The organism is Klebsiella pasteurii (genome assembly GCF_018139045.1).
In the GTDB taxonomy this organism is placed as follows: domain Bacteria; phylum Pseudomonadota; class Gammaproteobacteria; order Enterobacterales; family Enterobacteriaceae; genus Klebsiella; species Klebsiella grimontii.
The window spans coordinates 5,685,787-5,800,835 of record NZ_CP073236.1 but is presented as its reverse complement, the minus strand read 5'-3'; the positions used below and the strand labels follow the sequence as shown (position 1 = coordinate 5,800,835).

Annotated in this window: 111 protein-coding genes, 5 tRNA genes and 2 other RNA genes (2 of these 118 only partly in view); 49 read left to right on the top strand and 69 right to left on the bottom strand. The window is 56.1% G+C overall.

The genetic code is table 11. From position 1 onward, the window contains the following. The 3 genes in view from bioC to bioB are tightly spaced (each overlapping or abutting the next) and all read right to left on the bottom strand, a layout consistent with a single transcriptional unit that may run on beyond the window. Positions 1-704 carry the 5' portion of a malonyl-ACP O-methyltransferase BioC gene (gene bioC, locus KCG39_RS27090; RefSeq protein ID WP_004130659.1) on the bottom strand. The gene continues 52 nt to the left of window position 1, outside the view, so the window shows 704 of its 756 coding nt (coding positions 1-704); the start codon lies at positions 702-704; its stop codon lies off the left edge, out of view. Beyond that, on the bottom strand, positions 688-1,845 hold the full coding sequence (gene bioF / locus KCG39_RS27085; protein WP_087830008.1) for an 8-amino-7-oxononanoate synthase: 1,158 nt from the start codon (positions 1,843-1,845) through the stop codon (positions 688-690). The genes bioC and bioF overlap by 17 nt, the downstream gene beginning before the upstream one ends. Further along, on the bottom strand, positions 1,842-2,882 hold the full coding sequence (gene bioB, locus KCG39_RS27080) for a biotin synthase BioB (protein ID WP_142467789.1): 1,041 nt from the start codon (positions 2,880-2,882) through the stop codon (positions 1,842-1,844). Before bioB ends, bioF begins: the two co-directional genes overlap by 4 nt. Before the next feature lie 85 nt (positions 2,883-2,967). Here bioB and bioA point away from each other — a divergent pair, with 85 nt between their 5' ends. Further along, positions 2,968-4,257, top strand: a complete 1,290-nt coding sequence (gene bioA / locus KCG39_RS27075; protein ID WP_112165486.1) for an adenosylmethionine--8-amino-7-oxononanoate transaminase — start codon at positions 2,968-2,970, stop codon at positions 4,255-4,257. Positions 4,258-4,326: 69 nt separating this feature from the next. Beyond that, positions 4,327-4,803, top strand: coding sequence for a kinase inhibitor (locus KCG39_RS27070; RefSeq protein WP_004130651.1), 477 nt, complete (start codon positions 4,327-4,329; stop codon positions 4,801-4,803). A 100-nt stretch (positions 4,804-4,903) separates the two neighbouring features. On the opposite strand, the gene KCG39_RS27065 is transcribed toward KCG39_RS27070, so the two are convergent. From KCG39_RS27065 to hutI, 6 genes are all read right to left on the bottom strand, one after another. Continuing rightward, positions 4,904-6,286 carry an amino acid permease gene (locus KCG39_RS27065; RefSeq protein ID WP_004130642.1) on the bottom strand — a complete coding sequence of 461 codons (1,383 nt, stop codon included), beginning with the start codon at positions 6,284-6,286 and terminating at the stop codon, positions 4,904-4,906. 100 nt (positions 6,287-6,386) lie between these two features. Further along, positions 6,387-7,910 (bottom strand): histidine ammonia-lyase, encoded by a 1,524-nt coding sequence (gene hutH / locus KCG39_RS27060; RefSeq protein WP_004130641.1) that lies wholly within the window; start codon positions 7,908-7,910, stop codon positions 6,387-6,389. Further along, on the bottom strand, positions 7,907-9,595 hold the full coding sequence (gene hutU, locus KCG39_RS27840; protein ID WP_004130640.1) for a urocanate hydratase: 1,689 nt from the start codon (positions 9,593-9,595) through the stop codon (positions 7,907-7,909). Before hutU ends, hutH begins: the two co-directional genes overlap by 4 nt. A gap of 143 nt (positions 9,596-9,738) precedes the next feature. Beyond that, positions 9,739-10,464, bottom strand: coding sequence for a histidine utilization repressor (locus KCG39_RS27045; RefSeq protein WP_049113313.1), 726 nt, complete (start codon positions 10,462-10,464; stop codon positions 9,739-9,741). A gap of 54 nt (positions 10,465-10,518) precedes the next feature. Beyond that, entirely contained in the window at positions 10,519-11,475 is a 957-nt protein-coding gene (gene hutG, locus KCG39_RS27040; RefSeq protein ID WP_142467790.1) for a formimidoylglutamase, read from the bottom strand. Then, positions 11,472-12,689, bottom strand: coding sequence for an imidazolonepropionase (gene hutI, locus KCG39_RS27035; RefSeq protein WP_123828330.1), 1,218 nt, complete (start codon positions 12,687-12,689; stop codon positions 11,472-11,474). Before hutI ends, hutG begins: the two co-directional genes overlap by 4 nt. Positions 12,690-12,919: 230 nt before the next feature. Here hutI and KCG39_RS27030 point away from each other — a divergent pair, with 230 nt between their 5' ends. The 3 genes from KCG39_RS27030 to KCG39_RS27020 all read left to right on the top strand — a co-directional run bounded on the left by KCG39_RS27030 (position 12,920) and on the right by KCG39_RS27020 (position 15,447). Further along, the gene (locus KCG39_RS27030) at positions 12,920-14,203 is read left to right on the top strand and encodes a putative acyl-CoA thioester hydrolase (protein WP_049123128.1); all 1,284 of its coding nucleotides are present in this window, start codon (positions 12,920-12,922) and stop codon (positions 14,201-14,203) included. Positions 14,204-14,615: 412 nt separating this feature from the next. Beyond that, a complete protein-coding gene (locus KCG39_RS27025) occupies positions 14,616-14,834 on the top strand; it encodes a hypothetical protein (protein ID WP_004130630.1) in 219 nt (72 codons plus the stop codon). 58 nt (positions 14,835-14,892) lie between these two features. Continuing rightward, on the top strand, positions 14,893-15,447 hold the full coding sequence (locus KCG39_RS27020; protein WP_004130629.1) for a LuxR C-terminal-related transcriptional regulator: 555 nt from the start codon (positions 14,893-14,895) through the stop codon (positions 15,445-15,447). 93 nt (positions 15,448-15,540) lie between these two features. Here KCG39_RS27020 and KCG39_RS27015 read toward each other — a convergent pair whose 3' ends face one another. Beyond that, on the bottom strand, positions 15,541-16,272 hold the full coding sequence (locus tag KCG39_RS27015) for a MerR family transcriptional regulator (protein ID WP_004130627.1): 732 nt from the start codon (positions 16,270-16,272) through the stop codon (positions 15,541-15,543). 187 nt (positions 16,273-16,459) lie between these two features. Beyond that, positions 16,460-17,683, bottom strand: a complete 1,224-nt coding sequence (locus tag KCG39_RS27010; protein ID WP_004130625.1) for a diguanylate phosphodiesterase — start codon at positions 17,681-17,683, stop codon at positions 16,460-16,462. A 335-nt stretch (positions 17,684-18,018) separates the two neighbouring features. Between KCG39_RS27010 and ycgZ the strand changes: the two genes are divergently transcribed. The 3 genes from ycgZ (at position 18,019) to KCG39_RS26995 (ending at position 19,027) form a co-directional block, all read left to right on the top strand. Beyond that, on the top strand, positions 18,019-18,261 hold the full coding sequence (gene ycgZ / locus KCG39_RS27005; protein ID WP_004130623.1) for a regulatory protein YcgZ: 243 nt from the start codon (positions 18,019-18,021) through the stop codon (positions 18,259-18,261). Between the two features lie 121 nt (positions 18,262-18,382). After that, positions 18,383-18,706 (top strand): hypothetical protein, encoded by a 324-nt coding sequence (locus KCG39_RS27000; RefSeq protein WP_049115996.1) that lies wholly within the window; start codon positions 18,383-18,385, stop codon positions 18,704-18,706. Between the two features lie 54 nt (positions 18,707-18,760). Further along, a complete protein-coding gene (locus KCG39_RS26995) occupies positions 18,761-19,027 on the top strand; it encodes a biofilm development regulator YmgB/AriR family protein (protein WP_032742286.1) in 267 nt (88 codons plus the stop codon). A 232-nt stretch (positions 19,028-19,259) separates the two neighbouring features. On the opposite strand, the gene pdxR is transcribed toward KCG39_RS26995, so the two are convergent. Next, positions 19,260-20,729: a MocR-like pyridoxine biosynthesis transcription factor PdxR gene (pdxR, locus tag KCG39_RS26990; protein WP_004130620.1), complete on the bottom strand. Its 1,470-nt coding sequence runs from the start codon at positions 20,727-20,729 to the stop codon at positions 19,260-19,262. A 134-nt stretch (positions 20,730-20,863) separates the two neighbouring features. Between pdxR and KCG39_RS26985 the strand changes: the two genes are divergently transcribed. Then, on the top strand, positions 20,864-21,340 hold the full coding sequence (locus KCG39_RS26985; protein ID WP_004130619.1) for a GNAT family N-acetyltransferase: 477 nt from the start codon (positions 20,864-20,866) through the stop codon (positions 21,338-21,340). Positions 21,341-21,399: 59 nt separating this feature from the next. Here the strand turns inward: KCG39_RS26985 and pgl are convergent, their stop codons facing one another. Further along, positions 21,400-22,395, bottom strand: coding sequence for a 6-phosphogluconolactonase (gene pgl, locus KCG39_RS26980; protein ID WP_142467791.1), 996 nt, complete (start codon positions 22,393-22,395; stop codon positions 21,400-21,402). A gap of 221 nt (positions 22,396-22,616) precedes the next feature. Between pgl and KCG39_RS26975 the strand changes: the two genes are divergently transcribed. Further along, on the top strand, positions 22,617-23,435 hold the full coding sequence (locus KCG39_RS26975; protein ID WP_004130617.1) for a pyridoxal phosphatase: 819 nt from the start codon (positions 22,617-22,619) through the stop codon (positions 23,433-23,435). Here KCG39_RS26975 and modC read toward each other — a convergent pair whose 3' ends face one another. The 4 genes from modC to KCG39_RS26955 form a co-directional block, all read right to left on the bottom strand. Then, the gene (gene modC / locus KCG39_RS26970; RefSeq protein WP_004130616.1) at positions 23,436-24,494 is read right to left on the bottom strand and encodes a molybdenum ABC transporter ATP-binding protein ModC; all 1,059 of its coding nucleotides are present in this window, start codon (positions 24,492-24,494) and stop codon (positions 23,436-23,438) included. Between the two features lie 2 nt (positions 24,495-24,496). Then, the gene (gene modB, locus KCG39_RS26965) at positions 24,497-25,186 is read right to left on the bottom strand and encodes a molybdate ABC transporter permease subunit (protein WP_004130614.1); all 690 of its coding nucleotides are present in this window, start codon (positions 25,184-25,186) and stop codon (positions 24,497-24,499) included. After that, positions 25,186-25,959: a molybdate ABC transporter substrate-binding protein gene (gene modA, locus KCG39_RS26960; RefSeq protein ID WP_004130612.1), complete on the bottom strand. Its 774-nt coding sequence runs from the start codon at positions 25,957-25,959 to the stop codon at positions 25,186-25,188. Before modA ends, modB begins: the two co-directional genes overlap by 1 nt. 144 nt (positions 25,960-26,103) lie before the next feature. Beyond that, a complete protein-coding gene (locus KCG39_RS26955) occupies positions 26,104-26,253 on the bottom strand; it encodes an AcrZ family multidrug efflux pump-associated protein (RefSeq protein ID WP_004848993.1) in 150 nt (49 codons plus the stop codon). A 153-nt stretch (positions 26,254-26,406) separates the two neighbouring features. Between KCG39_RS26955 and modE the strand changes: the two genes are divergently transcribed. From modE to gpmA, 7 genes are all read left to right on the top strand, one after another. Next, a complete protein-coding gene (gene modE / locus KCG39_RS26950) occupies positions 26,407-27,195 on the top strand; it encodes a molybdenum-dependent transcriptional regulator (RefSeq protein ID WP_004130607.1) in 789 nt (262 codons plus the stop codon). A 67-nt stretch (positions 27,196-27,262) separates the two neighbouring features. Then, positions 27,263-28,738: a molybdate ABC transporter ATP-binding protein ModF gene (gene modF, locus KCG39_RS26945; protein ID WP_142467792.1), complete on the top strand. Its 1,476-nt coding sequence runs from the start codon at positions 27,263-27,265 to the stop codon at positions 28,736-28,738. 205 nt (positions 28,739-28,943) lie between these two features. Further along, positions 28,944-29,960 carry a UDP-glucose 4-epimerase GalE gene (galE, locus tag KCG39_RS26940; RefSeq protein WP_004130603.1) on the top strand — a complete coding sequence of 339 codons (1,017 nt, stop codon included), beginning with the start codon at positions 28,944-28,946 and terminating at the stop codon, positions 29,958-29,960. Positions 29,961-29,969: 9 nt separating this feature from the next. Further along, complete coding sequence (gene galT, locus KCG39_RS26935; protein WP_004130601.1) at positions 29,970-31,016, top strand: galactose-1-phosphate uridylyltransferase; 1,047 nt, start codon at positions 29,970-29,972, stop codon at positions 31,014-31,016. A 2-nt stretch (positions 31,017-31,018) separates the two neighbouring features. After that, positions 31,019-32,167: a galactokinase gene (galK, locus tag KCG39_RS26930; protein ID WP_004130599.1), complete on the top strand. Its 1,149-nt coding sequence runs from the start codon at positions 31,019-31,021 to the stop codon at positions 32,165-32,167. After that, a complete protein-coding gene (galM, locus tag KCG39_RS26925; protein WP_004130598.1) occupies positions 32,161-33,204 on the top strand; it encodes a galactose-1-epimerase in 1,044 nt (347 codons plus the stop codon). Before galK ends, galM begins: the two co-directional genes overlap by 7 nt. Before the next feature lie 329 nt (positions 33,205-33,533). Continuing rightward, positions 33,534-34,286 carry a 2,3-diphosphoglycerate-dependent phosphoglycerate mutase gene (gpmA, locus tag KCG39_RS26920; RefSeq protein WP_004100351.1) on the top strand — a complete coding sequence of 251 codons (753 nt, stop codon included), beginning with the start codon at positions 33,534-33,536 and terminating at the stop codon, positions 34,284-34,286. Between the two features lie 67 nt (positions 34,287-34,353). On the opposite strand, the gene aroG is transcribed toward gpmA, so the two are convergent. Further along, positions 34,354-35,406, bottom strand: a complete 1,053-nt coding sequence (aroG, locus tag KCG39_RS26915) for a 3-deoxy-7-phosphoheptulonate synthase AroG (RefSeq protein ID WP_004130596.1) — start codon at positions 35,404-35,406, stop codon at positions 34,354-34,356. A gap of 315 nt (positions 35,407-35,721) precedes the next feature. Here aroG and KCG39_RS26910 point away from each other — a divergent pair, with 315 nt between their 5' ends. Then, on the top strand, positions 35,722-36,093 hold the full coding sequence (locus KCG39_RS26910) for a YbgS-like family protein (RefSeq protein ID WP_004130594.1): 372 nt from the start codon (positions 35,722-35,724) through the stop codon (positions 36,091-36,093). 117 nt (positions 36,094-36,210) lie between these two features. Continuing rightward, positions 36,211-37,155 carry a CDF family zinc transporter ZitB gene (gene zitB / locus KCG39_RS26905; protein ID WP_142467793.1) on the top strand — a complete coding sequence of 315 codons (945 nt, stop codon included), beginning with the start codon at positions 36,211-36,213 and terminating at the stop codon, positions 37,153-37,155. On the opposite strand, the gene pnuC is transcribed toward zitB, so the two are convergent. The 20 genes from pnuC to cydA form a co-directional block, all read right to left on the bottom strand. Next, positions 37,152-37,871, bottom strand: a complete 720-nt coding sequence (gene pnuC / locus KCG39_RS26900; protein ID WP_049116004.1) for a nicotinamide riboside transporter PnuC — start codon at positions 37,869-37,871, stop codon at positions 37,152-37,154. The two genes, zitB and pnuC, sit on opposite strands and share 4 nt — an antisense overlap. A gap of 35 nt (positions 37,872-37,906) precedes the next feature. Then, positions 37,907-38,950, bottom strand: coding sequence for a quinolinate synthase NadA (gene nadA, locus KCG39_RS26895; RefSeq protein ID WP_004130589.1), 1,044 nt, complete (start codon positions 38,948-38,950; stop codon positions 37,907-37,909). A 307-nt stretch (positions 38,951-39,257) separates the two neighbouring features. Continuing rightward, positions 39,258-39,383: non-coding RNA, RtT sRNA (locus KCG39_RS26890), on the bottom strand. Between the two features lie 29 nt (positions 39,384-39,412). Beyond that, a non-coding RNA gene (locus tag KCG39_RS26885) (RtT sRNA) lies at positions 39,413-39,538 on the bottom strand. A gap of 29 nt (positions 39,539-39,567) precedes the next feature. Further along, positions 39,568-39,643, bottom strand: a tRNA-Lys gene (locus KCG39_RS26880). Positions 39,644-39,777: 134 nt separating this feature from the next. Next, positions 39,778-39,853, bottom strand: a tRNA-Lys gene (locus tag KCG39_RS26875). A gap of 145 nt (positions 39,854-39,998) precedes the next feature. Next, a tRNA-Lys gene (locus KCG39_RS26870) sits at positions 39,999-40,074 on the bottom strand. 3 nt (positions 40,075-40,077) lie between these two features. Continuing rightward, positions 40,078-40,153, bottom strand: a tRNA-Val gene (locus tag KCG39_RS26865). A gap of 126 nt (positions 40,154-40,279) precedes the next feature. Next, positions 40,280-40,355 (bottom strand) — tRNA-Lys (locus KCG39_RS26860). Between the two features lie 162 nt (positions 40,356-40,517). Next, a complete protein-coding gene (gene cpoB / locus KCG39_RS26855) occupies positions 40,518-41,300 on the bottom strand; it encodes a cell division protein CpoB (RefSeq protein ID WP_004130587.1) in 783 nt (260 codons plus the stop codon). A gap of 9 nt (positions 41,301-41,309) precedes the next feature. Further along, a complete protein-coding gene (pal, locus tag KCG39_RS26850; protein ID WP_004100337.1) occupies positions 41,310-41,834 on the bottom strand; it encodes a peptidoglycan-associated lipoprotein Pal in 525 nt (174 codons plus the stop codon). 34 nt (positions 41,835-41,868) lie between these two features. Further along, positions 41,869-43,161: a Tol-Pal system beta propeller repeat protein TolB gene (gene tolB, locus KCG39_RS26845; RefSeq protein WP_004130584.1), complete on the bottom strand. Its 1,293-nt coding sequence runs from the start codon at positions 43,159-43,161 to the stop codon at positions 41,869-41,871. Between the two features lie 128 nt (positions 43,162-43,289). Then, complete coding sequence (gene tolA, locus KCG39_RS26840; RefSeq protein WP_211811501.1) at positions 43,290-44,621, bottom strand: cell envelope integrity protein TolA; 1,332 nt, start codon at positions 44,619-44,621, stop codon at positions 43,290-43,292. Between the two features lie 105 nt (positions 44,622-44,726). Further along, positions 44,727-45,155 (bottom strand): colicin uptake protein TolR, encoded by a 429-nt coding sequence (gene tolR, locus KCG39_RS26835; protein ID WP_087828655.1) that lies wholly within the window; start codon positions 45,153-45,155, stop codon positions 44,727-44,729. 3 nt (positions 45,156-45,158) lie between these two features. After that, the gene (gene tolQ / locus KCG39_RS26830; RefSeq protein ID WP_004100332.1) at positions 45,159-45,851 is read right to left on the bottom strand and encodes a Tol-Pal system protein TolQ; all 693 of its coding nucleotides are present in this window, start codon (positions 45,849-45,851) and stop codon (positions 45,159-45,161) included. Then, positions 45,848-46,252: a tol-pal system-associated acyl-CoA thioesterase gene (gene ybgC, locus KCG39_RS26825; RefSeq protein ID WP_004130578.1), complete on the bottom strand. Its 405-nt coding sequence runs from the start codon at positions 46,250-46,252 to the stop codon at positions 45,848-45,850. The genes tolQ and ybgC overlap by 4 nt, the downstream gene beginning before the upstream one ends. Before the next feature lie 149 nt (positions 46,253-46,401). After that, positions 46,402-46,686: a cyd operon protein YbgE gene (ybgE, locus tag KCG39_RS26820; RefSeq protein WP_004130577.1), complete on the bottom strand. Its 285-nt coding sequence runs from the start codon at positions 46,684-46,686 to the stop codon at positions 46,402-46,404. A gap of 130 nt (positions 46,687-46,816) precedes the next feature. Continuing rightward, a complete protein-coding gene (cydX, locus tag KCG39_RS26815) occupies positions 46,817-46,930 on the bottom strand; it encodes a cytochrome bd-I oxidase subunit CydX (RefSeq protein ID WP_004100325.1) in 114 nt (37 codons plus the stop codon). A 15-nt stretch (positions 46,931-46,945) separates the two neighbouring features. Beyond that, positions 46,946-48,085, bottom strand: coding sequence for a cytochrome d ubiquinol oxidase subunit II (gene cydB / locus KCG39_RS26810; protein WP_004130575.1), 1,140 nt, complete (start codon positions 48,083-48,085; stop codon positions 46,946-46,948). Between the two features lie 15 nt (positions 48,086-48,100). After that, on the bottom strand, positions 48,101-49,669 hold the full coding sequence (gene cydA / locus KCG39_RS26805) for a cytochrome ubiquinol oxidase subunit I (RefSeq protein ID WP_004130574.1): 1,569 nt from the start codon (positions 49,667-49,669) through the stop codon (positions 48,101-48,103). A gap of 1,218 nt (positions 49,670-50,887) precedes the next feature. Here cydA and glmS point away from each other — a divergent pair. From glmS to cobO, 10 genes are all read left to right on the top strand, one after another. Continuing rightward, entirely contained in the window at positions 50,888-51,337 is a 450-nt protein-coding gene (gene glmS, locus KCG39_RS26800) for a methylaspartate mutase subunit S (RefSeq protein WP_004130572.1), read from the top strand. Next, positions 51,337-52,725, top strand: a complete 1,389-nt coding sequence (glmL, locus tag KCG39_RS26795; RefSeq protein ID WP_087828657.1) for a methylaspartate mutase accessory protein GlmL — start codon at positions 51,337-51,339, stop codon at positions 52,723-52,725. Before glmS ends, glmL begins: the two co-directional genes overlap by 1 nt. A 16-nt stretch (positions 52,726-52,741) precedes the next feature. After that, entirely contained in the window at positions 52,742-54,187 is a 1,446-nt protein-coding gene (locus tag KCG39_RS26790; protein ID WP_142467794.1) for a methylaspartate mutase subunit E, read from the top strand. Beyond that, complete coding sequence (locus tag KCG39_RS26785) at positions 54,187-55,428, top strand: methylaspartate ammonia-lyase (RefSeq protein WP_004130566.1); 1,242 nt, start codon at positions 54,187-54,189, stop codon at positions 55,426-55,428. The genes KCG39_RS26790 and KCG39_RS26785 overlap by 1 nt, the downstream gene beginning before the upstream one ends. Positions 55,429-55,431: 3 nt before the next feature. Beyond that, positions 55,432-56,802, top strand: a complete 1,371-nt coding sequence (locus tag KCG39_RS26780) for an acyclic terpene utilization AtuA family protein (protein WP_142467795.1) — start codon at positions 55,432-55,434, stop codon at positions 56,800-56,802. Next, positions 56,799-57,116 (top strand): DUF4387 domain-containing protein, encoded by a 318-nt coding sequence (locus KCG39_RS26775; protein ID WP_004130562.1) that lies wholly within the window; start codon positions 56,799-56,801, stop codon positions 57,114-57,116. The genes KCG39_RS26780 and KCG39_RS26775 overlap by 4 nt, the downstream gene beginning before the upstream one ends. 364 nt (positions 57,117-57,480) lie before the next feature. Further along, complete coding sequence (locus KCG39_RS26770) at positions 57,481-58,788, top strand: dicarboxylate/amino acid:cation symporter (RefSeq protein ID WP_004130560.1); 1,308 nt, start codon at positions 57,481-57,483, stop codon at positions 58,786-58,788. A gap of 74 nt (positions 58,789-58,862) precedes the next feature. Then, on the top strand, positions 58,863-59,864 hold the full coding sequence (glsA, locus tag KCG39_RS26765) for a glutaminase A (protein WP_004130558.1): 1,002 nt from the start codon (positions 58,863-58,865) through the stop codon (positions 59,862-59,864). An 11-nt stretch (positions 59,865-59,875) separates the two neighbouring features. Beyond that, positions 59,876-61,528 (top strand): class I fumarate hydratase, encoded by a 1,653-nt coding sequence (locus KCG39_RS26760; RefSeq protein ID WP_142467796.1) that lies wholly within the window; start codon positions 59,876-59,878, stop codon positions 61,526-61,528. Between the two features lie 9 nt (positions 61,529-61,537). After that, positions 61,538-62,140: a cob(I)yrinic acid a,c-diamide adenosyltransferase gene (gene cobO / locus KCG39_RS26755; protein ID WP_004130554.1), complete on the top strand. Its 603-nt coding sequence runs from the start codon at positions 61,538-61,540 to the stop codon at positions 62,138-62,140. Between the two features lie 185 nt (positions 62,141-62,325). Here the strand turns inward: cobO and KCG39_RS26750 are convergent, their stop codons facing one another. Both KCG39_RS26750 and KCG39_RS26745 read right to left on the bottom strand, forming a co-directional pair. Next, entirely contained in the window at positions 62,326-63,228 is a 903-nt protein-coding gene (locus tag KCG39_RS26750) for a LysR family transcriptional regulator (protein WP_004130553.1), read from the bottom strand. 382 nt (positions 63,229-63,610) lie between these two features. Then, positions 63,611-64,303, bottom strand: a complete 693-nt coding sequence (locus KCG39_RS26745; RefSeq protein WP_139529665.1) for a helix-turn-helix transcriptional regulator — start codon at positions 64,301-64,303, stop codon at positions 63,611-63,613. A gap of 378 nt (positions 64,304-64,681) precedes the next feature. Here KCG39_RS26745 and otnK point away from each other — a divergent pair, with 378 nt between their 5' ends. The 8 genes from otnK to KCG39_RS26705 are packed head-to-tail and all read left to right on the top strand — an operon-like array spanning position 64,682 to position 71,433. Next, on the top strand, positions 64,682-65,938 hold the full coding sequence (gene otnK / locus KCG39_RS26740; RefSeq protein WP_004130550.1) for a 3-oxo-tetronate kinase: 1,257 nt from the start codon (positions 64,682-64,684) through the stop codon (positions 65,936-65,938). Then, positions 65,935-66,579: a 3-oxo-tetronate 4-phosphate decarboxylase gene (otnC, locus tag KCG39_RS26735; RefSeq protein ID WP_004130547.1), complete on the top strand. Its 645-nt coding sequence runs from the start codon at positions 65,935-65,937 to the stop codon at positions 66,577-66,579. Before otnK ends, otnC begins: the two co-directional genes overlap by 4 nt. A gap of 6 nt (positions 66,580-66,585) precedes the next feature. Further along, positions 66,586-67,395 carry a DeoR/GlpR family DNA-binding transcription regulator gene (locus KCG39_RS26730; RefSeq protein ID WP_177447613.1) on the top strand — a complete coding sequence of 270 codons (810 nt, stop codon included), beginning with the start codon at positions 66,586-66,588 and terminating at the stop codon, positions 67,393-67,395. Further along, the gene (locus KCG39_RS26725; RefSeq protein ID WP_087828660.1) at positions 67,376-68,158 is read left to right on the top strand and encodes a hydroxypyruvate isomerase family protein; all 783 of its coding nucleotides are present in this window, start codon (positions 67,376-67,378) and stop codon (positions 68,156-68,158) included. Before KCG39_RS26730 ends, KCG39_RS26725 begins: the two co-directional genes overlap by 20 nt. 22 nt (positions 68,159-68,180) lie before the next feature. Beyond that, positions 68,181-68,993, top strand: a complete 813-nt coding sequence (locus KCG39_RS26720; RefSeq protein ID WP_004130541.1) for a beta-keto acid cleavage family enzyme — start codon at positions 68,181-68,183, stop codon at positions 68,991-68,993. A gap of 21 nt (positions 68,994-69,014) precedes the next feature. Next, positions 69,015-70,358 (top strand): bile acid:sodium symporter family protein, encoded by a 1,344-nt coding sequence (locus KCG39_RS26715; RefSeq protein ID WP_142467797.1) that lies wholly within the window; start codon positions 69,015-69,017, stop codon positions 70,356-70,358. A gap of 5 nt (positions 70,359-70,363) precedes the next feature. Then, on the top strand, positions 70,364-70,783 hold the full coding sequence (locus KCG39_RS26710) for a GlcG/HbpS family heme-binding protein (protein ID WP_004130536.1): 420 nt from the start codon (positions 70,364-70,366) through the stop codon (positions 70,781-70,783). Beyond that, a complete protein-coding gene (locus KCG39_RS26705; protein ID WP_004130535.1) occupies positions 70,780-71,433 on the top strand; it encodes an aspartate/glutamate racemase family protein in 654 nt (217 codons plus the stop codon). The genes KCG39_RS26710 and KCG39_RS26705 overlap by 4 nt, the downstream gene beginning before the upstream one ends. A 98-nt stretch (positions 71,434-71,531) precedes the next feature. On the opposite strand, the gene sucD is transcribed toward KCG39_RS26705, so the two are convergent. The 8 genes from sucD to sdhC all read right to left on the bottom strand — a co-directional run bounded on the left by sucD (position 71,532) and on the right by sdhC (position 81,527). Next, entirely contained in the window at positions 71,532-72,401 is an 870-nt protein-coding gene (gene sucD / locus KCG39_RS26700) for a succinate--CoA ligase subunit alpha (RefSeq protein WP_004100288.1), read from the bottom strand. Further along, positions 72,401-73,567: an ADP-forming succinate--CoA ligase subunit beta gene (gene sucC / locus KCG39_RS26695; protein ID WP_004130532.1), complete on the bottom strand. Its 1,167-nt coding sequence runs from the start codon at positions 73,565-73,567 to the stop codon at positions 72,401-72,403. Before sucC ends, sucD begins: the two co-directional genes overlap by 1 nt. 99 nt (positions 73,568-73,666) lie before the next feature. Then, complete coding sequence (odhB, locus tag KCG39_RS26690; protein WP_004130530.1) at positions 73,667-74,890, bottom strand: 2-oxoglutarate dehydrogenase complex dihydrolipoyllysine-residue succinyltransferase; 1,224 nt, start codon at positions 74,888-74,890, stop codon at positions 73,667-73,669. A gap of 14 nt (positions 74,891-74,904) precedes the next feature. Further along, entirely contained in the window at positions 74,905-77,712 is a 2,808-nt protein-coding gene (gene sucA / locus KCG39_RS26685) for a 2-oxoglutarate dehydrogenase E1 component (protein ID WP_004130528.1), read from the bottom strand. Between the two features lie 571 nt (positions 77,713-78,283). Further along, positions 78,284-79,000 carry a succinate dehydrogenase iron-sulfur subunit SdhB gene (gene sdhB / locus KCG39_RS26680; protein WP_004130526.1) on the bottom strand — a complete coding sequence of 239 codons (717 nt, stop codon included), beginning with the start codon at positions 78,998-79,000 and terminating at the stop codon, positions 78,284-78,286. A 15-nt stretch (positions 79,001-79,015) separates the two neighbouring features. After that, positions 79,016-80,782, bottom strand: a complete 1,767-nt coding sequence (gene sdhA / locus KCG39_RS26675; protein ID WP_009651647.1) for a succinate dehydrogenase flavoprotein subunit — start codon at positions 80,780-80,782, stop codon at positions 79,016-79,018. Further along, positions 80,782-81,129, bottom strand: coding sequence for a succinate dehydrogenase membrane anchor subunit (gene sdhD, locus KCG39_RS26670; protein WP_004100278.1), 348 nt, complete (start codon positions 81,127-81,129; stop codon positions 80,782-80,784). Before sdhD ends, sdhA begins: the two co-directional genes overlap by 1 nt. After that, positions 81,123-81,527 carry a succinate dehydrogenase cytochrome b556 subunit gene (gene sdhC / locus KCG39_RS26665; RefSeq protein WP_004130523.1) on the bottom strand — a complete coding sequence of 135 codons (405 nt, stop codon included), beginning with the start codon at positions 81,525-81,527 and terminating at the stop codon, positions 81,123-81,125. Before sdhC ends, sdhD begins: the two co-directional genes overlap by 7 nt. Before the next feature lie 274 nt (positions 81,528-81,801). Between sdhC and KCG39_RS28140 the strand changes: the two genes are divergently transcribed. Together KCG39_RS28140 and gltA are read left to right on the top strand one after the other, a co-directional pair. After that, positions 81,802-81,954, top strand: coding sequence for a hypothetical protein (locus tag KCG39_RS28140; RefSeq protein WP_418268728.1), 153 nt, complete (start codon positions 81,802-81,804; stop codon positions 81,952-81,954). A gap of 212 nt (positions 81,955-82,166) precedes the next feature. Next, the gene (gltA, locus tag KCG39_RS26660) at positions 82,167-83,450 is read left to right on the top strand and encodes a citrate synthase (protein ID WP_004100276.1); all 1,284 of its coding nucleotides are present in this window, start codon (positions 82,167-82,169) and stop codon (positions 83,448-83,450) included. A gap of 45 nt (positions 83,451-83,495) precedes the next feature. Here the strand turns inward: gltA and nei are convergent, their stop codons facing one another. The 8 genes from nei to KCG39_RS26620 form a co-directional block, all read right to left on the bottom strand. Then, positions 83,496-84,287, bottom strand: coding sequence for an endonuclease VIII (gene nei, locus KCG39_RS26655; protein WP_049114984.1), 792 nt, complete (start codon positions 84,285-84,287; stop codon positions 83,496-83,498). Between the two features lie 15 nt (positions 84,288-84,302). After that, entirely contained in the window at positions 84,303-84,947 is a 645-nt protein-coding gene (pcp, locus tag KCG39_RS26650) for a pyroglutamyl-peptidase I (RefSeq protein ID WP_004130519.1), read from the bottom strand. Between the two features lie 9 nt (positions 84,948-84,956). Then, entirely contained in the window at positions 84,957-85,952 is a 996-nt protein-coding gene (locus tag KCG39_RS26645) for a DUF979 domain-containing protein (protein ID WP_004130517.1), read from the bottom strand. Continuing rightward, entirely contained in the window at positions 85,949-86,674 is a 726-nt protein-coding gene (locus tag KCG39_RS26640; RefSeq protein WP_004130515.1) for a DUF969 domain-containing protein, read from the bottom strand. The genes KCG39_RS26645 and KCG39_RS26640 overlap by 4 nt, the downstream gene beginning before the upstream one ends. 62 nt (positions 86,675-86,736) lie before the next feature. Then, the gene (gene pxpA, locus KCG39_RS26635; protein ID WP_004130514.1) at positions 86,737-87,483 is read right to left on the bottom strand and encodes a 5-oxoprolinase subunit PxpA; all 747 of its coding nucleotides are present in this window, start codon (positions 87,481-87,483) and stop codon (positions 86,737-86,739) included. Then, positions 87,473-88,405, bottom strand: coding sequence for a 5-oxoprolinase subunit PxpC (gene pxpC / locus KCG39_RS26630; RefSeq protein ID WP_049122802.1), 933 nt, complete (start codon positions 88,403-88,405; stop codon positions 87,473-87,475). The genes pxpA and pxpC overlap by 11 nt, the downstream gene beginning before the upstream one ends. Continuing rightward, positions 88,399-89,055: a 5-oxoprolinase subunit PxpB gene (gene pxpB, locus KCG39_RS26625; RefSeq protein WP_004130512.1), complete on the bottom strand. Its 657-nt coding sequence runs from the start codon at positions 89,053-89,055 to the stop codon at positions 88,399-88,401. Before pxpB ends, pxpC begins: the two co-directional genes overlap by 7 nt. A 15-nt stretch (positions 89,056-89,070) precedes the next feature. Continuing rightward, positions 89,071-89,814, bottom strand: a complete 744-nt coding sequence (locus KCG39_RS26620; RefSeq protein WP_142467799.1) for a type 2 GTP cyclohydrolase I — start codon at positions 89,812-89,814, stop codon at positions 89,071-89,073. Between the two features lie 271 nt (positions 89,815-90,085). Here KCG39_RS26620 and dtpD point away from each other — a divergent pair, with 271 nt between their 5' ends. Then, a complete protein-coding gene (dtpD, locus tag KCG39_RS26615) occupies positions 90,086-91,567 on the top strand; it encodes a dipeptide permease DtpD (RefSeq protein ID WP_004132624.1) in 1,482 nt (493 codons plus the stop codon). On the opposite strand, the gene phrB is transcribed toward dtpD, so the two are convergent. After that, complete coding sequence (phrB, locus tag KCG39_RS26610) at positions 91,536-92,978, bottom strand: deoxyribodipyrimidine photo-lyase (RefSeq protein ID WP_142467800.1); 1,443 nt, start codon at positions 92,976-92,978, stop codon at positions 91,536-91,538. The genes dtpD and phrB overlap by 32 nt on opposite strands. A gap of 201 nt (positions 92,979-93,179) precedes the next feature. Continuing rightward, entirely contained in the window at positions 93,180-93,389 is a 210-nt protein-coding gene (locus tag KCG39_RS26605; protein ID WP_162626030.1) for a YbfA family protein, read from the bottom strand. Between the two features lie 305 nt (positions 93,390-93,694). Between KCG39_RS26605 and kdpF the strand changes: the two genes are divergently transcribed. The 6 genes from kdpF to kdpE are packed head-to-tail and all read left to right on the top strand — an operon-like array spanning position 93,695 to position 101,482. Beyond that, a complete protein-coding gene (kdpF, locus tag KCG39_RS26600; RefSeq protein WP_077252547.1) occupies positions 93,695-93,784 on the top strand; it encodes a K(+)-transporting ATPase subunit F in 90 nt (29 codons plus the stop codon). Then, positions 93,784-95,463, top strand: coding sequence for a potassium-transporting ATPase subunit KdpA (gene kdpA / locus KCG39_RS26595; protein WP_004130507.1), 1,680 nt, complete (start codon positions 93,784-93,786; stop codon positions 95,461-95,463). The genes kdpF and kdpA overlap by 1 nt, the downstream gene beginning before the upstream one ends. 21 nt (positions 95,464-95,484) lie before the next feature. Next, complete coding sequence (gene kdpB, locus KCG39_RS26590; protein WP_004130506.1) at positions 95,485-97,533, top strand: potassium-transporting ATPase subunit KdpB; 2,049 nt, start codon at positions 95,485-95,487, stop codon at positions 97,531-97,533. A 10-nt stretch (positions 97,534-97,543) separates the two neighbouring features. Continuing rightward, positions 97,544-98,119 (top strand): potassium-transporting ATPase subunit KdpC, encoded by a 576-nt coding sequence (kdpC, locus tag KCG39_RS26585; RefSeq protein ID WP_004130505.1) that lies wholly within the window; start codon positions 97,544-97,546, stop codon positions 98,117-98,119. A gap of 1 nt (position 98,120) precedes the next feature. Then, on the top strand, positions 98,121-100,808 hold the full coding sequence (kdpD, locus tag KCG39_RS26580) for a two-component system sensor histidine kinase KdpD (protein WP_211811500.1): 2,688 nt from the start codon (positions 98,121-98,123) through the stop codon (positions 100,806-100,808). Beyond that, the gene (gene kdpE, locus KCG39_RS26575; protein ID WP_049115036.1) at positions 100,805-101,482 is read left to right on the top strand and encodes a two-component system response regulator KdpE; all 678 of its coding nucleotides are present in this window, start codon (positions 100,805-100,807) and stop codon (positions 101,480-101,482) included. Before kdpD ends, kdpE begins: the two co-directional genes overlap by 4 nt. A 107-nt stretch (positions 101,483-101,589) precedes the next feature. On the opposite strand, the gene araD is transcribed toward kdpE, so the two are convergent. The 11 genes from araD to seqA all read right to left on the bottom strand — a co-directional run bounded on the left by araD (position 101,590) and on the right by seqA (position 113,419). Further along, positions 101,590-102,285 (bottom strand): L-ribulose-5-phosphate 4-epimerase, encoded by a 696-nt coding sequence (araD, locus tag KCG39_RS26570; RefSeq protein WP_004130499.1) that lies wholly within the window; start codon positions 102,283-102,285, stop codon positions 101,590-101,592. After that, positions 102,275-103,174, bottom strand: coding sequence for an L-ribulose-5-phosphate 3-epimerase (locus KCG39_RS26565; RefSeq protein WP_004130498.1), 900 nt, complete (start codon positions 103,172-103,174; stop codon positions 102,275-102,277). The genes araD and KCG39_RS26565 overlap by 11 nt, the downstream gene beginning before the upstream one ends. After that, the gene (locus KCG39_RS26560; RefSeq protein WP_049115039.1) at positions 103,171-104,649 is read right to left on the bottom strand and encodes an FGGY-family carbohydrate kinase; all 1,479 of its coding nucleotides are present in this window, start codon (positions 104,647-104,649) and stop codon (positions 103,171-103,173) included. The genes KCG39_RS26565 and KCG39_RS26560 overlap by 4 nt, the downstream gene beginning before the upstream one ends. Before the next feature lie 27 nt (positions 104,650-104,676). Next, positions 104,677-105,606 (bottom strand): ABC transporter permease, encoded by a 930-nt coding sequence (locus tag KCG39_RS26555; protein WP_049115043.1) that lies wholly within the window; start codon positions 105,604-105,606, stop codon positions 104,677-104,679. Between the two features lie 67 nt (positions 105,607-105,673). Next, entirely contained in the window at positions 105,674-107,158 is a 1,485-nt protein-coding gene (locus KCG39_RS26550; protein ID WP_142467801.1) for a sugar ABC transporter ATP-binding protein, read from the bottom strand. Positions 107,159-107,263: 105 nt separating this feature from the next. Beyond that, positions 107,264-108,130: an ABC transporter substrate-binding protein gene (locus tag KCG39_RS26545; protein ID WP_224325664.1), complete on the bottom strand. Its 867-nt coding sequence runs from the start codon at positions 108,128-108,130 to the stop codon at positions 107,264-107,266. Between the two features lie 281 nt (positions 108,131-108,411). Next, entirely contained in the window at positions 108,412-109,485 is a 1,074-nt protein-coding gene (locus tag KCG39_RS26540) for an erythritol/L-threitol dehydrogenase (protein WP_004130493.1), read from the bottom strand. Positions 109,486-109,601: 116 nt separating this feature from the next. Next, a complete protein-coding gene (locus KCG39_RS26535) occupies positions 109,602-110,399 on the bottom strand; it encodes a DeoR/GlpR family DNA-binding transcription regulator (protein WP_004130492.1) in 798 nt (265 codons plus the stop codon). Between the two features lie 348 nt (positions 110,400-110,747). Next, positions 110,748-111,140 (bottom strand): arginine:ornithine antiporter, encoded by a 393-nt coding sequence (locus tag KCG39_RS26530; RefSeq protein ID WP_375293861.1) that lies wholly within the window; start codon positions 111,138-111,140, stop codon positions 110,748-110,750. 57 nt (positions 111,141-111,197) lie between these two features. Beyond that, positions 111,198-112,838 carry a phosphoglucomutase (alpha-D-glucose-1,6-bisphosphate-dependent) gene (gene pgm, locus KCG39_RS26525; protein WP_004130488.1) on the bottom strand — a complete coding sequence of 547 codons (1,641 nt, stop codon included), beginning with the start codon at positions 112,836-112,838 and terminating at the stop codon, positions 111,198-111,200. Between the two features lie 32 nt (positions 112,839-112,870). Then, a complete protein-coding gene (seqA, locus tag KCG39_RS26520) occupies positions 112,871-113,419 on the bottom strand; it encodes a replication initiation negative regulator SeqA (RefSeq protein WP_004130486.1) in 549 nt (182 codons plus the stop codon). 184 nt (positions 113,420-113,603) lie between these two features. Between seqA and ybfF the strand changes: the two genes are divergently transcribed. The 3 genes from ybfF to fldA all read left to right on the top strand — a co-directional run. Then, complete coding sequence (gene ybfF, locus KCG39_RS26515) at positions 113,604-114,377, top strand: esterase (RefSeq protein WP_004130483.1); 774 nt, start codon at positions 113,604-113,606, stop codon at positions 114,375-114,377. 133 nt (positions 114,378-114,510) lie between these two features. Further along, a complete protein-coding gene (gene ybfE, locus KCG39_RS26510; RefSeq protein ID WP_004130480.1) occupies positions 114,511-114,804 on the top strand; it encodes a LexA regulated protein in 294 nt (97 codons plus the stop codon). A gap of 149 nt (positions 114,805-114,953) precedes the next feature. Then, positions 114,954-115,049, top strand: partial view of a flavodoxin FldA gene (gene fldA, locus KCG39_RS26505; RefSeq protein ID WP_004130478.1) — the beginning only. The gene runs 435 nt beyond the window's last position; 96 of the gene's 531 nt are visible here — the first part of the coding sequence; its start codon is at positions 114,954-114,956; the stop codon falls past the right edge of the window.

Genomic DNA, 115,049 nt, shown 5'->3' with positions numbered 1-115,049 from the left:
CCCTGCTGCTGCGGCCAGGCGAGCTGAAGCTGCCTCAGCTTGCCGCGGCTGAGCGTAGCCGCGCCGCGCCCGTGGTGTAGATGGGTCGCGCCAATGCCTTTAAGCGAGCGCATCGCGCTGAGCGCGTCGGCAAACGGCAGCGTGATGGCGTGGACGTGGCCGCTGGCGCGGCGACCGGCCAGCGTCTGGCGCACCGCCTGCTCGCTGAGAAAACGGTTGGCGTGCGGCCGCGCATCGATGGCTCGCCAGGCCTGATTGAGCTCAGGTAAAGAACCTGACAGCAGCGTACTAAACGCGACGCGCCCGCCGGGCCGTACCACCCGGGACAGCTCATCAACGGCGGTAGCGAGATTGTCGCACCACTGAACCGCAAGATTGCTCCACGCCAGGTCAACACTACCGTCCGCCAGCGGCAGCGCTTCGATGTCGCCCTCCAGGTAGCGGTGCGCGCAGTTTCCGCGGCGGGCTTCCGCCAGCATGTCGACGGAAAGATCCAGTGCCGTCACCCGGCTCCCTGCATCGCGCCAGAAACGGCTTATGCTGCCGGGGCCGCAGCCCGCGTCCAGCACCTCAGGAAAGGTCTTGATATCCAGCTGTTCCAGCAGCAGAGAGGCACTTAGACGCTGTAATTCGTCGTGCTGGGTATAATGCCCCGCCGCGCGGCCAAACGCCGCCGCGATGGCGCGCTTATTCACCGCCGTCATGCAGCACCTCCAGCAGGCGAGCGATATCGGCAGACTTATGCGCGGCGGTCAGCGTCAGGCGCAGCCGCGCGCTGCCGGCGGGGACCGTCGGCGGGCGGATTGCCGTCGCCCAGCAGCCTTCCTCGCGCAGACGCGCCGCCAGCCGCAGCGCGCGCGCGTTATCACCGACGATCAGAGGCTGAATCGCGCTGCCAGAATCGGTGAGTTCACCGGGATAGTGGGACATTCCCCGGCGAAAGTCGGCGATATGGCCGGCCAGGGTTTCCCGCCGCTGCTGACCCTCGTCACTGCGAATCACGGCCAGCGCGGCGCTCAGCGCCACCGCTTGCGCCGGGGGCATGGCAGTGCTGTAAATCAGATGGCGGGCAAACTGCAGCAGATAATCCGCCAGCGCCTCGCTGCACAGCACCGCCGCGCCGCTGACGCCAAACGCTTTACCGAAGGTGACGATAAGCAGATCCGGGCGTATCTGCTGCGTATGGCAGCTACCGCGCCCCTCTTCGCCGAGCGCGCCGATACCGTGCGCGTCGTCAACCAGCAGAAGCGCGCCCGCGACCCGCGACGCCTGGCAAACCTCCGCCAGCGGCGCGCTATCGCCGTCCATGCTAAAAATGCCTTCGGTCACCACCAGTTGCTGGCCAGTAAGCGGTTTCGCCAGCAACTCGTCAAGATGGCGGCAGTCATTGTGCTGAAAGCGTCGCAGCTGCGCCGGGCTCAGGCTGGCGGCTTCCAGCAGCGATGCGTGGCTGAGACGGTCGGCGACAATCCGATCCTCTTTGCCCGCCAGCGCGGCAATTACCGCCTGGTTCGCAGCAAAGCCGGAAATAAACAGCAGCGCGCGCGGATAGCCCAGCCAGTCGGCCAGCTGCTCCTCCAGCGCGCGGTGCGCCTCGCTATAGCCGCTGACGTGGCCGGAGCCGCCGCTGCCGACGCCGTAGCGCTCCGCGCCCTGCTGCCAGGCCTTGACGACAGCCGGATGCTGGCTGAGGCCAAGATAATCGTTGCTGGAAAAATTGAGCCAGCGCCGTCCTTCGCGGCTGAGCCAGCGTCCTGCGCCCAGCGTCACCGGTAGGCGACTGCGCAAGGCATCCGCCGCTCGCCGCTCCTCCAGCGCCAGCTCGATACGGTGCTGCCAGCTCATAGCGCCGCCGCGTTGTAATATTCCTCGGTATCCGGATTCATCAGCGCCTGCTCCAGGCGCTGCTGCTGGGCGTTATCGCCTTCCAGCACCGCGGTCTGCTGCGGGTTAATGCCCAGCTTGCGGAACAGCTGCAGGTCTTTGTCCTCTTCCGGGTTTGGCGTGGTCAGCAGCTTGCAGCCGTAGAAAATCGAGTTCGCTCCGGCCATGAAGCACATCGCCTGGGTCTGTTCGTTCATCTGTTCGCGCCCGGCGGAAAGACGCACGTGCGAGGTTGGCATCATGATGCGCGCAATGGCGATAGTACGAATAAAATCAAAGGCGTCCACGTCGTCGTTGTCCGCCAGCGGCGTGCCTTTAACCTTCACCAGCATGTTGATCGGCACGCTTTCCGGCGGCGTCGGCAGATTGGCCAACTGCAGCAGCAGCCCGGCGCGGTCTTTAACCGTTTCGCCAAGCCCGACAATCCCGCCGGAGCACACTTTAATCCCGGCATCGCGCACCTTGTCGAGGGTATCAAGGCGCTCCTGGTAGGTGCGGGTGGTGATGATATTGCCGTAGAACTCCGGCGAGGTATCAAGGTTGTGGTTGTAATAATCCAGACCGGCGCCGGCCAGGCGCTGCGCCTGGCTATCGTTGAGCGTACCGAGGGTCATGCAGGCTTCCAGCCCCAGCCCTTTCACCCCTTTCACCATCTGCTCAAGATACGGCATATCGCGATCGTTCGGATTCTTCCACGCCGCCCCCATACAGAAGCGGGTTGAACCGGCTTGTTTCGCCTGTCGCGCCGACTCCAGGACCTGTTCAACTTCCATCAGGCGCTCGGATTCGAGGCCGGTTTTATAGCGCGCGCTTTGCGGGCAGTATTTGCAGTCTTCCGGGCAGGCGCCGGTCTTAATCGACAGCAGCGTGCTGACCTGAACCTGGCGCGGGTCGAAGTGCTGGCGATGGATCTGTTGCGCTTCAAACAGCAGGTCCAGAAAGGGTTTATTAAATAACTCAGTAACTTGCGACATTGTCCAGCGGAGGTGGTGAGCCATTAGCCTCTCCCAAGGGTTTTGTTAATTGTTGGTTCGGTTTATACTCGTAAACCTAAATGTTTTCAAAATGGTTTACAAGTCGATTATGACAACGGACGATCTCGCTTTCGATCGGCGCCACATCTGGCACCCTTACACTTCAATGACTTCGCCGCTGCCGGTCTATCCGGTCGTGGCCGCCCACGGCTGTGAGCTGACCCTCGCCGACGGCGGGCAGCTGGTTGACGGCATGTCGTCCTGGTGGGCGGCGATTCACGGCTACAACCACCCGCGGCTGAACGCGGCGATGAAAGGGCAGATTGAGCAGATGTCGCACGTGATGTTCGGCGGGATCGTTCACCCTCCCGCGATCGCCCTGTGCCGCCAGCTGGTGGCGATGACGCCGGAAAGCCTTGAGTGCGTGTTCCTCGCCGATTCCGGTTCCGTCGCCGTTGAAGTGGCGATGAAAATGGCGCTGCAGTACTGGCAGGCGAAGGGCGACCCGCGCCGACGCTTTCTTACCTTCCGCAACGGCTATCATGGCGATACCTTCGGCGCGATGTCGGTCTGCGATCCGGCGAACTCAATGCACAGCCTGTGGCAGGGTTATTTGCCCGATAACCTCTTCGCCCCGGCGCCGCAAAGCCGCTTTGACGGTGAATGGGATGAGCGGGATATCGTGCCGTTCGCCCGGCTGATGGCCGCCCATCGTCATGAAATCGCCGCGGTGATCCTCGAGCCGATTGTCCAGGGGGCGGGAGGCATGCGGATGTACCATCCCGAGTGGCTCAGGCGGATCCGCAAGATGTGCGATCGGGAAGGCATTCTGCTGATTGCCGATGAGATTGCCACTGGCTTTGGCCGAACGGGTAAGCTGTTCGCCTGCGAGCACGCGGCTATCGCGGCGGATATTCTGTGCCTCGGCAAAGCGCTGACCGGCGGCACCATGACGCTCTCCGCCACCCTCACCACTCGTCAGGTGGCGGAAACCATCAGCGACGGTGAAGCCGGCTGCTTTATGCACGGCCCGACCTTTATGGGCAACCCGCTGGCCTGCGCGGCGGCGACCGAGAGCCTGCGCCTGCTGGAAAGCGGCGAATGGCAGCAGCAGGTGGCGGCCATTGAAGCGCAGCTCAACGCCGAGCTGGCGCCGGCGCGCGAATCCGCGCAGGTTGCCGATGTGCGGGTGCTGGGAGCCATTGGCGTGGTCGAGACGCATCGGCCGGTCAACATGGCCGCTCTGCAGCGCTTTTTCGTCGAGCAAGGCGTGTGGATCCGCCCGTTCGGGCGCCTTATCTACCTGATGCCGCCGTACATCATTACGCCGGCACAGCTAAGCCGCCTGACGCGGGCGGTTAACATCGCTGTTCAGGATGAAACATTTTTTAGCGAATAAGCGACGGTAAAGGCGCGCCTCACGCGCTACACTTCTTTGCTAATCAGTGAATTAATGCGAGGAGAGACGATGAAATTAATCAGTCATGATTTGCAGGATGGCGAGAAGCTGCCCAATCGTCATGTCTTCAACGGTATGGGCTACGATGGCGATAATATTTCGCCGCATCTGGCGTGGGACGATGTCCCGGCCGGAACCAAAAGCTTTGTGGTGACCTGTTTCGATCCCGATGCGCCGACCGGCTCCGGCTGGTGGCACTGGGTGGTGGCCAACCTGCCGGCCGATACCCGCGTGCTACCGCAGGGAGCGGGCTCCGGGCAGGCGGAACTGCCCGAAGAAGCGATACAGACCCGCACCGATTTTGGCCAGGCCGGGTACGGCGGCGCGGCACCGCCAAAGGGCGAGACCCATCGCTATATCTTTACCGTCCACGCGCTGGACGTCGAAAAGATTGACGTCGATGAGGGCGCAAGCGGCGCGATGGTAGGCTTTAACGTCCATTTCCACAGCCTCGGCAGCGCGTCGATTAGCGCCCTGTTTAGCTAACGATCCCGGATTACGGCGTAAACGCTTTATCCGGGCTACGAGTTCATGCAATTTGGTCGCCCGGGTAAGGCGTTAGCCGCACCCGGGAAAACCAAAACAATCACGACTCCGTCATCGCCAGCACGGCGTTTTTGCGCACCCGCGCAAACCACACTGCCGTCAGCAGTCCGAGCCACACCAGACCGGCGATCAGCGCAATCCGCGTCTCTTCCACCATTCCGAGCACCGCAATTACCAGCCCCATAAACAGCAGCGTCAGCAGCGGCGCAACCGGCCAGAACGGCACCGGGAACGCGATATTGCCGCGCTCTTCCGCGGACAGGCCGCGACGCATCGCAAAGTGGGCGAGCAGGATCATCACCCAGACCCACACCGTCGCGAAGGCCGCCAGCGAAGCGATCAGCACAAACACCTGCTCCGGCATCAGGTAGTTCAACACCACCGCCGCCAGCAGCGCCACGCCCATCACCACCACCGTCATCCACGGCACGCCGTTGCTGGCGATACGCTGGAAGCTCTTCGGCGCCAGCCCCTCTTTCGCCATACCGTACATCATGCGCCCCGCGCCGAAAATATCGCTGTTGATCGCCGAAATACTGGCGCTGATGACGATGATATTCAGAATGGTGGCCGCCGCAGGAATACCCAGACCCTCAAAAATCAGCACGAAAGGACTGCCCCGCTCGCCGAAGCTATTCCACGGGAATATCGCCATCAGAATGGCCAGGGTGCAGACATAGAACAGCACGATACGCAGCGGGATAGTGTTGATCGCCTGCGGGATCACCTTCTGCGGATTCTTCGCTTCCGCCGCGGTCACGCCGATAATCTCGACGCCGCCAAAGGCAAACATCACGATACCGAGCGAGGCAATAATCCCCTCCCAGCCGTTAGGGGCAAAGCCGCCGTGGCTCCATAGGTTCTCCAGCCCGGTTGCCGGGAAAGCATTACCGAACCCGAAGAAAATAATGCTGCCGCCCGCCACAATCATGGCGATAATCGCCACCACTTTGATCAGCGACAGCCAGAACTCCATCTCGCCAAAAACGCGCACGCTGCACAGGTTCATGGCGCCGATAAAAAAGATAATGCTTAGCACCCAAATCCAGCGCGGAACATCGGGATACCACAGTCCCATATAGATGCCGAAAGCGGTAACGTCCGCGAGGGCGACGATCACCATTTCAAAAGTGTAGGTCCAGCCGGTGATAAACCCCGCCAGCGGACCAAGATACTGGCGCGCGTAGCTGCTGAAGGAGCCGGAAACAGGGTTGCGTACCGCCATTTCCCCCAGCGCGCGCATCACGATAAACACCGCCGCGCCGCCGATCAGATAGGCCAGCAGTACCGCCGGGCCCGCGGCTTTGATCGCCGATGCCGAGCCGTAAAACAGCCCGGTACCGATGGCGGAGCCGAGGGCGATAAAACGAATGTGCCGGGCGTTCAGCCCGCGCAGCAGGTGTGGCTTGTTTTGTTGTTGCATATGCAAGTGTCCTGATAGTTTTTATACGACGACAAATATGCGTGTAGGGTGGCCGGGAAGAAGCGATCCCCCCGGCGCGGGTACAGAGAACAGCGATGATTTAGAGCACGGCGGGCAGCAGCCGCGTCAAATGACGCGCCGCCAGAAGCGCAATGGCGTTTTCGATATCCGGGGCGAAGAAACGATCCTCGGTGTAATGGGTTACCCGTTCGCGTAGCAGGTGTCGCGCCTCTTCCAGCAGCGGGCTACTGGTCAGGCCTTCGCGCATATCCAACCCCTGTACGGAAGCCAGCCACTCAACGGCCAGCACGCCGCGGGTATTTTCCGCCATCGCCCACAGGCGACGCCCGGCGGCCGGCGCCATGGAAACGTGGTCCTCCTGGTTGGCTGAGGTCGGCAGACTGTCCACGCTGTGCGGATGCGACAGCGCTTTGTTCTCGCTGGCCAGCGCCGCCGCCGTCACCTGGGCAATCATAAAGCCGGAGTTGACGCCGCCGTTTTTCACAAGGAACGGCGGCAGCTGCGACATATGGCTGTCCATCATCAGGGCGATGCGGCGCTCCGACAGCGAGCCAATTTCGGCAATCGCCAGCGCGATATTATCCGCCGCCATCGCCACCGGTTCGGCGTGGAAGTTACCGCCGGAAATCACGTCGTTCTCGCTGGCAAATACCAGCGGGTTGTCGGATACCGCGTTGGCTTCCACCAGCAGCACCTCCGCCGCCTGGCGAAGCTGGGTCAGGCAGGCCCCCATCACCTGCGGCTGACAGCGCAGAGAGTACGGATCCTGCACCTTGGTACAGTTATGATGCGACTGGGAAATGGCGCTGTCGTCGGTCAGCAGATGGCGATAGAGCGCCGCGGCGTCAATCTGCCCGCGCTGGCCGCGCGCTTCATGAATGCGCGGGTCAAACGGCCGGCGCGATCCAAGCGCCGCCTCGGTGGTTAACGCCCCGCAGACCACCGCAGAAGAGAACAGATCTTCGGCTTCGAACAGGCCGCGCAGGGCAAATGCCGTCGAGGCCTGCGTGCCGTTGAGCAGCGCCAGTCCCTCTTTCGCCGCCAGAGTAATCGGCTCCAGCCCGGCTTTACGCAGCGCTTCCGTCGCCGGCAGCCACTCCCCGCCGCGCACCCGCGCTTTCCCCTCGCCAAGCAGGGTTAAAGACATATGCGCCAGCGGCGCGAGGTCGCCGGAAGCGCCGACCGATCCCTTCGCCGGGATCCACGGCGTCACACCCGCGTTGACCAGGCCAATCAGCGCCTGGATCACGCTCAGGCGAATCCCGGAAAAGCCGCGCGACAGGCTGTTAATTTTCAGCACCATAATCAGACGCGCGAGGTCGTCATCCAGCGGTTCGCCTACTCCCGCCGCGTGCGACAGCACCAGCGAGCGCTGCAGGTTTTCCAGGTCTTCGGTAGAGATGCGGGTTTGCGCCAGCAGGCCAAAACCGGTGTTGATACCGTAGGCGGTGCGACCTTCCGCCAGAATGGCGTTAACGCAGGCGACGCTGTCATCAATCGCCGCGAACGCGCTTTCGTCGAGGGCGAGCTTTAGCGGCTGGCTGTAGACGTCGCGCAGCTGCGACAGGCTGAGTTGACCCGGAATCAGTGTTAAAGCGTTCATTTAGCGTGCCCCTGCGTTGCTGCCACCATCGGAAGATTCAAACCTTGTTCTGTCGCGCACTCAATCGCGATATCGTAACCTGCATCGGCATGACGCATCACGCCGGTCGCCGGATCGTTGTGCAGGACGCGGGCGATGCGCGCGGCCGCCTCATCAGTACCATCGCAGACGATAACCATACCGGAGTGCTGCGAAAAGCCCATCCCGACGCCGCCGCCGTGGTGCAGCGACACCCAGGTCGCACCGCTGGCGGTATTCAGTAAGGCGTTGAGCAGCGGCCAGTCGGAAACGGCGTCGGAACCATCGCGCATCGCTTCCGTTTCGCGGTTCGGGCTGGCGACGGAGCCGGAGTCAAGGTGGTCGCGGCCAATGACGATCGGTGCGGAGACTTCACCGCTGCGCACCATTTCGTTAAACGCCAGCCCCAGCTTCTGCCGCCATTCGAGACCTACCCAGCAGATACGTGCCGGCAGTCCCTGGAAACTGATACGCTCGCGGGCCATATCCAGCCAGTGGTGCAGGTGCTTATCGTCTTTAACGATCTCTTTTACTTTGGCGTCGGTTTTATAGATGTCCTGCGGGTCACCGGACAGGGCAACCCAGCGGAACGGGCCGATGCCGCGGCAAAACAGCGGGCGGATATAGGCGGGTACAAAACCGGGGAAAGCAAACGCGTTGTCAACGCCCATCTCCTGGGCCATCTGGCGAATGTTATTACCGTAGTCAAACGTCGGCACGCCCATTTCGTGGAATGCCAGCATCGCCTGCACGTGGTCGGCCATTGAGCGCTTCGCCGCCAGGATAGTGCCCTGCGGGTCTGACTCGGCTTTCGCCTGGTACTCTTCCCAGCTCCAGCCTTTCGGCAAATAGCCGTGCAGCGGGTCGTGGGCGCTGGTCTGATCGGTCACCATATCCGGGCGCACGCCGCGCTTGACCATTTCCGGCACGATGTCGGCCGCGTTTCCGCACAGGGCGATAGAGATCGCCCGGCCTTCGGCGGTGTATTTTTTGATGCGCGCCAGGGCGTCATCCAGCGACGTCGCCTGTTCGTCAACGTAGCGGGTACGCAGACGGAAATCGATACGGCTTTGCTGGCATTCAATATTCAGCGAGCAGGCGCCCGCTAAGGTCGCGGCCAGCGGCTGCGCGCCGCCCATGCCGCCCAGACCGGCGGTCAAGACCCAGCGTCCTTTCAGGCTGCCCTGGTAGTGCTGGCGGCCGGCTTCAACGAAGGTTTCATAGGTGCCCTGCACGATGCCCTGGCTGCCGATATAGATCCAACTGCCGGCGGTCATCTGACCGTACATCGCCAACCCTTTGGCATCCAGCTCGTTAAAGTGTTCCCAGGTTGCCCAGTGCGGCACCAGGTTGGAGTTGGCGATCAGCACCCGCGGCGAATTTTCATGGGTTTTGAATACGCCCACCGGCTTACCGGACTGCACCAGCAGGGTTTCATCGCTCTCCAGGTTTTTCAGCGCCTTCACGATGGCGTCGTAGCATTCCCAGTTGCGCGCCGCGCGCCCGATACCGCCGTACACCACCAGCTCATGCGGGTTTTCGGCGACATCCGGGTCAAGGTTATTCATGAGCATACGCAGCGGAGCTTCGGTCAGCCAGCTCTTCGCATTTAGCGTCGTGCCACGCGGTGCACGGACGTCCTGCTGGCGGTATTTGCTTTGCGACATCGGGGGTTTCTCCTGACAATTAACGTTGTGTACGTAGATACATATACTTGTCTATACAAGCATGCGCAAGCCAGGATTTAACACAAATGATACATTTTTGTTATATTGCGTCAGCAATCACGTTTTGCTGACGCGCAGGGAGATCAGGACGCAAAATGGCCCTGCAGACGGTAGCGGCTGCCGGGGAAAAGCAGGCGCGCGTGGGAGACGATATGGGTAGTGGACCAGGTGCGGCGGCGGATCAGCAGACAGGGGTCGTGCGGGTGAATATGCAGCAGCGCGCACTCCTCAGCCGTTGCCTGCACCGCCTCGACAATGTGCTCCCCTTCGGTCAGCGGGGCGATCAGCGACAGATAGTCGTGGGGCGTGGTGGCGGTATAGTCCTGACGCAGATAGTCCGGCACCACGGTGGCGTTGACGCAGCGGTCCTCAATCTGTACCGGGACGTCATTTTCAAAATGTACCATTAGCGAATGGAAAATCCGCGTACCGGCGGCCACGTTCAGCGCCGCGGCCTGAATCAGGTCGGCCTGCGTTTCCTCCAGCAGCAGCACTTCACAGCGGTGCTGATGGCGGCGCGAAGCAATTTCTTCGGCGATGCTGCGCACTTCAAACAGCGCCGACTGCCCTTTCGGCTCCGCGACAAACGTCCCTACCCCCTGTAATCGCACCAGCAGGCCTTCATCGGTCAGTTCACGCAGCGCCCGATTGATGGTCATGCGGCTAAAGCCAAACTGCGCCACCAGTTCCGCCTCCGAAGGAATGCGATCGTGCGGACGCCAGACGCCGCTGTGGATCTTTTCGCTGATAGCCTGCTTCACCTTTTCATAGAATGGCGCAGGCGCGGAACGAGGTTGCGGTGAGAACATGGCCGGGCTTCCTTGTGCAAATGGGCGGCGAAACGTCCAGAATATACCGAATCGCTACCGCCACCAATGGGCGATTTGCCACGCCAGGCGGGCTGCCGTGCGGGCTCCACGGCTATCAATATCGTACTGCGGATTAAACTCCACCAAATCCACCGCCTGGAGCTTACCGCTGCGGCACAGCGGCTCGACGATGCGCAGCAGCATGGCCATCGGGATGCCGAGCGCGGCAGGCGCGGAGACGGCGGGCATTTCACTGGCGGGCAGCACGTCGAGATCGATAGTCAGATACAGACGATCGTAGCGGGCGATATTTCGCGCGATCTCCGGGATCGCTCGCGCCTCGAAAGCGGTAAGCACATCGAGATCTTCAATAATCGTCACCTCGCGGCGGGCGGCCTCGTCCAGCAGCGCCTGGGTATTGGCGGCGCGGCTCACGCCGATGCAGGCGTAATGAAAAGCGCGCCGCTGCGCTTCGCAGGCCAGCGCCAGCTGACGGAACGGCGTACCGGAGCTGGCCCGGTCGGCGATACGTAAATCCAGATGCGCATCAAGATTAATAATGCCGACCTCATCCCCCGGGAACGCGTCCAGAACCCCGGCGCCGTGGCCGAAGGCCGTCTCGTGCCCGCCGCCGAGAACCAGCGTACGCTTGCCCGCGCGTTGGCAGGCGGTTACCGCTTCGCGCAGCGCCTGCTGTGCCGCCTCCAGCGCGTCGTCCACCACATGGATAGTCCCCATATCCACGCAGCGGTCGTGTCCATCATGGCTGGCCATATTTGCCAGTGCCCGGCGCAGGGTTTCCGGCCCCATTTCAGCGCCGGTGCGCCCTTTATTGCGCCGAACCCCTTCATCACAGGCGAATCCAAGCAGGGCAATCTCGCCAGCCAGCTTCTCCGGCTCAAAACGCTCGGCCCGGACGATAGTCTGAAACAGGCGCAGCGCGTTGGCCGCCTCCGCGCTGTCGTCGCGTCCCTGCCAAAGCGCGGCGGGGGTAGGTTGCCATAGCTTCATACGATTTCTCCACGAACGACCCGCTGCCAGAGCGGACTGCGCCCGGGCTCATAAACCATCTCCACCGGATGCTCCGCATCCCAGATAGCGAAATCGGCAACAAAGCCCGGCGCCAGCTGGCCATGGCTCGCCTTGCGGCCCAGCGCCTGCGCCGCATGACGCGTCACGCCTGCCCACGCCTCCTCCGGCGTTAAGCCAAATTTCACACAGGCCATATTCATCGCCAGATGCAGGCTGGCAAAGGGGCTGGTGCCGGGATTGTAGTCCGTCGCCACCGCCATCGGGACCTGATATTCACGCAGCAGTTCAACCGGCGGCCTGCGGGTTTCGTTAAGGAAATAGAACGCGCCGGGCAGGAGCACCGCCACGGTGCCGCTGCGACTCATCGCCGACACGCCTTCTGGCGTCAGGTATTCGATATGGTCGGCGGAAAGACCGTGATAGCGGCTCACCAATTCAGCGCCGCCCAGCGAAGAGAGCTGCTCGACGTGCCCTTTTACCGGAATACCCAATGCCTGGGCCGTGCTGTAAACCCTTTCCGTTTGCGCCGGACTAAAGCCAACGTTTTCGCAGAAGGCATCAACGCTTTCAAATAGCCCCTCTTCCCACAGCGTGGGAAGAATGGTTTCACATACCAGATTAATATAACCGTCCGGGTCGCCTTTATATTCCGGCGGCGTGGCGTGGGCGGAGAGCAGCGTGGGGGAAATCTCAACGCTATGCGCCGCGGCAAGCTGTTGTACAACCCGCAGCATTTTACGTTCGTTTGCGAGATCCAGCCCGTAGCCAGACTTGATCTCGAGAGTAGTGACCCCTTCGCGCAGCAGACGAGCCAGCCGCTGTCGGGCCAGCGCCAGCAGTTCGGCTTCGCTGCTGTCGCGGGTAGCCCGCACGGTCGCGTTAATACCGCCGCCGTTGGCGCTAATGGTCTGGTAGGAGACGCCGTTGAGGCGCTGCTCCCACTCTTGCGCCCGGCTGCCGCCAAAGACCAGGTGCGTATGGCAATCTATTAGCCCCGGCGTAAGCAGTCTGCCGCCAAGGTCAATACTCTGCCCTGCGGGCGCCTGGGCTTCTGGCACAATGGCTTCGATACGTCCGTTGCGTACCAGCAGCGCATGATAATCCAGCAGCCCGTAAGGCTGAGAGGAACGAGGATCGAGCGTGGCCAGGCGGACGTTTCGCCAGATTACGCGTTCGGAAGGTAGGTGTGTCATAGCCGTCAACTTGTCATGGGTTGTATAGACATTTATTTTGATTCCGCGAAAAATGTCAACCCGACAGCGGCGAATGTTATTTATTTGTGATCAAAAGCGATCCATTCCAGCCGCTCGCTATGTAAAGGAAGCAACTTTTTTTCGCTACATCTTCCCGTTTCGCTTAAGTTGGTATAAAACAGCAGGCTTTAAAGGACTTATCCCCTTAATTTATTCTTGCCCGGAGCAATATGAACACATATTCCGTTTCCCGCCTGGCGCTGGCGCTGGCCTTTGGCGTGACATTGTCCGCCTGTAGTTCGACGCCTGCCGATCAACAACCCTCCACGCAGACTGCGCCGGGCACGGCCTCTCGTCCTGTTTTAACCGCCGATGAGGCGAAGAACTTTTTACCGGCGAGCTATTTCCAGTCTCTCGATCCGAACGCTGCTGCGTGGACGCCGTCCGCCATCAGCCTTCCGGCGCAGCCGGATTTTGTCGTTGGGACTGCGGGTACCCAAGGGGTAACCCACACCACCATTCAGGCCGCGGTGGATGCAGCGATTACCCGCCATTCTAATCGTCGCCAGTTTATCGCCATTATGCCGGGCGAATATGCCGGCACCGTATACGTGCCGGCGGCACCCGGCGCGCTGACCCTGTACGGCACCGGCGAGAAGCCGATTGACGTTAAAATCAGCGCCGCAATTGACTCAGAAATGGATCCGGTCTCCTGGCGTCACCAGGTCAACCCCGGCGGTAAATATATGCCGGGTAAACCGGCCTGGTATATGTACGACAGCTGCCAGAACAAACGTACCGCTACCGTTGGCGTGATGTGCTCAGCGGTTTTCTGGTCGCAGAACAACGATCTCCAGTTGCAGAACCTGACTATCGCCAACAACCTCGGCGACAGCGTTGACGCGGGTACCCACCAGGCCGTGGCGCTGCGTAGCGATGGCGATCGGGTGCAGATTAACCACGTGAACATCCTTGGCCGCCAGAACACCTTTTTCGTGACCAACAGCGGCGTACAAAACCGCCTGCAGGATAACCGTCAGACCCGTACGCTGGTCAGCAACAGCTATATAGAAGGCGATGTCGACATCGTTTCCGGCCGTGGGGCGGTGGTGTTCGATAATACCGACTTCCGCGTGGTCAACTCACGCACCCAGAAAGAGGGTTACGTCTTTGCTCCGGCGACCCTGAAGAGCGTGACCTACGGCTTCCTCGCAGTGAACAGCCGCTTTACCGCTTCCGGCGATAACGTCGCGCAGTTGGGTCGTTCTCTGGACGTTGACGGCAACACCAACGGGCAGGTCGTGATTCGCGATAGCGTCATTAATGAAGGCTTTAATGTTGCCAAACCGTGGGCTGATGCCGTCGGTTCAAACCGTCCGTTTAGCGGCAACACTGGTACCGCGGATGCCAAAGGCAACACGCAGCGGAACCTGAACGACACGAACTTCAACCGCATGTGGGAATACAACAACCGCGGCGTGGGAAGCTTTGTCGTCGCTGAACCGAAGCAATAACGCTCAAACCGAAAGGGGGAGCCCTTCCCCCTTTGTCTCTTTCTCTTCCCGCCGTACCCTTCCTTCTTCTTCACCACTATCCCCTCATCATGAAGGTTATTCCTGCACATACGCCGTTCTGTACAAGTTTTCTGCATTATCTTTACAATAAAATATTCATATAAAACAATAAATTAAATAATTATTTAAAAAAAATAAACTAAATGTACAAAATTAATTCGTAAAAATTGTACATCCTGAAAATCGTGACTATAGTTATTACGTAAGTTTTAAATCCTGCATTACAGCATTCTTATGATTTAAAAAAATGCCCACCATTTCCTTGGGGATGGTGAAGAACCGTATCGCAAAGATGATGGCTAGCCACATCTTTGTTTGGTGATTAATTGCCTAATATGACTCGAGATATACTATGCAGACTAAAAACACAATTCCCGCAGAGTTTATTGCGAACTCTGCTTTGCTGAAAAATATCGAACATATGGTGCAGGCCCAGACGGAGAATGAAACCGTTAGCCACGATCGTTTAATCGTTGAAGTGCAGCATCGCCTGAATATCGAAAAAAATGAAATTCTCGCCGACTTATATATCCAAACGCTGCATATGCTTCGTGCCAAAAGTCATCATTAAGCGTGATATATGATTTGTTAAATCAAGCCTGCATTAACATTTCTGCCTCGGAGGACAAATGAACAACGACAAGCAAGGTCACTTTTTTAATCATTACGATCTTTGGATTAACAATAACCTTCTTCGTCAAGGATTACAGCTGATACTGGATTCGTTATCACCAGGCTGTTTCCATGGAAAATATGTCTTTTTCACCAGCGATAACTATTATGCGGTGCTCAATCATCATTATGATCGCAAAAGAGTTCGTTTTGTCCTGCTCACCGATGGCAATGATTTAAACTTTCTAAGCGAGCTGCCGATGTACAGAATTCCTGCACGCGCAACGCCGGCTGAGATAAAATCTTTTATTCTCCGCCCTACCTTGTTCGGCAAGAAGCCTGACAGAGAATCAGAAAATATTATTTTCACCAGCCGTGAAAAAGAAGTGATTCGTCTGATGAACAATGGCGAGGCGATGGTGAATATAGGGAAGTCCCTGAATTTACATATTAAAACAATTTATCAAATTCGCCTCACCTTAATTAAAAAACTTGGCTGCTCGGGCCGGACAGATTTTTTTAATATTAGCCGCAGCGAAACATTTAAAGCCTGGACACAGCTCAATTTCTGACAGTTACCGAACGGCCAGGCAGGTCTTGGTTCGGGAAGACAAGCGGCGGAATAACATCTCTAAAAATGTTCCGCTGCTAACCCTCTCTTACGCTTACTCTCCGTGAAACTCGATAGTGTAGCCCTGGCTTTGCCAGTGGCTCAGTAATTCTGCCTGCAAAGGGGTCAGCGCGCGGCCGGTCCAGACAAAAATATGCTGACCGGGGAATAATTCGGGGCGGGGAGAGTCAAGCGGCTCTGCCAGCACGTTGACATGCCAGGCGCGCTGCGATAAACGCCACGCTTCCAGCCACACCCGGGTACGATCTTCATTTCCCCAGCCTACCAGCAGGGTCTCTTTACCCACCTTTTTACGCGACTCCGCAAGAATAAGCGCCACGCAATCAATCAGGATACCGTCCAGCATACTTATGATGGCCAGGGAGGTGTTCTGATCGAGATTGAGCTTGCTGCGCACCGGGATGAAAAGCTGGTCAATAAGTTTATCTACGGGATATTCATGGCTGAGTGACATGATGCGGGTACGTAATTTCGCAGGCTGTACAAGGCGCAGAAGAGACATCATTTCTTCCTGGAGCAGAACGCCTGCGTCGTGCGATTCAGGGTGCTGGCCTTCCAGTAGCGCCTTAACCTTGCCAACCGAAACCCCCCGATCGATCCAGCGTTTGATTTCCTCAATGCGCTGAACGTCCTCCTCGTCAAACTGGCGGTGTCCACCCTCGCTTCTCTGCGGCTTGAGCAAACCATATCTCCGCTGCCATGCACGCAAAGTCACAGGGTTGATTCCGCAACGTTCGGCAACTTCGCCGATGCTGTAATGTGCCATTAGCGCCCTCTACCTGAAAATACTTTCCCGACTAAATTAACTAATTTAGCCGGATTGTACAATTAACTTTTCTTGTACAGTTAAAATAAACAGGTCGGACGCCAATGTACAGGTCAAAAAAGAATGATTATTTTACCCTTCGCTACGTTTTTTTTACGTAAACATGCACTCCGCCGCAGAAAAAAATTTATAGCAGCTCCCACGCTGTTTTTTTCTCAGGCCATGCTACCGCAGGAATTCCCCCCAGACACGGCCTGGCAAATAAATTTCCCTGGAAATGGATAATACCCGCGGACTCCAGCCACATCCACTCCTCCGGCTGCTCAATGCCCACCGCTGAAATGGCGATTTCCAGCGAATTACAGCATTTAATGATGGCCTGCACGATGGCCTGTTTTGGGCCGTGCTTATGAATATCCTTAACCAATTGGCGATTAATCTTAATGCGGTCCGGCTGAAACTGGGCCAACAGCAAAAGCCCGGCAAATCCGGCGCCAAAGTGATCGATCGCTACGCGAATTCCTGCGGACTTAAGCTTTCGCACGGAATCGGTGAATTCATCAATGCGGGAAATGGCTTCACTCTCGGTGAACTCGACGATAATTTGTTCTGGAATCAAACCATTGGATTCAATTTCCGCCAGCAGAAATTCGACGGCCCCGGAAATATTTACCAACGTCATCGGTAGCAGGTTAATCGACAGAGTGCGTCCATGCAGGCGCAGACGGCCCGCCATGGCAAATGCAATACGCTTGCTAAGGAGGTCCGTTGAGTACATTTCCTCTCGTGACAGCCCATCAAAATAGACTGCCGGCGATTCGCCAGAAGGGGTACGCAGCAGCGCTTCCACGGAGACGATCTCTTTCGCAAACGGGTCGATAACCGGCTGGAACGCGAAACTGCACTCGGCCCGCGCCAGCGGAGTATCAGGATACGAGGCTTCCCCTTCCGTCACAAAATCCCAGCTTTCGGCCGCAGGAATCTCGTAATAGTTCTCCTTTTCCGTTGCTTCCACGAAGGTACGGAAAAAATGGAGCGCTCTGTCGTCATAGGTGAGTTGATATTTCGTTGTGCCTTTATCCAGCACAACTTGCAGCACTTCATCGCGGTCATACTCTCGTAAATCAAAGAGTTCCATACCTATTTTGCCGAAGCGCCGCGTCGGACCATGATCCCTGAGCAGTTCAACAAGATTATGGTGCCGCGGGTCTGTGCAGATACGGCGATAAATTCCTTCAACCTTCTCTTCAGGCCCTTCTAATAATTGAAAAAAATGGGTGCCGTTAAAAAGCAAAATCCCCGACACGTCTTCCTGGCCATTTTTTACATTTGCTTCAGCAACCATGCTATCAAGCGATTTAATTGACACGTTGTCGCAGATATGGCTGCGATAAATGATGGTAGTGAGCATGAAATTTCCGACAGAAGAGATAAAACTAATGAGATATTACAGTAGCAGTTCCACTGCAATAAATCCTGTAAAACAGCCGGTCTTCCTAACAAATATTTTGCATTAACCGACTCATTTCACTGCGATTCTTGCCTGACGGCACACCTGTACAAGACGTACATCTTACGCTGGCGCTCCCCTCACAACAAAAAAGATAAAAAAAACATTTAAAATCAAATTGTTATAAAAAATATTAAAAAAAATAACATTTTTTCTTCATTTTTTATGTACAAGTTAGCAATCATTGTATAACTTTAATCGCAAGTTTACTGATGATTGAACTGACAGGAGCACATATGCAGCAGAACGGTTACATTCCTGACACGGCTAACGCTATTGCCCACTACTTTAATAAAGCTTCACTGCCTTCGCAGCAGGAAACGTTAGGGCAGATAGTGATGGATATCCTCAATGAAGGACGGAACCTTAATCGCAAATCCCTGTGTACAAAACTGTTGGCTCGCCTCGAAGTCGCTTCTGGGTTTGAAGAAGAGATCCATTATCAAACGCTGATCGGCCTCCTGTTCGAGAACCAGTGATAAAAGTTCCTCCGGCTATCTGGTGATTTGAGTCGTTACTGAATGAGGAAATATAAGGGATGGGCCAGAATCTGACACCGATTACCGGCTTGCGACTAAATTCCCAGTCATGGAGATGACGATGATCAGAGATACAGTTATGAACAACGATGATTATGATCCATTAACAGATTTACTAATTGGAGAAGCGGTCTTATCCCTACTCAAAAGTAAGGGACCTATAAGTCAACAAGCGCTGATCGATAAACTCCAGGCAATGCAGGCGGGAGAAGTCGATACAAAGCGGCGGAACACCCTTGGGCATATTATCGAGGAAATCAGTAATAGGGTATCTCGCCGTGGTAAGAAAATAACTCTGGGTACTTCAGACGCTAAAAATAATTGGGCAGAACAAACGACTTTATTAGGTTCTCCCTCGCGGCCTGGTACAAATAAAATTCACTGACCCTTCGCGGTCAATCGTTTAACTAACACAGTAGAGAATATGATGAGACAAACTATACATCAACAACCGGATATTTACGCTGGCCTGAACGATAACGCACTCTCTGAATATTTCCGCAATGCAGGCGATAGGCTGATTGATGAATCCGCGGTTATGTCGCTGGCTATTAGCAGTATTCTTGAGTCTGAGGGACATCTCAGCAACAAGGCAATTATTCTTTGGTTGATTACCGCTCTCGAGACCACTAGCGACGTGGTAACCGCGGACGTCATTCGCAAAACGCTGGAAATCGTCGTAAGCTATACCATGGATGATATCTAATTTATTAACCGCTCCGCATTAAACAGGGAAGTCGCATAACGCGAATCGAAGGATTATTTTTTACCAAAGCGGTGGGTATATGTTAAATCCTCGCGCGGTGTCATTTTTTTAAAACTCGCCACCTGACATCAGATGAATTATCTGGATGGGGCGAGTTTTAAATCAACATAAGTATGCTAGCCCGGTAATCAACGTTATTCATTCCGTGGAAAAGACCGCCGATATCACTGCGCTACAGCACCCCGGCCAGGCGGCGAACGCCGTCGAGCAGCACCTCTGGCGGATGGTTGGCAAAACCGAATAAAACCCCCTCGCGCGACATCGGCCGCTGGCAATATCGCGCAAAAGTCTGCACGCCTAAGCCGATCTGGCGCGCCTTAGCGACGACCTCTTTTGCTTTCAGACCATCTGCTAACCAGCAGACGATATGCACTCCCGAATCCGTTGGATGCACCCGCATACGCCCGGCAAAATAGCGTTCAATCGCCGCCTCCAGCGCGCTTTTTCGCTCAAAACAGGCTTTACGGATACGACGAACATGGCTGGCATAGTGTCCCTCGTGGATAAAACGCGCCAGAACGGCCTGTTCCAGATATCCGCTACAGAGATCGGTGTAATATTTCGTTATGGCGAACTGTTCGCGCAAATGCTCAGGGACCACTAAAAAACCCAGACGAAACTCGGGGTACATCATCTTAGAAAAGGTGCCGGAATAGATAACCCTCTGATGTTTATCTAACCCTTGCAATGCCTGTAAAGAGCGGGCGGCATAGCGGAATTCGCTGTTGTAATCATCTTCAAATATCCAGGCCCGATTGGCTTGCGCCCATTCCAGCAAAGCAAGCCTTCTTGGCAGGCTAAGGGTTCCACTGAGCGGGAATTGATGCGACGGCGCGGTATAGACCAGCTTAGCTTGCGGGTAATGGCGTATTCCATCCTGAATATCCATGCCTTCACCGTCAACGCGAACGGGCCGGACCATCGCTCCCCGGGCGGCGAATGCGCCGCGCGCGCCGTTATAGCCGGGATCATCGAGCCAGACTTCATCGCCCTTTTCCAGTAAAACCTGAGCGGCAATGGCCAGCGCCTGTTGAATACCATTGACAATAATAACCCGATCTTCATGGCAATTTACGCCGCGCGTGGCCTGAATATAGTGGCTAATCGCCTGTCGTAAAGGTAGATATCCATAAGCCGTGGCGTGCGCCCCCAACTCACGGCGCGATTGCCGCCAGACGCGCCCCAGCAGCCGCCCCCATAACGCATGCGGGAAGAGATCGGTACAGCCGATACCGACGGCAAAAACCTGACGCATTTCACCACTCCCTTCTCTTTCAGACCATGATGGCAACAATGCGGCAACGTCAGGATTAAGCGGGCCAACGGCGGCCATTGCCGTTTCCGGCTGTGGCGACGATTCATACTCGCTAATGACGCTATCCGGAATATGCTCGCAAACAAAGGTGCCCGCCCCCTTGCGCGTGACCAGATAGCCCTCATCCACCAGGCGGTCAAAACCGGCAATAACCGAGTTTCGCGAGATCGCCATCATCTCAGCCAGCGCCCGGCTGGAGGGGATCTTTGAACCCGCCGTTAAGCGCCCATCCAGAATCGCGTTACGCAGGGCGTGATACAGCTGATCTTTGATAACGCCGCGCGGGAGCAACAATTCCTGAAACAGCGGTGCAATAGGTTTTGGCATAGCGGTAATGGCGATCGGTAAGCTAAAAGTGGATCCTATGAATATACATAAAGTGTCACTTTTTAGGAACCATAAGAGCGCCTACCATAGCGGCATGTAAAGACCATCCCGATTTATAAAAGTAAGGAACCGCCATGAATAGCCAAAATAGCGACATTAATCACGGGCAAATCACCCTCCTCCCCGCAGCTGATAACGACTTTGCCCAGTGGCTGCCGCTGTGGAAAAGCTACCAGACGTTTTATCGCGTCGACATTCCGGAGGAGGTGACGCGCCTGACCTGGAGTCGGTTTTTAAATCCGGTCGAACCGATGTTTTGCGCCGTAGCAAAACGTGAGGGGAAGATAGTTGGATTCGTTCATTATCTCTTCCACCGCTCCACCTGGGCCGAAAGCGACTATTGCTATCTGGAAGATTTATTCGTTGATCCGGACGTCCGGGGTCAGCATATCGGTAAACAATTAATTGAGTATGTTCAACGGCAGGCGCGAAAACGCCACTCCGCCAGCCTGTACTGGCATACGCATGAGACCAACCTTCGGGGCCAGCGTCTGTATAACTGGGTTGCGGAAAAAAGCGGCATGATTGAGTATCGTATGCGGGTGAAGTAGCCCTTTCGTCAGGCGTAAAAAAACCTCGCCGCGGCGAGGTTTTTGTCAAACACGCCGGCTTAGTTAGCGTTTACCACCACCCACATTGGGCCCTGGCCTACGGCATAGCGCCCTTTTTCCTGGAGCAGCCCCTGCTCGCCTTCGATTTCATACACCGCGATATGATGGGACTTCTGACCGGCAGCGATCAGATATTTGCCGCTATGATCGAGGTTAAAGCCGCGCGGCTGGGTCTCGGTATTCTGATAACCTTCGATGGACAGCACGCTGCCGTCTTCCGAGACGCTGAAGATGGTGATAATGCTGGCGGTACGATCGCAGGCGTAGAGGTGACGGCCATCCGGGGTCAGATGGATATCCGCCGCCCAGCGCACGCCGGCAAAATCAGGCGGCATGATGTCCAGGGTCTGCACGCACTCGATTTTGCCGTGCGGATCTTTCAGCTCCCAGACGTCAACGGAGCTATTCAGTTCGTTTATGCAGTAGCCGTATTGCTGATTCGGATGGAACACCATATGACGCGGGCCTGCGCCTTCAACGGTGGTCACTTCAGCCGGCTCCTGCTCTGCGAGGAAACCGTCGTCGCTCAGGGTAAACAGGCAGATACGATCCTGCTTCAGCGCCGGTACCCATAGGGTGCGATTATTCGGAGAGATATTTGCCGAGTGGCAGCCTTCCAGACCTTCAACCACCGCCACCGCTTCTCGCGGCAGGCCGTCCACCAGCGGCGTAACGCTCACGCAGCCCGCGTTATAGGAAGCGCTGAACACAAAACGCCCCTGATGATCGGTAGAAATATGCGTTGGGCTACCCGGCAGCGGAGCTTCGCCAGCGAAAGTCAGGGCGCCATTATCGGGCGCAATGCGGTAGGCCAGTACGCGAAACTCCGGACGCACGCCGACGTAGAGAAACTCTTTGTTCGGGCTCACCACCATCGGCTGTACCTGGCCCGGGGCATCAACAACCTGCACCAGGGTCAGTTTCCCCTCAAGATCCAGATCCCAGACGTGAATCTGCTGGCTTTCCGGGCTGGCGGTATAAACGGTTTGTTTCATGAATACTCCTTCCTCACTGCACGTGGAAATTTCATTTTTCAGATGAATGACACCCTGAAAAATACAATATGCATACACCATGCTATTCAGGTTGCCTCCTCGCAGCCTGAAAGATCAAGTGTATCGGCTCTTTAGCGGTAGATGCTGAAAAGTTTGCCCGAATGGCGCAGCGGTGTACCATCATAGCCTGCTAACTTTTCATCATTAACCGGAAACAACACATGACCTCACGCGTGATTGCCCTGGACTTAGACGGCACCCTACTCACCGGCAAAAAAACCATTCTCCCCGCCTCACTCGACGCGCTGGCACGCGCCAAAGACGCGGGATATCAAATCATCGTCGTCACCGGTCGACATCACGTCGCTATCCATCCTTTTTATCAGGCGCTGGCTCTGGATACACCTGCAATTTGCTGTAATGGCACTTATTTGTATGATTATCATGCAAAAAAGGTTCTGGAGTCCGATCCTATGCCGGTTGACAAAGCCTTGAGCCTGACGGAAATGCTGAACGAGCACGCGATTCACGGCCTGATGTACGTCGATGACGCCATGCTTTATGAGCAGCCGACCGGGCACGTGATTCGCACCGCCAACTGGGCGCAGTCGCTGCCCGTCGAGCAGCGTCCGGTGTTCACTCAGGTCGATTCTCTGGCGCAGGCGGCCCGTGAAGTCAAGGCCGTGTGGAAATTCGCCCTGACTGATGAAGACACCGCAAAACTGCAGCGCTTTGCCCAACATGTTGGCCAGACGCTGGGTCTGGAGTGCGAATGGTCGTGGCACGATCAGGTGGATATTGCCCGGGAAGGCAATAGCAAAGGTAAACGCCTGGCCCAGTGGGTCGCGTCGCAGGGGCTGTCGATGCAGGATGTTATCGCTTTCGGCGACAACTATAACGACCTCAGTATGCTGGAAGCCGCCGGTATCGGCGTGGCGATGGGCAACGCGGTGGAGGACGTCAAAGCGCGCGCCAACGTCGTGATCGGCGAAAACGAGACCACCAGCATCGCCGACTACATCTATCGCCACCTGTTGTAATCAGGCGGCTATCGACACGCTTTTTATCTGCGCATACAGCCGCTGGCCTGGGACAACCCCCAGCTCATCGCGAGCCCAGGGGCTGATGCGCGCCCATAGCGTACGGCCGCTAATCTCCAGCCTGACCTCAACCTGGCCATGGCTTTCAATACACTGCATGACCTGCGCGGGCAAAATGTTACGGATACTGGTTTGCTGAGCGGGCTGCAGCACCAAAGAAACGTCCGAGGCCTGAATGCGGATCCGCGCGCTTTCGCCCTGCGGCCTGTCGAGCCGGTTGACCCATATCTGCCGATCGCCCAGCGCCAGCGCGGTCATGGCATACCGCGGATGCTGAGCGGCGACGGTTACGTTCAGGATAGTGCTTTGCTGATCCTGGGGAAGCCAGGGATGCATTACGCTGCTGCTCCACACCTCTTCCAGGCAACCAAAGGCTTTGACTTTCCCCGCTTCCAGCACCAGGACGTTATCCGCCAAATGCTGAATCTCATCCAGAGAGTGGCTGACGTACAGCATCGGGATATTGATTTCGCGCGCCAGACGCTGCAGATAGGGCAATAGTTCACGCTTGCGCGGGATATCCAGCGACGCCAGCGGCTCATCCAGAAGCAGCAGTTCCGGGGCGGTAAGCAGCGCCCGGCCAATCGCCACCCGCTGTTTTTCTCCGCCGGAGAGACCGCCAGGCAGGCGGTCAAGCAGCGGCGCAATGCCGAGCAGCGCCACCAGCTTGTCAAACTGCGCCGCCATATTCTTCGCCATGCCATATTGCAGATTGCCGCGCACCTTATAATGCGGGAACAGGCGAGCGTCCTGAAAAACGTAGCCAATGCGGCGTTTTTCCGGCGCCAGGCAGATACGTTTTTCAACATCATTGAGCACTCTGCCGTTAAGAACGATGCGCCCCTGCTGCGGGCGCGTCAGGCCGCTAATGGCGTTAATCAGCGAGGTTTTACCCGCGCCTGAAACGCCGAAAACCGCGGTGATGCCGCTGGCGGGAAGCGTCTCGCGAATTTGCAGGCAGTGGGTGCCCAACGTCTGGCTAAAATCGAGTTCGAGCATGATTATTTCCCCATCCGCTGACGGCTAAGGCGGGCCAGCCATTCGGAAATCAGCAGCGATACCAGCGCCAGCACAATCGAAATCAGGCATAAACGCGCGGCCGCGCCTTCCCCACCGGGAGTCTGAATCAGGGTATACATTGCCGAAGGAATCGTGCGCGTTTCGCCTGGAATGTTGGAGACAAAAGTGATGGTGGCGCCAAACTCGCCCAAAGAACGGGCGAAGGCCAGCACGGTGCCGACGATAATACCGGGTAGCGTCAACGGTAGCGTAATAGTGAAAAATACCCGCCAGCGCCCAGCGCCCAGGGTACGCGCCGCCTGCTCAAGTTTGATGTCGACCCCTTCCAGCGCAAGACGAATGGCACGCACCATCAACGGAAAGGACATCACCGCCGCCGCCAGTACCGCGCCGCGCCAGCTAAACGCAAAGCTCAGACCAAACCAGTCATACAGCCAGCTGCCGATAAAACCCCGTCTTCCCATCGCGATCAGCAAGAGATACCCCACCACCACCGGCGGTAATACCAGCGGCAGGTGGAGGATGCTATCGAGCAGCGCTTTACCGGGAAAATCCCGGCGAACCAGCAGCCAGGAAAAAAAGATGCCAAAAGGCAAGCTCAGTACCACCGCCAGGGAGGAGACTTTCAGGCTCAGCAGTACCGCCTGCCATTCAGGATCGCTTAAGAACATTAGTGGGTAGTAAATCCGTAACGTTTAAAGATGGCGGAAGCTTCCGGCCCTTTTAGATAGTCATAAAACGCGCTGACCGCGGCATTTTTATGCCCGTCGACGATTGCCAGAGGATATTCAACTTTCTTATGCGAATCTTCCGGGAAGGTACCGACAACTTTTACGCCCTTGCTGGCGACCGCATCAGAGCCGTACACGATCCCCAACGGCGCTTCGCTGCGCTCAACCAGGGCCAGCGCGCCGCGCACGTCTTCCGCAGGAGCCAGCTTCGGCGACAGCGTCTCCCAGGCCCCCAGTTTTTGCAACGCTTCTTTCGCATAGATGCCGGCTGGCACGTGCGCCGGGTCGCCAACGGCCAGACGACCGCCTTTCAGCAGGCTGGTCCAGTCGGTTTTATCATTAATGCTGATATCGCCCTGAGCGCTGGCCTTCGGCGCCACGACCACCAGGCTGTTGCCGAGCAGCGTCGCGCGGGATGCGGTATCAATGCTTTTTTTCTCCACCGCGTAATCCATCCATTTCTGGTCGGCGGAGATAAACAGATCCGCCGGCGCGCCCGCTTCAATCTGTCGCGCCAGGGTCGATGAAGACGCAAACGAAGAGACAACCTCGACGTTCTTCTCTTTCTTATACTCTTTAGCGATATCCTGCATGGCGTTGGTGAGCGATGCCGCGGCAAAAACCGTCACCTTGCCCTCTTCCGCCAGCGCGTGGCCCGCAACGGAAAGCGTTAACGTTGCTCCAGCAATAAAGCGAAACCATTGACCTGTCATCAGAAACTCCCGTCGGTTCGTTATGTAGAAGACAATATAACGATAGCGCTAAGATTTTCCCAGCGAAAATTAGGGGTAATCAGTAACGGCTCAATTGAGGGGGGACAGATAAAAACGCCCGGGAGAACCGGGCGCGGGGGAAAATCAGTGGTTTTGCGGTCTGCTGTCTTTATGACCGGCTCCAGAGAAGAGGTTAAACACTTCGCCCAGCCCATAAATCAGCCCCAGGATGACCGCCATTACCACAGGGACCATGACTACGGCAAAAACCAGACTTTTCAATAGCTCTAACATGGTTGGCTCCAGAAAGTACGAATAGTTTATTGTAACTAATTCAGCCGGAAAAACACGCCCCATTTGTGCGGTGCCTCACTGGACACCGTGAGAGATGCACCTTGCAAGATGACCGCTATCGGTCACAATACTCTTTTTCATCAGGATATGATTATGCAGGCTGAAATCCTTCTTACCCTCAAATTACAGCAGCGCCTGTTTGCCGATCCCCGCCGTATCGCCCTGCTGAAACAGATTGACCAGACCGGCTCGATTAGCCAGGGGGCAAAAAACGCGGGCATCAGCTATAAAAGCGCATGGGATGCGATAAATGAGATGAACCAGCTCAGCGAGCAGACCCTGGTTGACCGTGCGACCGGCGGCAAAGGCGGCGGCGGCGCGGTCCTCACCCGCTACGGGCAGCGGCTGATTCAGCTTTACGACTTGCTGGCGCAGATTCAGCAGAAAGCCTTCGATGTCCTGAGCGATGATGATGCCCTTCCCCTCGACAGCCTGCTGGCCGCTATTTCGCGATTCTCTCTACAGACCAGCGCGCGCAACCAGTGGTTCGGCACTATTACCGGCCGCGACCATCAGCAGGTCCAGCAGCACGTTGAAGTCCTGCTGGCCGATGGGCAAACCCGCTTTAAAGTCGCCATTACCGCCCAAAGCGCCGATCGTCTGGGTCTTGCGGAAGGCCAGGAAGTATTAGTGCTGCTCAAAGCGCCGTGGGTCGGCATGACCCAGGATTCAGCCCTGGCGAAACAGGCGGACAACCAGCTGGCCGGACGTATCACCCACATCGAACGCGGGGCGGAGCAGTGCGAAGTGCTCATGGCGCTCCCGGATGGGCAGAGCCTTTGCGCCACCCTGCCGCTGGAACAGACGCGCGATCTGGCGGAAGGGGCGCAGGCGATAGCATATTTTAACGCCGATCGCATCATTCTTGCCACGTTGTGCTAACGCCATTGACATTGCGCTCGCGAAGACGTATCCCTGAAGTACATCGCTGCAAAAAGTGGGATACACAATGTCATTGTTGCAAATTTCGCAAGGCACGTTTCGTCTTAGCGATACCAAAACGTTAAATATTGAACACCTCAGCGTGCGGGCTGGCGAGAGCTGGGCTTTCGTCGGCAGCAACGGTAGCGGGAAGTCGGCGCTTGCGCGGGCGCTATCCGGCGAGTTGACCCTGCTAAGCGGGCAGCGCGAGTGCACCTTCTCGCGCATCACCCGTCTCTCTTTTGAGCAGCTGCAAAAGCTGGTCAGTGATGAGTGGCAGCGTAACAACACCGATCTGCTCAGCCCAGGAGAAGAAGATACCGGGCGCACGACGGCGGAAATTATCCAGGATGAGTTTAAAGACCCCTTCCGCTGCGCTCGCCTTGCTGAACAGTTTGCGATTAGCCACCTGCTCGAGCGCCGCTTTAAATACCTCTCTACCGGTGAAACGCGCAAGACCTTGCTGTGCCAGGCGCTGATGGGCGATCCCGACCTGCTTATCCTCGATGAGCCGTTCGACGGCCTCGATGTCGCCTCGCGCCAGCAGCTCGCCGAGATGTTGGCCACGCTGAACGAAGAAGGTATCGCCCTTGTTCTGGTGCTCAATCGTTTCGACGAGATCCCGGCATTCGTGCAGTATGCCGGGGTACTGGCGGACTGCATGCTGAGCGAAACCGGCGAAAAGCAGACCCTGCTACAGCAGGCGCTGATTGCCCAGCTCGCGCATAGCGAAAAGCTTGACGGCATGACGCTGCCGGAACCCGACGCCCCGGCTGCGCGCCTTGCGCTGGACAGCAAAGCGCCGCTCATCGTGCTGAACGACGGTCTGGTTTCATACAACGACCGCCCGATCATCAATCGCCTCAGTTGGACGGTCAATCCCGGCGAACACTGGCAGATCGTCGGCCCCAACGGCGCCGGTAAATCGACGCTGCTCAGCCTGATCGCCGGCGACCATCCCCAGGGATACAGTAACGATCTGACCCTGTTCGGCCGCCGCCGCGGCAGCGGTGAAACCATCTGGGATATCAAAAAACATATTGGTTACGTCAGCAGCAGCCTGCACCTTGAATACCGCGTCAGCACCAACGTGCGTAACGTGATTCTCTCGGGCTACTTCGACTCGATTGGCATCTACCAAGCCGTTTCCGATAAGCAGCACAAGCTGGTGCAAAACTGGCTGGATATTCTGGGTATCGACAAACGCACCGCCGACGCGCCGTTCCACAGCCTCTCCTGGGGGCAGCAGAGGCTGGCGCTGATCGTCCGCGCCCTGGTCAAACACCCGACCCTGCTGATTCTCGATGAACCGCTGCAGGGGCTCGACCCGCTCAACCGTCAGCTGGTGCGTCGCTTTGTCGATGTGCTGATTAGCGAAGGGGCGACGCAGTTGCTGTTTGTCTCCCACCACGCCGAAGACGCCCCGGACTGCATTACCCACCGTCTGGCCTTTGTGAGGAGTGGAGACGGTTACACTTACCAGCAGGGGCCGCTGCAAATTTAAGCCTGTACAGGGGTCTGCGGATCCCTGATTTTTTCAGAATAATAGCTATCACTCACACCATCACCCTGTTTTTACAATGAAAAAACCAAAACGGCCGGATTGAAAGTTTTAGTGTAAACGATTCCACCAATTTGGCCTGTGTCACACTTTTGGCTTCTTTGGTATGCTATCTTCTTCTCACACGATAAGCCTATTGGAGCGAATCATGAAAGTACTGGTTACAGGTGGTAGCGGTTACATTGGAAGTCACACCTGCGTTCAACTGCTATTGCAGGGACACGAAGTGATTATTCTCGACAATCTCTGCAACAGTAAACGCAGCGTATTGCCGATCATTGAACGTCTCGGCGGGAAAAGCGCCACCTTTGTCGAAGGCGACATTCGTAATGAAGCGCTGATGACGGAAATTCTTCACGATCACGCTATTGAAGCGGTGATCCATTTCGCCGGCCTGAAAGCCGTCGGCGAATCCGTCGCCAAGCCGCTGGAATACTACGACAACAACGTAACCGGCACACTGAAACTCGTTTCCGCCATGCGCGCCGCGGGCGTAAAAAACTTTATTTTCAGCTCCTCCGCCACCGTGTATGGCGACCAGCCAAAAATCCCTTATGTCGAAAGCTTCCCGACCGGGACTCCGCAGAGCCCGTACGGTAAAAGCAAGCTGATGGTCGAGCAGATCCTGACTGACCTGCAAAAAGCGCAGCCGGACTGGAGCATCGCGCTGCTGCGCTACTTCAACCCGGTCGGCGCGCATCCGTCGGGCGATATGGGTGAAGATCCGCAGGGCATCCCGAACAACCTGATGCCGTATATCGCGCAGGTCGCAGTCGGCCGTCGTGAATCGCTGGCGGTATTCGGCAACGACTACCCAACCGAAGATGGCACCGGCGTGCGCGACTACATTCACGTCATGGACCTGGCCGACGGCCACGTCGCGGCGATGGAAAAACTGGCTGATAAAGCCGGCGTGCATATCTATAACCTTGGCGCAGGCGTCGGCAGCAGCGTGCTCGACGTGGTCAACGCTTTTAGCAAAGCCTGCGGCAAACCGATTAACTACCACTTCGCGCCGCGCCGCGAAGGCGACCTCCCGGCCTACTGGGCGGACGCTGAAAAGGCCGATCGCGAGCTGAACTGGCGCGTGACGCGCAACCTTGACGAAATGGCGCAGGATACCTGGCACTGGCAGTCCCGTCATCCGCAGGGTTATCCAGACTAAGGAACCTTCATGAGCGTATTTAACCCCGTCGACCATCCACATCGTCGTTATAACCCGTTAACCGGGCAGTGGATTCTGGTTTCTCCACATCGCGCCAAGCGCCCCTGGCAAGGGGCGCAGGAAACGCCGGCAAAACAGAGTTTGCCCGCGCACGATCCGGACTGTTTCCTGTGCCCGGGTAATACCCGCGTCACTGGCGACAAAAACCCGAACTACACCGGTACGTTTGTTTTTACCAATGACTTTGCGGCTTTGATGACCGATACCCCAGACGCCCCGGAAAGCGACGACCCGCTGATGCGCTGTCAGAGCGCCCGCGGCACCAGCCGGGTCATCTGCTTCTCGCCAGATCACAGCAAAACGCTGCCAGAACTGAGCGTAGAGGCGCTGGAAGGCGTGGTTAAAACGTGGCAGGAGCAGACCGCCGATCTTGGAAAAACCTACCCGTGGGTGCAGGTTTTTGAAAATAAAGGCGCGGCGATGGGCTGCTCCAACCCGCACCCGCATGGCCAGGTGTGGGCAAACAGCTTTCTGCCTAACGAGGCGGAACGCGAAGATCGTCTGCAAAAAGCGTACTTCACCGAGCACGGCGCGCCGATGCTGGTGGATTACGCCCAGCGCGAATTAGCCGACGGTAGCCGCACCGTCGTCGAGACCGAACACTGGCTCGCGGTGGTCCCTTACTGGGCAGCGTGGCCCTTTGAGACGCTGCTGCTGCCGAAAGCGCACGTACAGCGCCTGACTGATTTAACCGACGACCAGCGCAGCGACCTCGCGCTGGCGCTGAAAAAGCTGACCAGCCGTTACGACAACCTGTTCCAGTGCTCATTCCCCTACTCGATGGGCTGGCACGGCGCGCCGTTTAACGATGAAGAGAATAATCACTGGCAGCTGCACGCGCATTTTTATCCGCCGCTGCTGCGCTCCGCGACGGTGCGCAAATTTATGGTCGGCTATGAAATGCTGGCCGAAACCCAGCGTGACCTGACGGCCGAGCAGGCTGCCGAACGTCTGCGCGCTGTGAGCGACGTCCATTTTCGCGAATCCGGAGTATAACCATGAGTCTGAAAGAGAACACCCAAGCCCTGTTTGCTGAGAAATTTGGCTATCCGGCCAGTCATGTTATCCAGGCCCCAGGCCGCGTTAACCTGATCGGCGAGCATACCGACTATAACGACGGGTTCGTACTGCCCTGCGCCATTGATTATCAGACGGTCATCGCCTGTGCGCCGCGCGACGATCGTACCGTCCGGGTGATTGCCGCCGATTACGCCAATCAGACCGATGAATTCTCTCTCGACTCGCCGATTACCAGCCACGACACCCAGCAGTGGTCGAACTACGTTCGCGGCGTGGTCAAGCACCTGCAGCAGCGGAATAACGCTTTCGGCGGCGCGGATCTGGTCATCAGCGGCAACGTGCCGCAGGGCGCAGGGTTAAGCTCCTCGGCTTCGCTGGAAGTCGCCGTCGGCACCGTGTTCCAGCAGCTGTACCATCTGCCGCTCGACGGTGCGCAGATCGCGCTGAACGGCCAGGAAGCGGAAAACCAGTTCGTCGGCTGCAACTGCGGCATTATGGACCAGCTGATCTCCGCGCTCGGTAAAAAAGATCATGCCCTGCTGATCGACTGCCGCACCTTAGGAACGAAAGCGGTGTCGATGCCGAAAGGCGTGGCGGTAGTGATTATCAACAGTAACTTTAAGCGCACCCTGGTCGGCAGCGAGTACAACACCCGCCGCGAGCAGTGTGAGACCGGCGCGCGTTTCTTCCAGCAACCCGCCCTGCGCGATGTGACTCTGCAAGAATTCAATGCCGTCGCCCACGAGCTTGACCCGGTGGTCGCCAAACGCGTTCGCCACGTGCTGACCGAGAATGCGCGCACCGTAGAAGCCGCCGTGGCGCTGGAGCAAGGCGACCTGCAGCGGATGGGCGAACTGATGGCGGAATCTCACGCTTCCATGCGCGATGATTTTGAAATCACCGTCCCGCAGATTGATACCCTGGTGGACATCGTCAAGGTGACCATCGGCGATAAAGGCGGCGTACGCATGACCGGCGGCGGTTTCGGCGGCTGTATCGTCGCGCTGGTGCCGGAAGATTTGGTCGATACCGTACAGCAGGCCGTTGCCAAAGAGTATGAAGCGAAAACCGGTATCAAAGAAACCTTCTACGTCTGCAAACCGTCTCAGGGAGCTGGACAATGCTAAACCCAACAACGGAGCTGGCGCCGGACGGCCAGCCGTGGAATCTTCTTACCCTGCGTAACGACGCAGGCATGACGGTCACGGTGATGGACTGGGGCGCGACGCTGCTCTCCGCGCGCGTGACGCTGGCTGACGGCAGCGTACGCGAAGCGCTGCTCGGCTGCGCGAACCCTGGCGACTATACCCGACAGGCCGCCTATCTCGGCGCCTCCGTCGGCCGTTACGCTAACCGTATTGCCAACAGCCGCTTTACCCTTGATGGCCACACCGTCAATCTGACGCCTTCCAACGAGGCGGGGCATCAGCTGCACGGCGGTCCTGAAGGTTTTGACAAGCGCCGCTGGCAGATTGTCAGCGCCGACGATCGTCACGCGCTGTTTTCACTCTCATCCCGCGATGGCGATCAGGGGTTTCCCGGCAATCTGACGGCAACGGCAGACTACCGCCTGACCGACGATAACCGGATCGCCATCGAGTATCGCGCCACCGTTGACCAACCGTGCCCGGTGAACCTGACCAACCACGTCTATTTTAACCTGGATGGCGTGCAGAGCGACGTGCGTAATCATAAGCTGCAAATCCTGGCCGATGTTTACCTGCCCGTCGAGAGCGATGGCATTCCGGGAGGCGATCTGCAAAACGTCACCCTGACCAGCTTCGATTTCCGCACGCCGAAGGTGCTGGCGGACGATTTCCTGCGCGATGAAGACCAGCAGAAAGTGAAAGGTTACGACCACGCCTTTCTGCTCCAGGCGCTGGGCGATGCCGGCAGACCGGCGGCTCACGTCTGGTCGCAGGATGAAAAGCTGCAGATGACGGTTTATACCTCCGCGCCGGCCCTGCAGTTCTACTCCGGCAACTATCTCGCCGGTACGCCGTCGCGCACGGCGCAGCCGTACGACGACTGGCAAGGCCTGGCCCTGGAGAGCGAGTTCCTGCCGGATTCGCCAAACCATCCGGAATGGCCGCAGCCGGATTGCGTGCTACGCCCCGGCGAAGAGTACGTCAGCCTGACGGAATATCAGTTTATTGCGCTATAACCCCCCCGCCCTCCCGATGGAGGGCTTTTTTTATCCTTTCGCTGAAAATTACGCCACTTACAGACAAAAATATAACCTCTGTTTTACAAGCACCTTACACTGAGCGACTATTTTCGCTATGGTTAGGGATAAGCATTGCCGTGAGGTAAATCACGGCAATATAATGAGAATAGTTATCAATCAATAAATATATACACTACCGCATTCGGGTCGCATCAAGGCGGCACTGGAGCGAATCCTGAGAGCATAGTCAACTATGTCGTCAGGGTGAGTAAACGTAGCCAACGATGAAGCGGCGCGAAGGATGACGTGTATTGAGGAGTAAGTGTATGGCTGTAACTAAGCTGGTACTCGTTCGTCACGGCGAAAGCCAATGGAACAACGAAAACCGTTTCACCGGTTGGTATGACGTTGACCTGTCTGAAAAAGGCGTGGGTGAAGCAAAAGCGGCCGGTAAGCTGCTGAAAGAAGAAGGCTTCAGCTTCGACTTTGCTTATACCTCTGTGCTGAAACGCGCCATCCACACCCTGTGGAACGTGCTGGACGAACTGGATCAGGCCTGGCTGCCGGTTGAGAAATCCTGGAAACTGAACGAGCGTCACTACGGTGCGCTGCAGGGTCTGAACAAAGCTGAAACCGCTGAAAAATACGGTGATGAGCAGGTTAAGCAGTGGCGTCGCGGCTTCGCGGTAACGCCGCCGGAGTTGACTAAAGACGACGAGCGCTATCCGGGCCACGATCCGCGCTACGCAAAACTGACCGACGCTGAACTGCCGACGACCGAGAGCCTGGCGCTGACAATCGACCGCGTCGTACCGTACTGGAATGAAACGATTCTGCCGCGTCTGAAAAGCGGTGAGCGCGTGATTATCGCCGCTCACGGCAACTCCCTGCGCGCGCTGGTGAAATACCTCGACAATATGGGGGAAGCAGAGATCCTCGAACTGAACATCCCGACCGGCGTACCGCTGGTGTATGAGTTCGACGAGAACTTCAAGCCTATCAAACATTACTATCTGGGTAACGCCGACGAAATCGCTGCGAAAGCCGCTGCCGTTGCGAACCAGGGTAAAGCGAAGTAATTTTCGCCGGATGTAAAAAAAGCGTGGAGATATCCACGCTTTTTTATTTTGACACTTGGCGTAAAGCTTAACCGCGACGCGCTTTTACCGCATTCGCCAGCTGACGAAGAAGCGTATCGGTATCTTCCCAACCGATGCAGGCATCGGTAATGCTTTTGCCGTAGACCAACGGCTCGCCGCTGTCGAGACTCTGATTGCCTTCCACCAGATGGCTTTCGATCATCACGCCCATAATCGACCGCTCACCGCCGGCAACCTGCTGGCATACGTCTGCGCCGACCTCCATCTGCTTTTTAAACTGCTTGCTGGAGTTGGCGTGGCTGAAATCGATCATAATCTGAGCGGGCAGGCCTGCTTTCGCCAGACCGACCTTCACTTCGGCCACGTGCTGGGCGCTGTAGTTCGGCTCTTTACCGCCGCGCAGGATAATATGGCAATCGCTATTACCGCTGGTATTTACAATCGCCGAATGCCCCCATTTGGTCACCGACAGGAAACAGTGCGGCGCGCCGGCGGCGTTGATAGCGTCAATCGCGACTTTGATGGTGCCATCAGTGCCGTTTTTAAAGCCTACCGGACAGGAGAGGCCGGAAGAGAGCTCGCGATGCACCTGTGACTCAGTGGTACGCGCCCCAATCGCGCCCCAGCTCATCAGGTCGGCAAGATACTGCGGGGTGATCATATCGAGGAACTCCCCGGCAGCGGGCAGACCGCTGTCGTTAATATCCAGCAGCAGCTTGCGCGCGATCCGCAGGCCATCGTTGATGCGGAAGCTGTTATCCATATGCGGATCGTTAATCAGCCCTTTCCAGCCCACGGTGGTGCGCGGTTTTTCAAAATAAACGCGCATCACGATTTCCAGCTCCCCTTTAAGCTCCTCGCGAAGCTTGAGCAGGCGTTCGGCGTACTCTTTCGCCGCCGCCGGATCGTGGATGGAGCACGGGCCAATCACGACCAGCAGCCGATCGTCGTTACCTTTCAGGATCTGGTGGATCGCTTTGCGCGCATGCGCAACGGTATTGGCGGCATTTTCGGTAGCAGGGAATTTTTCCAGGAGCGCAACGGGAGGTAATAATTCGTTGATCTCTTTAATGCGTAAATCGTCGTTCTGATAATTCATCTTATTTCCAGCGTTGCCATACTTATCTAGTTAATTGCAATCCCTCCAATCTATCTCTTCGCTCAAAAAGTGTAAACGTGATTTTACAGTAGCGGCAGAATATTCCTGGAAATAGGCTAAAAAACACCATAAAGTCGCGGAATAATGGCCACGAGCTATAATTTTTAACTGTTAGAACTTAATTTTCTTTAGCATTCAGCATTATATATTAATGCCGTTCGCTAATACCGAAGCTTTAACCACAACGAGTGGAACCTCCGGCAAATGCACTATTGGAAGAGGTAATCCGATAAATCGACATAACAGGAGCATCCAATGAAAATGAACAAGCTAACCAGTCTTCTCCTCGCAGCAACCCTGGGTCTGGCCAGCGGCGCGGCACTGGCCGCCGATACCGGGGCACAGTCGAATAACGGGCAAGCGAATGCAGCAGCTGACGCCGGCCAGGTCGCCCCAGATGCGCGTGAAAACGTGGCACCAAACAACGTCGACAACGGTAAAATCAACTCTGGTTCCACCGATACCGGCGGCACCATGCTCCACCCTGACGGCTCGACCATGAATCATGACGGCATGTCGAGCGATGAAGTGCACAAAAACTCAATGTGCAAAGATGGCCGCTGTCCGGATACTGATAAAAAGGTCGGTCAGGACGACGCGACGAAAACCGACGGTACGACCCAGTAAGCTGAGTGCCGAACACCAGGGAGGAGAGCTAAGGCTCTCCTTTTTTCATTTTATTCACCCCAAAAAGGGAATCATGTCATAAAGTAATCATCAAAATAATAATGTAGGGAAGGCACCATGGGGCAACCACACTCGCATAATTCTGCGCAAACCACTGAAGATAAAAATGCCCGTCGGCTACTGCTGGCGTTTTGCGTCACTGCCGGGTTCATGTTGGTTGAGGTAGCAGGCGGACTCATTTCAGGTTCACTGGCGCTGCTGGCCGATGCCGGACATATGTTGACGGACGCGGCAGCGCTGCTGTTCGCCTTTCTGGCAGTGCGTTTCGCCAGTCGGCCGCCAAATGCGCAACATACTTTTGGCTGGCTTCGGCTAACCACGCTGGCGGCATTTCTCAATGCCATTGCTCTGGTGGTCATTACGATCCTCATTGTCTGGGAGGCCATTCAGCGCTTTCATCATCCGCAGCCTGTTGCCGGTAAAACGATGATGGTTATTGCGGTTGCCGGGCTGCTGGCCAATATTCTGGCCTTCTGGATCCTGCATCGCGGCAGTGAGGAGCGCAACCTCAACGTGCGCGCCGCCGCCCTGCATGTGCTGGGGGATTTGCTCGGTTCGGTTGGCGCCATTATTGCCGCGATAGTGATCCTCACCACCGGCTGGACGCCTATCGATCCTATTCTGTCCGTGCTGGTGTCGTGCCTGGTTCTACGCAGCGCCTGGCGTCTGCTGCAGGAGAGCGTCAATGAACTGCTGGAGGGCGCGCCGCGTTCGCTTAACGTCGACGCATTAAAACGCGATTTGCGCCGCTCGATACCGGAAGTTCGCGACGTACACCACGTTCATGCCTGGCTGGTAGGAGAAAAAACGGTGATGACGCTACACGTGCAGGTGGTACCGCCGCACGATCACGACGGTCTTCTGGACCGGATCCTGAACTTCCTGGAGCATAAGTATGAGATTGAACATATTACGGTACAGATGGAGTATCAGCCCTGTAGAGGCCCGGAGTGCCGTCTGAACATGACGCACGCCGGGCCTGGACATCATCACCACCATTAACGGGAAAACGCGTGAGAACCGCGCTCACGCGCGCTGTTAATCCACATGCGGCTGCCGTTGAGCGCGATAAATGTCAGCAACAGGTATTCGAGTGACATCGCATAAACGCCCTGCAGGGCGAAAATCACCACGCTAATGACGTTAATCATCACCCACAGCAGCCAGTTTTCGACGTATTTGCGCGTCATCAGGATCATCGCCACAACGGAGAGCACCATCATGCAGGAATCCCAGAACGGGAAGGCGTCCGGCTGCAGCTCCGGCATAGCGACCTGCAGGCCCAGAGTTTGCATCAGCGCCACGGCAATCCGTGTCAGAAACGCGAACACCGGGTTAATAAATATCGTCATCAGGCCAATCGCCACCACGCAGGCCGCCAGCCAGCCTAACGCTTTCGGCAGCGGCAGCCAGCGGATTTGCAGTTCCGCCTGGTTATCACTGGTTTGCCGCGACCAGGCGTACCAGCCGTAGACGTTGGCCGCGAAGAAAAAGATCTGTAGCAGAAGGCTGGCATAGAGCTGGATCTGAAAAAAGATAATGGCAAACAGCGTGACGTTGATCAGCCCGAAGGCATAGTTAGCGATCTTCTCCAGGCTCGCCAGCCAGATGCACAGCAGGCCAGCGACGGTGCCGACCGCTTCAATCCACGATAGGTCATATCCCCCGGCGCCGATAGGTATATGCACTAATATGTTCTGCGTACTAAAAAAATCCATCTTATCTCCAGCGCGTTCTGTGACGCAGTAATGATCTATCCCCGAAGTGTAGCCGCAAAATCGAGCATTCTGTTTAGCGGAACCAGCGCCCCGGTCCGCAACTGCTCATCAACGTGAATTTCATGTTGAACTCCCCCTTTCTCCAGCCCTTCAGCAATCGCCTGCAGGCCGTTCATCGCCATCCACGGACAGTGCGCGCAGCTCCGGCAGGTTGCTCCTTCGCCTGCCGTGGGCGCTTCCAGTAGCTCTTTTTCCGGTACCGCCTGCTGCATTTTGTAGAAAATGCCGCGGTCGGTGGCGACGATGAGCTGCTTGTGCGGCAGCGTTTTTGCAGCATTGATCAACTGGCTGGTCGACCCCACAGCGTCAGCCATATTAACAATCGCCTGCGGTGATTCCGGGTGAACCAGCACCGCGGCCTGGGGATAAAGCGCCTTCATTCTTGCCAGCGCTTGAGTTTTGAATTCATCATGAACTATACAGGCGCCCTGCCAGCACAGTACATCGGCGCCGGTCTGTTTTTGCACATAGCTGCCTAAATGACGGTCAGGCGCCCAGATGATTTTTTCACCTAAGCTATCAAGATGCTCAATGAGTTCCACGGCGATGCTCGACGTCACAACCCAGTCGGCGCGCGCCTTAACCGCCGCTGAAGTATTGGCATAGACCACGACTGTACGATCCGGATGAGCATCGCAGAAAGCGCTAAACGCCTCGATCGGACAGCCCAGATCGAGCGAACACTCCGCATGCAACGTAGGCATCAGGATGGTTTTTTCCGGGCTGAGGATTTTTGCCGTTTCTCCCATAAAGCGCACGCCGGCAACCAGCAGCGTTGAGGCGGAATGTCGGGCGCCGAAGCGCGCCATCTCCAGGGAATCGGAGATACAACCGCCGGTCTCTTCGGCCAGCTGCTGGATTTCGGGGTCGGTGTAGTAATGAGCCACCATCACCGCATCGCGCTCACGCAGCAGGCGTTTAATTTTTTCGCGGTAAAAGTGCTTCTCATCGCGGTTTAACGGCATTGGCTTCGGAGGAAAAGGATAAATCGCCGCTTCCGGGTCAAACATTACGCTCATCTTGCAGTCTCGTTTCGCTGGCTTAACTTTCAGACCGTGATAATGCCTGTAGAGAGGTATTAGTCGGCCATGGTGTTTTATATGCTAAACAAGATAGCCGATTGTGGGGAAAATGTCGTGAGGAATTTTGCCCCTCAGGGAGCATTTCCCGGAGGCGATGCTGCGCATCTATCCGGGCTACCGGCCCATGCTAGCGGCGCCTACGGTGCGTACAACGATAAAGTGAAATGGCGCAGCTTGGGATGGTTGTAATAATTTAAGCAAAGGCTGGATAGCAAAAAAGCGCCTTTAGGGCGCTTTTTTGCATTGGTGGGTCGTGCAGGATGACTCGCTTCGCTCGCCCTTCGGGCCGTCGCCGCAGGCGGCTCCGTTGTCTCTCTTCGTTCGACTCAAACCTGCGGCAGGTTCGAATCTTGTATATCGCAGATAGTAAAAAAGCGCCTTTAGGGCGCTTTTTTACATTGGTGGGTCGTGCAGGATGACTCGCTTCGCTCGCCCTTCGGGCCGTCGCCGCAGGCGGCTCCGTTGTCTCTTTTCGTTCGACTCAAACCTGCGGCAGGTTCGAATCTTGTATATCGCAGATAGTAAAAAAGCGCCTTTAGGGCGCTTTTTTACATTGGTGGGTCGTGCAGGATTCGAACCTGCGACCAATTGATTAAAAGTCAACTGCTCTACCAACTGAGCTAACGACCCCTTGCGGGTTTACTGCTAACTGGAACGATTCAGGATGGTGGGTCGTACAGGATGACTCGGCTTCGCCTCGCCCTACGGGCCGTTGCTGTCGCAACGTTATCCTTTACGCTTGCTACCAGTGCTCACCTAAGCATTGGTGGGTCGTGCAGGATTCGAACCTGCGACCAATTGATTAAAAGTCAACTGCTCTACCAACTGAGCTAACGACCCGCTCGGGTACTTCCTGAATATTCTTTACTCGTCACCAATTCATAATTGGTGGGTCGTGCAGGATGACTCGCTTTCGCTCGCCCTAAGGGGCCGCTGCTGACGCAACGTTATCCTTCACGCTTAACATCTGAGTTCGATGTTAAATTGGTGGGTCGTGCAGGATTCGAACCTGCGACCAATTGATTAAAAGTCAACTGCTCTACCAACTGAGCTAACGACCCGAGTGGTGGGTGATGACGGGATCGAACCGCCGACCCCCTCCTTGTAAGGGAGGTGCTCTCCCAGCTGAGCTAATCACCCGATACTGCGCTGGATACATCTTTTCGCGGTGGGTCGTGCAGGATGACTCGGCTTCGCCTCGCCCTATGGCCGTTGCTGACGCAACGTTATCCTTCACGTTTTACTATCGCGTTCCACCAGAACGATTGGTGGGTCGTGCAGGATTCGAACCTGCGACCAATTGATTAAAAGTCAACTGCTCTACCAACTGAGCTAACGACCCGCTATTTTCGCCGCTTTGGGCTTGTTCGATATCCCTTGGCAACGGCGGCATATATTACTGATTTCAGAATTCAGCGCAACAACAATTTAGATAAAGATCGCTTAACTGCTTAGGATTCATGCGACAAGACCAGAAATGATGCGATTTCTGGTCATGCCATAATCATCCGAGTGCGTTAAGGCGTTTTTGCGCTTGTTTGGCCCCATCAGTGCCAGGAAATTTACTGACCACCTGTTGGTAAACCGCCTTCGCTTTTGCGGTATCGCCTTTGTCCTGCATGATAACGCCGACTTTAAACATCGCATCGGGCGCCTTCGGGGATTTAGGGTAGTTTTTCACCACGGAAGCGAAATAGTACGCCGCATCGTCTTTTTTACCCTTGTTGTAATTCAACTGACCGAGCCAGTAGTTGGCGTTCGGCTGGTAGGTTGAATCAGGATACTTTTTGACGAAGTTCTGGAAAGCCGCCATGGCGTCGTCCTGGCGGGCAGGATCCTTCACCAGCGCGATAGCCGCGTTGTAATCGGTGTTGGCGTCGCCGGTTGACGCCGGAGCGCCTGACGAAGCCGCTGGCGCGCTAGCCGCAGCCCCCTGATCGCCAGTTGACGTCTGGGTTTGCGCTCCCGTTGCGCCGCCGCTGCTCAAACCATCGATCTGCAGCAGGATCTGCTTCTGGCGCTCAACAACCTGATTCAGCTGATACTGGCTTTCCTGAATTTGACCGCGCAGGGAATCAATATCGGACTGATTATCGGAGAGTTGTTGCTGGAGTTGGGTTAAAAGCTGGCTGTGCGCATTGGAAATACGCTCGAGTTGAGTGACGCGGTCTTCGACCGAGCCTGAGCCGACACTACTGATTGGCGCCTGAGCAAAAGCGGCCCAGGGGGCCGCTATGCCAACCAGTAACGACAGACTCAACAGATGATGTCTGAAGTTACTGCTCATGCAATTCTCTTAGTAAACCAGTACGGCGCGACGGTTTTTGGCATAAGCCGCTTCGTCGTGGCCCAGTACTGCAGGTTTTTCTTTACCGTAAGAAACGATGGAGATCTGGTCAGCAGAAACACCTTTGCCCTGCAGATACATCTTAACGGCGTTAGCACGACGCTCGCCCAGAGCGATGTTGTATTCCGGCGTACCACGCTCATCCGCATGACCTTCTACGGTCACTTTGTAAGACGGGTTGCTACGCAGGAAGTTTGCGTGCGCGTCCAGCATTGCAGCGAAGTCAGAACGGATATCGTATTTGTCCAGATCGAAGTAAACGATATTGTTCTGCTGCAGCTGTTGCATCTGCAGACGAGCCTGCTCTTCGGAAGACATGTTGCCGCCGTTAGCGTTACCGTCCATACCAGTGCCGGCACCCAGCATGCCTTCACCGCTCTGGTCGTTGCTGGCGTTCTTGTTAGAAGAACACGCCGCGATTGCCATAACCGGCAGAGCGATCAACAGCCCTTTCAGCACTTTGTTCAGTTGCATTTCTTTGATTCCTTTAATAATCAATTATTTATTATCACAGATACGGCGACCAGGCAGGTGATTTTACCTGTCCATCAGTTGCCGGAAGACGCGCTTTGAAACGCCCATCTGTAGAAACCAGATTCAGCACGGATCCCATCCCCTGAGAAGAGCTGTAGATTACCATAGTGCCGTTAGGTGCCAGACTTGGCGTTTCATCTAAAAACGTTGATGACAGAACCTGCACACCACCCGCTTCCAGATCTTGTTTGGCAATGTGCTGCTGACCGCCGGCCGAGCTTACCATTACCATAGTTTTACCATCAGCGCTCACGTCAGCGTCCTGGTTTTGTGAACCTTCCCAGGTAATACGCTGCGGCGTGCCGCCGTTAATATTGACTTTGTACACCTGCGGACGACCCGCCTGGTCGGAAGTAAAGGCCAGGTTCTGGCTATCCGGGAACCAGCTTGGTTCGGTGTTGTTGCTACGACCGTTGGTCACCTGACGAATCTGACCAGAGCCCAGATCCATCACGTACAGGTTCAGGCTACCGGTTTTCGACAGGGCGAAGGCCAGTTTGCTGCCGTCCGGCGAGAACGCCGGCGCGCCGTTGTGCTGCGGGAACGAAGCAATCTGACGAACGGAGCCGTTAGCCAGCGTCTGCACAACCAGCGCAGAACGACCGCTTTCGAAGGTCACGTAGGCCAGCTTCGCGCCGTCCGGAGACCAGGCCGGAGACATCAGCGGCTGGGTGGAACGGTGAACGAGGAACTGGTTGTAGCCATCGTAGTCGGATACGCGCAGTTCGTACGGGAACTGGCCGCCGTTGGTCTGTACCACATAGGCGATACGGGTACGGAAGGCACCCTTGATGCCGGTCAGCTTCTCAAATACGGCGTCGCTGGCAGCATGCGCGGCATAGCGCAGATACTGTTTTGTGACTTTAAATGAGTTCTGCGCCAGCACGGTGCCCGGCGCGCCGCCGGTATCAACCAGCTGGTAGGCCACGTTGTAGGAGCCGTCAGGGTTTTGCGTCACCTGCCCCACCACGACGGCGTCAATGCCCAGCGCAGACCATGCCGCTGGCTGCACTTCCTGAGCGCTACCCGGCTGCTGAGGCAGACGCGAGCGATCGAGCGGGTTAAACTTGCCGCTGTTGCGCAGGTCAGCCGCCACGATACCGCCCACATCTTCCGGCGCAGCACCCTGCCCCGCCCACTGGAACGGCACAACGCCGATTGGGCGTGCCGAGTCGACCCCTTGGGTAATCTCGATACGTACTTCTGCGTGCAGCACTGCCGCCCACAGCATTAAAAAACCAAATGCTACTCGTAATGCCTGCTTCATCATATCTCCCTTATCCAGGCGGAAAGCCCACGATAATTTAGCAGAATGTTAACAAACTCAAATACACAAAACTACCAAAACCCTGGGACTACCGAAGTTTGTTTTCCCCGCATAAACGGGGAAAACGATTACTGAGGTTTGAAGTCCAGTGGCGCATTTTTGAATGTTTCATAAACAGCCTGCGACGGCGGTTTAGGGAACTTCGTCATCCGGCTCGTTGCCGCCAGCATTTGCTGACAGAAAGCCGGATCGCCGCCTTCCGATTTCACGCTTAACAGCGTTCCATCCTGAGCCAGATTCACACGTAAAGTACAGGTTTTACCCTTGTAGGTATCCCAGTCGTAGAGATGACCTTTAATGGCAGCCTGAACCTGTGAAATATAGCTGTTAATCTCAGCCTGGGATGCCCCACCCTGCCCCTGCTTACTTCCTTTAGCAGGAGATGAGCCCCCAGCGCTACCGCTGGTATTACCTTTCGGCGCATTCTTACCGGAGCTCAGGTCGCCGAGCAGATCGTCAACGCCATTGGCCTCTTTGGCCGCAGCGGCTTTCTTCGCGGCGGCGGCTTTCGCCGCTTTGTCCGCAGCGGCTTTCTCTGCTGCTGCAGCTTTGGCTGCCGCGGCTTTCTCGGCGGCGGCTTTTTCCGCTGCAGCGGCTTTGTCGGCTGCCGCTTTCTCAGCAGCAGCTTTCTGCGCGGCGGCTTTCTCTGCTGCTGCAGCTTTGGCTGCCGCCGCTTTTTCGGCGGCGGCTTTTTCAGCAGCAGCCTGTTTCGCCGCTTCCTGCTGCGCTTTTTTCTCTGCCTGCTGCTGCGCTTTCTTCTCAGCTTCCTGCTGAGCTTTCTTCGCCGCATCGGCTTCGGCTTTCTTCTGCGCGTCCGCGGCCGCTTTCGCGGCTTCCGCTTCTGCCTGTTTCTTCGCATCCGCCGCTGCTTTCGCCGCGGCCGCTTCGGCTGCTTTCGCCTGAGCATCGGCCTTCGCTTTCGCGTCAGCGGCAGCTTTGGCGGCAGCTTCCTGCGCCTCTTTCGCCTGTGCGTCCGCTTTGGCTTTGGCCGCTGCGGCAGCTTTCGCCGCGGCTTCTTCCGCCTGTTTCTGTTGCTCTTTCGCCTCTTTAGCCGCTTCCTGCGCCTGCAGACGATCCTGTTCCAGCTGTTTCAGCCGTTCCTGCTCGGCGGCCTGTTTTTCACGTAGCTCTTCCGCCTGCTGCTGAGCCTGCTTTTCACGCTGCTCGGCGGCGCGTCGGGCGCTGGCCTGCTGCTGCTGTTGGCGGTCATAATTCTTCACAACCGCCCCCGGATCGACCATTACCGCATCAATAGAGGACCCCCCGCCGCCACCGGCAGAAGCATCTAGATGCTCGTCAAACGAACTCCAGATCAGCAGCGCTATCAATACGATGTGCAGCGCGACTGATACTATGATCGCTCGTTTAAGCTTGTCGTTTTGTTCGGTTGCCTTTGACACTATCGGTTCCCAAAAACTGTTCGCCTGTTCCCGTTATATGACGTTGGCCACGAGACGCTGTTGTCCCAAAGCCGACATGCTGGCGGGCGTGCATATTGCGAGCGATTAGATCGGCTTGGTCATCAAGCCAACCGATTTAACCCCTGCGCTATGCAACAGGTTAAGCGCTTTAATAATCTCATCGTATGGCACCTCTTTAGCGCCGCCGATCAGGAACACCGTTTTCTCATTCGCCTCAAGTCGACGCCTGGCTTCCGCAATAACCTGTTCCGGCGGCAGCTGCGATAGCGTTTCCGGGCCAACTTTCACGCTGTACTGTCCGACACCGGAAACTTCAACGATCACCGGCGGATCATCATTGCTTTTCACCGCCTGCGATTCCGTTGCGTCCGGTAGGTCGACCTCTACGCTCTGCGTAATGATCGGCGCTGTCGCCATAAAGATCAGCAGCAGCACCAACAGGACATCCAGCAGCGGAACGATGTTGATCTCGGACTTCAGTTCGCGACGCCCGCGTCCACGTGCTCTGGCCATGGCTTACCCCTTATTGCTTTCGCTGCTGGTAAACGCCTGACGGTGCAGAATAGCGGTGAACTCTTCCATAAAGTTGTCGTAGTTCAGCTCAAGTTTGTTCACGCGCTGGTTCAGACGGTTATAGGCCATAACTGCCGGAATAGCGGCAAAAAGACCAATTGCCGTTGCGATAAGCGCTTCTGCGATACCCGGCGCCACCATTTGCAGCGTCGCTTGTTTTACCGCGCCCAGCGCGATAAAGGCGTGCATGATCCCCCAAACGGTGCCGAACAGACCGATATACGGACTGATAGAGCCGACCGTACCGAGGAACGGGATGTGGGTCTCCAGGGATTCCAGCTCGCGGTTCATCGAAATACGCATCGCGCGCGATGCCCCTTCGACAATCGCTTCCGGCGCATGGCTGTTCGCACGATGCAAACGGGCAAACTCTTTGAAACCGCTGTAGAAAATTTGTTCCGAACCGGTCAGATTATCGCGACGGCCCTGGCTTTCCTGATACAGGCGAGAAAGCTCGATACCGGACCAGAACTTATCTTCAAACGCTTCGGCTTCACGTGACGCCGAGTTAAGGATACGCGTTCTCTGAATAATGATGGCCCAGGAGGCGATGGAAAAACAAACTAAAATCAACATGATAAGTTTAACCAGAAGGCTCGCCTTCAGGAACAAATCAAGGATATTCATCTCAGTCACTGCTTAAACTCCGCGACAATAGACTTGGGAAGCGCACGAGGCTTCATTAAGAGTGGATCAACGCACACGATAAGAACCTCGGCTTCATTCAAAACGACGTTCTCGGCGTTGACGATTCGCTGCGTGAAAACCAGAGTAGCACCGCGCATTGCGGTTATCTCCGTCTGAATTTCGAGCATGTCGTCGAGTCTGGCGGGCGCAAAATACTCGAGAGTCATTTTGCGAACCACAAAGGCAACTCGTTCAGCCAGCAAAACCTGTTGGCTGAAGTGATGATGGCGCAGCATCTCTGTGCGTGCTCTTTCATAGAAAGCGACGTAGCTGGCGTGGTAAACCACACCACCGGCGTCGGTGTCTTCATAATAGACCCGAACCGGCCATCGAAACAGCGTTGTATTCACTTTACATCCCGGTAATGCAACAAAAGGTTAGTGCTTTCAAACTTCGCTACTATACGCGCGGGAATCGTGGTTTGGAATGGGGGAAAGTAAACGAGGAGTAAATTTTTATGGGCTTATGCAAGCCCATATGGTTAACAGAGATTTCTTATTCAAAAGAAGAAAAAGAACAGGCCCAAAACGAGCACAATATCAGCGATAAGCGGACAAAAAATTCCCTGCCAGTGAATGGCGCGCGGACGGAAGCCCACGCCGTGGATAACGCCGGTACAAACCGCCCACATCAGCAGGAAACCGTGCCAAATTTCCAGCTCGCTGGTTTTGGCCGCAAAGCGCGACGGATCCCAGAAGATGCAGCCCGCCAAAGCCAGCGCCATCAATAAGGAAAGCGCCCTTAACGGGCGCTTGTCCATTATCGCATACATATACTTTATCATTCACGTCGCCTCTTTGTTGGCTACGCCTGCTTACCCCAGTCACTTACTTGCGTAAGCTCCTGGGGATTCACAGACTTGCCGCCACGATGCAACCCGAATGATTTCGTATATCGCATCACGATAATACTCATCAGTGTTCTTCTTTACCTGCTTTGGTCGCTTCCACGTGTTCGAGCGCCAGCGCGGTAATCACCCCAAAGGCACAGGCAAGAAGCGTTCCCAAAATCCATGCGAAATACCACATATATAGCTCCTTACCTTAGTACAGCGAATGGGTGTTCTTTTCGATGTCTTCGCGCGTAATGCGACCGAACATTTTCCAGTAACACCAGGTGGTGTAGGCCAGAATAATCGGTACGAAGACAATCGCTACGTAAGTCATCACGTTCAGCGTCAGCTGACTGGAGGTCGCGTCCCACATGGTCAGGCTCGCGTTCATCGCCGTGCTTGACGGCATAATGAACGGGAACATGGCGATACCGGCAGTCAGAATGATGCACGCCAGCGTCAATGAGGAGAACAGAAACGCCCACGCGCCTTTGTCCGCTTTGGTCGAGATGACGGTCAGCAGCGGCAGCGCCACGCCCAGAGCAGGAATCGCCCACAGCGCCGGCATGTTATTAAAGTTCACCATCCACGCACCGGCTTCACGCGCGACTTCTTTGGTCAGCGGGTTAGACGGGCCGGTATGATCCATCACCGATTTCACCACATAACCGTCGATGCCGTAGTAGACCCAAACGCCCGCCAGCGCGAAGCAGACCAGCGTCACCAGCGCCGCTACCGTAGAAACGGAGCGGGTGCGCAGGTGCAGTTCACCCACGGTACGCATCTGCAGGTAGGTCGCGCCCTGCGTCAGGATCATCGCCACGCTGACAATACCGGCCAGCAGGCCAAACGGATTCAGCAGCTGGAAGAAGTTACCGGTGTAGTACAGGCGGAGATATTCATCAACGTGGAACGGAACGCCCTGCAGCAGGTTGCCGAACGCCACGCCAATCACCAGCGGCGGCACGAAGCTGCCGACGAAGATGCCCCAGTCCCACATGTTGCGCCAGCGGTTGTCCTCAATCTTCGAGCGGTAGTCGAAACCCACCGGGCGGAAGAATAAAGACGCCAGCACCAGGATCATGGCTACATAGAAGCCGGAAAACGCGGCGGCGTAGACCATCGGCCAGGCGGCAAACAGCGCGCCGCCGGCGGTAATCAGCCACACCTGGTTTCCATCCCAGTGCGGGGCAATGGCGTTGATCATAATTCGACGCTCGGTGTCGTTACGACCGAGGAAACGGGTGAGCATCCCCACCCCCATGTCGAAGCCATCGGCGACAGCAAAACCAATGAGCAGAATGCCAATCAGCAGCCACCAGATAAAACGCAATACTTCATAATCGATCATTTGACGACTCCTGTCTTAGCGTGCCGACTGAATAGCCGCAGAGGACTGTTCAAAGTGATAGCGACCGGTTTTCAGGCTGCTTGGTCCTTTACGGGCAAACTTGAACATGAGGAACAGTTCAGCCACCAGGAACAGCGTGTACAGGCCACAAATCAGCACCATTGAGAAGATCAGGTCGCCTGCGGTCAGCGACGAGTTCGCGACAGCCGTTGGCAGCACCTCACCGATAGCCCAAGGCTGGCGACCATACTCGGCAACAAACCAGCCTGATTCAACGGCAATCCACGGCAGCGGCAGACCATAAAACGCGGCACGCAGCAGCCATTTTTTCTCACCAATGCGGTTGCGAATCACGCTCCAGAAGGAGGCACCGATAATCAACAGCATCAGTACGCCGCACGCCACCATGATACGGAAGGCGAAATATAGCGGCGCAACGGCAGGAATAGAATCCTTGGTCGCCAACGCAATCTGCTCTTCCGTCGCGTCAGAGACGTTGTCGGTATAGCGCTTGAGCAGCAGACCGTAGCCAAGATCTTTCTTCACGTCGTTAAACCGATCGCGCACGGCCTGGTCGGTTGAACCGGCACGCAATTGCTCCAGCAGCGCGTACGCTTTCATCCCGTTACGGATACGCTCTTCGTGCTGAACCATCAGGTCTTTCAGGCCGGTAACCTGTTTATCCACGGAGCGGGTCGCAATGATGCCCAGCGCGTAAGGGATTTGAATCGCGAAGCGGTTCTCCTGCGCCTTCTGGTCAGGAATACCAAACAGGGTAAAGGCCGCCGGAGCAGGCTGAGTTTCCCATTCTGCTTCGATAGCCGCCAGTTTGGTCTTCTGGACGTCTCCCATTTCGTAGCCGGATTCATCACCGAGAACGATAACGGAGAGAATCGCCGCCATACCGAAGCTGGCTGCGATAGCGAAGGAGCGCTTGGCAAAAGCGAAGTCGCGGCCTTTGAGCATATACCAGGAGCTGATGGCAAGAATGAACATCGCGCCAGTCACGTAGCCTGACGCCACGGTATGAACGAACTTAACCTGAGCGACCGGGTTCAGAACCAGCTCGGAGAAGCTGACCATCTCCATACGCATGGTTTCAAAGTTGAAGTCCGACGCAATCGGGTTCTGCATCCAGCCGTTAGCGACAAGGATCCACAGCGCCGACAGGTTGGAGCCCAGCGCCACCAGCCAGGTGACAGCCATGTGCTGAACTTTGCCCAGACGATCCCAACCGAAGAAGAACAGACCTACAAAGGTAGATTCGAGGAAGAAGGCCATCAAACCTTCAATGGCCAGCGGCGCACCGAAGATATCGCCCACGTAGTGAGAGTAGTAAGACCAGTTAGTCCCGAACTGGAACTCCATGGTCAGACCGGTTGCCACACCCAGAGCAAAGTTGATACCAAACAACTTGCCCCAGAACTTGGTCATATCTTTATAAATCTGTTTGCCGGAAAGGACGTAGACCGTTTCCATGATGGCCAGCAGGAACGCCATACCTAGCGTCAGTGGCACAAAAAGGAAGTGGTACATCGCGGTCAAGGCAAACTGTAAGCGCGACAGTTCGACTATATCTAACATCATGACTCCTTGCTCATCGCATGAAGACTCCGAGAGTGAACCCCGTTAGAAAGGGTCACACGCATGCCCCAATACAAATTTATTTGCTTCTTCTCGCTACGCCCGTGTTCTCTTTCAAGAAAACGGAAGCACTGAAAAGTTACAAACATGTTAACAAAACACCCAAATTGATCCCGTGATTATATTACGCTGCAAAACCCTTACAATAAATAGGTTTTTATTGTGATAAATTTGCAGTTTTCGACAGCGATCAATTTATAGCGAAAATACCAGATTTCGGTCAATTTGATCCGCGACAATTTAACTCCTTTTCGCGTTCTTTTCCAAGTTTTAAACATTGATTTAAATCAATTTTCATTTTAAATGTTAATTATGTATACCGTGTGCCTCACAGGTAAACGTTAGGTTAACAATATGTTTTTCAACAGTATCATCGGTTACTGAAAATGATAGTCCATTTATTTCGTCGCTGAGGGGAATTTAATGAGATTAACGCTGACCACGTAAATGTGGCTATCAGTCGATAATGCCGCGTAGCTCACAGATTTTTTTTATCAAGTTAATGTTATAAATTTTTTCCTTATTAGATTTATCATTGCGTTTACTTTCGATTAACACAACTGCGCAACTATCTCATTATCAAGTAAATGCAGCGCCGCTCCTCTTTTTTCTTTTGGTGATGCAAAGCGCCCTCCTGTTTCGCGGCATCACTTACATCGCGCTCTTACCCTCGCCATGAGGCGCTTGCCAGCCCCTCTTTCCTCAACAAAAATGAAATATAAAACGCACAAATCACTATTTTATATCTTTAATCTAACAAATCGCCCGCGCCACATATAAAAACCAGCACATAAATTCCGTTACTACGCTCACAGAAAAATTTAAAGAAGTGTATTCATCGCTTATTAGCGAAAGAAAAATCAAGGCGAAATATAAAATAAGACCTTGCTCACAAACATCGCAATATATTTATTATCAGGATTCAAACGGAAATAAACCCAGACAGTGAATTGAAAATTAACCAATTGATATAAAAGAAATTTTTCAAGAAAAATCAAAAACGAGAGTTTTTTGAAAGATATTCTGAAAATAGATCAATTGCTTCCCCTGGGCGAACCACAGACACTCCAGCCCTATTAACAGGCAGCCATCTTCAACGCTGCAAATATTAGAAAGTCGTTTTTATTTTTATACCATCAGCCTTACAGAGGATTACCCATGAAGAAATCAACACTTGTTATTGGCGTCATTGGTGCTGACTGCCATGCAGTAGGCAACAAAGTCCTGGACCGCGTTTTTACTGCCCATGATTTTCGCGTAATCAATCTGGGCGTGATGGTCAGTCAGGATGAATATATTGATGCCGCTATCGAAACCGGTGCGGATGCCATCGTCGTGTCGTCTATTTACGGCCACGGCGACATCGACTGCCTGGGGCTGCGCGAACGCTGCATCGAGCGCGGTATCGGCGACATCCTCCTGTACGTTGGCGGCAACCTGGTGGTGGGTAAACATGATTTTGCCGACGTCGAGGCCAAATTCAAAGAGATGGGTTTCAATCGCGTCTTTGCCCCAAGCCACGATCTGGAAGACGTCTGCCAGCTGATGGCGAACGACATTAACCTGCGCCACGGCGTTGAGCAGCAGTGTCTGGAAGAGGCTATCTGATGCAAACCGTCTCTGTCGATATCGGCTCGACGTGGACCAAAGCGGCCCTCTTCGCACAGGAGGGGGATGAGCTGACGCTGGTAAACCACGTTCTGACCCCGACCACTACCCATCACCTGGCGGAAGGTTTTTTTGCCAGCCTGAACCAGGTGCTTAATGTTGCCGATGCGCGCCTGCTACTGAACCGCGGTGACGTGACGCTGAAATACTCTTCATCGGCAAAAGGCGGCCTTGCCGTCGCGGCGATGGGGCTGGTGCCGTCTATTACCCTGGAATCAGCGAAAGTCACCGCCCATTCAGCGGGGGCCAAAATAGCCCAATACTACGCCTACAAACTCAACCGTCATGATATCCAGGAGCTGGAAGCCACACCGCCGGATATCCTGCTGTTTACCGGCGGAACCGACGGCGGCGAGGAGAGCTACGGCCTGGCCAACGCCCACGCGCTGGCGGAGTCAAAGCTTGACTGCGCCATTATCTATGCCGGAAACCGCGATATTCAGGACGAGGTTCAGGCCATCCTCGGCCACAAAGATTTGACTACGGTAGACAATATTCTGCCCGACCTCGATCACCCGAATCCGTACGCTGCCCGCAAGGCGATTTGCGATGTCTTCTTATCCCGCATCGTCAAAGGCAAAGGGCTGGACGTTATCGTCGCTGAAACCGGCGAAGAACCGATGCCGACGCCGTGGACCGTCTACGAGCTGGTGAAAACCATCAGCCATTACGACAGCGCGTGGAAAGAGTTCATGCTGATTGACATGGGCGGGGCAACCACCGACGTCTACTCAGCCTGCGCCAACACGCTCTCCCCGGATACCGTTCTACACGGGGTGCCGGAACCATTTGTGAAACGGACGGTGGAAGGCGATCTCGGCATGCGCGTTTCGGCGGTCGTGGTCGGTGAAAGTACCCGGGAGCTGGTGAACGCGGTGTTTGCCCACCAGCCCCAACGTCTGGAAGCCTTTTACGGCTATTTACGCCATCTGGTCGCGCAGCCGGATTACCTGCCGGCCAACGAGGAAGAAAAATATTTCGACACCGTGCTGGCCGGGCTGTGCGTTGGCTACGCCAGCGAACGCCACGCGGGCACCAAAAAGCAGGTGTGCACCTGCGTGGGCAACGTCGATTTACAGATGGGCCGCGATCTGACCACGGTGCGCAAAGTCGTGGGTTCCGGCGGATGGCTCTCCCGCGCCACCCGCTTCGACATCCAGAGCTGGCTGAAATATCGCGAACTGGATGACGACGGCCGACGCATTCTCTTACCGACCCGGTTTGACTATTACCGCGATGCAAAAGGCCTGCTTCCGCTGCTGGCAAACGTTGCCAGGCTCTACCCCGAGCTCGCCGCTCGCACCAGCATTCACTGTTTAACCCTATAAATGAAGGCAGCTACGAATGGAACTTCGAAATAAAAAATTAACCCATGACGAATTCATGACCGAGCGGCATCAGGTATTACAGACCTGGCATACCGGCAAGGACGTTGAGCACTTCGAAGATGGCGTGAAGTACCAGCAAACCATTCCTGAGAAAAAACGCTTTTCTCACGCTCTGCTGAAGGCCGACCAGGAAGGTAAAACCCTGAGCCAGCCGCGCGCGGGCGTGGCGCTGATGGATGAACACATTGCGCTACTCAAAACCCTGCAGGAAGAGTGCGATCTGCTGCCGAGCACCATCGATGCCTATACCCGCCTCAACCGTTATGAAGAAGCGGCGGTCGGGATCCAGAAATCTATCGAAGCGGGAACCTCCAAACTGAACGGTTTGCCGGTGGTTAACCACGGCGTCGCGGCCTGCCGGCGGATGACTGAAGCGCTGGAAAAACCGGTCCAGGTACGCCACGGTACGCCGGACGCGCGTTTGCTGGCGGAAATCTCCATGGCCAGCGGCTTTACCAGCTACGAAGGCGGCGGTATCTCCTACAACATTCCCTATGCCAAGCGCGTCACCCTGGAAAAGTCGATTCGCGACTGGCAGTACTGCGACCGCCTGATGGGCCTGTATGAAGAACACGGTATCCGCATTAACCGCGAACCGTTCGGCCCGCTGACCGGAACCCTGATCCCGCCGTTTATGTCCCACGCGGTGGCGATTATCGAAGGCCTGCTGGCGCTGGAACAGGGCGTCAAGTCGATCACCGTCGGCTACGGCCAGGTCGGCAGCCTGACCCAGGACATCGCAGCCATTCGATCTCTTCGCGAGCTCTCCCACGAGTATTTCGGCAATTACGGTTTCGACGATTATGAGCTGAGTACCGTCTTCCACCAGTGGATGGGCGGCTTTCCGGAAGATGAATCGAAAGCATTCGCCATTATCTCCTGGGGCGCGGCGGTGGCCGGGATGTCCGGCGCCACCAAAGTGATCACCAAGAGCCCGCACGAAGCGTTCGGTATTCCCACCGCGGCGGCCAACGCGCAAGGGCTGAGGGCATCCCGCCAGATCCTCAATATGGTCAGCGATCAGAAATTCCCGCCCTGCGCCGCCGTTGATCAAGAAGTGGAACTGATTAAAAGCGAAGTCCGCGCGGTACTGAAGAAAGTATTCGAGCTGGGCAACGGCGATATCGCCCGCGGTACGGTGCTGGCCTTCGAGGCGGGCGTTCTGGACGTGCCTTTCGCGCCGGCCTCCTGCAACGCGGGCAAAATTCTGCCGGTTCGCGACAATTCCGGCGCTATCCGCGTGCTTGAAGCCGGCGCGGTACCGCTGCCGAAAGACATCCTCGCCCTGCACCACGATTACGTCGCCGAGCGCGCGCAATTTGAAGGACGTAAACCCTCATTCCAGATGGTTGTTGATGACATTAACGCGGTATCCCACAGTAAATTAATAGGAAGACCATAATGAAAATTAAACAGGCCCTTTTCACCGCTGGCTACTCTTCATTCTATTTTGACGATCAGCAGGCGATTAAAAACGGCGCGGGTCATGATGGATTCATTTATACCGGTGCTCCGGTAACGCCAGGCTTCACCTCGGTACGCCAGGCGGGTGAATGCGTGTCCGTCCAGCTGATTCTGGAAAACGGCGCGGTGGCGGTCGGCGACTGTGCCGCCGTACAGTACTCGGGCGCGGGCGGCCGCGACCCGCTGTTCCTGGCGGAGAACTTTATCCCGTTCCTCAACGATCATATTAAACCGCTGCTGGAAGGTCGCGATGTCGATACGTTCCTGCCGAACGCCCGCTTCTTCGACAAGCTGCGCATCGACGGCCATCTGCTGCATACCGCCGTCCGCTACGGTCTTTCCCAGGCGCTACTTGATGCGACCGCGCTGGCCAGCGGTCGCCTGAAGGCAGAGGTGGTTTGCGACGAATGGCAGCTGCCCTGCATCCCGGAAGCGATTCCGTTATTTGGTCAGAGCGGCGACGATCGCTACATCGCCGTGGACAAAATGATCCTCAAGGGCGTTGACGTCCTGCCGCATGCGTTGATCAACAACGTCGAAGAGAAGCTGGGCCTGAAAGGCGAAAAGCTGCGTGAGTACGTGCGCTGGCTGTCCGATCGCATCCTGAGCCTGCGCGCCAGCCCCCGCTATCGCCCAACGCTGCATATCGACGTATACGGCACCATCGGCCTGATTTTCGATATGGACCCGGTTCGCTGCGCCGACTACATCGCCAGCCTGGAGAAAGAGGCGCAGGGTCTGCCGCTCTATATAGAGGGCCCGGTGGATGCGGGTAACAAACCGGACCAGATCCGCATGCTGACCGCCATTACCAAAGAGCTGACCCGCCTCGGTTCCGGCGTAAAAATTGTCGCCGACGAGTGGTGTAACACCTACCAGGATATTGTTGACTTTACCGATGCCGGCAGCTGCCACATGGTGCAGATCAAAACTCCGGATCTCGGCGGCATTCATAACATCGTGGACGCGGTGCTGTACTGCAACAAACACGCGATGGAAGCCTATCAGGGTGGTACCTGTAACGAAACCGAGATCAGCGCCCGCACCTGCGTTCACGTCGCGCTGGCCGCGCGTCCGATGCGCATGCTGATCAAGCCGGGGATGGGCTTCGACGAAGGTCTCAACATCGTGTTTAACGAAATGAACCGCACCATCGCGCTGTTGCAGGCTAAGGATTAAGAGATGGCTCGTACCTTTAAAATCTTATCGCCGACGGCAATCCTCGGCTACGGCTTCCCGGAAGAGAGCTTTCGTAAAGCCATGGAGGAGTCGCCGGATCTGATTGCCGTTGACGCCGGTTCATCCGATCCCGGCCCCCACTACCTGGGGGCAGGCAAACCCTTTACCGACCGGGCCGGGGTGAAACGCGATCTGCGCTATATGATCGTGGCCGGCGTGAAAAACAATATCCCGGTGGTGATCGGCACCGCCGGAGGATCCGGCGCCGCGCCGCATCTGGAGTGGTGCCGGCAGATAATCCATGAGATTGCGCAGGAAGAACATCTGTCGTTCTCCATGGCGCTGATCCCGTCTGATGTCGATAAAGCGATCGTTCATCAGGCGCTGGATAACGGCAAAATCACCGCCCTGGACTTTGTGCCGGAGCTGACCCACGAGGCCATCGAAGAGAGCACCTATATCGTCGCCCAGATGGGGATCGAACCCTTCCAGCGGGCGCTGAAGGCCGGCGCCCAGGTGGTACTGGGCGGGCGGGCGTACGATCCGGTCTGCTTCGCGGCGCTGCCTATCATGCAGGGCTTTGATGAAGGACTTGCTCTGCACTGCGGCAAGATCCTCGAATGCGCGGCCATTGCCGCCACGCCGGGCTCCGGCTCCGACTGCGCGATGGGGATTATCGACGACAACGGCTTTACGCTGAAGGCGTTCAATCCAAAGCGTAAGTTTACCGAAACGTCCGCGGCGGCGCATACGCTGTACGAGAAGTCCGATCCCTACTTCCTGCCCGGTCCGGGCGGGGTGCTGAACCTGAAAGGATGCACCTTTAAAGCCGTCAAGGAGGGCGAGGTTTACGTCAGCGGTTCTCGTCATGAAACGACACCGTACGCGCTGAAGCTGGAAGGCGCGCGGCGGGTCGGCTTCCGCTGCCTGACCATTGCCGGAACGCGCGACCCGATCATGATTGCCGGAATCGATAATATTCTTGAAGAGGTACAGACCAGCGTCGCACGCAACCTCTCCCTGAACGATGACAGCATCCGCATGACCTTCCATCTGTATGGAAAAAACGGCGTGATGGGCAATCACGAGCCGATGAAAACCGCCGGGCATGAACTGGGCATTTTGCTCGATGTGGTTGCGCCGACCCAGGATATCGCCAACAGCGTCTGCTCGCTGGTGCGCTCTACCCTGCTGCACTACGGCTATGAAAACCGCATTGCCACCGCGGGCAACCTCGCCTTCCCGTTCTCGCCGTCCGATATTCAGAGCGGCCCGGTATATGAGTTCTCAATTTATCACCTGATTGAAGCCAGCGACGCGCTGCGCTTTGACTTCCATATCGAACAGGTGACGCCAGAAGGAGTTCAGGCATGAAACAATCCCTATGCTCACTGGCGCAGGTGATCCGTTCCAAAAACGCCGGACCGTACGAACTGGTTTTAGATATTTTATTTAAAACCCGGGAGGATTATCAGCGGGTAAAACGTTCTGAACTATTAACCCCGCAGCTCATTGCTGGTTTATACAACGTGAAGCCTGATTTTATTCATCGTATTGTCTGGTTCGATCCGGCCAACGCGGTAAAAATTGTCATGCCGCGGGATATTATTTCCGGCAACGTCGGAGACAATGATGTTTATGGCGCTCAGCAGCATGCGCCGCTATTAAGTATTGAGTTCGATTTCTAATTCTATATCCAATAGATTTCGAGTTGAGTTGAGGCGGCAACTGAGAGACAAATTCGTCAGGAACGAATTTGAACAGCCGGAGGCTGCCTTCGGTGAGGGACATGGATGTCCCTCATTCATCCCCAGGAGCGTACATCCTTACGTGACTGGGATGAGCAAAAGCAGCCAACAAAAATGCAGCTTGAAAGACAACGGATATAAAAATACAACAACATCCATTGGGGTACAGGATTTCGCTGTATCACTGTATTCCAGACAATTTATGCGGTTGGTCACCACAGGCGTACGTCTGCGCTGTTAGCTGGCGCAGGCGTACGCCGCCCTACACCCCTTCACCGACTAACCCTGTTCCGATGGAGTAAATATGAAAAAAATAAGTTTAACCAAAATGATCATATTAGGCCTGATACTCGGCATGATTGCCGGGGTGATCATTAATAATATGGCATCAGTAGATACAGCAAAATCCTATGCGCAGGATATCTCCATTTTTACCACTATATTTTTACGCCTGGTAAAAATGATTATCGCCCCGCTGGTAATATCCACGCTGGTAGTCGGCATCGCCAAAATGGGCGATGCGAAAACGCTCGGGCGTATATTCTCTAAAACCTTTTTCCTGTTTATTTGCGCCTCGCTGCTGTCGATTGCGCTGGGCCTGGTGATCGTCAATCTGTTCCAGCCAGGCGCGGGGATCAACTTTGTCCCCCACGATGCCGGAGCCGTGGCCGCCGTTCAGTCCGAACCCTTCACGCTGAAAGTGTTTATCTCGCACGCGGTGCCAACCAGCATCGTTGATGCCATGGCGCGCAACGAAATTCTGCAAATCGTGGTGTTCTCCATTTTCCTCGGCTGCAGCCTGGCGGCGATCGGCGAAAAAGCCGAGCCCATTGTGAAGGTGCTCGATTCGCTGGTCCACGTGATGCTGAAGCTAACGGGATACGTGATGCTGTTCGCACCGCTGACCGTTTTCGCCGCCATCTCCGGACTGATTGCCGAACGCGGTCTGGGCGTGATGGTCAGCGCCGGGATCTTTATGGGCGAGTTCTACCTGACGCTGGGCATGCTATGGGCGATCCTCATTGGCCTGTCGACGGTGATTGTCGGACCGTGCATCAGCCGTCTGACCAAAGCGATCCTCGAGCCCGCGCTGCTGGCTTTCACCACATCCAGCTCAGAAGCCGCTTTCCCTGGCACCCTCGATAAGTTGGAAAAATTCGGCGTCTCTTCAAAAATCGCCAGCTTCGTCCTGCCCATCGGTTACTCCTTTAACCTGGTGGGTTCCATGGCCTACTGCTCGTTCGCCACGGTATTTATCGCCCAGGCCTGCAACGTCCATCTCAGCATGGGCGAGCAGATCACCATGCTGCTGATCCTGATGCTGACCTCCAAAGGGATGGCAGGCGTACCGCGCGCGTCAATGGTGGTTATCGCCGCGACGCTGAACCAGTTCAACATTCCGGAAGCGGGCCTGATTCTGCTGATGGGCGTCGATCCGTTCCTCGATATGGGTCGCTCCGCCACCAACGTAATGAGTAACGCCATGGGCGCCGCCATCGTTGGCCGCTGGGAAGGCGAGCATTACGGTGAAGGCTGCCGCGGTACCGCCCCGGTCAAAAAACCGGAACAGGAGCGCCCTGCCAGCGAAACGTCCGAAGTGGCGATGTCCTGACAGCAAAATGGCTATGAGCCCCAGGCCGGATACGTCCGGCCCGGTTCCCTCCAATCATCCCAACAGGACACACCATGAACGTAAAATTTTTCGGCGCCTGCATCTTAACCGCCAGTTTGCTGTTTGGCGCCGCCGCGCAGGCGCAAAGCGGGCCGGACTACGCCAGTATTATCGAGCAGGCGCATCAGAAATATAAGAGCAACCACGATGGTAAAGTCGCCGACTATATCCCTGCTCTGGCGAGCTATAGCCCGGATAATTTCGCCATTACGCTCGCCACGGTCGAAGGCAAAATTTACCAGACCGGCGACGTGAAAAAAGCCTTTCCGATGGAATCCCTGAGCAAAGTCTTCACCCTGGCGCTGGCGATGGAACAGCGCGGGCCGCAGGAGGTGCTGGATAAACTTGGCGCCAATGCCACCGGCCTGCCCTTCAACTCCGGTTTAGCCGTGGAGCTCACGCAAGGCGCGCCAGAGAACCCGTTAGTCAACGCCGGCGCCATGAGTACCGTGAGCCTGATTGCGGCGAAAGACAAAACCGAACGCTGGAACAACATTCTCAACAACCTCAACGCCTGGGCCGATAGTTCGCTGCACGTTAATGAGCCGGTATTTCAATCCGAAATGGAGACCAACCAGCATAACCAGGCGCTGGCGATGCTGATGAATTCATACCACAGCTTTTATGGCGACCCTCAGGAAGCCGTTGAAATCTATACCCGCCAGTGTTCAGTGGATATCACCGTCGAGCAGCTCGCCAAAATGGGGGTCGTACTCGCCAATAAGGGCAAATCGCCGTTCAACGGCAAGCAGTTGCTTAATGAGCGTTACGTCCCGCAGGTGCTGGCGGAAATGGCGATTGCCGGACTGTACGACGGCAGCGGCAAATGGCTCTACACCGTCGGTATCCCGGCGAAATCGGGGGTTGCCGGCGGAATGGTCGCCGTCGTTCCCGGGCAATACGCTATCGCCGTCTACTCCCCTCCGCTGGATGCAGCCGGTAACAGCGTCCGCGCCCAGCAGACCATCGAGTATGTCGCGCATGCGACGCAGGCCAATCTCTTTATAGCGAAATAGTGAGAAGTAAAATGTCGAAACCCTTTGTCTGGCAGGAACTTTTTGTTCAGAGTAACGATAATACCGAATATGAATTACTAACGAATCAACATGTTAAAGTGACAGAGTTAGATGGGGAAGAGATTATCAAGGTTGCGCCGGAGGCGTTAACATTGCTGGCTCAGCAGGCATTTTATGAGGCTTCATTTTTCCTGCGCGCCGGGCATTTAAAGCAGATCGCCAGCATCCTGCACGACCCGCAGGCCAGCGGCAACGATAAATACGTTGCGCTACAGCTGCTGCGCAACGCCGAAGTCTCAGCAAAAGGCGTGCTGCCAAACTGCCAGGATACCGGGACCGCCACCATCGTCGCGAGCAAAGGCCAGAACGTCTGGACCGGCGGTAACGACGCGGAAGCTCTGAGTCAGGGCATCTACACCACCTTTCAGGAAAACAATTTACGCTATTCGCAAAATGCTCCCCTTGATATGTATACCGAGGTCAACACCCAGACCAACCTGCCCGCGCAGATTGATATCAGCGCGGTGCCGGGCAGTGAATACCGATTCCTCATCGTTAATAAAGGCGGCGGCTCGGCGAACAAAGCCGCGCTATTTCAGGAAACAAAATCTATTCTGCAGCCGGAAAAACTCACCGCCTTTCTGATTGAAAAAATGAAGGCGCTGGGCACCGCCGCCTGCCCGCCGTACCACATCGCCTTTGTCGTGGGGGGCCTATCGGCGGACCAGGCGTTGAAGGTGGCGAAGCTGGCTTCGACAAAATATTACGACAATCTGCCCACCAGCGGAAACGAACTGGGCCAGGCGTTTCGCGATACGTCGCTGGAAGCAGCGCTGCTCAAAGCCAGCCGCGAGTTCGGCATCGGCGCACAGTTTGGCGGCAAATACTTCGCCCACGACATTCGCGTGATTCGCCTGCCGCGGCACGGCGGCTCCTGCCCTATCGCAATGGCGCTTTCCTGCTCCGCCGACCGGAACATCAAAGCCAAAATCAACAAACACGGCATCTGGCTGGAGAAGCTGGAGCATAATCCGGGCAAGTTTATTCCTGATTCTCAGCGTATCGAAAACGGGGCGCAGACCGTTCGACTCGATCTGAACCGGCCGCTGCGCGACATCCTCCGCGAGATGTCAACGCTGCCCGTGGGCACCCGGCTGTCGCTGAGCGGTCCGATTGTCGTCGCCCGCGACATCGCCCATGCCAAAATCAAAGAGCGCCTCGATCACGGCGAGCCGATGCCGGAGTACATGCGCAATCATATCGTTTACTACGCAGGCCCGGCGAAAACGCCGAATAATCTGGCCTGCGGCTCGCTCGGCCCGACCACCGGCGGACGCATGGATGGGTATGTCGATGCTTTTCAGGCGGCAGGCGGTAGTCTGATCATGCTTTCCAAAGGCAATCGCAGCCAGCAGGTAACCGACGCCTGCCATAAACACGGCGGCTTTAATCTCGGCAGTATTGGCGGCGCGGCGGCCCTGCTGGCGCAGCAGTATGTGAAAAGTTTACGCTGCCTTGAGTATCCGGAGCTGGGGATGGAAGCGGTATGGATGATGGAAGTCGACAACCTGCCGGCGTTTGTGCTGGTTGACGATAAGGGTAATAACTTCTTCAGCCAGTTCGAGCAGCAGCATCGCTGCGCAACCTGTCCGGCGGGGCATTAAGGAGGGTTTATGCACGCGCGTGGAAATCCTGACCGCCACCGTCAGCGCCAGCAAAAGCTGAAAACGCAGGTTGATACCCGCGTGGCGGCGGCTACAGAGCAAAAAGGTATTCTGATCGTCTTTACCGGCAACGGTAAAGGCAAATCCACTGCCGCCTTTGGCACCGCAACGCGCGCCGTCGGGCATGGTAAAACCGTCGGCGTCGCGCAGTACATCAAAGGCCAGTGGGATAACGGTGAATACAACACTCTGCAACCGCTCGGCGTAGAGTTTCACATTATGGGGACCGGCTTTACCTGGGAAACGCAAAACCGGGAGGCGGATATTGAAGCGGCGTCGGCCGTCTGGCAGGAAAGCAAGCGGATGCTGGCCGACCCGGGCTACGATCTGGTGGTGCTGGATGAACTCACCTATATGCTGGCGTATCACTATCTGGATCCACAGGAAGTGATTGACGCTATCGTCAATCGTCCGCCTGGGCAGAACGTGATTGTCACCGGCCGCGGCTGCCACGCCCGATTGCTTGAGCTTGCCGATACGGTCAGTGAGTTGCGTCCGGTGAAGCATGCCTTTGACAAGGGCATTCAGGCGCAGGTAGGAATTGACTGGTAGTTTTACCCGGCTCGCGCTGCGCTTAGCCTGGCTACCGGTTCACCGTCGGCTGCAGGCCGGTAGCCCGGACAGGCGCACCAGCGCCGCCTCCGGGGAATGTGCCCGGCCTGATACATCGGCGCGGTTTCTTCCCGGTGGCGCTGCGCTGACCGGGCTACGGGCTCACAGTTCTCTGCAAAACGCCGTCAGGCAGCCGACACCACCGATTTTTGCAGCAGCCACTCGCGGAATACCTGTAGATGCCGGGATTCCGTTTTATCCTCCTGCCACGTCATAATAAAGCGGTTTCCGGTACGAATCGGCACATCGCAGGGGATCACCATCTCGCCGCTATCCAGGTCATGTTGAATAGCAAAACGCGGCAGCAGCGCAACCCCCAGGTTCGAACGCACCGCCGCAATCAGCATCGAGAGCAGGTCAAAACGCGGACCAATGTTGATCTGAGGGCTGGTGATGTTCGATAACGCAAACCACTCCTGCCAGCCGTGAATTCGCGTGCTTTGATGCAGCAGCGGAAACTCGCTCAGCAGTTCCTCCACCGCCAGCTTCTGCCCGGGTTCGGACAACAGCCCGCAGCCGCACACCGGCAGAATTTCCTCTTCGAACAGATACTCAACCTCCGCCCACGGAGAGCAAAAATCCTCGCGCATAATGGCGGCATCGTACTCGCGACTAAGAAAATCGCCAATATTCGCCAGCGAATGAATATTAACGATAATGCCCGGATGTAATTTATTAAACTCGCGCAGATTGGGGATTAGCCAGTGGGTGCTAAAGGTAGGGTTGACGGCCAGCTCAAGAACCTGCACCGTCGGTTGCCATGTCATAATCGAATTGGTATCACGCTCCAGTTTGTTAAGCGTTTCCTTAACGATAGTCAAATAATGCTTGCCAGCCGCATTTAAAAAAATCCTTTTTTTAGCATGGTTAAATAATGACGTATGGAGGAAATCCTCCAGCGCCGTAACTTGTCGGAACACGGCGCTTTGTGTTAAAGCCAACTCTTCCGCTGCCCGGGTATAACTTTCGTGGCGAGCCACAACCTCAAAGGTCACCAGTAATTCAGTTTTGGGTATTTTTCCTCTCATAACGTCTTCCATTTACGCCGTGCAAAAATTGTTTAATAGATAAAAAAAGCGCGCAAGGACATCAGATTAGCCCCGAGTGTTATATTTTATTTTACCCTCAGATGTCATTGATCTATTCCATGATTAATGCATACTATAATCGATCAAATAATAACCAATGATACCCAGGCGCTACAATAAACACAATTTAAACAACGTGATTGATGCGCAATTAAAAGCATTAAGTTGTCAATATTTTTTCACGTTAACTTGTTTATTAGCGAAGACATGAAGAGAGCCGATAGGAATTAATTACATGGCCATGGGCATAATTGAAAAATTCCGCGATCGGGCACACATTATGAGTGCTCCAGGAAAAATCTGTATTAACCTGAATACGAGGCTAACCGATGCGAGGTGAAGATCTCCAGAGGTTCCGTTCGCGGAACGACTGAGGAGTAGTGCGATGAGCAGCGCGAAACACCCGGCAAAAGTAGCTGGTTTGCGCAAACTGAAGCTTACGCGCCACGCTGTCTATGGAATTAGCCGGGTCACCGAGCAACTCTCCGGCACGCTGCATTTTCTTCTGATTGACCCACACCTTAAAGTTTACGCCCTGACGCTTTTTAAAAAAACGGCTGAAGTAGTTAGCACTGAGACAAACATGGGCGGCAACAGATTCCAGAGACAGCTCATCATATAAATGTTCATCAATATAGCGCAGAGCAGCCACCAGTTTTATTTCATGCGGCGATTTTTGCGCATAATAAAAAGTGCTCTTTTGTCGCGCCAGGCTCGCACCTTCCTCCTCTGCTTCTTCCATCGCTGAGTAATGACTAACGATGAAATGCAGTAGCCTTATCGCCGCCGAGCGATGATTATTATCGGTTGCCGCTCGATGGTCAAAAATAATATACCCACATATTTTATTGCTCTGAACCAGCGGAAGGGAAAAGAACTCTGCACCCGCATAGCAATCGGGTAAGCGATCGTCTGTTCCGTTAATTACCGTCGCCGCCAGCCCCGTTGCCCGGGAAAAAACATCTGCTAACGAGCTAAAAAAAACGATGCGATTATCCATTTTATTTTCCGCCATCTTATTCTCCGTAAGCTTTTGCAAGCGGTTAATATGCAAAATATTGCGGATAAAAAGGATGATGACTGACGCAAAAAATAATCTCATTTAAACAGATGAATATGATCAAAATGCACAACCGTTACGCCGGTTCAGGAAGACGATGCTAAAGAGCGGCCAGCGCTCAGGCGACCAGCGTTCTCAAACTTTAACGAATCTTCACAGAAAGCTGTGAGCATAAATTTCTGGCCAACAAAGAATTAACTATTATATTTCAATTAATTAGACAAATTTCATGCATTTTCGTGATGTTGCTGTTTGTGAGAATCATCATGTGAATGTGAAATGCCCTCCTGAATAATAGGTTCAATGTGAAAACAACTTGAACGGAGTGGATCCATGGCCGTCACTACTGGCGTTATCGCCGACGATTTTACCGGCGCAACGGATATAGCAAGCTTTATGACTGAACAGGGCTGGCGAGTCGCGCTTCTGCCCGGTATGCCCGATATCACTCAGTGCTGGAACGAAGAGGTTGACGCTATCGTCATCTCTTTGAAGAGCCGCGCTTTACCGGCAGAACAGGCCGTCGCCCAGTCCCTGGCCTGCGCCCGCTGGCTAAGGCAAAACGTCGGCGTCCGCCAGATCTATTTCAAGTATTGCTCAACGTTTGATTCCACGCCGGCGGGCAACATCGGCCCGGTAAGCGATGCGCTGATGAACGACATTCAGGCCCCGCTAATCGTTCACTGCCCCGCCCTGCCGCAAAATGGGCGCACGGTGGTCCACGGCCATCTGTATGTGAACGGGGTACTGCTTAACGAATCCGGTATGGAAAAACATCCGCTAAATCCGATGACCGATGCCAGCATACCGCGCCTGCTGGCTGCGCAGACGGCCAGCGCGGTTGGGCACATCGCTCTCAATACGATTCGCAGCGGTGTGGAAGCGGTCACTTACGCCTTAGAAGGCTATCAGACTGAAGGGAAGCGCCACGTCATTGTCGATACGCTGGATGACACCGATCTCCATACCCTGGCTCAGGCGCTGCAGGAATATCCGCTACTGGCCGGAGGTTCCGGTCTCGGCGGCGCGCTGGCCGCTATCGCTGGCGGTCATCCTGTCGCGTCGCCGCACCGCTTTCCCTCTCCCGTCAGAGCGGTCGTGTTCTCCGGCAGCTGTTCGGCGATGAGTAACCGCCAGGTCAACCGCTATAAAGCCCAGGCGGCATCCTGTTTGCTTGACGTTGCCCGCTGCCTGTCGGATAGCGAAAGCTACAGCGATGAGCTGTCTACCTGGGCGATGGCGCATGTCAGCAACCCGCTCGCACCGCTACTTTATGCCACCCAGCCGCCAGAGGCGCTACAGCGCATTCAGCAGAAATATGGCGAACAGGCCGCCAGCCGGGCAATCGAACGCACTTTCGCCCGGCTGAGCGCCAAACTCCTGGCCGCAGGCATCAATACTTTTATTGTCGCTGGCGGAGAAACCTCCGGCACCGTCGTGGAAGCGCTAGAGGTGAAGCGCCTGGCCGTCGGCAGAGCAATCGCGCCGGGCGTGCCTTGGGTCTTCTCTTCCGGCCTGGCGCTGGCCCTGAAGTCAGGCAATTTTGGCAACGAAGATTTCTTTTTTACGGCCCAGGAGTATCCATCATGAATCCGGTGAGTGAACACCAACTCCGCGAACAACTGGTCCACTATGGGCGCTCTCTGTTTATGCGCGGCTACAGCAGCGGCGGTTCCGGTAATCTCAGCGTGAAGCTAGCGGATGGCGGCTATCTGGTGACCCCAACCAATTCCTGTCTGGGTGAACTGCAGGCCGCCACCCTGAGTCGACTGGATGCCGATGGCGTGCATCTCAGCGGCGATAAGCCGTCCAAAGAGGTCCCTATGCATCTGGCGTGGTACCGCCACCGGCCTTCCTGCGGGGCCGTAGTACATCTGCACTCTCCGTGGCTGACCGCGCTCTCCTGTCTACCGTGCACCACGCCGGAAAACTGCCTGCCGCCGTTAACGCCGTACTACGTGATGCGCGTCGGACGGCTGCCGCTGCTGCCCTATTTCAAACCCGGACACGAGGGCATTGCCAGCGCGCTCAGTGAAATCGCCGCAGACCATACGGCGGCGCTGCTGGCTAACCACGGGCCGGTAGTGAGCGGTCGCTCGCTGCGCGAGGCGGTGTTTAACGCCGAGGAACTGGAAGACAGCGCCCGTATCTGGCTGACCTTAAAACCGCTCGGCTATGTCCCGCTCTCAGAAGCAGCGGTGGCCGAACTCGAACAATCCCGACAGGCCTGAGGTGCGATGATGATCCCGGAACAACGGCGCGACTTTATTTACCGCTACGTGCATGAAAAAAACGCCGCCTCTTTCAATGAACTGGCGGAGTTGATGAGCGTGTCGCATATGACGGTACGCCGCGACATTCAGCTGCTGGAAGAAGAAGGCAAAGTTATCGCCATTAACGGCGGCGTGAAGCTTAATAACCTGCTTAAATCCGAGTTGCCGTGGCGGGAAAAAGCGGAGTTGCATCATGATGTAAAACGCAAAATGGGCCAGCTGGCGGCGATGCTTATCGAGCCGGGTCAAACGCTCTACCTCGATGCCGGCACCTCGTTGTTTGAAGTGGCGAAAGCGGTGGCCGCCAGCCGCTGTTTTAACCTGACGGTCGTCACCAACGACTTTTCCATCAGCCACTACCTGATGGATATGCCGCATATCACGCTCTATCACACCGGCGGCCTGGTGGATCAGCGCAACCGCTCAAGCATTGGCAAAAGCGCCGCCAGCTTTCTTCGCACCATTAATATTGACGTGGCGTTTCTGAGCTCCTCTTCGTGGGATACCGAACGCGGAATGTCAACGCCGAGCGAAGGGAAAGCCTCGGTCAAGGAGGCGGTGCTCACCGTTTCCCGGCGTCGGGTACTGGTCTGCGATAGCAGCAAATTTGGGAAATACGGCATGTTCCATATCTGCGGGCTGGAGCAGTTAACCGATATTGTTTCTGATAACCGGCTACCGGAAGATGCGCAACATACTATTGCCAGCCAGGGCGTGAAGCTGCATCTGGTAGATAGCCGGGAGGGAGAGCATCATGCTGAAGCTCGCGGCTAACCTCGACTGGCTATTTACCGATTTACCGATAGCGGCACGTTTCCAGGCGGCAAAAGCGGCCGGTTTTCACGGCATTGAAGGGCTGTTTCTCTGGCAACACCCGCTAGAACAGCTGCAGGCGGCGCAACGGCAAACGTCTCTTCCGCTGGTGCTGATGAACGCTCCTGCAGGCAACTGGTCTCAGGGTGAACGCGGGCTGGCAGCGCTACCCGGGCGCGAAGAGGAGTTTCATCGCAGTCTGGAGCTGGCTCGTCATTATGCCACGGCGCTGGGCTGCCGCCGGGTTCACGTTATGGCGGGGTTGCGCTGCGACGCTCTGACGCATCAGGCCCAGCTTGAGCTCTTGCGCAACAGGCTGCGTATCGCCTGCGATGTGCTGGCTGTCGCGGGAATAGATGTGCTGATTGAACCATTAAACTCGCAGGATATGCCCGGCTATTTTATTGATAGCTTTCCGCTGGCCGCCACAATCATTCACCAGGTTGCCAGGGACAATATCGGTTTACAGTTTGATATTTATCACTGCCAGAAAATTCACGGCAACGTCGCCAAAAATATTGAACGCTATTTTACGCTTATCAAACATATTCAAATTGCTTCTGTTCCTTATCGCCATGAACCTGGGACCGGCGAATTAAATGAAGCATGGTTATTCGATTTTATTAAAAAAATGAACTATGCGGGCTGGATTGGTTGTGAATATCAACCGTCAACATCAGGCCCCGAATCATTACGCTGGATAACGCCTTACCTGGAATTTTAATCTCTCTGTACCGGAGGAAAACATGTCGGATACCGTTATTATCTCGCTGGCACCCGTTGCCGCGGATTGCCCTCGAGTCATACCCGAAGAACTGGCGCAGGAAATACTCGCCAGCGTGGAATATGGCGCGGCGATCGTTCATCTGCACGTCCGTGATAAGCAGGGGCGTCTGACGCCGGACACCGTCGATTTTCAGGCCACAATCGACCCTGTAATACGCCACTCAAACCTGATAATTCAGGCCTCTACCGGCGGCGTCTCTTCGCTGTCCATCGCCGAACGCTGCGCGCCGTTGGCCTGCTCAGGTGTGGAGATGGCATCGCTTAACGTCGGCTCCGTCAACCTTGGCGATGCCGTTTACTTTAATCCCGGTCCGGACGTCGAATATTGTGCAAAACAAATCATCACCCATAACATTATTCCCGAGTTTGAAGTTTTCGAAATTGGCATGATTAATAACATCCTTGCTCTGCAGGAAAATATTAAATTCAAAACACCGATGCTGTTTAATATTGTACTGGGGCATCGCGGCAGTACCCCCGCCACGGTTGATGCATTAATTGCCATGCGCAGTATGCTCCCCCGCGAGGCCTTATGGGGAATAACGCATTTTGGCAGAAAGAATTTCGATATTATCGCTGCCGCGGTCGCTATGGGCGCCAGCGAGGTTCGAATTGGCTTTGAGGATAGCTATTATTTAAGCGCGGAAGAAAAAGCCCACAATAACTATCAGCAGGTCGCCAAACTCGCCACCCTGATTCGCAGCATGGATAAGAAAGTCGCCACGCCCGATATTGCGCGGCAAATGTTATCTATTCCACCCCGGCAGCAATAACAACAGAAAGGACATTTCGCTATGACTATGACCACTGTTATTCACAAAACCGGTCTCGGCGTCAGCATCGCCGGCGCCGCCCTGGCGGCGATAGGTGCGTTGATGCATTCACCCGCGATCTGGCAGCCTGGGCTGGTAATGTTCACCGCCGGTTTTGCGGCGGGAGCAGGATACTGGCCGGGGTTACGCAGTTATCAGTTTACCTTGTGGATCATCGCCGGTTTCGTTGCCGCGATGACCTGGTCTACGGATCTGATCGTCTGGGGCGGCTTTAACATCACCCATAAATGGATTGTTTTCCTGGTCATCCAGGCCACCATGTTCAGCATGGGCACCAAGCTGACGATCCAGGATTTTATCGATGTCGCCAAAATGCCGTGGGCGGTGTTTATCGGTACCTTCTGCCATTTTGTCATTATGCCCCTGCTCGGCCTGACCATTACCCTGGTCTTCAACTTTCCGCCGGAAGTCGCGGTGGGCATCCTGCTGATTGGCGCGTGTCCCAGCGGTCTCTCTTCGACGGTGATGGTTTACATCGCCAACGCTAACCTGGCGCTGGCGGTATCGATAGCGGCGGTTTCAACCCTGGCGGCCACGGTGATGACGCCGCTGTGGGTTAACCTGCTGGCGGGCTCGATGATCGACATTCAGCTGACCGCAATGGTGATGGACGTGGTGAAAATCGTGCTCATTCCTATCGGCGCGGCGATCTTACACGATTACCTGAAAACCTACGCCAGCATACGCGGCCGTCGTATTGTGCAAGGACTGGCCGGACTCGGCGCCCTGTGGCTGCTGTATATGAGCTTCGGAGGCTGGAACACGCTGTTCGCCAGCGCCGGCGCCGAAGCGCAAATGTACGCCGTGGTTGTCAACTTCGTGGCTGGCGGTCTCGTCTGGGCGCTGTTTTACAACTGGCTGTACGGTCGCGTTGAGGGTATTAAGAAAATCATGCCGACCATCTCGATGATAGGGATTATTTTCTTCACGACCACCGCCGCCGCCGCGGGACGCGACAACCTGGTGCAGGTCGGCTTCCTGCTCTGTTTCGCCATGCTGATGCATAACCTCGGCGGTTTCCTGATTGGCTATCTGATGAGTCGCTGGATCTTCCGCATGGACGTACAGTCCGCCCGTACCGTGGCCTTTGAAGTCGGACTGCAAAACGGCGGAATGGCATCGGGGCTTGCCGCCGCGATGGGCAAGCTGGCAACGGTGGGCCTTGCTTCCGCGGTGATGACTCCGCTTGGCAACGTCAGCGGCTCGCTGCTGGCGAACTACTGGCGCAAAAAGGACGCCCGACAGGCGCAGGCCGCCGCGAAAAATCCCGCTCAATCCGTTTCTGAACATCTTTCAAAAGGATAATCACCATGACGACTCTCACTCTGAAGCAGGCTTTACGCGCCGTAGCGTTCGCGCTTGACCTCGCTGACTCCTGCTATACAAAGCGCCCGCTAAGCGTAGCGGTGTGCGACGCCAGCGGGGAACTGCTCAGCTTCGCACGCATGGACAATGCCAAATTGTTAACCATTGAACTTACTCAGCGCAAGGCGCGTACCAGCAGTCGCCTCGGCTGTACCACCCTGGCATTTTTACAGCGCCTGCAAAAAGAGCAGCTGGACATCAGTTACTTTGCCGATCCGCGTTTTACCGCCCTGCCCGGCGGGATCCCGCTTCTGTACGACGGGAAATGTCTCGGCGCCGTCGCGGTAGGCGGCCTATCGGCACAGGAAGATCACGACGCGGCGCTGGCCGTCGCGGAAAATTTGCTCGAGGAGATTACCCAATGAAAAAGATCGCTATGTTGCACACCAGTTCAGCGACGCTCGCGATGATGCAGCAGCTGATTGCCGATATCATGCCGGAAGTGGAAGTCATGCATCTGGTGGAAGAATCCATGATCAAGCAGGTCATGAAGGCCGGAGGGGTAACGCCGAATATTGCCGCCCGCATCGCCGACTACGTGCATATTGCCGAAAAAGCGGACTGCGATATTTTTATTACCGCCTGCTCTTCTATTGGCACGGCGGTGGAACAGTGCCAGTTTCTGACGCCGCTCCAGCTCGCCCGTATTGACAGCGCGATGGTCAAAGAAGCGATTGAAAAAGGTGAGCGTATCGCCGTGCTGGCAACCGTAGCGACCACGCTAAAGCCGACGTTGGATTACGTCCAGCGCAAAATACAGGAGAGCGGTAAGCCGCGCGCCGTTACCCCCATATTAATGGAAGAGGCCTTTCACGCGCTGCTGGCGGGAGAGATGGATACCCATGACCGGATTGTCGCCGACGGGCTAAAAACCGCGTTTAGCCAGGCGGATGTGGTCATGCTGGCACAGGCCTCAATGGCCCGGGTATTACAGCAGCTACCCACTCCGCCGGTACCGGTCTTGACCTCGCCAGAAAGCGGAATTCGTTGGCTGAAAGCACTGGCGGAAAGCTGAGTTACGGGCAAAAAAAAAGGCCATCATCAGATGGCCAACCATGTCGAAATTGGACCAGCCCTTAACCATGCAGAAAGTCAGGGCTGTTTTTTTACTTATTACTTAATTACGGTTTTCAGCGCTTCGCCGATATCGGCCAGGCTGCGAACGGTCTTCACGCCTGCGGCTTCCAGCGCCGCGAATTTCTCGTCCGCAGTGCCTTTGCCGCCCGCGATGATGGCGCCCGCGTGACCCATACGTTTGCCTTTCGGCGCGGTCACACCGGCAATGTAGCCGACAACCGGTTTGGTCACGTGATCTTTGATATAAGCGGCCGCTTCTTCTTCCGCGCTACCGCCGATCTCACCGATCATCACAATCGCTTCGGTCTGCGGGTCTTCCTGGAACAGCTTCAGGATATCGATGAAGTTAGATCCCGGGATCGGGTCGCCGCCGATGCCCACGCAGGTGGACTGGCCGAAGCCGTAGTCGGTGGTCTGCTTAACCGCTTCATAGGTCAGGGTACCGGAGCGGGAAACGATGCCCACTTTACCCGGCTGGTGAATGTGGCCCGGCATGATGCCGATTTTGCATTCGCCTGGGGTGATCACGCCCGGGCAGTTCGGCCCGATCATGCGCACGCCCGCTTCGTCCAGCTTCACCTTCACGGTCAGCATATCCAGCGTCGGGATACCTTCGGTGATGGTGATAATCAGTTTAATGCCCGCATCGATAGCTTCCAGGATGGAGTCTTTGCAGAACGGCGCCGGAACGTAGATCACGGATGCGGTTGCACCGGTCGCTTCTACCGCTTCGCGCACGGTGTTGAACACCGGCAGGCCCAGATGAGTGGTACCGCCTTTGCCCGGCGTTACGCCGCCAACCATTTGCGTACCGTAAGCAATGGCTTGTTCAGAGTGGAATGTACCCTGGCTACCAGTGAAGCCCTGGCAGATAACCTTGGTATCTTTATTAATTAAAACGGACATTATTTCCCCTCCACTGCGGCAACAACCTGCTGAGCTGCATCCGTCAGACTTTTCGCTGCAATAATATTCAGGCCGCTGTCAGCCAGTTTCTTCGCGCCCAGTTCGGCGTTGTTACCTTCCAGACGAACCACTACCGGGACATTAACGCCCACTTCGGCTACCGCGCCGATGATGCCGTCGGCAATCAGGTCGCAGCGTACGATACCGCCGAAGATGTTAACCAGAACCGCTTTTACGTTGTCATCAGAGAGGATGATTTTGAACGCTTCGGTGACGCGCTCTTTGGTAGCGCCGCCGCCAACGTCAAGGAAGTTAGCCGGTTCGCCGCCGTGCAGCTTAACGATGTCCATGGTGCCCATCGCCAGGCCCGCGCCGTTCACCATGCAACCGATGTTGCCGTCCAGCGCGACGTAGTTCAGTTCCCACTGCGCCGCCTGAGCTTCACGCGGATCTTCCTGAGACTGATCGCGCATTTCGCGCAGATCCGGCTGGCGGAACAGCGCGTTGCCGTCAGCGCCCAGTTTACCATCGAGGCAAATCAGGTCGCCCTGCCTGGTGATCACCAGCGGGTTGATTTCGATCAGCGCCAGGTCGCGCTCAAGGAAAATGGTCGCCAGACCCATAAAGATTTTGGTGAACTGCTGAACCTGTTTTCCTTCCAGACCCAGTTTGAACGCCAGTTCACGGCCCTGGTAAGGCATCGGACCCGCCAGCGGATCGATGGCGATTTTGTGGATCAGGTGCGGGGTCTCTTCCGCCACTTTTTCGATTTCCACGCCGCCTTCGGTAGAGGCCATGAAGACCACACGACGGGAGCTACGGTCAACGACCGCGCCGAGGTACAGCTCTTTATCGATATCGGTCGCCGCTTCCACCAGGATCTGGTTAACCGGCTGGCCGTTTGCGTCTGTCTGGTAGGTCACCAGGCGTTTGCCCAGCCAGTGTTCAGCAAATGCGCGAATGTCTTCTTTGCTCTTAACTACTTTCACACCGCCCGCTTTGCCGCGGCCACCAGCGTGAACCTGACATTTCACTACCCACGGACCCGCGCCGATTTTTGAAGCGGCTTCTTCTGCTTCACGCGGAGTAGTACAGGCATAACCCACCGGCGCCGGTAAGCCATAGCGGGCAAAGAGTTGTTTTGCCTGATATTCATGTAAGTTCATGTGTTCAGTCCATCCTTCAGGGAATAATTATAAACCTGTAGGCCTGATAACGGCGCTAGCGCGTGTTATCCGGCCTACGGTAGGTAATACTCTTGCTGACTACACGTCCAGCAGCAGACGAGTAGGGTCTTCCAGCAGCTCTTTAATCGCGACAAGATAGCCTACCGATTCACGTCCGTCGATCAGACGATGGTCGTAGGAGAGCGCCAGGTACATCATCGGCAGAATTTCGACCTTACCATTCACCGCCATCGGACGATCTTTAATGGCATGCATACCGAGAATCGCGCTCTGCGGCGGGTTGATGATCGGCGTGGACATCAGAGAACCGAATACGCCGCCGTTGGTAATGGTGAAGTTACCGCCGGTCAGGTCGTCTACGGTCAGCTTGCCGTCGCGGCCTTTTACGGCCAGCTCTTTAATTTTCTTCTCAATATCCGCCATGCCCAGCAGGTCGACATCGCGCAGAACCGGGGTCACCAGGCCGCGCGGCGTGGAGACCGCCATGCTGACGTCAAAATAGTTGTGGTACACCACGTCATCGCCATCGATAGAGGCGTTCACTTCCGGATAGCGTTTCAGCGCTTCAACCACCGCCTTCACGTAGAAGGACATAAAGCCCAGACGGATACCGTGACGTTTTTCAAACGCGTCACCATACTGCTTACGCAGATCCATAATCGGCTTCATGTTGACTTCGTTGAAGGTGGTCAGCATGGCGGTAGAGTTTTTCGCTTCCAGCAGACGCTCGGCAACGCGTTTGCGCAGACGAGTCATCGGCACGCGTTTTTCAGAACGGTGGCCCAGCTGCGGAGCCGGAGCAGCAGCAGCGGGGGCCGCCGCCGGGGCTGGAGCTTTTGCCGGAGCGTTCGCCAGATGTTTCTCTACGTCTTCGCGGGTCAGGCGGCCGCCAACGCCGGTGCCTTTAATGGCCGCCGCGTCGAGGCTATGTTCCGCGAGCAGACGGCGAATCGCCGGGCTCAGCGCATCGTTGTTCTGTTCTTCCAGAGAAGCCTGCTGGCGCTGGGCCGGAGTAGACTCTTTGGCATCGGCTTTCGCGCCGGACTCTTTGCCCGCACTGTTGCCTTCACGCAGGCGGCCGAGGATCTGACGAGAAAGCACGGTGGCGCCTTCGTCTTCAATGACCGCGTCCAGAATGCCATCCGCTGAAGCCGGTACTTCCAGTACCACTTTGTCAGTTTCGATTTCTACCAGCACTTCGTCACGAACAACCGCATCGCCCGGTTTTTTATGCCAGGTGGCAACCGTTGCGTCAGCTACGGACTCAGGCAGGTCGGGAACCAGAATATCTACGCTACTCATTATGTATCCTTTAATTAATCGACGTTCAGCGCGTCATTGACCAGATCTTGTTGCTGTTTCTGGTGAACGGACAGGTATCCTACCGCCGGAGAGGCGGAGGCCGGGCGGCCTGCATAACGCAGAGAGGCCCCAAACGGAATCACTTCACGGAAGTGATGCTGGCTGCAGTACCACGCGCCCTGGTTGAGCGGTTCTTCCTGGCACCAGACAAAATCATGCACGTGCGCATACGGTTTCAGCGCTTCCTGTACCGCCTGGTGCGGGAACGGGTAGAGCTGCTCTATACGAACGATAGCGACATCTTTTTGCTCTTTCTTGCGGCGCTGTTCCAGCAGGTCGTAGTAAACCTTACCAGAGCACAGCACAACACGCTTCACGGCTTTCGGGTCGAGATCGTCGATTTCACCGATTGCCGGCTGGAAGGTGCCGTTAGCCAGTTCGTCCATGCTCGACACCGCCAGCGGGTGACGCAGCAGCGATTTCGGCGACATCACGATCAGCGGGCGACGCATACCGCGCAGCGCCTGACGACGCAGCATATGGTAAACCTGCGCTGGCGTGGACGGTACGCAAACCTGCATGTTCTGCTCGGCGCAGAGCTGCAGGTAGCGTTCCAGACGCGCGGAGGAGTGCTCCGGCCCCTGACCTTCATAGCCGTGCGGCAGCAGCATCACCAGACCGCACATACGGCCCCACTTCTGCTCGCCGGAGCTGATGAACTGGTCGATAACCACCTGCGCGCCGTTAGCGAAGTCGCCGAACTGCGCTTCCCAGATGGTCAGGGTGCGCGGTTCCGCGGTAGCGTAGCCGTATTCAAACGCCAGTACCGCCTCTTCCGACAGTACGGAGTCCCAGACTTTGAAATGGCCCTGGCCGTTGTGGACGTGCTGCAGCGGCGTATAGGTTGAACCATTTTTCTGGTTATGGATCACCGCATGGCGGTGGAAGAAGGTCCCGCGCCCGGAGTCTTCGCCGGACAAACGCACCGAAATGCCTTCATCTACCAGCGTAGCGTAGGCGAGGTTTTCCGCGCCGCCCCAATCGAACAGCTTCTCACCGGCGGCCATTGCCTGACGATCGCCGTAGATTTTCGCGACGCGCGACTGCATCTCAACGGCTTCCGGCACCGTACTGATGCGTTTCGCCAGCTCCTGCAGACGCTTAGGTTCAACTTTGTCCGGGTAGCTCTCATCCCACTCGTGGTTAAGGTACGGGGACCAGGTAAAGGAGTGCATGTTCATCGGACGCCACTCCTGCACCACACATTCGCCGGCATCCAGCGCGTCGCGGTAGAGGTTCACCTGCTCGGTAGCGTCTTCCAGCGTCGCGACTTTGTCGGCTTCCAGCTTGTCAGCGTAGATTTTGCGCGGGGTCGGATGCTTTTTGATTTTCTGGTACATCAGCGGCTGGGTCGCGCTCGGCTCGTCGGCTTCGTTGTGGCCGTGACGGCGGTAGCACACCAGGTCGATGAAGACATCGCGTTTGAAGGTATTACGGAAATCCAGCGCCAGGCGGGTCACGAAAGCCACGGCTTCCGGGTCATCGGCGTTGACGTGGAAAATCGGCGACTGAACCATTTTACCGATGTCGGTGCAGTACGGGGTAGAACGCGCATCCAGCGGGTTGGAGGTAGTGAAGCCAACCTGGTTGTTGATAACGATGCGTACGGTACCGCCCACTTCGTAACCACGCGCTTTGGACATGTTCAGGGTTTCCTGAACCACGCCCTGGCCGGTAACCGCGGCGTCGCCGTGAATAGTGATCGGCAACACTTTGTTGCTGCTCGGTTCGTCAAGACGATCGAGACGCGCGCGTACGGAGCCGATAACCACCGGGCTGACGATTTCCAGGTGCGACGGGTTAAACGCCAGCGCCAGGTGCACCAGACCGCCTTCGGTTTCCATATCGGACGAGAAGCCCATGTGGTACTTCACGTCACCGGTACCGAGGTGCTCTTTATGTTTTCCGGCGAATTCGTCGAACAGGTCCTGCGGTTTTTTACCCAGCACGTTGACCAGTACGTTCAGACGACCGCGGTGCGCCATGCCCAGCACCACTTCGCGGGTGCCGCTCTTACCCGCGTGGCGGATAATCTCTTTGAGCATCGGGATCAGCGCATCGCCGCCTTCCAGCGAGAAGCGTTTAGCGCCCGGGAATTTCGCGCCGAGGTAGCGCTCCAGGCCTTCCGCCGCGGTCAGCTCGCTGAGGAAGCGCTTTTTCTCTTCGGCGCTAAAGCTCGCTTTGCCCGCTACCGACTCGATACGCTGCTGGATCCAGCGTTTTTCTTCGGTAGAGGTAATGTGCATATATTCCGCGCCAATGGAGCCGCAATAGGTCTGCTTCAGGGCGGAGATCAGATCGCCCAGCTTCATCGTGTCTTTACCGATGGCAAAAGAGCCTACGTTATAGATCTCCTGGAAATCGGCCTCGGTCAGATCGTGGTAAGCCGGATCGAGATCCGCCACTCTCTCTTGCTGCCAAAGTCCCAGCGGATCGAGATTCGCATGCTGGTGACCGCGGAAGCGGTATGCGTTGATGAGCTGCAGGACTTTAACCTGCTTCACATTGGTGTCAGGGTCGGAAATCGAAGAAGTGTAACGCGAGGCATCCTTCGCCAGGCGGCGGAAATAATCACGCGTTTTGGAATGAAATTGATCCGGTTTGACTCCGGTGCCAGGTAACTGCTGGAACATAGAACGCCAGTTGGCGTCAACAGAGTCAGGATCGGTTAAGAAGTCTTCATAGAGCTGTTCTATCCAGCTCTGGTTCGAACCAGAGAGGTAAGAAGAGTCCAGCCAGGCTTTCATTGCGCCGTTCTGCATCGTGATCCCTTAAGCATTTATATGCTTATTTCGCCGTAGAAACTACCACGCACAGAAGTTGTACGTGCCGGGGTTCACTTGTTGCGGATGAGTTGTGGTTTCGTCCGCTAAGGAACCTTTAAAAACTGCCATTAATCTTCGGCGTTCAGGCTGCGGTTGCGTTAGCTGCCTTCACTTACCCCGGTCACATAGTTCACTATGCTCCCGGGGATGCGTTCAGTTGCCGCCTTACCTCGCTCTGAACGCCTTGATTACTGGTACATATTTGGCGGTTTTTAAAGATTTCCTGCCATCCCCTTCATACTTCAAGTTACATGTGCGTTGGCTTTCCTCACTCACCCCAGTCACTTACTTGAGTAAGCTCCTGGGGATTCGCGGCGTCGCCGCGTGACTCGGCCTTCGGCCTCGCCCCTACGGGGCCAGCGCAAACGCTGTTCAAAACGGCTAGCCGTTTTGTCCTGTAACTCGAATTATTTAGGGTATTCATTTCCCGGCGGCGCGAACGCTGCCGGGGCTACTGCTTTTGGTAGCCCGGATAAGCGCTAGCGCCATCCGGGACAGACCGGGTTACTTATGCACTGCGCTGCAGCAGCATCGACTTAATATGGCCGATGGCGCGCGTCGGGTTCAGCCCCTTAGGACACACACTGACGCAGTTCATAATGCTGTGACAGCGGAATACGCTGAAAGCATCGCTCAGCCCTTCGAGGCGCTCGCTGGTTTCGGTATCGCGGCTGTCGATCAGGAAGCGATACGCGGCCAGCAGGCCTGCCGGGCCGATAAACTTGTCCGGGTTCCACCAGAACGACGGGCAAGACGTTGAACAACATGCGCAGAGAATACACTCGTACAGACCATCGAGTTTCTCACGCTGCTCTGGCGACTGCAGATGCTCGCGAGCCGGAGGATTTTGCCCATTATTCAACAAGTAAGGCTTAATCTTCTCATATTGTGCATAGAATTGCCCCATGTCTACCACCAAATCACGGATAACCGGTAATCCTGGCAGCGGACGGATAACAATTTTCTTGCCCGGCTGATTCAGCGCGGAGATCGGCGTGATGCACGCCAGACCATTTTTCCCGTTCATGTTAAGACCGTCAGAACCACATACCCCTTCACGGCAGGAGCGGCGGAACGACAGCGACGGATCTTTCTCTTTCAGCTGGATTAACGCATCCAGCAGCATCATGTCACGACCTTCTTCCGCTTCGAGGGTGTAGTCCTGCATGCGCGGAGCATCGTCTACGTCCGGGTTATAACGATAAACTGAAAACTCGAGTTTCATATTCCTGTCTCCGCATTAATAAGTACGAATCTTCGGCGGGAATGCCGGACGCAGCTTCGGTTCCATATTGACGCTACGACGCGTCATGGATTCCGACTCTGGCAGATACAGGGAATGGCACAGCCAGTTTTCATCATCACGATCCGGGAAGTCGAAACGGCTATGCGCGCCGCGGCTTTCGGTACGATAGTTCGCAGACATTGCAGTGGCGTAAGCGGTTTCCATCAGGTTATCCAGCTCCAGACACTCAACGCGCTGGGTGTTGAACTCGCTGGAAGTATCATCCAGACGAGCGTTTTTCAGACGCTCGCGGATCGCTTTCAGCTGCTCAAGGCCCTTCGCCATCGCGTCCCCTTCGCGGAATACCGAGAAGTTATGCTGCATACACTCTTGCAGCGCTTTGCGGATTTCGACCGGATCTTCACCATTGCGGTTGCCGTTCCAGCGGTTCAGACGTTCCAGCGAAGCGTCGATCTCGTCATCCGTCGCGTCGCGCAGTACGCCCTGCTCGGCGATAGATTCTTGCAGGTGCAGACCCACCGCGCGACCAAAGACCACCAGGTCAAGCAGCGAGTTGCCGCCCAGACGGTTCGCGCCGTGTACCGATACGCAGGCGATTTCGCCTACCGCGAACAGCCCCGGAATCACCACGTCTTCGCCCTGCTCGTTGACGGTCAGCGCCTGGCCACTCACTTTGGTCGGAATACCGCCCATCATATAGTGGCAAGTCGGGATAACCGGAATCGGCTCTTTCACCGGGTCGACGTGAGCAAAGGTACGAGAGAGTTCCAGAATACCCGGCAGACGGGATTCGAGAACCTCTTTACCCAGATGGTCAAGCTTCAGCTTGGCGTGCGGGCCCCAAGGACCGTCGCAGCCGCGACCTTCACGGATTTCGATCATGATGGAACGCGCCACCACGTCACGACCCGCCAGGTCTTTCGCATTCGGCGCATAACGCTCCATAAAGCGCTCGCCGTGTTTATTCAGCAGATAGCCGCCTTCGCCGCGGCAGCCTTCTGTCACCAGAACGCCCGCGCCGGCGATACCGGTCGGGTGGAACTGCCACATTTCCATATCCTGCACCGGAACGCCGGCACGGATCGCCATACCCACGCCGTCGCCGGTATTGATATGAGCATTGGTGGTGGACTGGTAAATACGGCCTGCGCCGCCGGTCGCCAGCACGGTGGCGCGGGCTTTAAAGTAAACCACTTCACCCGTTTCGATACACAGAGCGGTACAACCGACCACCGCGCCATCGGCGTTTTTCACCAGATCCAGCGCGTACCACTCGGAGAAAATAGTGGTATGGTTTTTCAGGTTCTGCTGATAAAGGGTGTGCAGCAGGGCGTGACCGGTACGGTCAGCCGCCGCAGCGGTACGTGCCGCCTGCTCGCCGCCGAAGTTTTTCGACTGGCCGCCGAACGGACGCTGATAAATCGTGCCATTTTCGAGACGGGAGAACGGCAGCCCCATATGGTCCAGCTCCAGAATCGCTTCCGGGCCGGTTTTACACATATATTCGATGGCGTCCTGATCGCCAATGTAGTCCGACCCCTTAACGGTGTCGTACATATGCCATTCCCAGTTATCTTCATGGGTATTACCGAGCGCGACGGTGATACCGCCCTGCGCGGAAACGGTATGGGAACGGGTCGGGAAAACTTTGGAGAGCAGCGCACAGGTCTGGCCGCTCTGGGAAATCTGCAGCGCCGCGCGCATACCTGCGCCACCGGCACCGATCACAACTGCATCAAATTCTCTGACAGGCAATTTCATTACACACCCCACACCACAACAAATCCATAAAGAACGTAAGCCACCAGCGCAACAACGATCAGCAGTTGCAGAATTAAGCGTACAGCCAGTGGTTTAACGTAGTCCGTTAACACCTGCCACATCCCAATCCAGGCGTGGATCAGAATGGAAACGAGAGCCAGCAGGGTGAAGACTTTAGTGAACGCGGAGGAGAAAAAGCCCGTCCAGACTTCCCATGAAATTTCACCGGTGGTGGCAAAGAAGCCCACCATATAGATGATGTAGAGGGTCAGAACGATAGCGGTAGCGCGGACCAGAATAAAGTCATGTACGCCGTTGCGTCCTAGTGCTGAGGCGTTGCTTACCATACGAGGACTCCTGCGAGAAGTGAAAGCACGACAGTAATAACAAAAGAAATTTTGGCGGAGCGTGTCCCTACTTCGAGGGTTTCTTCAAGATAGCCAAAATCCATCAGCAGGTGGCGGATACCGACTACCGCGTGATACGCCAGCGCGGTCAGGATGCCCCACATGATGAACTTCACAAAGAAGCTATCCATAATGGATGCCGCAGTGAGAAAACCTTCGGGAGAGGAAAGGCTGGTGCCCAGCAGCCAAAGCAGAATCCCGACCGCCACGAAGGTGATCACTCCGGATACGCGATGGAGAATGGACGCTATCGCCGTGATTGGGAACCGGATCGTTTGCAGATCCAGATTGACAGGTCTTTGTTTTTTCACATTTCTTACCATGAATAACGCCCACATGCTGTTCTTATTGTTTCCTTCCTCCGGTCTGCTTGCGGGTCAGACAGCGTCCTTATCTATAACTAAAAGTCATGTTAAAACGCCTTTCCAGGAGTTAAAGCGTGACAAAATAACGCTGGGTGGCTCGGGATTGCAGGGTGTTCCGGAGACCTGGCGGCAGTATAGGCCGTTCACAAAATCATTACAATTAACCTACATATAGTTTGTCGGGTTTTCTCCCGAACAGTGATCAATGTCACGATAACAACATATTTTTAATTTTTAATCATCTGATTTGACAAATATTAAACATTATTGTTACAACCATTACCAGATAAATGCAATAATACGCAAAAGTTATGGGGTCACTCTTTTACCTGAGAATAAGTTATGCAACAGTGAGAGAGTATTGACCGATGTAATCAGGACAGTTATTAGTGGTATATAGTTTTATAATATTCGGGCTGCTAAAACGCTGATTTGCTGTTGTTTCATCGTAGGCTGAAGACGTACCATCAAGCGCCCTTGCTCTGTACCCTGCCCTTTTCGCGACGCAGAGCGATGTGCAACATAACAAACTGGTAACGTCATCTGCTACGGGCCGAATGCAAATCCACCACCCGGCAGTCTTAAGCAATAAAGGCGCTAAGGAGACCATAAATGTCTGATGCTAAAGCAAAAATCACCCTGGGTGGTGATACTGCTATCGAACTGGATGTGCTAAAGGGCACGCTCGGTCAGGATGTTATTGATATTCGTAGTCTTGGTTCAAAAGGCGTATTTACTTTTGACCCTGGTTTCACCTCAACCGCATCCTGCGAATCTAAAATCACCTTTATCGACGGTGATGAAGGTATCCTGCTGCACCGCGGTTTTCCGATCGATCAGTTAGCAACCGACTCCAACTATCTGGAAGTATGCTACATCCTGCTGAACGGTGAGAAGCCGACTCAGGCCCAGTACGACGAATTCAAAACAATCGTTACTCGCCACACTATGATTCACGAACAGATTACCCGTCTGTTCCACGCGTTCCGCCGCGATTCACATCCGATGGCCGTTATGTGCGGTATCACCGGCGCGCTGGCCGCGTTCTATCACGATTCGCTGGATGTGAATAACCCACGCCATCGCGATATCGCCGCATTCCGCCTGCTCTCCAAGATGCCGACGATGGCGGCAATGTGTTACAAATATTCTATCGGTCAGCCTTTCGTTTATCCGCGCAACGACCTCTCCTACGCGGGTAACTTCCTGAATATGATGTTCTCCACGCCGTGTGAAAAATATGAAGTGAACCCGATTCTGGAACGCGCGATGGACCGTATCCTGATCCTGCACGCCGACCACGAACAAAACGCTTCGACCTCCACCGTGCGTACCGCCGGCTCTTCCGGCGCGAACCCGTTTGCCTGCATCGCAGCGGGCATTGCCTCCCTGTGGGGACCGGCGCACGGCGGCGCCAACGAAGCGGCGCTGAAGATGCTCGAAGAGATCAGCTCCGTTGAACACATTCCGGAATTCGTCCGTCGCGCGAAAGACAAAAACGACTCTTTCCGCCTGATGGGCTTTGGCCACCGGGTGTACAAAAACTACGACCCGCGCGCCACCGTTATGCGTGAAACCTGCCATGAAGTGCTGAAAGAGCTGGGCACCAAAGACGATCTGCTGGAAGTGGCTATGGAGCTTGAGCACATCGCGCTTAACGACCCGTACTTCATTGAGAAGAAACTTTACCCTAACGTCGATTTCTACTCCGGTATCATCCTCAAAGCGATGGGCATCCCATCCTCCATGTTTACCGTTATCTTCGCGATGGCGCGTACCGTGGGCTGGATTGCGCACTGGAACGAAATGCACAGCGACGGCATGAAAATCGCCCGTCCGCGTCAGCTGTATACCGGCTACGAAAAGCGCGATTTCAAAAACGATATCGCCCGCTAGGTCGGCTATCGCTACGACAAAAAACGCGCCTTCTGGCGCGTTTTTTTATTGCTGACATCCCGGACACCAGTAAAACGGCCGCGACGACAGCATGGTCCTCTCGATAATTCCGCCGCAGCGCTCGCAGGCCTCCCCTTCGCGATGAAAAACCTTAAAGCGAAACAGCGCGCCGTGGTGCTTATTCTCCTCCACCACACCGCGGGTGTTGTAGGACAAGCGCGGGATCTCCAGCAGCGCCTGCGCCAGCGCATCGAGCTGTTTCTCATCCAGTTCAGAGGCTTTATGCCGCCCGGTCAGCCCCACCTGCCAGAGGATCTCCACCCGCAGATAGTTGCCTAATCCGGCAAGAAACGCCTGATCCAGCAGCAGACCGGAGAACTGGCGGTTACGGAATTTCGCCGTCAGCAGCCGCGCTTTGACCTGTTCAACGCTAAGGCGCATATCAAGTACATCCGGCCCGACCCGCAGCAAAAACGGATGGCGGGCGAGCTGCTCGGGCGTCAGCATCTCAATCTCAGAGGCGCTATAGAGCAAAATCGCCTTGCGCGCGGTCTGCAGCCTAACGCGGAGAACGCGCGTCGTTTCAGGCTGCGACCCCGCGTCCACCACCCGCCAGACGCCGTAAAGTTGATTGTGGCTATACAGCGTTAGCCCGCCGGAGAAGTGGGTCAGCAGCGCCTTACCGCGAGTTTCAATGTGCGTCACTCGCTGGCCGACCAACTGAGATTGATAATGTTGTAACTGCGGAAAGGCGAACCACGCCCCGGTTAGGGGTTCGCCTTTAATCGCCGCTTCCAGGCTATCCGCCGCGCGGCGAATTTCCGGACCTTCCGGCATAATCTTATCCTTATGTTAATGCGTTGCGCCGCCGCCGACTTTCACGTCTCCGTCCTGCTGCAGGGCAACGGCGATAGCCGTTTCCAGCGCCGCACGCACCGTGTCTACCGCCATACTCGCTTCGCCAGGGTGAGCCGCAGCCTGCTCCGGCAAATACGGAATATGGATAAAGCCGCCCTTCGCGCCGCTGCCGTTACGCAGGCTATGCAGCAGGCCATACATCACGTGATTACAGACAAACGTTCCCGCCGTCTGCGATACCGACGCCGGGATACCTTTGCTCCGCAGGGCGGTCACGATCGCTTTGATCGGCAGCGTGCTAAAGTACGCCGCCGGGCCTCCGGCAACGATCGGCACATCGATCGGCTGCTGGCCTTTATTGTCCGGGATCCGCGCATCATCGACGTTGATCGCCACGCGTTCAACGGTGATATCGACGCGACCGCCCGCCTGGCCAATCGCCAGCGTTAAGACAGGTTTCAGCTCCTCCAGCGCGGCGTTCAGCGCCGTCAGGGCTTCGCCAAAGACGCACGGCAGCTGCCGCGCCACCACCGGCTGCCCGGCGATGATAGCGCCGTCCAGCCGCTTTACCACTTCCCACGAAGGGTTAACCGCTTCGCCGCCAAACGGTTCAAAACCGGTAATCAGTACGCCAGCCATGATCCCTCCTTACAGGAACATCAGGAAATAGAGCAAAAATACGTTCACGATAAGCAGCATAACGCCGGTCGGCACCTGGGCTTTGATCACCGCATTTTTATCCGGCAGCTCCAGCAGCGCGGCCGGGACGATATTGAAGTTCGCCGCCATTGGGGTCATCAGGGTCCCGCAGTAGCCTGAGAACATGCCAATTGCCGCCATCACCGCCGGGTTACCGCCGTGCTGCAGCACCAGAATCGGGATCCCGACACCCGCCGTCACGATGGGAAACGCGGCGAAAGCGTTGCCCATCACCATCGTCAGCAGCGCCATACCCAGGGTATAGACGGCCACGGCGATAAATCGGCTGTCTACCGCCAGATAGTGCTGGGTCAGCCAGGAGATGCTATTGCCGACGCCCGCGGCGGTAAACAGCAGCCCGAGCACCGCGAGGATCTGCGGCAAAATAAACGCCCAGCCCACTGAATCCAGCAGGCGACGAGCTTCCTGCAACGGCTGCGCCGCGGTTTCATGGGTCATGCGGATAGCCATCACCAGGCCGAGCAGCGTACCTGCGGTCATTGAAAACAGCGTGATCAGCGTGGCGTGATTGCCCGGACCAAAGATAGCGACCTGCAGCGAGGGGAGATTATTAAACAGCAGCACGCCGATCACCGTCACCACCGGTATCGCCAGCGCCGGGAAAAACAGCCGGTTGCCAAGACGCGCGGCGCTGGCGGTACGTTCTTCCTGCGAGCGCTGATGATAGCGGCCGAGACGCACGCCGCCAAAACCGGCGATCAGTGCCAGTACCACCACCACCACGCCAACGCCGATATTGACGGTGCGCTTGTCGCCAACCAGCTCATAGGTCCAGTCGCCAAACAGAAACACCAGACCATACAGTCCCCAGAACAGGCCGGTTGTCAGCCTGCGCGGATTGGCCTTATCGCGCCATGACATCACTGCTACCAACAGTAGGACAACGCCCGCCAGCCAGTACAGCCAGGTTTGCTGAAAATTCATGCTGCACCGCCTTTCGCCTGACCGGCGTTAACCTTGTCCAGCTCGCGCTGGAGATGACGGTCGAGGCGCCACAGGCGGGCGGAGTGGATCAGGAAGGCGCATACCGCCGTGGGTATCCCCCACAGGGCAATATGCAGCGGCTCAGTCTGAATGCCCCCCGACTCCAGCATAAAGTTATGCATAAAGATAATCGCCCCGAAGGCAACGAATATATCTTCCCCGAAGAACAGGCCAACGTTATCGGTCGCCGCCGACATCGCGCGTAGACGATAGCGGACCTCTCCAGGCAAGGCGCCAAAGTTTTTCTCCGCCGCCCCTTCCGCCATCGGCGCCAGTAGCGGGCGCACCATTTGCGGATGTCCGCCCAGGCTGGTGAGGCCCATCGCCGCGGTTACTTCACGCACGAACAGATAGACGATAAGCAAACGACCGGCGGTGGCGCTGCGGATCTTCGCGATCCACGTCTGCGCGCGCTCTTTCAGGCCGTGCCGCTCCAGCAGGCCAATCACCGCCAGCGGCAGCAGAAGAATAAACGGCAGGTTGCGGGTATTGAGAAATCCTTCGCCCAGCTTCTCCAGAATGGTCGCGATCGGCATATGCGCCGTCAGACCCGTGATGATCCCGGAGACAATAACCACCAGCACCGGGTTGAAACGCAGAACAAATCCGACCACGATCGCGGCAATACCGATCAGTGGCCAGAGAGATAATGACTCTCCCATAATTACATCCTGTATGTTGTTGTGAGTTGTTGTCTAATGTTAATTGATTGATAATATTGTTTTTATTCTTCTACTTCCGCACTGACCTGTATATTGCGTCCGGCAAACGCCGCGCGCAGACGGCGTGCAAAATCCAGCGCGTGCTCGCCGTCACCGTGCAGGCAGACGGTTTCCGCCACTACGTGCGCCCATTCGCCGGTGATACTGCGCACCCGGCTGTGCTGCACCATTTCCAGAGTTTGCGCCAACGACTGTTCTTCGCTTTCGATCAGCGCGCCAGCCTGGGTGCGCGGCACCAGGCTGCCGTCCGCCAGATAACCGCGGTCGGCGAAGACCTCCTGACGAGTTGTCAGCTGATAACGTTGCCCGGCGCGAATCAGCTCGCTGCCCGCCAGGCCAACCAGCACCAGACCCGCGTCAACGTCATATACCGCTTTGGCGATAGCGTCGGCAAGCTGCGGATCTTTTGCCGCCTGGTTATACAACATACCGTGCGGCTTGACGTGCCGCAGCTCGCCGCCCTGCGCGCGCACCATCGCCGCCAGCGCGCCAACCTGATACAGCGTTTGCGCATAAACCGTCTCCGGCGGCAGCTGCATCGCCGTACGGCCGAAATTTTCCCGGTCGGGAAAGCTGGGGTGCGCGCCAACCGCGACGCCATATTTCAGCGCTTCGCGAACGCACTGCAGCATCATCAGCGCATCGCCCGCATGGAAACCGCAGGCGATATTGGCGGAAGAGACCAGCTGCAGCAGCGCGCTATCGTTGGCGCAGCCTTCGCCGAGATCGGCGTTTAAATCAATCTTCATCGTTAAGTCTCCATGCCAGTTGTTCAAAGTAACGTTGCCTGTCGGCGCGCGCTTTCAGCGCTTCCTCTAGGGAACAGGGAACAAAGTGGATCGGTTGTCCCAGCGGGATCTGCGCCAACTGATACATGTCGGCTTCGATGATGGTCGCAATCCGCGGATAGCCGCCGGTGGTCTGCGCGTCGTTCATCAGTACGATGGGCTGGCCGTTATGCGGAACCTGCACCACCCCGGGCAGCAGACCGTGGGACAGCATCTCGCGATCGGTCGTTCGCTTCAGCGGTTGCCCCTGCAGGCGGTAGCCCATGCGATTGCTCTGCGGGCTAAGCTGCCAAGGCGAGCGCCAGAAGGCGTCCTGCGACACGCTATCGAACTCCTGGTACTCCGGCCCGGGCAGCGCGCGGATGCGGTTGCCGATGGGCAGCTGCTTCACGCCGCGCGGCCCGCGGAACTGCTTATCCGATTTCCCCAGCTTCAACCGGTCGCCGTCCTGTAGGCGTCGCCCTTCCAGGCCGCCAATCCCCACTTTCAGGTCAGTGCTGCGCGAACCCAGCACCTTCGGTACCGCAATTCCCCCCGCCACCGCCAGGTAGCTGCGCACGCCGTGCTGGGGATTCTTGAGCACCAGATGCTGCCCGGCCTTGACCGCCGTTCGCCAGCCCACCCATACCGGCTCGCCATCGAGCTTCGCCTCGCAGGCGGCGCCGGTCAGCGCAAACCAGCCGTTACGCTCAAACTGAATATCCACCTGGCCCAGCGTTATCTCCAGCGCCGCGGCGTTGGCGCCGTTCCCCACCAGCAGATTAGCGGTGACCAGCGCCGGCTTATCCATAGCGCCGCAGCGGCTGATGCCCAGTTGACGCAACCCTTCACGCCCACCGTCCTGCACCGAGGTATACATTCCGGCGCGGATAATTTTTAACATACGCCCTCCTTTTGCGGCACAAAACGCACCCGGTCGCCGGAACGCAGCAACACCGGCTCCTTGCGCTTCGGATCAAACAGCGCCAGCGGTGTACGCCCCAGCAACTGCCACCCACCGGGCGTCGCCAGCGGATAAATTCCGGTTTGCGCCCCGCCGATACCGACGGACCCTGCGGGCACCAGCAGGCGCGGCTCCGCCCGTCTCGGCATCGCCAGCTGCTCCGGCAGGCCGCCGAAATATGGGAAGCCCGGCTGGAAGCCGAGGAACCACACCACGTACTCCACCGACGAATGCAGCTCAACCACCTGCTTCTCGCTCAAGCCGCTATGGCGGGCAACTTCCCCCAGATCCGGTCCGTATTCGCCGCCATAAACCACCGGGACCGAAACCTGCCGCGACTCCGGTTCGAGCGTATCGCACTCCTCCCACCAGAGCTGCAGGCGTTCAATCGCATCCCACGCCGTCTGCTGCGGATTACGCAATATCACGGTAATGTTGTTCATGCCCGGGATGGCTTCCACCACCTCAGTATGGCCTACCAGACGCTGGGCTAACCGCCAGATCCGCTTCTGACTTTCCAGCGATACCGGCGGCTCAAGCTCCAGTACCACTGCCGTTTCACCTAACAAATAACAACGCGCTCGCTGCACTTTTGCCTCCGTTCATCAGGCCGGGTTCGGGATATCAATAAACGTGACGTCCAGTTCGGTATTTTCCGTTAGCCATTCGCTTAACGCGCGAATTCCGCCGCGCTCGGTAGCATGGTGCCCGGCAGCGTAAAAATGCAGCCCCTGCTCGCGCGCCGAGTGGATGGTTTGCTCTGAAACCTCACCGGTAATAAACGCGTCGACGCCAAAGCGGGCGGCGCTGTCGATAAAGCTCTGGCCGCCGCCGGTGCACCACGCCACGCGGACGACTTTGTCCGGCCCGGTGTCGCCGCACCACAGCGGTTTGCGTCCCAGCCGCGCTTCAATCCACGAAGCCAACTCCAGGCCCGATACCGCCATCGACAGTTCGCCCCACTGCACCAGCGGCTCGATTTCGCCCATCACGTTGATGCCGAGCAGCGACGCCAACTGGGCGTTATTGCCCAGTTCCGGGTGGGCATCAAGCGGCAGGTGCCAGCCGTAGAGGTTAATGTCGTTAGCCAGCAGCGTTTTGAGGCGATTGCGCTTCATACCGCGGATCACCGGCGATTCACCTTTCCAGAAATAGCCGTGATGGACAATCACCGCATCGGCCTCCAGGCGCACAGCTTCATCCAGCAGCGCCTGGCTGGCGGTTACGCCGGTGACGATTTTTTGTATCGTCTCGCGCCCTTCCACCTGGAGCCCATTGGGGGCGTAATCACTGATGGCCGCGCTGTTCAGCTTTTCATTAATCAGTTGTTCCAGTTCACTATTTTTCATTGCCGCTCCACCAGGTCATTATTCTATGCAGAGGGATAACATAACGGTATCCGCCCGGTCAGTCGATAGTTCTGCCGCTTCGCCGTCCATTTTGACTTTTCGCGAAATCCCGCAATTTGTCTACTCCCTCCTGCGCGCATTCGTGTATATTTATGCACTATTACAGCATATTAAATAACCAGAAAGCCTATAACGCCATGAATATCACTAGTTGATAGTTATTCATGCAGAAAGATCGACTTTCTTTTTTTATGGCAGGACAAAGCATTACATGAACACACAATCCTCACAGCCGCGGGCGATTTATTACGTCGTCGCGCTGCAAATCTGGGAATACTTCAGCTTTTACGGCATGCGCGCGCTGCTGATTCTTTATCTCACCAATCAGCTCAAGTATGACGATAATCATGCTTATGCGCTGTTCAGCGCCTACTGTTCTTTAGTCTACGTTACGCCGATTCTCGGCGGCTTCCTGGCGGATAAGCTGCTGGGCAACCGCATGGCGGTGATGCTCGGCGCGCTGTTGATGGCCATCGGCCATCTGGTGCTCGGCGCGAGCGAAATCGCCCCCACCTTCCTCTACCTATCGCTGGCGATTATTGTCTGCGGCTACGGGCTGTTTAAATCCAACGTCAGCTGCCTTCTCGGCGAACTGTATGAACCCACCGACCCGCGCCGCGACGGCGGTTTTTCGCTGATGTACGCGGCGGGCAACGTCGGGTCTATCATTGCGCCAATCGCCTGCGGCTACGTGCAGGAGGAGTACAGCTGGGCGATGGGCTTTGCGCTGGCGGCGGTAGGCATGATCGCCGGGCTGGTCATTTTCCTCAGCGGCAACCGCCATTTCCGCCATACCCGGGGCGTCAATCGCGAAGCGCTGCGGGCGCGGAGCTTTGTTTTACCAAACTGGGGCTGGCTGCTGGTGCTGCTGATCGCCGCGCCGCTGCTAATCACCGTGCTGTTCTGGCAGGAGTGGTCGGTCTATGCGCTGATTGTGGCGACAGTTATCGGTCTGGCGGTACTGACGCGGATCTACCTGCGCGCGGAGACCGCCGGGCAGCGTAAAGATCTGCGGCTGATTATGGTGCTCACCTGCTTCAGTCTACTGTTCTGGGCCTTTGCGCAGCAGGGTGGCAGCTCCATCAGCCTGTACATCGACCGTTTCGTTAATCGGCATTTTATGGGTTATGAAATACCGACCGCGATGTTCCAGTCGGTCAACGCCTTTGCGGTGATGCTCTGCGGAGTGGTGCTGGCGTGGCTGGTGAAAGAGAATATCAACGGCAACCGTACCGTACGTATCTGGGGCAAATTCGCGCTGGGCCTCGGCCTGATGAGCGCCGGGTTCTGCATCCTGACCCTCAGCGCCCGCTGGTCAGCCGCCTATGGCCACTCCTCGATGCCGCTGATGGTATTAGGTCTGGCGGTGATGGGCTTTGCCGAACTATTTATCGACCCGGTAGCGATGTCGCAAATCACCCGCATTCAGATCCCCGGCGTGACCGGCGTGCTGACCGGCATTTATATGCTGCTCTCCGGCGCTATCGCCAACTATCTGGCGGGGGTGATTGCCGACCAGACCTCGCAGGGGTCGTTCGACGCCGCCGGGGCCATCAACTACTCGATTAACGCCTACATTGAGGTGTTCAGCCAGATAACCTGGGGCGCGCTAGCCTGCGTCGGCCTGGTGCTGGCGATCTGGCTGTATCACTCCGTTAAGATCAGGGCTCGTCGCCTGGCGATGGAGTCTTAAGTTCTCTGGCGGCCTCCCAGGCCGCCAGCGTCTCCAGCCGCGCCTGCTTGTGGTCAACAATCGGGCGCGGATAATCCAGCCTTACGCCCTGCTTTTCCGCCCACAGCCACGGTTGATGCACCGCTTTCTCTGGCACTCCGGCCAGCTCCGGCAGCCAGTGACGAATAAACCGCCCCGCTTTATCGAAGCGTTCTCCCTGGGTCGTCGGGTTAAAAATACGAAAATAGGGCGCGGCATCGGTACCCGTGGATGCCGCCCACTGCCAGCCGCCGTTATTCGCCGCCAGATCGCCATCAATAAGCTGTTCGATAAAGTAGCGCTCGCCCAGCCGCCAGTCGATACGCAGATCTTTAACCAGGAAGCTGGCGACAATCATCCTCAGGCGGTTATGCATCCAGCCGGTCGCATTGAGCTGACGCATCGCGGCGTCAACAATCGGGAAGCCGGTCTGTCCGCGCTGCCAGGCCTGAAACGCGGATTTATCATCCAACCACGCCACGTTATCGGTCCAGTCGATAAAAGGGCGACCTTTACACAAGTTTGGGTAGTAAACCATCAGATGACGGTAAAACTCGCGCCAGATAAGCTCGTTGAGCCATACCGCCCCGGCTTCGCCATCCAGCGCCCGCGCCTGCTCAACCAGCAAACGGTGCAGACACTGGCGCGGCGAGAGCGCGCCCACCGCCAGGCATGGCGACAGCCGGCTGGTTCCTTCGACGGCGGGAAGATCGCGCTGCTGTTCATAATCGGCCGCTTTTTGCTGGCAAAAACCGCGGAGCCGGGCGATAGCGCTTTTTTCATCCGCGGCGAACAGCTCGCCGTCGAAGGGCGTCTGCGGATAGTCTATTTTCACATCAGACACGGCAGCGATGGGGCCACACGCGCGAGCTTTCGGCGCGGCGACGCACTCGGGCAGCGCTTCCTGTAAACGGCGAAGAAAGGCATTTTTAAACGGCGTAAACACCTTATACATTTCGCGATTGCCGGTCAGTACGCTGCCTGGCGGCAGCAGGACGCTGTCATCAAAACCCTGACAAGTCACTCCGGTCAGGTTTTTTTCCACCGCGGCATCGCGCTGGCGTTCGTTAATTTCGTACTGATAGTTGTAAAACAGATGTGTGACCTGCTGCTGTCCGCAGAAGCTGGCGAGCAGTTTTACGCTGGCGGCAAAATCTTCCGCCTGTTCAACGTGCAGCGGGATCCCCTTTTCCGCCAGCGCCGCTTGCAGGCTGTGAAGATGGCTAACGATAAATGCCGCCTGGCGCGCCGCCATACCGTGCTGGCGCCATTGCCCTGGCGTGGCGATAAACAACCCCAGCACCCTTGCATGGGGGTCGCGGCAGGCGGCAGCGAGCGCCAGATTATCGTGCATGCGCAAATCCGCGCGAAACCAGACCAGATGGGTGGCCATAACATTCCTTTCATCATTAAAATGGATATATACGACGTCTAAACAGCTATCCCCCCGGCTTAGCCTGCGGGAGGTTAATAAGTGTAAGCCACTCCGGGCAAAAAAAAACCGCCGGATAAACCGGCGGCGTGATTGATAACAAAATTCTTAGGCGCAGCGCCTGCGCTTCAGCAGGCTTAGCCGTTCGGCCATCTGCAAAGGTTAATAAAAATCTGCGGAGGCCTTTTCCGCCTGCGCCATCCATACCGGCTGTTCGCTGGTTTTTGCCCACACACGGTGCAGCCAGCTGTAAAAACGCGCGCGGTCTTTCCAGAACAGCATTACCGGCAGCGCCAGCACGCCAGCCGTCACGGCGAAAGCGCGACGCGCAAAGATGATATGAGCAGGATAAGTTTTGTACAACGCCATAATTTCTCTCCCCTTTGTCAGGCCGGCAAGCAAAGCCGGAAAAGTTACAATGTTTCTCTGCTTAAAATAGTACCGCTTTGGCTGTAATTTTACTACTCATCCGACCACTAAAAAGCACCTATTTAGCCTTTATTTACATTCATCCGGTAACTCAGTTACAAAAAAGTTAAATTAATACTAACCATTAGTTAAGTTGTGGGCTTGGTATTTTTATATTTTTTTTACACCCCCGTCGCTGATTTTTGCGAAATCTTTGCGCCCGACTGCCTATTCTCCTCGTAAATCGAAAATACACCCGGAGGTGGATTGTGACTGCAGGCGTAATCGCTGGCGTAGCGCTGGTGTTCCTGTTGCTGGTTTATCTGGTTTATGCCCTGACACACGCGGAGGCATTCTGATGGCCGCTCAAGGATTTTTGCTCATCGCGAGCTTTATTCTGCTATTGATGATCCTGGCTCGTCCGCTGGGCACGGCGCTGGCGACGATGATCAATGATGTCCCGCTACCGGGCCTGGCCGGTATCGAACGCGGTTTATGGCGGGCGGCGGGCATTCGTTCGCAGGAGATGAACTGGTATCAATACTTATTCGCTATCCTGCTGTTTAACGCGCTGGGTCTGGCGGCGCTGTTCGCGCTGCTGATGTTCCAGGGTTCGCTGCCGCTTAACCCGCAGCATCTGCCCGGTCTGTCATGGGATCTGGCGCTGAATACGGCAGTGAGCTTTGTCAGCAACACCAACTGGCAGGCCTATGCCGGTGAAGCCACCATGAGTAGCCTTAGCCAGATGGCCGGGCTGGCGGTGCAAAACTTCCTCTCCGCCGCCACCGGCATCGCGGTGATCTTTGCCCTCACCCGCGCTTACGCCCGGCAGAAGGTCAGCACCCTGGGTAACGCCTGGGTCGATCTGACCCGCATTACTCTCTGGCTGCTGCTGCCCATTTCGCTGCTGATTGCGCTGTTCTTTATTCAGCAGGGCGTACCGCAGAGTTTTGCGCCTAATCAGGGATTTACCTCCCTTGAAGGCGTACGCCAGATGCTGCCGATGGGGCCGGTGGCCTCGCAGGAAGCGATAAAAATGCTGGGGACCAACGGCGGCGGTTTCTTTAACGCCAACTCGGCGCATCCGTTTGAAAACCCCACCGCGCTGACCAACCTGGTCCAGATGCTGGCGATCTTTCTCATCCCGGCGGCGCTGTGCTTCGCCTTCGGCGAGGTGGTGGGCGACCGCCGTCAGGGACGCGCGATTCTGTGGGCGATGGCGCTGATCTTCATCGTCTGCGTGGCGGTAGTGATGTGGGCGGAGACGCGCGGTAACCCGCATCTGCTGAGCCTGGGCGCCGATAGCAGCCTGAATATGGAAGGCAAAGAGAGCCGGTTCGGCATTCTCGCCAGCAGCCTGTTCGCCGTGGTCACCACCGCCGCGTCCTGCGGCGCGGTCAACGCCATGCATGACTCCTTTACCGCCCTGGGCGGGATGGTGCCGATGTGGCTGATGCAGATAGGTGAAGTGGTCTTCGGCGGCGTGGGCTCTGGCCTGTACGGCATGCTGCTGTTCGTCATGCTGGCGGTCTTCATCGCCGGTCTGATGATTGGCCGCACCCCGGAATACCTCGGCAAAAAGATCGACGTCCGCGAAATGAAAATGATCGCGCTGGCGATCCTCGTAACCCCGACGCTGGTGCTGCTCGGCACGGCGCTGGCAATGATGACCGAGGCCGGGCGCGCGGGTATGTTCAACCCCGGACCGCACGGCTTTAGCGAAGTGCTGTACGCCGTCACCTCCGCTGCCAACAACAACGGCAGCGCCTTTGGCGGCCTGAGCGCGGCGACGCCGTTCTGGAACCTGCTGCTGGCGTTCTGCATGCTGGTTGGCCGCTTCGCGGTCATTGTCCCGGTGATGGCCATTGCCGGTTCGCTGGTGACCAAGAAAATACAGCCCGCCGGCAGCGGTACGCTCGCCACCCACGACGCGCTGTTTATCGGCCTGCTAATTGGCACCGTACTGCTGGTGGGCGCCCTGACCTTTATTCCCGCGCTGGCACTCGGCCCGCTGGCGGAACACTTTTCCTTACTTTAAGCGATTGCGGAGCAACCTGTTATGAGTCGCAAATCATTAGCCCTGCTGGAGCCGACGCTGGTGCGCCAGGCGCTGCTGGACGCAGTGAAAAAACTGAGTCCTGCCGTACAGTGGCGTAACCCGGTGATGTTTATCGTCTGGATCGGCAGCCTGCTGACCACCCTGCTCGCTATCGCCATGGCGAGCGGGCATATCGCCGGCAGCGCCGGTTTTACCGCCGCCATTAGTCTCTGGCTGTGGTTCACCGTCCTGTTCGCCAATTTCGCCGAAGCGATGGCCGAAGGCCGCAGTAAAGCGCAGGCCAACAGCCTGAAGGGGGTCAAAAAGACCGCCTTTGCCCGTAAGCTGCGCGCGCCGCAGCACGATGCGCAAATTGACCACGTGCCCGCTGAAGATCTGCGTAAAGGCGACGTGGTGCTGGTCGAAGCCGGAGATATTATTCCCTGCGACGGCGAAGTTATCGAAGGCGGCGCATCGGTGGATGAAAGCGCCATTACCGGCGAATCCGCGCCGGTTATCCGTGAGTCCGGGGGCGACTTCGCCTCGGTGACCGGCGGGACGCGTATCCTCTCCGACTGGCTGGTGATCCGCTGCAGCGTCAATCCCGGCGAAACCTTCCTTGACCGGATGATCGCCATGGTTGAAGGCGCCCAGCGCCGCAAGACGCCGAATGAAATCGCCCTGACGATCCTGCTTATCGCCCTGACCCTGGTGTTCCTGCTGGCCACCGCCACCATCTGGCCCTTCTCCGCCTGGAGCGGTAACGCGGTCAGCGTGACGGTACTGGTGGCGCTGCTGGTGTGCCTGATCCCCACCACTATCGGCGGTCTGCTGTCGGCGATCGGCGTCGCCGGGATGAGCCGCATGCTCGGCGCGAACGTGATTGCCACCAGCGGACGCGCGGTTGAAGCGGCGGGCGATGTCGACGTTCTGCTGCTGGATAAAACCGGCACCATTACTCTCGGCAACCGCCAGGCTTCAGCGTTCCTGCCCGCGCAGGGCGTGGAAGAGAAAACCCTTGCCGATGCCGCACAGCTGTCGTCGCTGGCCGATGAAACGCCGGAAGGCCGCAGCATCGTGGTGCTGGCAAAACAGCGCTTTAATCTGCGCGAGCGCGATCTGCAATCGCTGCACGCCACCTTCGTGCCATTTACCGCCCAGACCCGGATGAGCGGGATTAACATTGACCAGCGAATGATCCGCAAAGGTTCTGTGGATGCCATTCGCCGCCACGTTGAGGCTAACGGCGGCCACTTCCCGGCCGATGTCGATAAACAGGTTGAAGAGGTGGCGCGTCTTGGTGCCACGCCGCTGGTGGTCGCCGAAGGCGAGCGGGTGCTGGGGATTATTTCGCTAAAAGATATCGTCAAAGGCGGCATCAAAGAGCGTTTTGCCCAGTTGCGTAAAATGGGGATTAAAACGGTGATGATCACCGGCGATAACCGCCTGACCGCCGCCGCTATCGCCGCGGAAGCGGGCGTGGACGACTTTCTCGCCGAAGCGACGCCGGAGGCCAAGCTGGCGCTGATCCGCCAGTATCAATCGGAAGGACGGCTGGTAGCGATGACTGGCGACGGTACCAACGATGCCCCGGCGCTGGCGCAGGCCGACGTCGCGGTCGCGATGAACTCCGGTACCCAGGCGGCGAAAGAGGCGGGTAATATGGTGGATCTGGACTCCAACCCCACCAAACTGATCGAGGTCGTGCATATCGGTAAACAAATGCTGATGACCCGCGGTTCATTAACCACCTTCAGTATCGCCAACGACGTGGCGAAGTACTTTGCCATTATTCCGGCCGCCTTTGCCGCGGTCTATCCGCCGCTCGCGATGCTTAACGTGATGCATCTGCATTCGCCTTCTTCGGCGATCCTGAGCGCGGTGATTTTTAATGCGCTGATCATCATCTTCCTGATCCCGCTGGCGCTGAAGGGGGTGAGCTATAAGCCGCTGACGGCTTCGGCGATGCTGCGCCGCAACCTGTGGGTCTATGGCCTGGGCGGACTGCTGGTGCCGTTTATCGGTATCAAAGCGATCGACCTGTTACTGACCCTGACCGGGCTGATGTGAGGAAAAAACCATGTCATTGATTCGTCCTGCTGTTGTGCTGTTTATTCTGTTAACGCTGCTTACCGGCGGCGTCTATCCACTATTAACCACCGCGCTAGGGCAGTGGTGGTTCCCGCAGCAGGCCAACGGCTCGCTGCTAAGGATTGACGGCGAAGTGCGCGGTTCAAGCCTTATCGGGCAGAACTTTACCGCGCCGGGCTATTTCCAGGGGCGCCCTTCCGCCACGGCGGAGATGCCGGATAATCCGTTGGCATCCGGCGGCAGCAACCTCGCCGCCAGCAATCCGGCGCTGGATAAAGCCATCAGCGAACGAGTGCAGGCCCTGCGCGCCGCCAACCCGGACGCCACGCCCAGGGTTCCGGTGGAGCTGGTCACCGCCTCGGCGAGCGGACTGGATTACAGTCTGACCCCGTCCGCCGCCCTGTGGCAGGCGCCGCGCGTCGCCAAAGCCCGGCAGCTGAGCGTGGAGCAGGTCACGCAGCTGGTCAACGAGGCAACGCAAAAACCGTTGCTCAGCTTTCTCGGCCAACCTGTGGTAAATATACTGCAGCTGAATATGTCGCTGGATGCCCTGAAGGATAAGTGAAATGAGTGACGAGCCGCTGCGTCCGGACCCTGACCGCCTGCTGCAACACACCGCCGCCCCGCATCGCGGTAAGCTAAAGGTTTTTTTTGGCGCCTGCGCAGGGGTGGGGAAAACCTGGGCGATGCTGGCGGAAGCGCAGCGGCTGCGCGCCCAGGGTCTGGATATTCTGATTGGCGTGGCGGAAACCCACGAGCGTAAAGAGACAGCGGCGATGCTTGAGGGGCTCAGCACCCTGCCCCAGCGCCGCCTCTCCCATCGCGGGCGCTACGTTAAAGAGTTTGACCTTGACGGCGCGCTGGCCCGCCGCCCGGCGCTGATCCTGGTCGATGAGCTGGCGCACAGCAACGCGCCCGGCTCCCGTCATCCTAAACGCTGGCAGGACGTCGAAGAGCTGCTGGAAGCTGGCATCGACGTGTTTACCACCGTTAACGTCCAGCACCTGGAGAGCCTGAACGACGTCGTCAGCGGCATTACCGGCGTGCAGGTCCGTGAAACCGTCCCCGATCCGTTCTTCGACGCCGCCGACGATGTGGTACTGGTCGACCTGCCTCCCGACGATCTCCGCCAGCGGCTCAATGAAGGGAAAGTCTATATCGGCGGCCAGGCCGAGCGGGCTATTGAGAACTTCTTTCGCAAGGGCAACCTGATCGCCCTGCGCGAACTGGCGCTGCGCCGTACCGCCGATCGGGTCGATGAGCAAATGCGCGCCTGGCGCGATCGTCAGGGACAGGAAAAAGTCTGGCACACCCGTGACGCCATTTTGCTCTGCATCGGCCACAACACCGGCAGCGAAAAGCTGGTTCGCGCCGCTGCCCGCCTCGCGGCCAGGCTGGGGAGCGTCTGGCATGCGGTGTATGTAGAAACCCCCTCTCTGCATCGCCTGCCGGAAGCGAAACGGCGGGCGATCCTCGCCGCGCTCAGGCTGGCTCAGGAGCTGGGAGCGGAAACCGCCACCCTCGCCGATCCTTCTGAAGAGAAGGCCGTTCTGCACTACGCCCGCGAACATAATCTCGGCAAGATAGTGATTGGTCGCCAGCAAAAAAGGCGCTGGTGGGACCGCAGCGGCTTCGCCGATCGTCTGGCCCGCCACGCGCCGGACCTCGATTTGGTAGTGATCGCGCTGGATGAAAAGGCCGCTCCCCTGCCCGCTCGCGCCAGCGATGGCCGGACCGCAATGGAAAAATGGCGTTTGCAGCTCCAGGGATGCGTCGTCGCCATCGCTCTGTGCGCGGTGATAACCGTCGTCGCCATGCAGTGGCTGATGGCTTTTGAAGCCGCCAACCTGGTGATGCTGTATCTGCTCGGCGTGGTGATTATCGCCCTCCTGTACGGCCGATGGCCGTCAGTGCTGGCGACGGTGATTAACGTGGTCAGCTTCGACCTGTTTTTTGTCGCGCCGCGCGGCACGCTGGCGGTTTCCGATGTGCAGTATTTGTTGACCTTTAGCGTGATGCTCACCGTCGGGCTGCTTATCGGCAATCTCACCGCCGGCGTACGCTACCAGGCGCGGGTGGCGCGCTATCGCGAACAGCGCACCCGGCATCTGTATGAAATGTCAAAAGCGTTGGCGGTGGGCCGCAGCCGTGAGGATGTGGCCGCCACCAGCGAGCGCTTTATCGCCTCGACGTTTCAGGCGCGCAGCCAGCTGCTGCTGCCCGATGAAACAAACCGGCTCTCTCCGCTAACTCAGCAAACGGCGGCCATCACCTGGGATGACGCCATTGCCCGCTGGAGCTTCGATAAGGGACAGCCCGCCGGCGCGGGTACCGATACGCTACCCGGCGTGCCGTACCAAATCCTGCCGCTGAAAAGCGCCGCCCGCACCTGGGGGTTGCTGGTTGTGGAACCCGCCAACCTGCGCCAGCTGATGATCCCCGAACAGCAGCGCCTGCTGGAAACCTTCACCCTGCTGGTCGCCAGCGCGCTGGAGAGACTGACGCTTACCGCCAGCGAAGAGCAGGCGCGGCTGAACAGCGAACGAGAAAGCCTGCGTAACTCGCTACTGGCGGCGCTGTCCCACGATCTGCGGACGCCGTTAACGGTGCTGTTCGGCCAGGCGGAAATCCTGACGCTCGATCTCGCCAGCGAAGGGTCGAAACACGCGCCGCAGGCCAATGAGATTCGCCAGCATGTACTCAACACCACCCGGCTGGTGAATAATCTCCTCGATATGGCGCGGATCCAATCCGGCGGCTTTAATTTGCATAAAGAGTGGCTAACGCTGGAAGAGGTGGTCGGTAGCGCGCTGCGTATGCTGGAGCCGGGGCTTGGCGGCCGGCATATTCAGCTCGCGCTGCCGGACCCGCTGCTGCTGGTTCACGTCGACGGGCCGCTGTTTGAACGGGTGCTGATTAATCTGCTGGAAAACGCGGTGAAGTACGCGGGAGCAGAGGCGCAAATCGGCATTACCGCGCATGTCGACACGCACAATTTGCTGCTTGAGGTTTGGGATAACGGACCGGGTATTCCTGCCGGGCAGGAACAGGCTATCTTTGATAAATTCGCCCGCGGTAATAAAGAGTCGGCGATCCCCGGCGTCGGTCTGGGCCTGGCGATTTGCCAGGCGATCGTTGAGGTGCACGGCGGAACGATTAGCGCCGCGACGCGCCCGCAAGGCGGCGCCTGTTTCCGTGTTACACTGCCGAGAGAAGCGCCCCCTGAACTGGAAGAGTTAGCCGAGGAAATGTGATTAACGTTCTGATCATCGAAGATGAGCATGCTATCCGCCGCTTTCTGCGCACCGCGCTGGAAGCGGACGGCATGCGCGTATTTGAAGCGGAAACGCTGCAGCGCGGGCTGATCGAAGCCGCGACCCGCAAGCCGGATTTAACCATTCTCGATCTCGGCCTGCCCGATGGTGACGGTAACGCGTTTATTCGCGAGGTTCGCCAGTGGAGCCAGATGCCGATTATCGTCCTCTCGGCACGCACCGAAGAGCAGGACAAAATCGCCGCGCTTGACGCCGGCGCCGATGATTATCTCAGCAAACCCTTTGGTATCGGTGAACTGCAGGCGCGGCTGAGGGTGGCAATGCGCCGCCATGCCGGCGCCCAGGCCGATGAGCCGCTGGTGCGTTTTGCCGATGTCGAAGTCGATATCCCCTCCCGCCGCATCGTTCGCGGCGACGAAGAGATCCATCTGACGCCAATTGAATTTCGCCTGCTGGCGGTACTGCTCAATAATCCCGGAAAGGTGCTGACCCAGCGGCAGTTGCTCAACCAGGTCTGGGGGCCGAACGCGGTGGAACACAGCCACTATCTGCGGATCTATATGGGACATCTGCGACAGAAGCTGGAGGCCGACCCGGCGCGCCCGCAACATCTGCTGACCGAAACCGGGATCGGCTACCGGTTTATGCCTTAGCGGATCCCCGGCTCGCGCTTCGCTTAACCGGGCTACAGGCCCGTCGTCGTCTATAAATCGGTAGCCCGGATAAAGCGTTTACGCCGCCATCCGGGGAATGCCGGCGATTATTGTCCGTAGTAGGCCCCTGCCCCGTGTTTACGCAAATAGTGTTTATCCAGCAGCGTCGTAGAGACCGGCTGTTCGTCAATGCTCAGCTGACGGGTCCACATATTCATATAGGCAATCTCCTCCAGCACCACCGCATTATGCACCGCGTTCGCCGGATCTTTTCCCCATGCAAATGGGCCGTGGCCGTGGACCAGCGCGGCGGGTACGCTGAGCGGATCGGTATGCTGCGCGCCCAGCGTTTCGATAATCACGTGACCGGTATTGGTTTCATAATCACCGCGGATTTCATCATCGCTGAGCGGGCGGGTACAGGGGATCGGCCCATAAAAATAGTCGGCGTGGGTGGTGCCCATCGCCAGCAGCGGCCTGCCCGACTGCGCCCAAATCGTCGCGTGACGCGAATGGGTATGCACAATTCCGCCCACGCCGCTAAACGCCTTATACAACTCAAGATGGGTCGGCGTATCCGACGAGGGCTTATAGCGCCCCTCCACCACCCTGCCGGTCGCCAGCTCCACCACCACCATATCCTCGGCCGTCATCACGGCATATTCCACGCCGGAGGGTTTGATCACCACCAGCCCGGCCTCGCGATCGATACCGCTGACGTTACCCCAGGTAAAGGTCACAAGATTAAATTTCGGCAGCGCCAGATTGGCATCAAGAACCGCCTGCTTGAGGTTATCCAACATACTTCACTCCTGAATTCGCAATGCCTTCATACTGGGGCGGACGAAACGCCTGCTGGTATTTATCCGTTAGCCACGCTTTCGCCTCGGCGATTCGCTGGCTATCCAGGCCATCATTTTTTGCCCACATCTCAATCAGCCAGGCGCCGCGATAGTTCAGCGCCGAGAGCGTGCGAAATATCTCGGTAAAATCGACGCAGCCGGTCCCGAATGGCACATCGCGAAACTGCCCCAGCGAAGCGTGCGAAACGGGCTGGGTATCCTTCAAATGAATGGCGGTGATTTTATGAATGCCCTTACTCAACTCTTCGGGAACGTCGTTTTGCCAGGCGCTTAAGTTGCCAACGTCCGGGTAGACACAAAACCACGGACTGCAAACCTTACGTTCGAGATCCAGCCAGCGGGAGATATTGCTCATAAAGGCGGTATCCATAATTTCCATCGACAGCATCACCTGCGCTTTCGCCGCTTCGGCCACCGCCCAGTTGATGCCCTCAATAAAGTATTCCCGGGTTTGCGCCGAAGAGGATTCGTAATAGACGTCATAGCCTGCCAGCTGGATGTTGCGGATCCCGACATGGCTGGCAAAATCCAGCGCATCCAGCATCAGTTCCCGCGCCTTGAGCCGTGTATCGCGATTGACGCTACCAAAGGGATGGCTGCGGTGCGCGGAGAGGCACATGCTCGGCACATCAATGCCGCTGTTGATTTTGTCCGCCACGAACGCCAGCCGCTGCCCCCGATTCCAGTGCAGCCTGGCCTGCCGCTCGGGGCTTTCGTCAACGGAGATTTCGATAAAATCAAACGCCAGGCCGGCCGCCATTTCGAAGCGTTTCGGCCAGTCCAGCGCCGTGGGGAGCGCTTTTTCGTAGATGCCAAGTCTGGGTTTCATTGCGCCGCTCCCGTCGCCCTGGAGAGGCTTTGCGCGACCGCTAAGTAACGGGCGTAGCCTTCGCGCAGCTGCTGATGCCGATTGCCGTCGGGTTGATAGCAGACCACCTCGGGCTGCGTGGCGGCAATCGCTTCGCTGAAGTTAGCATAGGCTCCGCTACCGGCCGCCGCGCACAGCGCGGCGGCTCGACAGCCGGCCTGTTCGATATCTACCACTTCCAGCGGAAGATTGGCTGCATCGGCATACATCTGCGTCCAGCCTCTCGACTGGCTCGGCCCGCCGGTAAAGCGAATTTTTTGAATATCCCGATTGAGTTCAATAATGCGGTCCTGATGCACCAGGTGAGAAAAAACGATCCCGCGATAGATGGCCGCAATAATATCCTTTTTCGTATGATGCCCCGCGAGGCCCACCAGCGCGCCGGGCAGATCCATCGCCAGATTGGAACCGAACAAATAGGGTAAAAAAATGAGGTTGCTGTCGGTATCTTGCGCGATCCAGCTTTCGAAATGGTCGTAGCAGCGGTCATCGTCAGGGAAAAACTGCTTCACAAACCAGGAGAGATTGCTCGCCGAAGTGGGGCTGCCCTCGTGAACGAAATATTTGCCCGGAATGCAGTATTTCCCCCAGATGTAGGGAAAGTCGCTGGCAATAATACTATCCGTCACCGAGGTGGCGATACTCCAGGTTCCGGCCACCGCGCTCAGAGTATCCGCCCGATCAATGCCCGAGGAGACGGCGGAGGCGACCACGTCGAAAAAGCCGCCGAAAACCGGCGTCCCCGGGCATAAACCGCAGTCCAGCGAGGCCTGCAGGGTAATGTGGCCCACGCAGTCCGTCGAGTTCACCACCGGCGCGGTTTTATCCGCCACTTCCTCAATGCCAAACAGCGCCATCATGTCGCGGTCATAGCGGGCGGTAAACTGGTTATAAAAATTGCTGCCGGAAATATTGGTGATCTCCGCCGTCGCCTCGCCGGTCAGGCGGAAACGAACGTAGTCGTGCACCATTAAAACGGCATCGATCTTGTCATAATTGGCCGGTTCATGCGCTTTCAGCCACGCCAGTAGCGATACCGGATGTCCGGTCCACAGCTGCTGCAATCCTTTTGGGTATGCCAGCTTGTCTATACCTTCGCGATACCATTTTTTGACAAACGCCAGCGCCCGGGTATCGGATGAGATAATCCCGTTGCGCACCGGTTCGCCTTTTTTGTCAATCGCGTAGAGCCCTTTGCCGTGCGAGGAGAAACCGATCCCGCCGATGCTTAGCGGCGGCACCTGGCTTTCATACAGCGCTTTTTTTATCACGCGACAAACGGTGTCCCATAGTTCATGCATGTTCCGCTCAGTAAAGCCCGGCTGCTCGGATAATACCTGCGCATATTGCGACGCCACGTGAATCTCTTGCCCTAACTCATTATATATACCGGCTTTGGTGACCGTACCACCGATATCAACCCCGATAAAATTCATATCCCTTCGCCTCATATTTAAAATAAGTTAACGTCTGGCTGAGCTAATAAAGGTGGCGCCCCAAATAATAAGCCCTTTCACCACGTACTGAACGTAGGGTGAGATCCCAAGAAGGTTTAAACCATTATTCAGTACGCCGAGCATCATGGCGCCAATCAGCGTGCCGATAATCATTCCGCGACCGCCAGCAATGGATGCCCCGCCGAGTACCACTGCGGCAATGGCATCCAGTTCAAATCCGACGCCGGCATTCGGCTGGCCGCTCATCACCCGCGAGGTGAAAATAAGACCGGCAAAACTGGCAGTAAAGCCGCTGATCACGTAAACCAGCAATTTATAATATTTCACCCGCAGGCCGCTCAGACGCGCCGCTTCTTCATTACCGCCGAGGGAATAAACATAGCGACCAAACGGCATATGATTCAGGACGATATAAAAGATGAGATATAAAACCGCCATCAGAATAATAGGCACCTGAATACCGAACAGATATTCGCGGCCCCAAAAAGCGAATGAATCCGGTAAGCCGGAAATGGGATAGCCGCCGGTATAGATTAGCGCCAGCCCCTTCGCAATAATCATTGCCCCGAGGGTCACGATAATCGGCGGCATTTTACCGTAGGCGGTTAAAAAGCCGTTCAGCGCGCCAAAGGCGACGCCAGAACACAGGCCGATAAGAATGGCTAACCACGGATCTAAACCGTAGTACTTCATTAATCCCGCCATCAGGGTACCGGCCAGGGCCATGACCGCGCCGACGGAGAGGTCGATCCCGCCGGTCAGGATGGCAAAGGTCATCCCAATAGCAATGATGGCATTAATCGAGACCTGACGGGCGACGGTCGATAAGTTATCGACCGTTAAAAAGTAGTCATTAAAAATAGCCATACAGGAGAACAGGAGTACCAGACCAACAAACGGCAGGAACGCGGGCATTTTTAATAAACCATGGAGCATCTTTTTATTTTTATCAGGAGATGCGGCGGGCGCTAATGACACGTTTTCATTACTCATTTAATACTCCCTAAATAATATTACCGGCAGCGTGCAGCATAATCACTGTGGAATTGATTTGGTCGCTCTCGAGTTCGGCAACGATATTACCGTCGCGAAAAACCATCACCCGGTCGCTAACGCCAATCACCTCTGGTAGCTCAGATGAAATCATAATTATTGAAATACCCTGGGCGGTGAGGTCGCGCATAATCTGATAGATTTCTGATTTCGCTCCGACATCAATACCACGAGTCGGTTCGTCAAAAATAAGAATATTGACATCATGATTCAACCAACGGGAAATAACGACTTTCTGCTGGTTACCGCCGCTCAGCGTTCCCACCGCGGTCCCGGCATCCGGCGTTTTCACGCCAACGTGACTAATTAAGCGCTCGGCGGTCAGGCGCTCTTCGTTATCGCGGATAAGCGAGAACTGGCAGGCGTGTTTGTTAAGCCAGATATTATCTTTGACCGAAAAAGGCAGCACCAGCCCCTGCGTTTTTCGGCTTTCCGGCAACAGACCAATGCCCAGACGCAGAGCCCGGTCGGTGGATTTTATCGTCACCTCTTTTCCGGCCAGGCGGACGCGTTTTTTGAAGCATTTATCCGCGCCGGTCAGAGCCAGGATCGCTTCGGAACGCCCCGATCCCACTAGCCCAGCGAGGCCTAAGATCTCCCCTTTGCGCAGCGTCAGCCGATTGACCTGGCTACTTTCGGTAAGCTGAATTTCCGCCTCCAGTAGTATGTCATCATGCGCCAGCGTCCGCCGTTCGGGATAGATATTCTCCACCTCACGGCCGACCATCATATGGATCATCTCGGCGATATCGATATTGTCGACCTGTGCCGACCCGATATATTTGCCGTCGCGGAGTATGCTCAGGCTGTCACAGATCTCATATATCTCCTCTAGATGGTGAGAAATAAAGAACATCCCGACGCCTTTGGCCTTTAAATCGCGCATCACGCGGAAAAGATGCTCCGCTTCGCTCGGGGTTAAGGTCGCGGTGGGCTCATCCAGAATGAGAATTCGCGCATCCAGCGACAGCGCTTTGGCAATTTCCACAAACTGCTGCTCGGCGACGCTGAGATGGCAAATTTGCTCATCGGGATCGAGGGTCACGCCAAGATCTTTAAAAATCCGCAACGCCTCGCGGCGCATCGCTTTACGATCTAACAGGCCAAAACTATTTACCTTTTCGCGATTAAGGAAAATATTCTCATAAGCGTTCAGATAGGGAATAAGAGAAAACTCCTGAAAGATAATCCCTACGCCGCAGGCAATCGCGTCACGATAGTTATGAAAATGCTGTTGCTTACCATCAATAAAAATATTACCAGCGTCAGGTTGATATATCCCGCAAAGGATTTTCATTAACGTCGATTTACCCGCGCCGTTTTCACCTAATAAAGCATGCACCTCCCCTCGGCCAAGGGTGATATTGACATTATCCAGCGCCTTGACCCCGGGGAAGCTTTTACTGACGTTTTTGACTTCCAGTAAGCTGGGCATAAACATCGCTCCATAATGGCTCGGTAAAATAGCGAGCCATACTTTAATAAGAATCCGGCACGGCTCACCTGAATTAGCGAGAGCCGCTGTGGCGTAATAAGGCGATTACCAGTGGAAATCTTTGGCGTTGGTTTTATCGATAAGCTTCACATCAACAGGGATCTCCTTAGGAATATTCGCGCCCCAATGTTTGGCCAGAGCAATGCCTAAACCAATACGCAGCTGATCGCGCGGGAACTGAGCGGCGGTGGCAATAAACGGCGTATTACCTTTAGCAATTTCAGCGACCGCTTCCGGAGAACCATCAACGCTCACTAGCTTCACATCGCGTCCTGATGCCTGAATCGCCGCCAGAGCGCCAAGTGAGCCAACATCATTCACGCTAAAAATACCGTTGAGCGTCGGGTTGGATTGCAGCATATTTTCCGTCACGCTCATGGAGGTATCGCGCTCTTGTTTACCATTCAGTTTGGTAATCACTTTAATATTGGGATGCTTTTTCATCGCATCTTCAAAGCCGCGCACACGCTCCAGAATAGGCACTACCGGAATCCCGTCGAGAATCGCTACGTTGCCTTTATCACCCAGCGCTTTGGCTAAGTGCTCCCCGGCAATAAAGCCCGCATCATAGTTTTTTGAGCCGACAAAAGAATCTATCGGGCCATTAGCCTGAGCATCTATCGCTACCACCACCACGCCGGCTTTTTTAGCGGCCAGTACGGCGGTTTCCGCACCGACGCTATCAGCTGGGTTAATCAGCAAAATATCTATTTTCTTTTGCAGCATATCCTCAACGTCGCTAATCTGCTTGGAGACATCATGCGCCGCATCCGCTGTATAGACGGTGGCATTAATATCTTTTGCCGACTGCTCAAGCGACTCTTTCATGGTGACGAAATATTCGTTATTCAATTCCTGGAACGACATACCAATAGTCAAAGGTTTGGCATTAACGCAGGCAACCAGGCTCATCGCAAGAAGTCCTGAGAGTATTGCTTTAGTCTTAAATTTTACAGGCATTCACTATCTCCTTATTGAGTAATGCGCTGAGAAATAAAATTTATTTATCAGCGTTTTCATGGTACGGATGCTGCCTGATATACTGAGCAATAAATCCACCGCTGACGGATAGCCAGAAGCCACCGATATTGATCTCAGTTATCCCCATGATTGAAATGCAGTATTTAATGAACAGCCATCGACGGTCATTAGCGTAATAATTAAAAATGGCGAACTTAACTAGTTAAAAATTTTTATGGCTTAATGACGACCTTAATGGAATCGAGCGATTTAGCCATCTCAAAAGCGGCTTTCCATTCATCAATAGAATAGAAATGCGTCACCACGCCTTTGGCGGTCAGCAGACCGCGCGCAAAGAGATCGATGGCGATTTCATAGCTGTAAGGTCCCAGATGCGCGCCGCGGATATCTAGCTCTTTACGGTCGCCAATAATCGACCAGTCGGCGGTCGTTTCTTTACCAAACACGCTGAACTCAACGAAGCGTCCCAGCTTACGAATCATCTCCAGACCCTGGGTCACGCCAATGGGGGCACCCGTCGCTTCGATATATACATCGCAGCCGTAGCCATCGGTCATGGATTTTACGATAGCGATGGCGTCCTCTTGCGCCGCATTGATGACCACGTCGGCGCCAAACGCTTTCGCCAGCGCCAGGCGGTCGTCCATCGTGTCGATGACCACCAGTTTCTTCGGCGTTTTCAGATGAGCGACCTGTACCATACACAGCCCCAGCGGCCCAGCGCCGGCGATAACAACCACATCATCCAGTTCGATATCGCCGCGGCGTACCGTATGGATTGCGCAGGCCATAGGTTCGATCAGCGCAGCATCTTCTTCACTTAATGATTCAGGAATTTTATGAATAATCGCGCGTTCGGAGAAACGCATATATTCAGCCATACCACCATCGGCGACATCTTTCTGGAAGCCGTAAATATCATGGGTTTCGCACATCCAGTATTTTCCGGTTTTACAGAAACGGCATTCATGGCAGGGGACAATCTGTTCGGCCAGGATGCGATCGCCAATTTTTAATTGATATTTTTCAGCGGAGCCCGGGCCTAACTCGGCAACCCGACCGTAAAACTCATGGCCGGGCACTACCGGTGTTTTTACCCACGGATTATCGCCCCAGAACATCGGCGCGCCGTCCTGGGCCTTGCAGTCGCCGGCGCAGATTCCACACCCGTCAACCTTAATAACCACTTCCTTTTCTTTGGCGACCGGGCGGGGAATTTTCTCAAAGCGATAATCCTGGGGGCCATGGCAGACAACCGCTTTCATACCTTCAGGTAATTGTTCCATCGTAAACCTCTTTTTCGGATAAATAATGAAGAGGAATAGTATTGCTAGCGCAATACTCCTCCATTTGACACAAGGACTATTAAATAATAATGCCTGTAAAATATCTGGCAGAACGGCTATTTAGTCTCGACAATATGTACCTGGTGCTGGCGATAGATATCAGCTGGTAATTCGTTAGTGATCAACACATCAATATCCGCCAGATCGCATATTTTATAGAGTGAATAGCGTTCAAACTTACTGCTATCGACCATCAGGATTTTTTGATCGGCAACTTTGAGCATCTCCTGCTTCAGCCGGACGTTAACTTCATTGCTGTCTTTTATTTCCAGCCCGGCGTCGAGCCCCTGGCAAGAAAAAAACAGCTTATTGACCTTAAAGTTGTTGATAATGAACTCGGCGACCGGACCGTGAAAATCACCGTGGCGCTCAGAATATTCACCCCCAACGCTGACTATTCTTATTTTCTTACGACAGGCTAAGGTTTGAATAATATTCAAAGAATTGGTAATCACCGTCAGCTCGATGTCAGGCAGCTGGCGTGCTAAAAACCAGCAGGAGCTGCTATTATCCATGATAATGCACTCATGCTCATGAATAAACTGCAGCGCACCTTTAGCGATGCGCATCTTACGTTCTGGCTGCTCTTTGGTACGCTTAATAAAGGCCTCGGCTTTATCGACAAAGTTCCCGTGATTTGTCGGCGTATCGGCAGCTAAAAATGATGCGTTATTTTCAGAAATCATTGCGCCGCCAAAACTGCGAACTATTTTTTTATTTTTCGCCAGCGAGGTTAAATCTCGACGAATAGTTTCTGGAGATACGCCAAATATCTGTGAGAGTTCATTAACTCTGGCACATCCTTTTTCTACGACATATTCCACAATTAATGAATGACGTTTCACTTGTAACATAGACGTTCTCAAGAAAGCATTCAGGATTTAATGACATAAATATAACAAAATCGTCCATATCAGTAAGTGACATAAATCATACAAAATCAAAACAAGTTTTTAGCTTTTTTTAGTTTGAAGTTGATCATATATATCAGGTAACTTTCATTTTGGATGGAATAAAATTGTGATTAAAATCGCAGAATTAGCCGTGATTGTTCGTTTGCTTTAGCAGCATATTCACTAAAACGGGCAAACCCGGTCAAAGCTATAATACCCGTTTATGCCCGATTCAGTCAGCGTAATACCCGGCAACCCTGTGTCGTCTTGATAACACGTAAGGTCAAACCTTGCGGCATCGCCATAATGTCACGACTTTTGCCGCTTCTGAAACCAGCAGCAGAGCAATAAAGAAGGCCGCGCTTTAAATGCCATCGCCTGTGCCAGCCAGACCACCAGCGAAAGCGACGGGAGCATAAAGGCCAGACGCAGCGGCGTCTGCGCATAGGCCAGCCATGGCGCATAGCGGCTCTGGCGCCAGAAGAGAATCATCGACGCGGGAATACTGACAGTCAGAATAAAATGAAGTGAAAACAGCCAGGCGGCCGCGGAGCCCCAGGTTTGCAGCAGCGGTAAAAAGGAGAGGATATCGTCGTAAAGTGGCACTCGCTGGTGGTAGATATTCCAGCCAATAAACTGCAAGAGATAAAAGAGATCCATCCCGCCCCAAAACCAATAAACGTTTTTTTGTTCCAGTTTCATCGCTATCCCTGCGAAAAAAATCAGGCCCTGAAAAGGGCCTGATTATCATCATGTCACTTACGCGTTTTTTAGCACTTCGCTGACAATTTCCACCGCTTCTTTCTCAATCTGCTGACGGTGCTCAGCGCCAAGGAAGCTTTCACAGTAGATTTTATAGGCGTCTTCGGTACCTGAAGGACGCGCGGCGAACCAGCCGTTGTCGGTCATCACCTTCAGGCCGCCAATCGCCGCCCCGTTACCCGGCGCCGCGGTCAGACGCGCGGTAATCGGGTCGCCCGCCAGGGTGCTGGCGCTGACCATTTCCGGAGAGAGCTTAGACAGCGCCGCTTTCTGGGCAGAGGTCGCGGAGGCCTGCAGACGGTTGTAGCTCGGCGCGCCGAAGCGCTCTGCCAGCTCGTCGTAGTGCTGCTGCGGGTTTTTCCCGGTGACCGCGGTGATTTCCGCCGCCAGCAGGCACATGATGATGCCGTCTTTGTCGGTGGACCACGGAGTGCCGTCAAAGCGCAGGAACGAAGCGCCCGCGCTCTCTTCGCCGCCGAAGCCGAAGCTGCCGTCAAACAGACCATCAACAAACCACTTAAAGCCGACCGGCACTTCCACCAGCTTACGGCCGAGGTCGTTAACCACGCGGTCAATCATCGCCGAGGAGACCAGGGTTTTACCCACAGCGACATCTTTGCCCCACTGCGGGCGATGCTGGAACAGGTAGTTAATCGCCACCGCCAGATAGTGGTTCGGGTTCATCAACCCGGCCGGCGTGACGATACCGTGACGGTCGTAATCCGGGTCATTCGCGAAGGCCAGGTCAAATTTGTCGCGCAGCGCCAGCAGGCCCGCCATCGCGCACTCGGAGGAGCAGTCCATGCGGATTGCGCCGTCTTTATCGAGATGCATAAAGCGGAAGGTCTGATCGACATGGTCGTTGACGATGGTTAGATTGAGGTTGTAATGCTCAGCGATACGCTTCCAGTATTCGATACCGGAGCCGCCCAGCGGGTCAACGCCGAGGGTCAATCCGGCTTTCTGGATCGCCGCCATATCGACGATATCCGCCAGCCCTTCAATAAACGGCTGCACCAGATCCTGTTCTTTAACGTGGCCGGAGGCCAGCGCCGCATCAAGAGAAATACGCTTGACGCCCTGCAGACCGGCAGCGAGCAGTTCATTGGCGCGATTTTCGACAACCTTGGTCACGTTGGTATCCGCCGGGCCGCCGTTTGGCGGATTGTACTTGATACCACCGTCTTCCGGCGGGTTGTGGGACGGCGTGATCACAATACCGTCAGCCAGCGGACCGCCCTTTTTGTTATGCACCAGAATCGCATTGGAAATCGCCGGCGTCGGGGTGAAGCCGTTGTTTTCCTGAACGATGACGTCAACGCCGTTTGCCGCCAGCACTTCCAGTACGGAAATGAAAGCCGGTTCGGAGAGTGCGTGCGTGTCCTTCCCGACATAGCATGGGCCGGCGATCCCGTTCTTCGCGCGGTCTTCCGCAATTGCCTGAGCAATCGCCAGAATGTGCTGCTCGTTGAAGTTGTGGCGCGCCGCGCTGCCGCGGTGACCGGAGGTGCCAAACTTCACCGCATGTTCCGCGTTGCCGACTTCCGGCTTCAGCACATAGTACTGGGCAGTCAGCTGGGCGACGTTAATCAAATCACTCTGTTGCGCAGGTTGACCCGCGCGCTTATCGATTGCCATTGCCTGATCCTTCTGGTGCAAAAGTTAATTAACTAGATTGTACCGCAAACCTTTTCGATCAATTCCGCAGGGAACTGCATAGACTGCATGATATGTTCGATCATGCTGCATTTGCGACCGGTATTGGTATTTGTAATGACCCACCACGGTGTACCAGGAACCTGCTTAGGTTTCGTCTGATTACCGTTTTTCTGCAGCGTTCGCTCATCCTCAGCGAAATAAACGCGGGTGCGGCCGTGCAGGGACTCGGTCGCCTCCGCGAACGCTTTGCTGTCTAAGGAGTAGAGGGTAGTCAGAACCAGCATGAAACGGTTTACCGCGCGCTTTTGTTCAGCGTACTCATCAGATAACAGCAGCTCACGCATCGCGCGGACTTTATCTTTCAGAGGATTAGCGGGCTTCACTTCAGCGGCAGGCGTTGGCGCAGGGGCCGGAGCGGCTTTCGCTACCGGTGCGACAGGCTGGGAAACGGCGGAAAACTTCAACATACGCCGTAAAATGTCGGATGCGCTCTCGCCAATATGCTTGGTATGGCTGGCAATATAGCTATAGAGTTCATCATCAACTTCAATTGTTTTCATCTTAATCCAGTGCGATATCTTTTTCTGAATACAAGTTGTCGGGATTATAGGGTCAAATCCCAACCGCGGATAGCGTCAAACCAGGATGGCGGTAAAACTCGGAAATCTTCCGGGTCTTGCAGCCGGATGGCAGAATGTCCAACATAATACCCTAACCCGACGGAGCGAAAAAAAGAACTTTGCCATGAAATTAAATAGCCGAGCGCAATCTGCACAGAATCCGCACAATAATCCCCCTATCGTCCTGGTCCACGGCCTTTTTGGCAGCCTGGATAACCTTGGGATCCTCGCCCGCGACCTGGTTCACGATCGCGATATTTTACAGGTCGACATGCGAAACCACGGTCTTTCGCCGCGCTCGCCGGAAATGACCTATGCCGCGATGGCCCAGGATCTGCTTGATACTCTCAATGAATCACAGATTGAGAAAGCTACCTTTATTGGTCACTCCATGGGCGGTAAAGCGGTGATGGCGCTGAGCGCGCTGGCGCCGGAGCGCATCGCGGGCCTGATCGCCATTGATATCGCCCCGGTGGATTATCAGGTTCGCCGTCATGATGAAATCTTCGCCGCCATCAACGCCGTCACCGACGCGGGCGCCGCAACGCGCCAACAGGCGGCGGCAGTCATGCGTCAGCACCTTAACGAAGAGGGCGTGATTCAGTTTCTGCTGAAGTCCTTCGTAGACGGCCAGTGGCGGTTTAACGTACCGGTGCTGTGGGAGCAGTACGATAATATCGTCGGCTGGCAAACCGTTCCGGCCTGGCCACATCCGGCGCTGTTTATCCCCGGCGGTAACTCCCCCTACGTCACCGACGCATACCGTGACGCACTATTGGCGCAGTTTCCCCAGGCGCGTGCGCACGTTATCGCCGGCGCCGGGCACTGGGTGCATGCCGAAAAACCGGAGGCCGTGATCCGCGCAATTCGTCGTTATTTAACCTCTATCGCCGCCTGACTGGCTAAAATCTGCCCGACCGCGCGGCTTAATGCCCGCGGTCGTTGGCGCAGCCCGTCGCCTGATGTATTATGGCGCGCTGTCTGCGTCGGCTATGCCCGATAGCTTGTTTCCCCCGAAGTCACTCTGAATCATGGCAAAAGAACAAACGGACCGTACGACATTAGATTTGTTCGCAACCGAGCGTCGGCCGGGTAGACCGAAAACCAATCCGCTTTCGCGTGATGAACAGCTGCGCATCAACAAACGCAATCAGCTTAAACGCGACAAGAGTCGCGGTCTTAAGCGCGTGGAGCTAAAGCTGAATGCCGATGCGGTCGATGCGCTTAATGAGCTGGCGGAAGCCCGTAATATGAACCGCAGCGATCTTATCGAAGAGATGCTGATGAGCCAGCTGGCGGCCCTGCGCGGCCAGGATAAAGCCTAAAACCCTCAAAAAATAAGCTTTCATGTAGCAGAGTGTGCAGTTGGGCGTGATTGCTGTTTCCGCGTCCTTCTCTGTTCTGCTATCATTGCCCCTATCTGCGGGCATTATGCCACTACCACATCATTAAGTTTCAAGAGGTTATTTTACTCATGGCAATCATCGGCATCTTTTTTGGCAGCGACACCGGCAACACCGAAAATATTGCAAAAATGATCCAAAAGCAGCTTGGTAAAGATGTTGCTGAT

Coding starts and splice junctions, on each gene's coding strand:
- bioF (WP_087830008.1), bottom strand. CDS start 1,845: ATGAGCTGGCAGCACCGTATCGAGCTGGCGCTGGAGGAGCGGCGAGCG.
- bioB (WP_142467789.1), bottom strand. CDS start 2,882: ATGGCTCACCACCTCCGCTGGACAATGTCGCAAGTTACTGAGTTATTT.
- bioA (WP_112165486.1), top strand. CDS start 2,968: ATGACAACGGACGATCTCGCTTTCGATCGGCGCCACATCTGGCACCCT.
- KCG39_RS27070 (WP_004130651.1), top strand. CDS start 4,327: ATGAAATTAATCAGTCATGATTTGCAGGATGGCGAGAAGCTGCCCAAT.
- KCG39_RS27065 (WP_004130642.1), bottom strand. CDS start 6,286: ATGCAACAACAAAACAAGCCACACCTGCTGCGCGGGCTGAACGCCCGG.
- hutH (WP_004130641.1), bottom strand. CDS start 7,910: ATGAACGCTTTAACACTGATTCCGGGTCAACTCAGCCTGTCGCAGCTG.
- hutU (WP_004130640.1), bottom strand. CDS start 9,595: ATGTCGCAAAGCAAATACCGCCAGCAGGACGTCCGTGCACCGCGTGGC.
- KCG39_RS27045 (WP_049113313.1), bottom strand. CDS start 10,464: ATGTTCTCACCGCAACCTCGTTCCGCGCCTGCGCCATTCTATGAAAAG.
- hutG (WP_142467790.1), bottom strand. CDS start 11,475: ATGAAGCTATGGCAACCTACCCCCGCCGCGCTTTGGCAGGGACGCGAC.
- hutI (WP_123828330.1), bottom strand. CDS start 12,689: ATGACACACCTACCTTCCGAACGCGTAATCTGGCGAAACGTCCGCCTG.
- KCG39_RS27030 (WP_049123128.1), top strand. CDS start 12,920: ATGAACACATATTCCGTTTCCCGCCTGGCGCTGGCGCTGGCCTTTGGC.
- KCG39_RS27025 (WP_004130630.1), top strand. CDS start 14,616: ATGCAGACTAAAAACACAATTCCCGCAGAGTTTATTGCGAACTCTGCT.
- KCG39_RS27020 (WP_004130629.1), top strand. CDS start 14,893: ATGAACAACGACAAGCAAGGTCACTTTTTTAATCATTACGATCTTTGG.
- KCG39_RS27015 (WP_004130627.1), bottom strand. CDS start 16,272: ATGGCACATTACAGCATCGGCGAAGTTGCCGAACGTTGCGGAATCAAC.
- KCG39_RS27010 (WP_004130625.1), bottom strand. CDS start 17,683: ATGCTCACTACCATCATTTATCGCAGCCATATCTGCGACAACGTGTCA.
- ycgZ (WP_004130623.1), top strand. CDS start 18,019: ATGCAGCAGAACGGTTACATTCCTGACACGGCTAACGCTATTGCCCAC.
- KCG39_RS27000 (WP_049115996.1), top strand. CDS start 18,383: ATGATCAGAGATACAGTTATGAACAACGATGATTATGATCCATTAACA.
- pdxR (WP_004130620.1), bottom strand. CDS start 20,729: ATGCCAAAACCTATTGCACCGCTGTTTCAGGAATTGTTGCTCCCGCGC.
- KCG39_RS26985 (WP_004130619.1), top strand. CDS start 20,864: ATGAATAGCCAAAATAGCGACATTAATCACGGGCAAATCACCCTCCTC.
- pgl (WP_142467791.1), bottom strand. CDS start 22,395: ATGAAACAAACCGTTTATACCGCCAGCCCGGAAAGCCAGCAGATTCAC.
- KCG39_RS26975 (WP_004130617.1), top strand. CDS start 22,617: ATGACCTCACGCGTGATTGCCCTGGACTTAGACGGCACCCTACTCACC.
- modC (WP_004130616.1), bottom strand. CDS start 24,494: ATGCTCGAACTCGATTTTAGCCAGACGTTGGGCACCCACTGCCTGCAA.
- modB (WP_004130614.1), bottom strand. CDS start 25,186: ATGTTCTTAAGCGATCCTGAATGGCAGGCGGTACTGCTGAGCCTGAAA.
- modA (WP_004130612.1), bottom strand. CDS start 25,959: ATGACAGGTCAATGGTTTCGCTTTATTGCTGGAGCAACGTTAACGCTT.
- KCG39_RS26955 (WP_004848993.1), bottom strand. CDS start 26,253: ATGTTAGAGCTATTGAAAAGTCTGGTTTTTGCCGTAGTCATGGTCCCT.
- modE (WP_004130607.1), top strand. CDS start 26,407: ATGCAGGCTGAAATCCTTCTTACCCTCAAATTACAGCAGCGCCTGTTT.
- modF (WP_142467792.1), top strand. CDS start 27,263: ATGTCATTGTTGCAAATTTCGCAAGGCACGTTTCGTCTTAGCGATACC.
- galE (WP_004130603.1), top strand. CDS start 28,944: ATGAAAGTACTGGTTACAGGTGGTAGCGGTTACATTGGAAGTCACACC.
- galT (WP_004130601.1), top strand. CDS start 29,970: ATGAGCGTATTTAACCCCGTCGACCATCCACATCGTCGTTATAACCCG.
- galK (WP_004130599.1), top strand. CDS start 31,019: ATGAGTCTGAAAGAGAACACCCAAGCCCTGTTTGCTGAGAAATTTGGC.
- galM (WP_004130598.1), top strand. CDS start 32,161: ATGCTAAACCCAACAACGGAGCTGGCGCCGGACGGCCAGCCGTGGAAT.
- gpmA (WP_004100351.1), top strand. CDS start 33,534: ATGGCTGTAACTAAGCTGGTACTCGTTCGTCACGGCGAAAGCCAATGG.
- aroG (WP_004130596.1), bottom strand. CDS start 35,406: ATGAATTATCAGAACGACGATTTACGCATTAAAGAGATCAACGAATTA.
- KCG39_RS26910 (WP_004130594.1), top strand. CDS start 35,722: ATGAAAATGAACAAGCTAACCAGTCTTCTCCTCGCAGCAACCCTGGGT.
- zitB (WP_142467793.1), top strand. CDS start 36,211: ATGGGGCAACCACACTCGCATAATTCTGCGCAAACCACTGAAGATAAA.
- pnuC (WP_049116004.1), bottom strand. CDS start 37,871: ATGGATTTTTTTAGTACGCAGAACATATTAGTGCATATACCTATCGGC.
- nadA (WP_004130589.1), bottom strand. CDS start 38,950: ATGAGCGTAATGTTTGACCCGGAAGCGGCGATTTATCCTTTTCCTCCG.
- cpoB (WP_004130587.1), bottom strand. CDS start 41,300: ATGAGCAGTAACTTCAGACATCATCTGTTGAGTCTGTCGTTACTGGTT.
- pal (WP_004100337.1), bottom strand. CDS start 41,834: ATGCAACTGAACAAAGTGCTGAAAGGGCTGTTGATCGCTCTGCCGGTT.
- tolB (WP_004130584.1), bottom strand. CDS start 43,161: ATGAAGCAGGCATTACGAGTAGCATTTGGTTTTTTAATGCTGTGGGCG.
- tolR (WP_087828655.1), bottom strand. CDS start 45,155: ATGGCCAGAGCACGTGGACGCGGGCGTCGCGAACTGAAGTCCGAGATC.
- ybgE (WP_004130577.1), bottom strand. CDS start 46,686: ATGATAAAGTATATGTATGCGATAATGGACAAGCGCCCGTTAAGGGCG.
- cydX (WP_004100325.1), bottom strand. CDS start 46,930: ATGTGGTATTTCGCATGGATTTTGGGAACGCTTCTTGCCTGTGCCTTT.
- cydB (WP_004130575.1), bottom strand. CDS start 48,085: ATGATCGATTATGAAGTATTGCGTTTTATCTGGTGGCTGCTGATTGGC.
- cydA (WP_004130574.1), bottom strand. CDS start 49,669: ATGTTAGATATAGTCGAACTGTCGCGCTTACAGTTTGCCTTGACCGCG.
- glmS (WP_004130572.1), top strand. CDS start 50,888: ATGAAGAAATCAACACTTGTTATTGGCGTCATTGGTGCTGACTGCCAT.
- glmL (WP_087828657.1), top strand. CDS start 51,337: ATGCAAACCGTCTCTGTCGATATCGGCTCGACGTGGACCAAAGCGGCC.
- KCG39_RS26790 (WP_142467794.1), top strand. CDS start 52,742: ATGGAACTTCGAAATAAAAAATTAACCCATGACGAATTCATGACCGAG.
- KCG39_RS26785 (WP_004130566.1), top strand. CDS start 54,187: ATGAAAATTAAACAGGCCCTTTTCACCGCTGGCTACTCTTCATTCTAT.
- KCG39_RS26780 (WP_142467795.1), top strand. CDS start 55,432: ATGGCTCGTACCTTTAAAATCTTATCGCCGACGGCAATCCTCGGCTAC.
- KCG39_RS26775 (WP_004130562.1), top strand. CDS start 56,799: ATGAAACAATCCCTATGCTCACTGGCGCAGGTGATCCGTTCCAAAAAC.
- KCG39_RS26770 (WP_004130560.1), top strand. CDS start 57,481: ATGAAAAAAATAAGTTTAACCAAAATGATCATATTAGGCCTGATACTC.
- glsA (WP_004130558.1), top strand. CDS start 58,863: ATGAACGTAAAATTTTTCGGCGCCTGCATCTTAACCGCCAGTTTGCTG.
- KCG39_RS26760 (WP_142467796.1), top strand. CDS start 59,876: ATGTCGAAACCCTTTGTCTGGCAGGAACTTTTTGTTCAGAGTAACGAT.
- cobO (WP_004130554.1), top strand. CDS start 61,538: ATGCACGCGCGTGGAAATCCTGACCGCCACCGTCAGCGCCAGCAAAAG.
- KCG39_RS26750 (WP_004130553.1), bottom strand. CDS start 63,228: ATGAGAGGAAAAATACCCAAAACTGAATTACTGGTGACCTTTGAGGTT.
- KCG39_RS26745 (WP_139529665.1), bottom strand. CDS start 64,303: ATGGCGGAAAATAAAATGGATAATCGCATCGTTTTTTTTAGCTCGTTA.
- otnK (WP_004130550.1), top strand. CDS start 64,682: ATGGCCGTCACTACTGGCGTTATCGCCGACGATTTTACCGGCGCAACG.
- otnC (WP_004130547.1), top strand. CDS start 65,935: ATGAATCCGGTGAGTGAACACCAACTCCGCGAACAACTGGTCCACTAT.
- KCG39_RS26730 (WP_177447613.1), top strand. CDS start 66,586: ATGATGATCCCGGAACAACGGCGCGACTTTATTTACCGCTACGTGCAT.
- KCG39_RS26725 (WP_087828660.1), top strand. CDS start 67,376: ATGCTGAAGCTCGCGGCTAACCTCGACTGGCTATTTACCGATTTACCG.
- KCG39_RS26720 (WP_004130541.1), top strand. CDS start 68,181: ATGTCGGATACCGTTATTATCTCGCTGGCACCCGTTGCCGCGGATTGC.
- KCG39_RS26715 (WP_142467797.1), top strand. CDS start 69,015: ATGACTATGACCACTGTTATTCACAAAACCGGTCTCGGCGTCAGCATC.
- KCG39_RS26710 (WP_004130536.1), top strand. CDS start 70,364: ATGACGACTCTCACTCTGAAGCAGGCTTTACGCGCCGTAGCGTTCGCG.
- KCG39_RS26705 (WP_004130535.1), top strand. CDS start 70,780: ATGAAAAAGATCGCTATGTTGCACACCAGTTCAGCGACGCTCGCGATG.
- sucD (WP_004100288.1), bottom strand. CDS start 72,401: ATGTCCGTTTTAATTAATAAAGATACCAAGGTTATCTGCCAGGGCTTC.
- sucC (WP_004130532.1), bottom strand. CDS start 73,567: ATGAACTTACATGAATATCAGGCAAAACAACTCTTTGCCCGCTATGGC.
- odhB (WP_004130530.1), bottom strand. CDS start 74,890: ATGAGTAGCGTAGATATTCTGGTTCCCGACCTGCCTGAGTCCGTAGCT.
- sucA (WP_004130528.1), bottom strand. CDS start 77,712: ATGCAGAACGGCGCAATGAAAGCCTGGCTGGACTCTTCTTACCTCTCT.
- sdhB (WP_004130526.1), bottom strand. CDS start 79,000: ATGAAACTCGAGTTTTCAGTTTATCGTTATAACCCGGACGTAGACGAT.
- sdhA (WP_009651647.1), bottom strand. CDS start 80,782: ATGAAATTGCCTGTCAGAGAATTTGATGCAGTTGTGATCGGTGCCGGT.
- sdhD (WP_004100278.1), bottom strand. CDS start 81,129: ATGGTAAGCAACGCCTCAGCACTAGGACGCAACGGCGTACATGACTTT.
- sdhC (WP_004130523.1), bottom strand. CDS start 81,527: ATGTGGGCGTTATTCATGGTAAGAAATGTGAAAAAACAAAGACCTGTC.
- gltA (WP_004100276.1), top strand. CDS start 82,167: ATGTCTGATGCTAAAGCAAAAATCACCCTGGGTGGTGATACTGCTATC.
- nei (WP_049114984.1), bottom strand. CDS start 84,287: ATGCCGGAAGGTCCGGAAATTCGCCGCGCGGCGGATAGCCTGGAAGCG.
- pcp (WP_004130519.1), bottom strand. CDS start 84,947: ATGGCTGGCGTACTGATTACCGGTTTTGAACCGTTTGGCGGCGAAGCG.
- KCG39_RS26645 (WP_004130517.1), bottom strand. CDS start 85,952: ATGAATTTTCAGCAAACCTGGCTGTACTGGCTGGCGGGCGTTGTCCTA.
- KCG39_RS26640 (WP_004130515.1), bottom strand. CDS start 86,674: ATGGGAGAGTCATTATCTCTCTGGCCACTGATCGGTATTGCCGCGATC.
- pxpA (WP_004130514.1), bottom strand. CDS start 87,483: ATGAAGATTGATTTAAACGCCGATCTCGGCGAAGGCTGCGCCAACGAT.
- pxpC (WP_049122802.1), bottom strand. CDS start 88,405: ATGTTAAAAATTATCCGCGCCGGAATGTATACCTCGGTGCAGGACGGT.
- KCG39_RS26620 (WP_142467799.1), bottom strand. CDS start 89,814: ATGAAAAATAGTGAACTGGAACAACTGATTAATGAAAAGCTGAACAGC.
- dtpD (WP_004132624.1), top strand. CDS start 90,086: ATGAACACACAATCCTCACAGCCGCGGGCGATTTATTACGTCGTCGCG.
- phrB (WP_142467800.1), bottom strand. CDS start 92,978: ATGGCCACCCATCTGGTCTGGTTTCGCGCGGATTTGCGCATGCACGAT.
- kdpA (WP_004130507.1), top strand. CDS start 93,784: ATGGCCGCTCAAGGATTTTTGCTCATCGCGAGCTTTATTCTGCTATTG.
- kdpB (WP_004130506.1), top strand. CDS start 95,485: ATGAGTCGCAAATCATTAGCCCTGCTGGAGCCGACGCTGGTGCGCCAG.
- kdpC (WP_004130505.1), top strand. CDS start 97,544: ATGTCATTGATTCGTCCTGCTGTTGTGCTGTTTATTCTGTTAACGCTG.
- kdpD (WP_211811500.1), top strand. CDS start 98,121: ATGAGTGACGAGCCGCTGCGTCCGGACCCTGACCGCCTGCTGCAACAC.
- araD (WP_004130499.1), bottom strand. CDS start 102,285: ATGTTGGATAACCTCAAGCAGGCGGTTCTTGATGCCAATCTGGCGCTG.
- KCG39_RS26565 (WP_004130498.1), bottom strand. CDS start 103,174: ATGAAACCCAGACTTGGCATCTACGAAAAAGCGCTCCCCACGGCGCTG.
- KCG39_RS26560 (WP_049115039.1), bottom strand. CDS start 104,649: ATGAATTTTATCGGGGTTGATATCGGTGGTACGGTCACCAAAGCCGGT.
- KCG39_RS26555 (WP_049115043.1), bottom strand. CDS start 105,606: ATGCTCCATGGTTTATTAAAAATGCCCGCGTTCCTGCCGTTTGTTGGT.
- KCG39_RS26550 (WP_142467801.1), bottom strand. CDS start 107,158: ATGCCCAGCTTACTGGAAGTCAAAAACGTCAGTAAAAGCTTCCCCGGG.
- KCG39_RS26545 (WP_224325664.1), bottom strand. CDS start 108,130: ATGAGCCTGGTTGCCTGCGTTAATGCCAAACCTTTGACTATTGGTATG.
- KCG39_RS26540 (WP_004130493.1), bottom strand. CDS start 109,485: ATGGAACAATTACCTGAAGGTATGAAAGCGGTTGTCTGCCATGGCCCC.
- KCG39_RS26535 (WP_004130492.1), bottom strand. CDS start 110,399: ATGTTACAAGTGAAACGTCATTCATTAATTGTGGAATATGTCGTAGAA.
- KCG39_RS26530 (WP_375293861.1), bottom strand. CDS start 111,140: ATGAAACTGGAACAAAAAAACGTTTATTGGTTTTGGGGCGGGATGGAT.
- pgm (WP_004130488.1), bottom strand. CDS start 112,838: ATGGCAATCGATAAGCGCGCGGGTCAACCTGCGCAACAGAGTGATTTG.
- seqA (WP_004130486.1), bottom strand. CDS start 113,419: ATGAAAACAATTGAAGTTGATGATGAACTCTATAGCTATATTGCCAGC.
- ybfF (WP_004130483.1), top strand. CDS start 113,604: ATGAAATTAAATAGCCGAGCGCAATCTGCACAGAATCCGCACAATAAT.
- ybfE (WP_004130480.1), top strand. CDS start 114,511: ATGGCAAAAGAACAAACGGACCGTACGACATTAGATTTGTTCGCAACC.